This window comes from [Clostridium] hylemonae DSM 15053, from assembly GCF_008281175.1.
Taxonomy (GTDB): domain Bacteria; phylum Bacillota; class Clostridia; order Lachnospirales; family Lachnospiraceae; genus Extibacter; species Extibacter hylemonae.
The window spans coordinates 3677316-3792658 of the sequence record NZ_CP036524.1; the positions used below are offsets into that span (position 1 = coordinate 3677316).

Consider the following 115343-nt stretch of genomic DNA (forward strand, 5'->3'; position numbering starts at 1 on the left):
TGCAAGTTTGCACGGTCTGTTTTGTTATCGTATGTACCATTGGCAGACTGGTCGGCCAGCTCTACCATACGGTTCAGCATAGAGTGAACTTCTGTAAGAGCGCCTTCTGCCGTCTGTACTAAAGAGATACCGTCCTGTGCGTTCTTCTGAGCAGTCTCAAGACCTGTGATCTGTGCACGCATCTTTTCAGAAATAGCAAGACCGGCAGCGTCATCGCCTGCGCGGTTGATCCTGTAACCGGAAGATAACTTCTCAAGGTTTTTAGATACAGCGCTATTATTGTTTGTTAAGTTGCGGTATGAATTCAGAGCCGCGATATTATGTTGGATTCTCATATATAATTCCTCCTTGAATTGATTTTTCCAGGGCTTCCCTGCCCTGTGCTGTTTCCCTTTGGTATAATATTTAATCATTGGGAAGGAATGATATATTATATTAATGTCATGCTATTTCATAGTATGATTTGTACAATAAAGTCTGTCTAAACTTTCGGCCAATTCTTTTTGACGATGTGGGTATAGATGACTATATATATTTAAGGTGGTCTCTACATTTTCATGACCTAGTCTCTCGGCTATCAGGACAGGGCTGACTCCTAATTCGATCAATAGACTTGCATGGCTGTGCCTCAGATCATGAATTCGTATTTTTTTAACCTTAGTATTTTCACATGCTTCATTCATGAATTTTGAAATATGGTATCTTGATATACCGGAAAAAATCCGCTCATCCATGCCACTGCCTTCTTTTAAGCTGAAATATTTTTGCAGTTGTTCGATTAGAAATGCAGGAAGTGCTATCACCCGAAAGCTTTTTGGAGTCTTGGGCGGCGTGATATAATCTGTTTTTCTAATTCTACGATATGATTTTCTCACGGTAACTGTACCTTTTTGCAAGTTAAAATCATCATAACTAAAAGCAAGCATTTCACCTATACGTACTCCGGTATAGTATAACAGAGAAAAAATAAGATACATCTCCATATTTTCTGAAAAATATTCAAGGAAAATATGAAATTCTTCTGGCTTCCAGAAGGTTTTCTGACCGGCCTGTTTTTTCCCCATGCTTCCGGCGGCAAGGCATGGATTAGACGGTAGGTTATAATAACGTACCGCATAGTTAAATACAGTAGATAACTGGTTATTCATTGCCTTTAGGTACGTACTGGAATAGTGTTTGCCATTGTTCATTTGCTGACCGCACATTATATTCTGCCATTCTCTAATTGCACCAGGATCGATCTGATTAATAGGAATATTTCCAAAGTAGGGAAGAATCTTTGTTTTAATTAAATTATCTTTTGTCAGTAAAGTTGAATCTCTCAATCTGTGTTTCATACTTTCAAAATAAGCGGAATATAGATCTGAAAAGCTCATATCCAGACTGCCCTCATGTTGATTGATAAATGAACGTTCCCATTCACGCGCGTCACGCTGCAGACGAAATCCGCCTTTTTTCTTCTGGCGGATCCTTCCAAGACTGTCCTTATAATAAAATTTACAGTACCATGTTTGTGAGCTTTGATTTAAATATGTTGGCATAAAATTTCTCTCCTTTTTGATTCTAAATGTATCCTTTTTCCTCCTTTTAGAAAATAGCAATTTGTACTGCCCTGGTACTTAAGATATTTTCCGGGTAATAAATATCGGTTGTGAATGACTGAAATAGAGGGATTTGTAAAATATCCACCAGTACTATCCTGGTACTAAATATTTATATCCCAGAAAGCCCCATTTTTGGGGGAAAAAATAAAAGTTTTTACAAATTCTCTAATTCCTTCTTATTTTTCTTTATTAATTGACGATAATCTAATTGAACATGATAAATAAGAATTTTCTTAATTTAATATTCTGGAAATGCCCTGTTTATCAACGTTTGACGCGTCAAGTAACAAATTTTACGGATTAATTTCCGGAACCTTTCTGTTATGCAGAAAGACATTTTTTAATCATTCCTTCCCTATGATTAAAAAACAAAACACTAAAGGGAAATCAAACAGGGCAGGGAAGCCCTGGTAAAATTAATTCAAGGAGGAATTATATATGAGAATCCAACATAATATCGCGGCTCTGAATTCATACCGCAACTTAACAAATAACAATAGTGCTGTATCTAAAAACCTCGAGAAGTTATCTTCCGGTTACAGGATCAACCGCGCAGGCGATGACGCTGCTGGTCTTGCTATTTCTGAAAAGATGCGTGCACAGATCACAGGCCTTGAGACTGCTCAGAAGAACGCACAGGACGGTATCTCTTTAGTACAGACAGCAGAAGGCGCTCTTACAGAAGTTCACTCTATGCTGAACCGTATGGTAGAGCTGGCTGACCAGTCTGCCAATGGTACATATGACAATGAGACAGACCGTGCAAACCTGCAGAAAGAAATCCAGTCTCTGAAAGATGAGATCGACAGAATTTCTGAAGGCACTAACTTTAATGGTATCAACTTGTTAGATGGTTCCTTAGGCGGTGCGACAGCTACTGCATCTGCAACTGTAAGCGGTTACCAGATCGGTGGATTGTCTACGGATGTTAAGGGAATCAAAATCACTTATGATGCAGGAACAACCGGAGATGCTCAGACTGCAGCAGTAGATGCTCTGGATGAAAATGGTATCTTAAACATTACTGTTTCTAACGATGGTACTACACTTTCTAATGCAGATTTAGAAGCAGCTTTAAAAAATGCCGGTTACAAAGACGCAAAGGTTACTGGTACAGGCACTAAAGTTGCTGCTGACGTAGCTAAAGTAGATACTACTAAAATTGACCCGACAGCTGCAACGATCGCCGGCACACGTGCCGACGGCTTTAAGATCAACTTTGCAAAAGGTGAGACTGGTCTTGCAAGCGTACAGATAACAGGAACAGCTGCGGATGGAGCGCACGGTGCAACAAATACTGATGGCGCCGTTGTGATCCAGCTTGACAATACGAAATCCTACACATCTACAGAAATCAACAAAATATTAAGCGATGCCGGCGCAGGCGCTATGACTGTAGAATTTTCAGGTTCAAAATTAGGAAGCGACATCGTAGCTGGTTTAGGACTTGGTGCTGCTCAGAATGTTACCGATGGTGTTGGTAAGCAGGGCGCAGGCCTCACACTCCAGATCGGCGATACAGCAGACTCTTTTAACCAGTTAACAGTTAAGGTTGGCAATATGTCTTCTACTTCCCTTGGAATTGGATCTATTGACATTTCCACACAGGAAGGCGGAAAGAATGCAGTTGACTTAATTAAGAAAGCAATCAACTCTGTATCCTCTACACGTGGTGACCTCGGCGCTATCCAGAACCGTCTGGAGCACACCATCAACAACTTAAGTGTAACGACAGAGAACATGACAGCTGCTGAAAGCCGTATCCGTGACGTTGACATGGCAAATGAGATGATGGCTTACACGAAGAATAACATCCTTGTACAGGCTTCTCAGGCTATGCTTGCACAGGCAAACCAGATTCCTCAGGGAGTTCTCCAGTTATTACAGTAAACACTTCTATTGATATTTATTTTATCAAGGATGTAAAATAGCAGGAAGGAAACCTGATAAACAGGCGGTTTCACCTGTCTAAAGTCTAAAACGGCGGCTTTGAAGATAAACTCTTCAAAGCCGCCGTTTATTTAAGCTGTAAAAAAGCAACGCATCTAAATGCAGCCTCATGGTTTTTACTGTTTGTTTTTTCCCTGCAGTCTTTTCTTTGCTTCTTTTATGGTTTCCCCGTCTTTGGTAAGGTATCGGTCTACAAAAGCATCCTCTATTTTCGTATAACCTCCAACAATTGTATCCTCTATTTTTCCAAATGTTCCTACAACTTTCTCAGCAATCTTTTCATTTACCTTTACAATTTTGGATCTCGCCATAATTACACACCTTTCCTTTTTATTCCTTTTCTCATTCCTTAATGCCTTTCCTCAGGGGAATCAAGCAGAGCAGAACGACAATGCGGCAAAACTGCTTTTCTTCATACAAATCACCTCCATAAATTATTAAACCAACAGTTGTTGGTCCTTTGTGAGTTTAGTATAATGGTATCAGGCAGCAGAAACAATCATCAATATGTACACAAGTGTTGGAATAATAAAAGAGGGGTATCATGAACATAAAAAATAATCGGCGCCGGCGGGAATCTATTGAACGGATAGAAAAGGTTTTTATTGAATTGCTGCAGACAAAGGAGCTTCACGAAATATCCGTTTCAGACATCTGCAAACGGTGCGAATTAAACCGCAGCACTTTTTACGCTAATTATTCAGATATTTATGAACTGGCAGACAAACTAAGAGAAGCTTTAGAAAAAGAAGTAAACCTGCTGTATGAAGCAGAGACGACGCAGAAGTTTAACAGTAATGATTATCTAAGACTGTTTCGCCATATCAAAGAAAATCAACTCTTTTACCGCACTTACTTTAAGCTCGGTTATGATGATCAATTCAAGCTCAAGTATTATGACGTTCATCAGGCAAAGCAAGATTTTGATAATCGACATATTGAATACCATATCGAATTTTTCAGAAGTGGATTTAATGCGATCGTGAAAAAATGGCTTGCAGGCGGCTGTAAAGAAACACCGGAAGAAATGGACGAAATTATCCGCAGCGAATATCAGGGACGCGTTTCATTACAATAGACACGAAGGTGCCGGCGCGGGAGGGAAAGACAGCGCGCCGGCCCTGTTTTTCAATTTATGGCTTAGTTCCAGGCATCAAACTGACGATATATAATATAGAAGGAACAAGACACAGCGCACAGCGAAGTACCTATGGAAATCGATTCTCACAGGAGGTTCATATGGGTATTATTAATAAAATCACGCAGTCCCCTGCAGTCACTCATACGGAGCCGGCATCTGCTGCCCGGAAGGAACGTACGTCCTCTTCTGTCTCTCAGACCGGTCCTGCGCAGCCAAATGACCATGCGGACTTATCTGCAGAATGGACATATACCGACGATACCAAAGCATTGGTCCGGCAGATGCTTTCTTCCCTGCAGGAGAAATATCCCGGCATCGGCATCTTCATAACAGGAGAACTTGACAAGGATAGTCTGCGCAATGCGGCCGCGTCTCTCGGTGAAGGAAGTTATCTTCTTCTCTCTGATTCATTTCTCCAAAAGATGCAGAACAGCCAGGAGGACTATGAGAAAGGAAAATCAATCCTTGTACAGCTGCTGAACCGCCTTTCTTCCTCCGAAGCCCCCGGGCAGGCACAAGGCTTTTATGCCGCAGGACAGGAGACACTTTACTGGACGGCGGAAGCATCCGCAGATAAATCGGGTCAGGTTCAAAAGGAGCAGAATACAAACGCGTTCTCATGGAACGGAACAAGTCAGGACAGTTCCGATATTTCAAAGACCATTTACAGTAAATCGGGAAAAGTATCCCTCAAGGTCATCTCACACTCGTACAATAATCTTGCGGGCGCCAGGACAAAGGGACAGGTACAGACTGTCATGTCCCGGGCCAGGCGTGATATCGCTAATCTCCGTCTTGCTGCCAGCTTCGGGGACAGTGAAGAACGTATGAAAGCCAGAACGGCCATTTCATCCATGCAGAAGCTGCTCCAGAGAGGCGGCCGTAAGATCCGCCGCCTGAATGAAGCAGAGCTGACTGCTCTCCGCCAGAAACGGGCACAGAAGCGTCAGGAAGACTCCCGTGCCCTTAAGCTTAAGCTGGAACGGAAGAAAATGGAGACGAGAAGGCGGACGGCAGATGCATGTATCCGGAAGGAAGGACAGCTTGAAGAACTCAACCAGTCTTTCCGCTTCCGCAGATATAACCGGTATGATCCTGATGAAAAGCCAGAAAATGTTCCCAATATACCGGAACTTTCACTTCCGCAGGATATCCCCGCTATGCAAAATGCCGATGTCCCGGCTTTGACAGCCGCTGACATCAGCATTTCATCCGTACCTGTTGATTTTTAATACATGCCCGCCTGTTATTTTCCATCTATAGCATGGATATGCGACGCAATTTTTTTGTCTTCTGTTCTGATATGAGATATGAGGATTCCTATGAGCCTGTTCACTTCTGCAAGGGATGCGATATCTGCATCCTTTGACAGGAGTTCTTTACCGGCATTGTCTATCTGCGTCATATACCCCTGATGGAACTTGTGGTGTGCGTCATATCCCGGGTATTTGTACTGCTTCTGCAGACTTTCTTCATCATTAAAATGCTTCTTTACATAATCCATGAGGAATTTGACCGATGACTCTATCTGAGCCCTGCCCTTTCCCTGTGCGCACGCATCCTGAAGGTTATTCACCATCTGGAACAACTGCCTGTGTTCTGAATCGATCAGTACGTTTCCAGTTTCCAGTTCTTTTGTCACTTCGTATTTCATTTTAAATCTCCTTTTTATTATCATATTAGAATATTATCTTTTCAAATTCTTCGTCGCACATAGGTTTTGAATAGTAGAATCCCTGTGCACATTCACAGCCGTACTTTTCAAATTTTGCGATATCCTCCATCGTCTCCGCGCGCTCGGCTACCGCCCTTATCCCAAGGTCCCGCAGCATCCGGAATACGTTGCGCACAAATATCTTCTCCCGTCTGTCCGCGTCTCCTCCCGGAAAGAAGGAAGGATTTACCTTGATCATGTCGATCGGCACATAGCGCAGCACATTGAGGGAAGAATACTCTGTAGCCGCAAATTTATCCATTGATATCTGAATTCCGTAATCTCTAAGCTCATTGATCGTATGTATCAGTTCTGAATCCAGCTCCGTGACGATAATGCTTTCTTCTATTTCTAAGATAAGAAGCACTCCCGGTATGTCGTACCGCTTTACAATATCGAGCACCTTCGGCAGAAAGTCTTCTCTGTGAAGATTAAGCTTGGATACATTGACCGTGATCGGAACCGTCACGAGCTCCTCTTCGATCCAGTTCTTTATTTTCTTGCACGCCTCTTCCAGCATGTACAGGTCGAGATTGAGGATAAGTCCCTGTTTTTCAAGAACCGACAGGAATTCATTGGGAGTAAGGATCCCCCGCTCCGGGTGATTCCATCTTGTCAGAAGCTCCGCCCCCACAGGCGTCCCCGTCTTCAGCTCATATATGAGCTGGTAATAAGGAATAAATTCCCGGTTTTCCCAGCCCCTTTTCACTTCCCTGCTCAGGCTGTCCAGCAGTCTCCAGTTCGGATCTCCCGCCCCGTTATACACTTCACCTCTCGTGCTGTTGCCGTTTCCGATCTGCTTCAGCTTGAGGAGCATATTGTCAAGGATGATCTTGATATCCGGTATGTACGACTTGTCAAAATCGAGAAAATAAACAATATATGTAAATGTATAATGATTGCTGTATACAATATCCTCATCCCGGAAGTTGACTTCTTCCATCTTCTTGACCTGCTCCTGCAGCCCTGCAAGAAACGTATCACGCTCGCCGTACGGCGTTATCACCGCGATCAGGTCCATCTGCAGCGAGTACGCCTTCCCCCCCGAACGCTCTGCATAGTCGGCGATAAGTCCGCTTAAGATCTTTACGATGGTCTCGATCATTTCCATTCCAAATATCGTGTTCAGATGATTGAACCTGTTCAATTGAATAATGACGAGAACTTCGTTTGCCATCTCAGCCACATCCGAATATTCTTTTTCCAGAAGTTCCCGGCTGCCAAGCCGCTGAACGCCTTCCGGGCTGTCCGGTGTTTCTTTTGCCGGCTTCTGGCGTTCGGCCGTTCCTGATTTAAAAAAATTAATCATTGCTATCTTTCCCTTCTGTTATCACGTCTATATTTCCGCCTACAAGATATATCTTTGTCCGGCCGAAGCGTTCGTGCCGGTTGCGGAAGGGGGCGCTGTTCAGCTCGATATATATGTTGGAGTGAAGTACCTCCATGGCTCTGACCATACGGTTCTGCCTGTTCCATTCCTGTATTTTCATGAGCCGCTCCTGCCATTGTTCTATATGCTTATCCAGGTATTTGATCAGATAGGCGACCCTTACCACGACGATCCTCCATCCAGCGTCATCCATCCCTTCCTTCTGCTCCAGCACTTTGGACAGTTCATTGATCATGCTGCTCGCTTCCTTGACCTGCAGCGTAAAGTTCTTCCGCTTCCGGTCCTCGCCGACAGACGGAAAAAGCCTGAGCGCCGTGTATACATTGGCCTCATTTCCGATCTCATCCGCTTCTATCTTATTTCCGGCCCAGTATTCGCCGCCGACAAGCCTGCCTCTCCTTCCGAACACGAGCATACTCTCCCAGCACTCTACCTTGCTGTTCATAACGACATCCGCGTACACATTCCCCTTCACAAGAACCTCTGCATTCTCTATAAACTCTGCCCTTATGTCTTTGCCCGCCGCCAGTGATTCACGCCCGGCGCCTTTCATGCCATTTCTGAGGATAATATTTCTGCCCGCCTCCAGACTGCCTTCCACGAGTCCGTCCACTATAACGTCATCCGTCGCCGTTACCTTGAATCCGGCCTGCACATCCCCGGAAATGTATACGGAACCGATAAAGTCTATATTACCGGTCTTGCCGTCAACATTTTCAAGCTGAAGATATTTACAGACATGGATCACCCCGTCCTCCTCTACGGGAAAACCGTCACAGGACGCATATATTCTTTTCTTATCCGCCGACAGCAGCGTGTTCATCCCAGCCGAGACATTCGCGCTCCTGCCTTCAATTCCGGGAATGATACTGCCGTCCAGCCCTCTCCCTTCTTTTCCGCGCGTAGGAGGGATGATCTCGCATAACAGATCTCCCTTGTTGATCGTCTTTACGTAGTCCAGTGATTTATAATCTGCTTTGCCCTCCGCATCTATCTTCGGCGCCAGGCTGAAGTCTTTATTAAAATGATAGATAACTTTTCCGTCTTCGCCGGCTTCGGGACGCTCCCCCTGCGCTATACGGAACCGCTTTTCGTATATGGGGCGCTCCACAAGACGGCGGATGTAGGATTCTTTAACGCCGTACGTAACGCCCTTTTTGATGAGCAGCTTCCAGATATCATTCTCTGTCAGCGGTTTCTCTCCGGGACCGGGCCGGTGCAGTATCAATTTGAGCTCCATTCCGTCATCGGTCTCCACGAAGCTGCTGCGTCCGTCTTCCCGCTCCTGCGTGTTGCTCATTCCATAGAAAAGCGCCCGGATACTGTCCTGCTCTTTCTTCTTCTCTCTGCGGATCTCTTCCCACTGCGAGCCGCGCTCCAGCATTTTCTGAAGATATACTTTCCAGCCTTCACGGAGCAGTCCTTCAAATGTGATCCCCGCCAGATACGGGTCTTCAAGCTGAGACCGGATAAATTCCTTATCCGGCCGCATTCCAAAATAATTTCTTTTTTTCAGATATTGTTCTAATTCTTTATAAGTTACTTTTACCTCATCCACTGTGCATACCTTCACTCTATATCCTAATTATTTAAAGCGTTTTTTTAACAGCCATATAAGTGCGGCGGCGGACAGAAAGATTCCTGTGACCGCGTAAGTCAGCGGCGCTTTGTCCCCTGTGAGGATCTTCTTAAGCCCGTTTGCCGCGTCTGTCAGCGCCTGCACCGCTGAATCCAGCGTACCGTCTCCGGAACCTGACGTACCGCCGGCTCCTCCGGACGAGCCTGTGCCGCCCGTCTGTTTCCCCTCCCCGGATGCTTTGGCCGCGGCGGCAGCCGCCTTCCACTGAGCAGTCAGCGTCATGTCTCCCGCAACTGTATCCTGGGCAAAATTCCAGTCTCCGCCCTCGGAGCTCTTCCATCCTGTCAGCACATACCCTTCTCTGACAGGCGCCGCCGGTTCTGGAATGAGGGAACCGTACGGAAGTTTCTGGGCAGCCGGTCCTCCCGTGCCTCCCGCGGCGTCAAACGTCACCGTATATGTATTCGGTTTCCATTTGGCATAAACAGTTGTATTGCCGTCTACAAAATCTTCTTCAAAATCCCACGCGGTCTTGTATTCTGCGTCTTTAAACCACCCTCCGAACACACAACCGTCATGTTCCGGCGCCTCCGGCGCCTCCAGCAGGCTTCCCCAGGGCAGTTCCTTATCTTCTATCTCCGTTCCCCCGTATGTCTCAAAATGGACTTTGTACAGCGTATCAGACCAGTAAGCATAGAGATCCGTGTCTCCGGTCACCTTGTCCCTTTTAAATACCCACTGATGTTCTTTCTGCCAGTCAGGAGCAGTGAACCAGCTGCTGAGTGTCTTATGCGGAATGGCCTTGTCCGGTTTCGCGATATAATCTCCCACCTGGTATACCTTTGTGTACGTGGTGACTTCCTCTTCCTGGCTGTCCTTGTCCTCACGGTAGTGCAGTCTTACGGTGAACTTTTCCAGCTCCCACGCCGCATAGATGGTCATATCCCGGTCTACATACTCGCTCTCCGGGGCAAAGGCTTCTGTCAGCCCCGGGTCCTTGAACCAGCCGGTAAGTTCGTATCCGGTACGCTTCGTCTTAAGCAGCTCTTTATCTACATAAGTTCCATACGTCACCGGTACCGGATCCAGCGGTGTTCCCCCGTTCGTCTCAAAGGATAACGTATATACATCAGGGATCCAGCCGGCATACAGATTCATGTCACCCTTCACCGTATCGGTGCCAAAGTTCCACGGCGTTTTATCCTCCGCCTCCAGATCAGCATACCAGTCGTCAAATTCATAGTGCTCTCTCACCGGATCATTTTCAGGTCTTGTGATCTTCTCCCCGAAATGGACTCCCTGCACAGGCGGGATATTGTTTTCTTCATCTCCGTCGTATGTGACAAACGTCACCGTATATTCATCCCACGTCCAGTACGCATACAGATCCAGCTGCTCGTCCGCGGGCTCTGCTCTCATATCGGCAAACTTCCATTCGCTCTCTGACGCATGATCAGGCGAGGTAAACCACCCGTTCAGCGTATACCCGTCACGGTGCTTTGTCTCCTCCAGACTCTCCAGCATATCTCTGTCAAGAAAATCTCCGTACCTGATGTCTTCTGTGGGAGTCACCGCCACCTCTTCCCCCGGATGCTCTGCGTGCTCCGGCTCATATGTGACATGCAGCGTAACATCGAGGAGATTGCCCTCCCAGCCGGCATACAGTACCATGTCACCGGTCACCGTATCTGCGTCAAAGTCCCAGAGGTGAGTATGCTCTTCATCCGTAAACCAGCCGAGGAAATCATAATGCTCCCGGGCAGGTTCCGCAGGTGCGGATATGTTCTCCCCATAATAGATACCACTCTGATCCGGCGGCGGATTCTCATCGCCTGCGTATGTATGGAAGGACACGGTATACTCATCCCGCTGCCACTGTGCATAAAGCGTTACAGGCTCTTCAACCAGAGTCGCTCCTGCCTCCCCGGAAAATATCCAGTCCGTCCCGTTTCCGTTCACATCTGTATTCCAGCCGAGGAATGTATGCCCCGGCCACGCGTCATCCGTCTCCGGATATGCAGGGGCCTGTACGGTACGGTTGAATACGACCTGCTGCATTTTCTCATTATCTGGAAGCTCCGGTGCGTCCGCAGGGGTCTCAAATTTCACATCATAGACTTCTGCTTCCCACTGTGCTTTAAGACTCACGTCTTCTGTCAATGGTTCATCCATGCCCCACAGCTTTCCTGCCGGCGTGCGCCAGCCGGTTATCTTATGCCCTTTTTTGGTAAACACGTCATCCAGCCCGTCCGCGCCGTACTGCGTCTCCAGGGTACTGCCGTAAGGCACCTGTTTGGGAATCTCTTCCTGAGGAGCGGCGTCCTTATCCCCAGGGTTCAGCACTGCATAGCATGTCTTCTGCCTCCACTTCGCGTACAGGTGGAATTCGCCGTCCGGGTCGATAAGCTCTGTACTGAAATCCCACTTCTTCGCCGGTCTGTCGTCCGTATACCACCCTTCTACTACATACTCCGTAGTCAGTTTATCTGTCCGCTTTGGCTTGGAAGCCGACGGCTCGTCGATCGTATTGCCGAAACCGACAGCCAATGTCGTCGGTGTCACCATTTCTCCTGCATCCGTATCCACATGAAAGGTAACGATCGTGGTCTCTGCCCCCCAGCCGGCATAGAGCGTCATCTTCGCGCCTTTCGCCGTGTCGGAATCAAAGTCCCACTCCTGGGTACAAGCCTTGTCCTTATACCAGTTCGTAAAACGGTAACCGGCCCGCAGCGGCTTCTCGTCCGGCCTGCTCACAAGCCATGTCGCCGGAACGGTCGTCTTTCTCGGCCAGCCTGTGATCTCTTCTCCTCCGGCATTCGGATCAAATGTGACCGTACAGTCCTGAAGCCATACTGCCGTAAGGACTGTCGTCGCCTTTGTAAGCTGCGTACCGCCAGCGCCGAATTCCCACCGTTTTCCATCATCTGTCTGCCAGTACACGAGTGTATAACCCTTATTAATATCACTGCCCGGCTTCCAGCTGTCTGCTTTTTCTATCGTATCCTTATATGCGTACCCGTCCTTTGTCATTACGTTCTGGTTACCTGACCGGTAGATGACCGTACAGGAATCCGGTTTCCATGTAGCATATAACGTCATGTTGTCCCTAACGACCTGGTCTCTGTCGAAATTCCACTTGTCGGAGTCTTCCGCAGAATCCTGTATCCGGTACCAGCCGAGCAGTGTATGCGCGTTCCGCTCTACATCTGCATTCCCAGGCGCTCCGGTTATCAATTCACCATATTTCACTTTTTTACTGCCGTCAAAGATAAGCTTCTCATTCTCTGTCTCATGGAATGTGCCGCCGTTTGCGTGGAATATGACTGTATACGCGACTTCCTGGTCTTTCAGATTCCGAAGTGCGGCAAAGGTATTGCCGGCCCCGGTGAGGTTATAACTGTGCCGCGCCGGCGCAGCCGCGTCTACAAGAAGGTGAGAAGACTGTACGTTTCCGTCAGTTCCGGGAAAATATGAGACATATTCTCCGCCGTCCGCCGTAGTCGACACGGCAAAGGAACGGTGTCCCGCCGGAAGAGTCATCGGATACTTCTCTGTCCTCTTATTTTTATTTTCTGCCTGTATGTTAGTCGGCGCATCCATGGAAACCGGCGTCTCGAGCGTGCCCTGCAGGATCTTGTTTGATATGGAAGAAACTTTTACATTGCATGCCGATTCCTGATCGCTGTATACATGCAGCCTTGCCTCCCCGTCTACCTTGAGCGTGCCGCCCTGCGCATTATCGGTTCCGCTTATGCCGTCTGCTCCCGCGCCGCCGGTGACATCCAGCACGCCTGCACCAGTAATGTTTAGCGTCGCTCCCGGTTCCAGCGTGATCCCCGGCATGTAGCCACTGCCGGACACAAGTGTATCGTCTGTGCCGAGCACGAGTGTGACCGTCGCTCCCGCTTCTATATAAATGCCGCTTTTCTTTGGGGCATCCGGCGTCATGTTTATCTTCATCCCCTGTACCTGAATAGTCGCAGACGCGCCGCTTTTTACGCGGATACCATACTCTCCCGTGTTCCCTGTCACGGTAAACTGTTCGTCTCCCTTCGTTCCGGTGGAAACAACGGTATCCAGCTTATTTTTCTGCTCATAGTCACCGTTTTCCGACAGCGTAATATCCCCTTCTGATATGTCAAACGCCCCCGGCACAGCTCGAACGCTGGAAGCAGTGAGCCTCTCAGACAGCATCACCTGACGTAAGTCCGTTTTTCCCTCCGCCGCATCTTTCAGCGCGCGCAGCGCCGGAGTATCACCCTGCACCAGTTCAATACTTTCCTGCCCGGCGGGGGGCGCGTCTTCCTGTCCGCTCTTATCTATGTTGCCGCCGGATTCTTCTTGCTCCTTGGCCGTCCCGTCCTCCTGCGCCTTCTGATCGTCATTGCCGGTCTCAGCCGCGTTTTCATCCACATGGATCCCGACCGCCAGCGCCTCCCCGGCGCCGGCCGTAAATACAAGTGCGGCGATGGCTCCTGCCATCAATAGTATTTTTAACTTCCTGAAGTTTTTCTTTCCCATATTTCTCACCTTCACTGCATCCGGGCAGCTCCTGTCCTAATCCGCCTCAAATACACTTTCTCCCCGCCGTTCATAGTCCTCGGACATCCTCACCATCGTCTCAAACTTTTCTATCAGAATCGATGAGATACTTACCGCCCTCTGGTAAATAGAATCCAGCATGTACTCCTTGCCATTCTTGATGGCCGTTACCGCCTCATCTCCCAGCTCATGCAGCTCCTGATGCGGCTTCTCTACACTTCCCCATATCTTCAGTATATCTGACTTCTGAGGATTGATCGTATAGTAGAAATGTCCGAATCCACATTTCCTCGGATTAGCCTGAAGCGGCACGATCTCCTTTGTATCTGCTATACTCTTTAATGTGGCGACCCATGTCCGGTGCGCGGAGATCGCCGATTTCATGGATTCGATAAAAATACGGTTATCCAGCCGGTAGAATATATCCTTGTTCATCTTGCCGATGATCTCCGTGCTCGTCTCCATCTTTTCTTCCAGTGTCTGTATCGGCCGTATGACTTTCTCAAGCAGTACATGGTTCAGATCTTCAAGGCTCTGAGTCATCTTAAGCAGGCTGTCTGTCTCTCTCCCGAGATGCTCCATATTCTGGCTCGTCTCATTGATAGAACTGCTGATCTCTTCACTTGTAGCCGCCACCTTGGCGATATTGTCGACGATCTGGTTGATCTCCCGGCCGCTGCCTTCGTTGCGCTCCACCACCTCGGAGACACCTTGTTCTACCTTTTCCAGTGAGTCCACCGTTGTGTTCACACTCTTTACACTTCTGGCCGACGCGATCGTAATATTCTCAAGAGACTTTTCCATATCTTTGATCATCACATTTGTAGCCTCATACAGCTTGTGGATCTCACCGGCAACGACGCCGAATCCCTTACCTGCCTCGCCGGCCCTTGCCGCTTCCACCGACGCATTCAGAGAAAGGAGGTTGATCTGATTGGATATACTGTTGATGCTCCCCACCGCACGCTTCACGTCATCGATCTTCCGCTGCAGTTCTGCCATATCCTGCTTCATTGTCTTAGATTCAACGGACACAACGGAACACGTCTCCTGCATTCCGGCCAGCGCCGCCTTGTTCTCATTCAGGCTTTCCAGCACATGAGCTGAATTATCGGACACCTCGGCCAGCGTATTTGACAAATTTTCATGTTCTGCCATTATCATGGCCGTATGGTTGGATGTGGAAGATAAATCCGCCTGAATATTTGCCCCGACTGAGCCTATCTTTTTGCCATACTTTATTATCCTGTCGCTTTTATCACCCAACTCCAGGTTCAGACTGCTCATCTGGAGTGAAGCATGAAGATTGATGTCAGCAATCGTCTGAAACGCTTTCCTTCCTTCTGTTATCCGTGCGATGATTTTTCTGATTTTATCTGAGCGTGTCCTGGATAATTCCAGCGTATCCAATGCTTTTTCATCTTTTCTTCCCATAACCGTTCCTCCTCATGTGTAATTAAACATTCTTATTAAATATATATCGGCACAAATACTGTAGAAATAAATGATTGTCTCTATTTTGTTCGGGTTTGCAGAGAATATTTTTGCAGCATATACAGCAGAAAAAACGGGGCATAACAGCACTATCATAAAAACAGCATATACAAAGCAGGAAGCCGTTGTACAGCAACACTAATGCTGTACAACGGCTTCCTGCCTTGTCTTATCTAAAATATATTCCGTATTCCTTTCAGATCATCCCCATATTCCTGCTGCATGATATCGGTGAACTTATCCGCGCTCTTATAGAAATACATATCATGTCTTACACACTCCGCAGCCAGGGAGATCATCGGCCGGCTCTCTGTCCAGATCACTTCCGCGATCGTATCGCTTATGATCTGTCCGAATACCACCTCGCTCATGTCTGATACGAGAGTGATCCAGCGGCCGCCCATCTCTGCTTTCTTCTCCTCGCCCATTCCGTGCCTGCAGTATTTTCTAAGAGGTATCGCCTCATCATCTTCTGCGCCGAATATGACGATCCCAAGCCGCAGTCCCTTCTCTTCCAGCTTCTGAATATCATGGAGTATACAGGGAAGGTCCTGTATCCATATCTGGAGCAGCAGCTCTTCTTTCGTCTCCCGGATGATATCCCGGCATTTGGCAAACACATTGCCGTTTGTCCGGATATGCCATATGTAATCCAGATTCGTCTTCTGCGGAAATATGTTCAGCCGCTCCGTCAGGTCAGACAGGACCCCTTTCGTCTCGTCTTCCACCCGCTCCGCCACCTCTGACATCGGAACCGCGGCATATTTATTGTTACTTTCATATTCCGTATAGAGTATAAAACCTTTCGTGATGAGCGACTCCAGAATATTATATATCTTTGAGCGCGTAACGCCGGCCAGCTTACCCGCTTCATATCCCGACAGGCTGCCGTTCTGCAGCAGTGTGAGATAGACTTTTGCCTCCGCGTCGGTCAGGCCGATCTTATTCAATAATATGATCTCATTGTCCATGGGGAATCCTCTCCTGTCAGAAGTTCGACTTTACATACAAGTCTTCCGGCCGTATCTTGTCAGCAACTTCTTCTTTCCAGTTTTCTTTCTCATATTCTTCCACAGATACAGAAATATACTTTTCTTCCATATTCATCTGTTCCATGATGAACGCTTTCGTCTTCTCGGCCAGCTCTTTCTTAACTTCTTCCGTTCGTCCCGGATACATTTTAATGCTGATATGCGGCATGCTGCTTTCCTCCCTTTAGTTCCACTGAGTGCCGACTCCGGCCGCCACTGCTTTTTCGTAGATTTCTTTTGCAGCGACCAGATCCTGTGTCGCCACGCCTACTGTCTCAAATACGATGATCTCCTCGTCATTTTCCCGTCCTGTGACCTTTCCTTTTATGACATCGCCAAGGTCTCCGGTAAAATCGTCTTTTGTGATGATTCCTTCTTCAAGCGGGATAAGGATATCTCCGGATTCAGATAATACTGCTTCCTCAGAATCAAAATATATTTTGGAAGCACGTGTGAGGATACGAGGATCCATCTCCTGCATGTGGTGCTGATAAGCGCCTACACAGCTTACGGTAGCTCCTGCCTTCACTTTCGTTCCATCAAATACAGGTTTGGAGGAAGGAGTGACTGTGATCAGAAGGTCGGCGCCCTCCACCGCTTCATCGGAGGATCTGACCGCCACAATTTTAGTACCGTAATCCTTAAGTTCCTCCTGCATGCGGGCAGCAAAGTCCACGGTACGCTCATAGTTCATATCATACACTCTGACCTCTTCAAGGTCGCGGGCCGCCATCATGGCTTCCAGCTGTGTTGCCGCCTGTCCTCCGGTTCCGATGAGGGCGCCGATCCTGGCATCCTTTCTCGCCAGCACGTCAAACGCCGCGCCTGACGCTGCCCCGGTCCTAAGCTGTGTCACATATGTACCGTCCAGTACCGCGGTCACGATACCTGTGCTGCCGTCAATAAGCAGCACCTGCGCGGGTGAAGACGGAATTCCGTTGTCAATATTATGCGGGAATATGTTGATGATCTTCAGGGATGCTGTGTCCATCTCTTCAACATAAGCCGGCATGAACAAGAAACATCCGTCATGCTTCGGCGCCTGGATATTCGTGCGAAGCGGCGCGTCACACTTTCCCTCCACGACAAGCTGGAACGCTTTCTTATCTGCCTCGATCGCGTCCTTGATCGTAAATACTTTTTTGATATCCTCTCTGGATAATAACAGCATATTTGTTCCTCCTTTTTGTACCAAATTCTTGTTTTAAATTTAGTAACTCCTTTTGGGGTATATTATAATGCATCCCCCGACATATTGTCAATGCATTCACAATATTTTCTTCAGCTTTTGCGGCTCTCAAAATAAATGAACTGGTCTATGGCGTCCAGAATGTCCTGAAAGTCCTCCCGCGCCGCCAGTTCGATATATTTTGTGAGCAGCTCTGTCTCTTCTTCCTTATATCTTCCGTAATATATGTCATAGAGGTTGTGGCCCCTCATGTGGATCTTGATATCTTCTATATGATCCCTCACATCCTCTGCAGTCTCCAGATCCTTTCCGATGATCTTCCTTAACTGTATGCCGCTTTGGATCTTATGAAGATACTCCTTCCACTTTTCAAGAAATGTCTCGTAAAACTCTTCTTCCGTGCCGATCACTCCAAGCTTTACCATAATAGACGGGTTCAGAAAATAATTTTCAAAGGAATAATACTTCAGTATGAGCACATTCTTTTCCGTCACACGGGGCAGCTTATCCACATCTTCTCTGCTGCGCTCCTCGTAGTATCTGCAAAGCTGCCTTTTCAGCGTTTCTCTGTCTTTGCCGTCCCCGTCGCGCACCATGAGAAAGTTGTCTTTCAGGTATATCTGATTCATATACTTCAGATTTGCATACGTTTTAATATTTGTGCAGCTGTTCGTCGTTATGATAGCGATACGCGACAGCCTTCCCTGCTCATCGTAAGTCTCGGAATAATACTTCCTGATCAGAAGGGGCAGTCTGCTCTTATCCTGCTTTCCCTCCACGATAAACACAAAATTGACATTCATCAGGTCATTTGCGCTGTACCCGAGCGTCTCCAGTATAGCGCTGATGTCTGTTCTTTCACACACCTGGGAGCAGCCGTCCCCGTCGAGTACGACCTGGCGTATCTGGCGGCTGTTGAAATTTGTGAGCATATTGGGGGAATGTGTGGAAAATATGATCTGATTATCTCTGGACAGCCGGTACAATATCTCCCCGGACACCTTCTGCAGCTGCGGATGGAGAAAGATCTCAGGCTCTTCCACTATGATCATGCCCGGATTCTGCCCTTCACTCTGGGCATAGGTTTCCAGCAGAGACAGCATGTAGATGCTGCGCATCCCTTTCCCCATATGTGCAACCGGTTTTACCACATTCCGGCTGGGGTCATACGCCTCGGCAGTGACCGAGAGCATCCGTTCTATATCACGGTTCATGGAGAAGCGTATCTCGTCAAGCCCTCCGTTTCTGCTGAAGTTCTCATTTACCCTGCGGGAAAATGCGTCCAGATTCAGCTGATACAGTTTATGATCCAGCAGCTTCGCCGCCTCAAACGCATTCATCTCCTCCGGCTTCTTCTGGTTGATAAGACCGATACAGGCAAAGCAGTTGTTGCACAGCTTCGCCTCGTCAAAGATGCAGCATCCTTTCCGCATCTGTTTCAGCAGACTGTCTTCCTGCAACATAAGAAGTTCTTCCTGAAACTGTCCGAGGCTGCGCTGTGTATCCATATAATAGATCTGCGGAAATATTTCCTGAATGTACGGATTGTTCTTCTTTGTTCCATCGACCCAGCGCACCTTTCCTTCCCGGTTCGCCACATATTCAAAGGTGAGAATCTCACCTGCATAGGAGGGCAGCTTTTTCTGAAAGTCCGAAAGCCACGTCTCATATCTGCGGTACTGGCTGACAGCGCCGCTCCTGTGCAGCCTCCTTAAGTCTTCCTCACAGATTTCCAGACTCATCATTATCTCTATGTTCGGATAGTCCTCCTGAAAGTCCTCCCGGCTTATCTCATAAGAGCCTCCCACCGCGCGGATGGCGTCCAGAACGGCGGTCTTTCCCGTGTTATTTTTTCCAACCAGAATAAGCGCATTCTCGATTCCCTGAATGTGCATGTCTCTTATGGATTTGAAGTTCCTTATTCTCAGATCTGTGATCTGCATATAGCCTCCGCCTCCTGCCCGCTGTTATCTGTAAGCTATTCCACGATACTGTACTGCATCCACTCGTACAGTAATTTTGTTCCTTCCGCAGTCTCCGGAGGGAGCAGCGCCCGCGCCACCATCTTGGGCTCGGCACCCTCCTCCTTCTCATCCGTCCTTCTGAGCATGGCGTAATCTCCGTCGATCCGCTCTACAATATATTCACAAACAAGCATACTTTTTGTACCTCCTTACTCTTTAAAACTATCTTATCATACATTTCCCGGATTCTGAAATATAAACAAAAAAATCACCGTTCTTGGAGTAGCAAAAAGCTCCAAAAACAGTGATAAAAATGCGCGGTCAGGGGCCCAAACCCTGGACACCCTGATTAAGAGTCAGGTGCTCTGCCAGCTGAGCTAAAGGTGTATATTAAGTTTTAACAATAAAACTTAATATCATCTATCATAAAGAATTTCTTCCATTCCGCACAAATCAAAAAATACTGTGCGGAAATGAACTCCATCAATTCACTTAATTCCTTCTTTGAAATATTACTTCCATTACTGGCTAAGATGCAGCCGCCTCTCTTAGTCAGCCATACCTTCGTACCATTTGAAACAGGTTTACCTTTCGCAATATGAACATGAATTGGCTCTCCACTCTCATTCGACCAAAAATATACCTTATATCCACATACAGTAAACAAGCTAGGCAATCTGAATCCCTCCATTCGCCGCATACTTATATAATAGATGTGCATTGCTGTGCAAAAGCTGTTCAAACATTGCCACCTCTTGGTCAGAATACCCTTCTTTTGAAATCCACTTATAATCTGGAAGTTCACAACGTGCCGAATCAAAGCCCTCCTCTGTCGGGCGTTCAAAGTGCACTATAACTTTCTGCTTACCATCTTCATCAATAATCTGCGAATGAACGATTTCCGTTTCATCTGCCAATGTCATATATGGATACATCATAATACACCACCTCCATCCTTTTAATATGCTCTGCAGTCTCTGCTCATTTCACTATTATTATACCCTTAATACACAAACAGAACAATCTATAATTATACTATTTATTTCCGTTATAGCATTTACACACGAAAAAAACCACCGTCCCCGGAGTACCAAATCCTCCAAAAACAGTGATTTCCAAATGCGCGATCAGGGGTTCGAACCCTGGACACCCTGATTAAGAGTCAGGTGCTCTGCCAGCTGAGCTAATCGCGCGTTTCCCTATGCTGCCGCAGATGAGCCTGTCACCTGTGACGCAAGGGTTATTATATAATATCGACTGCCAAATTGCAAGCCCTTTTTACAAATTTTTTTCAGCTTTTTTACACAAAATCTATTTCCGGTATCTGTCCCGTCTGTTCCTGACCGGTTGTGATTCCGGCAAAAATATGTCTTGCCATTATCACGATCCCGGCGGTCACAATAAGCGTCGCACCTATGACCACATACGGCATCTGTCCAAGCTTATCAAACAGTACGCCGTACATCGCCTGCCCTGCAGGCTGCGCGCACATGGATACTGCCATTGCCATTGAAATGACTTTTCCGACGAGATGCACCGGAGTGACTTCCTGGACGTAGGCAAGCATCTGCACGCTGAACATGGTGGCTATCATCATGATCATGCCGTAGCAGAGCGTCATTACAATGTAGGCTGCCATTACAGGTACCGGCGCCGCAAGTACCGCTCCCATGGGAAGCAGAACGAAGGAGGCCCACAGAAGAAGCTTCCATGCTTTCTGTATCTTAAGCTTTCCGGCCAATACACCGGTGAGCACGCCTCCGATGAGCCCCCCTGCCGCCCCGAATCCCTGAGCGTATCCATAGAGCTGGCTGGAAAGCCCAAGATAAATCTTAACGATGACCGGGATCCCCACAATAATAAGAGAGGTCAGAAACAGATTGAAAAATGCGATAAGGACCACTACTTTTTTGATCACCGGCTGTTCCTTCCGTATATAGTTCAGACTGCTGCCCATATCCTGCTTCACGGTGCTCCATATGCTGTTTTGCGCGTTCTGCCTCACGTTTGGTATCTTAATGAAGATCTCCATGACCGCGGACAGGAAGAAGCAGACACATCCGGCAGCCACTACAGGGGTCAGGCCCCACACGCCGTACACGATACCGCCGGCCACCGGGCCGAGAAGCCCGGAAAGTGCGTTGATCTGGTTGATGATCGCATTGGCAGTCACAAGATTTTCTTTCTCCTGCAGAAGAGGCATGCTCGCCTGAACAGAAGGCTGGTATACAGCCTGGATGCCGGACAGGACGATCATGACGATAGTGACAAGGATCACTGGTGAGTAAACGTTGACTCCAAGCAGAAATAAAATCGTCAGTAACGCCGTACCAAAATCCAGCGCCACCATGATATTTTTCTTGTTGATCCTATCCGCCAGCAGTCCTCCTACCGGCGACAGCAGTGCCATCGGTATGAAGGAACAAGCCATAGCCGCGCCAAATACAGCGGATGACCCTGTCGCATCGAGCAGATAAAGCGGCAGCGCAAATCTTAAAATACTGTTCCCAAACAGAGAGATGATCTGTCCGATCACGACTAATACAAAGTTTCTGTTCATCAATTTCATTTTTAAATCTCCTTTTCATACATTCATTTGGTATGTATATTGCTAAAATATATGCGGCCCAAATATTTCAGACCGCTTTTCCTCAGTCGAGTACCTTTCTCATATCCCGGACCGCTTCTCTTACTTCCTCATCGATGATCGTAAGGCCCATGCCGTTCAGCACCTTCTCCAGACAGTGAAGCTTATGCTCAAACTTTTCCATATTTCCCGTAAACACAAGTGGGTTGATCCATATATTTGCCAGCAGCATCAGCACCTCTGCCGCCTCTTCCGGGTATTCTACGTTCAGAGACCCGTCTCTGTTGCCCTCCGCAATGTATGCAGCAATGATCGGAGCGAATTCTTCCACAGACTCATGGACTTCCATGGCCAGGAATTTGGGATTCTCCATAATGGTCGGCGCGGACTTCAGAAATCTTCTCTGGTCCGTGCTCTTTACACAATACAGCACGATCTGCTTTATCTTCTCCCGGCCTGACATATTTTCTTCCCCGTCATACATGGAACCAAAGTCTACGCCTGCGTGTATTCTCTCCCCCACAGCCTGAATGATATCTTCCTTTGATTTAAAATGATGATATATCGCGCCTTTGCTCAGATCGCCAAGTTCGTCTACGATATCCTGGATCGTCGTATTTTCATAGCCTTTTTCTAAAAAAAGATTCATCGATACATCCAGTATACGCTGGACCGTCACTTCAGGATACTTATTTCTCGCCATCTTTTCGTACCTCTCTGCAAACACTCATACATTCGTTTGGTATGTATATATTATCACCGCCCTTTTCGTCTGTCAATTACTTTTCATATTTTCTTTGTTTCTTCATATATTAGTATAAGGAGGACAAGTTGCTATGAAAGAACTATATCACAAGGCAGACCTGCCGTACATAACAGCAGTTGTCGTGCTCGGATGCCTGAATCATTTTATTTACGAGTGGACCGGCGAAAGCCCAATATCCGCTCTTTTTTGTCCTGTCAACGAATCTGTATGGGAACACCTTAAGCTGCTGTTTTTCCCCTACCTCTTTGTGATCACTTTTGTCTATTTTTATGAGCACAGGACTTCCCTCTCCCGCTATTTTTGTTCCCGGCTGCTCGCCGCGCTGCTCGGAATGAGCGCCATAATCGTGGTCTTTTATACGTACACGGGAATTGTCGGACGAAGCTTTGTGGTGCTCGACATCCTTATCTTTGTCTTTGCTGTCCTCGTCTCCTTCCGCGCGGCCCCTTTGTTTTACCGGTGCCATTTCTGCAGAGACGCCAGCTCTCTCGTATTTGCAGGCTGGATCTTTGCCGTCATCTGTTTCTTTTTCTTTACGTGCCAGCCGCCTGATCTGCCGCTGTTTTTTCCTCCGGCTTAAAGAAGCCGGCATAAAGTAACCGGTATAAAGAAACATAAATTTTAGTTTTCATATACCAGTCCCGGATGTATAATGTTATTAGCGGTTTTTGCTTTAATACGTTACATGAAAGGAGTAGGGGATATGACAAACGAATGTGTCAAATGTAAGATCGAGCACCACGCTGTGCTTTTTGCATATCTTGCAAAACACGCCATAGAGCTGTGCGGGGAAAAGGGAAAAGAGGCTGTTCTCGACGCAATGACGGCCTACGGCCGGGAGCGGGGAGCCCGGATGGCTGCCAACGCGCTGGCTCACGGAGATGAACTGACCACTATGACAAATCAGGCATATGGAGAATGGAAGCCGGATTATGACGGGCAGATGGAATTCGGGCAGCTTTGTACAGAGCCCACACTGCAGACTTATATTTCCCGCTGTGCCTGGTGTGACGCGTGGAAGAAACACGGGCTTCTCGACTATGGTAAATATTATTGTGTCAATGTAGATAATGCAGTTTACCAGGGGTTCCGCTCAGATTTTGTATGCACGCCTACCACGACCGCTCTGAGCTGGGGCGGTGAACGCTGCGAATTTGACTGGGGACATCCGCTCACAAGTGATGAGGTGAAAGCACTGGCGGAAAAGAAGAAGGCGCTCGGCACTTCCTGTATGAAGGACTTTAACTTCCACACCGCCCATCTGCTGCACACGGTCGGAAATACGCTGAAAGAACAGCTTGGCGCGCAGGGAGAACAGGCTGTTTCTCTTGCCCTGTCGGATTATGTCGGCACGTTTGGGCAGGCGTATCTTGACGTATTGGAAGGAGTGGACGATGAGCAATTCTGATCATATCATCGCAGAATGGATCGCAAATCATGAGGCTTCCATAGCCGCCGCGGCTGACTATATTTTCCTGCATCCGGAAACCGCGTACAAGGAGAAGTTTTCCTCCCGGTGCCTGGCAGACTTTCTGGAGACAGATGGTTTTCAGATCGAGTGGAAGACAGCCGGGATCGAGACTGCATTTACCGCGTCATGGGGATATGGCAGGCCCGTCATCGGCTTCCTGGCCGAGTATGACGCTCTGGCCGAAATCGGCCATGCGTGCGGACATAATCTTCTCGGAACAGGCGCCGCGGCCGCCGCATGCGCACTGAAGGCATATATGGAGGCCGTCGAAATGGAAGGGACGCTCCTCGTGTATGGCTGTCCGGCAGAGGAAATAATGTCCGGCAAGATCATCATGAACAGCCAGGGAGTGTTCGATGACCTGGATGCCGCAGTTACGTGGCATCCTTTTGACAGCAACAGAGTGAGCAACGATATCTGGCAGTCACAGGACATCAAAAACTACATCTTCCGCGGCATGAGCGCCCATGCCTCCCGTTCACCGGAAGAAGGGCGGAGTGCCCTTGACGCGGCCGAACTCATGAATGTAGGCGTCAATTACCTGCGCGAGCATGTCCCGCAGGATGTCCGTATGCATTATGCCTACATAGACAACGGCCTCCCGGCCAATGTCGTCCCCGACTACGCAAAGACAAACTACTTTATCCGCTCCGCGAAACGCGCGCGCACCGAGGACGCGAGCAGACGCGTAGACGACTGCGCCAGAGGCGCGGCCCTCATGACCGGAACGGAAGTGGAGATCGAACTCGTCGGAAGCTGCAAGGAGATGAAGGTCAACCGTGTGCTGGCTGAAATATATTATGACGCCATGACACGCGTTCCTGTCCCAACATACACGGAAGAGGAACTTCAGTTCGCGGCCTCCATCAGCCAGGAGGCAGGTCTCCAGAACCACGGCATATACTTTCAGGGCCTGGAACCGCTGGAACCGGAACCAGTCCCCATTTCCATCGGCACCGACGTATCCGAAGTAAGCCATACCGTCCCGACCATCACACTGAGCGCCGCCGCCATGTGCAAAGGCACACCTTTGCACCACTGGGCCGCCGCCAGACAGGCCGGAATGAGCATCGGAAAGAAAGGGATGCTCTACGCCGCCAGGTGCATGGCGGAAGGGACAAAACAATTGCTTGAGAAACCGGAACACATACAAAACGCCTGGAAATATCACCTGGGGACAGGGTAAAACCTAATTGGGGACGTACCCTTTTTAAATTTCCCCCGTCCCCAACGTCATTTTACCCTGTCCCCAATGGACCAAAGAAAGGAGAAAATCATGATCACTAAGAAAATCGGTATTATCGGCTGCGGCAATATGGGTGGCGCTATCCTCTACGGCGCCTTGAAAAGCGGGGTCCTCCCCAAAGAGAACGCCTATGTATATGACCTCAATCCTGCGATGATGAAGAAGGCGCGGGGATGGGGCGTTAATCTCGCCAAGGATGACGAGGATGTATGTAAGAACAGTGACATCGTTCTGCTGGCGGTGAAGCCGCAGAACGCCGCCGAGGCTCTCGCGCAGTGTAAGGACGCGCTGGACGGCAAGGCAATGATGTCCATCGTCGCAGGTGTGACGGTAGAACGGCTCCGCGCCATGATAAACGGCAGCTTACGCATTCTGCGCATCATGCCCAACACACCGGCCATGGTATTTGAAGGCGCCTTTGCCCTCTGTTCTGACAACGACTTTTCAGAGGAGGAACTGCAGGAAGCGCAGCAGATCTATAGTTCCATCGGCGTCGTGGAGCTTGTGCCGGAGGTTCTCATCGACGCGGTGTGCGGCCTGAGCGGAGGCGGACCGGCCTACGCGGCCATGTTCATAGAAGCTATGGCGGATGGTGGCGTAAAGCAGGGCCTTCCCCGCGCAACTGCCTACCGGCTTGCGGCACAGACCTGTCTCGGCACCGCAAAGATGATCCTGGAAATGGATATCCACCCCGGCCAGTTAAAAGACATGGTCACCTCACCGGGGGGAACAACGATCGAGGGCTGTGAGGCGCTGGAAAAAGGCGGGATGAGAGCCGCGGTCATGGAGTGCATCAACGCAGGTACCGAGAAATCCCGCCGGCTATGATATTGCACCCTTGACCAGGCGCAGAAGCATACATATAAAAGGACATGAAAAAGCAGCGGCCGGCCCCCACGGGCTGCCGCTGCTTCTTTATGCCTATTCTATTGAACCGTTCCGTCCTGCTGGCCTCCATTATCCTGGCCGCTCTGTCCGTCCTGGTTTCCCTGTGTGTCCTGGCCGCTGCCGGGATCCGCATCCTGCGGATCATCTGAACTATCACCGGGCGCCGTATCACCGGCATCCCCCGCATCAGACGCGTCATCTGCAGAATCCTGCGTATCCGCATCATCGGAGGCATTTCCCTTATCGGAATCGTCAGACGCGTCATCTGCATCATCCCCGCCGAAAAGATTCTTGAAGAAATTCACGATCTTATCCCAGAAGCTCTCGCCGTCACCGGAATCCTTTGACTTAAGCGCATCGATCGTGCTGTCGATGACCGCGTTATCCCCGAGAATGCTGTCATTCGTGTTATTTATGATACCGCCGTCACTGTCTCCTCCTGTGAAAAATGACTTAATGGAATTCCACAGGTTGGAGAAGAAACCATCGCTCTTTCCTTCCAGGTTCTCAAGCGTCTTTTTCAGCGCCTTCACGTCATAATCATACTCGGAAATACTCTTCATGAGCGACACGATCTTTGCCTTCTGGTCGCCGTTCAATGTCACATTCAGATCATCCGCCGCATCATTGACAGCTCCTTCGATCTCATCCTCATCTTTGAGTCCGTCTTCTATGACCTCCTGCTTCACCTCGTTCATGAGGTCCGCCGCTTCCTGCTGGCCGATCGACTCTGCCAGCTCTCCTGTCGTGACAAGCTCTTCCGTGGCAGTCGCCTTCTGGTCTTCGCTCAGCTCTTCTCCGCTCGCCTTCTCATATGCCATCATGATCCCTGTAAGCGCTCCGGTTCCGGACACCTCGATCGGAGAGCCGGCCACCACATTACAGTTCTCCACCCCTGAGGTAAGAAGTGTACTTGCGATCATGGAACTCGTCACAAAGGTAAGGTTGGCAACCTTCACCTGGATCCCGCCGCTGCCTGTCGGCTCCACATAAGAACAGCTGTATGTCCTCGTACCGATCTGCGCCTCTGTCGCGATCCCTTCCATATACTTTCTCTCATCTGCATTTGTAACCTCGATCGTGTCGACTTTATCCGCAGAAGTGCCAAAATAGTCATACATGGCTTTCTTTTGCTCCTCTGTCAGATTCGCTCCGAGCGTTACGACCTTGGAACTGTCCGCCTTTGCTGTAAACGGCACACTGACAAAGGTCAGCACCGCCGCCATCATGACCGGTATAATTTTTTTAAATTTTTTCATAATAGTCTGGTGTAACCACCATACCCCCTTTTCATCAATTATTTACATCTTAATAATAACTAAGCTCCCACATAATATAACACATTCCCGGACATTTGCAAAGAAACAGCCCCTTAACTATTTCTGAATATTTTCTGTATTCTCTCGTGGAATACCTCCTCATCGATAATTCCCCGCATCGTCCCCACTATCCTGCCGTTCTTAAAACAGATGAACGTCGGCACGATCTCCGTGTCATACTCTGCCGCCAAAAGTTCAGACTCTTCTATCTCAACCTCGCAGAACTTTATTTTTTTTCTATTTTTATATTTCTTCTCTGCCTCTTCCGCAATTGGTTTCATCATGGCGCATTTACCGCACCAGACCGCATAAAACATTACAACCACCGGAAGACTTTCGTGCATCACTTCCGAATCAAAATTCTTTGCTGTTAAATGTAGCATAAGTTTCAACCTTTCTTAAGCCATCTTTATGTCAGCACTTGGGATTCAATATTCTGCATACCTCATCCAGTGATTTTTTAATACAGGCAAGTTTTTCATTCAGGTTCCTTTTGCGATAAGTGATTTCACACAATTTATGCTTCCATCCTTTCTTTCCGCGTCCCACATGCTCACATCCTGACCATTATTCTTCTTTATATTATATGCAGCTGCCGCCTTATGCTTTCCTGACAGCCCGCAACTTGCAGATAGGATTCCCTGCTGCCGAGAACTTCTCTTCATATTCCGTCATGACATTTCCGCGGTTCATGGCCTCATCGCCGTGCAGGTCAAAGGTGCGCTCTTTTATCTCCCACACATCCGACTCCCTGATCTCCTCCAGGGAAAATTCAAACAGTCCCCTGTTGTCCGTTTTAAACTCCACCACACCGTCACAAGCCAGTATCTTATCATATCTGGACAGATATTCCTTTGATGTCAGCCTCCTTCTGGCATGTCTCGCCTTCGGCCACGGATCCGAGAAGTTCAGATAGATCCCGGACACCTCCCCCTTTGCAAATACATCTGCAATGTCCGCTGCGTCCATACAGATAAACCGGATGTTGGCAGGCGCCTGCGTCTCCCGCTCCATATATTTCTCCACAGCCCGCAGAAGAACACTCGAGTAACGCTCGATCCCGATAAAATTAACGTCCGGATTCTGTTCTGCCATCGTCAGCAGAAACTGCCCCTTCCCCATTCCGATCTCTATAAATACAGGATTTTCATTCCCAAACACCTTGTCCCAGCATCCCCTGTAAAGAGCAGGTTCTTTCATGACCTCTCTGCACGCTTTCAGCACACTTTCCGCCCGGGGTATATTTCTCAATCGCATATGACTGCCTCCTCATTTTTTGCTCTTATCCAGTCTATCCATTTCTTTTAAAAATGTCAATTACCGTTAATTTTTCAATTTGTTTACTTTTACTATGGAAATTTAGAAAAATAAGTGTATTATTAACATATAATACAAATTATACTTATTAGAAGTAAGCAGAAACGGAGGCGTAGTATGGACTCTATTGTGGAGAAATTATCAGACATTGAGACGACTGCTGAAGCAATCGTAGACCATGCAGAAGCTCAGAAATTTGAGATCGAACAGCAGATACAGGCCCGGCGCGACAAGTTTGATGAAGACCTGGAAGCCGATACACAGAAGAAGCTGGAGCGCATCCGCGCCGAGGCTTCCGAGAAAGTCGACCGGATACTGGAGACACAGAGACAGAAAAACAGGTCGACCATCGAAGCTTTAGAGAAAGAATATAAGGAAAACCATACTGCGTATGCACAGGAAATCCTAAAACGTATAACTGAGGTGTAGAACATGGGCAATCTTATGGCATACAGCGGAATTGTAACAAAAGTACGGGCCATGCAGGCAAAGCTCCTCACAAGACAGGATTTTGAGAATATCGCCTCTCTCAGGAGCGTTCCGGAGATTATTTCTTATCTGAAAGAAAAGCCCGCCTACGCAGATTTGATGAACCAGATGGATGTATCTCTGTACCACCGGCGGCACGTGGAGAAGATTCTCTATCAGTCCCTCTATGATGACTATACGAGAATCTTTCGTTTTGCAGGGCTGGAACAGAAGAAGTTCCTGAAGCTTTATCTGAAAAGGTACGAAGTGGATCTGATCAATTACTGTTTCCGGATCGTATTTAACCACTACGATAAACCATTTGACCTGGATTATAAGAAAGAATTTTTTGATAAATATTCACAGATCTCCATCGAAAAGCTCATCACGTCGCGCAGCATCGGCGAGCTCGTGGATAATCTGCAGTCAACAGAGTACTACGCGCCGCTTCGGAAGCTGCGGGATTCAAACGCCGCCACTTTGTTTGACTATGATCTGGCACTGGAACTGTACTACTTTTCTACTGTATGGAAAAAACGAAAACAGATACTGACAAACAAAAAGGAACTGGAGATATATACAAGAGACTGCGGTACTAACATGGATCTGCTCAACATACAGTGGATATACCGTGCGAAAAAGTATTACCACATGCTTCCGCCCGACATATATTCGCTGACGATCCCGAATCACTACCGCCTTCGTATCGATGAGTTCAAAGCGCTGGTGGAGGCACCTACCCTGGAAGAATTTGAGCATCTGCTGGAAGGCACTTATTATGCCAGGAAATATCATATCGACAACAGCAAGACGATGGAACAGCTGTATAAGGAATGCCTCATGCATCTGTATCTGTCGGACCGGCGCGGCAATCCGTATTCGATTGCGACTATCACCACATATCTGTTCCTGAAGGAAGAAGAGATATATAAACTGACGACTGCCCTTGAATGCATCCGCTACGGCCTATCATCAAGAGAGACGTTAGGATACCTGGGAGGTGTAATTCAATGATTGTAAAGATGAAGTTTTTGAGCATCAGCGGACCGCGGACCGACATTGACCGCGTCTGTGATGTCTACCTTTCAAAATATGAGATGCAGCTTGAGAATGCAGTCACAGAACTTAAGACGACCGACAATCTCCTGCCGTTTGTGGAGATGAACCCTTACAAAGAACCACTCGCCAAAGCAGAAGAATTTACTTCAAAGCTTTCGGCGGCAGGGACTCCTGCCGATACGGCGTTGTCCACAGATGAGATCATCGCCTTGATCCGTGAGGTAAACCATGACTATCTTGAGCTGCAGGAGAAAAAAGAGCTGCTCAAAAAAAATAAAGATGAACTGCTGGAAAAGCTGCATGTATTAGAACCGTTCCGGCCCCTTGATTTCGACTTGCACAAGGTTCTCCATTATCGGTATATGCAGCTTCGTTTTGGGCGGATCGGGATCGATTATTACCGGAAGCTGGAAAAATACCTGTTTGAGGATCTCAACGCCATTTTTCTGGAAGGCACGCGGGATGAGAATTTCGTGTACGGCTGTTACTTTGTTGCAAATACAGAGGCCAGCAAGGTGGATTCCGTATTCAACTCCCTGCACTTTGAACGCATCACCATATCGGACGAATATATCGGCTCTCCCGCCGTGGCATATGAGAGCCTGGAGCAGGACATTTCCGATCTGGATGAGCGCATTGACGAAATAGACAAAAATATCCAGGAACTGCTCGACGATAAGGCAGGCAAACTGCTCGGAGCCCGCAAGCGTCTGGAGGAACTGTCCAACAATTTTGACGTCCGCAAAATGGCCGCCCGCGTAGATGACAACAAGGAAGATTACTACATTCTCTGCGGGTGGATGGGTGAAGATGATGTGGCGGCCTTTCTGAAGGAATCAGAAAATGACGACAAGGTGTTCGTCGTTGTGGAAGAAGACCGCGAGAAATTCTTCGGCGAACCTCCCACAAAGCTTAAGAATCCCAAATTCTTCAAGCCTTTTGAGATGTTTATCCGCATGTACGGCCTTCCCTCCTCCAACGAGATGGATCCTACCGTATTCGTGGCGCTGACCTATACGTTCATCTTCGGCGCCATGTTCGGAGATGTCGGACAGGGATTGAGCCTGTTCGTGATAGGCGGACTTCTCTACAAACTGAAAAATATGAACCTTGCCGGTATCATATCCGTCGCGGGCCTTTTCTCGGCTTTCTTCGGATTTATGTTCGGCAGTGTATTCGGTTTTGAGGACATTATACAGGCCCACTGGCTTCGGCCGATGGAAGCCATGACGAACCTTCCGTTCATCGGACAGCTCAACACCGTATTTATCGTGGCGATCGCCTTTGGTATGGGACTGAATATCCTCTCCATGATATTTCATATAATCAATGCCATCCGGGCACATGATACGGAAAATATCTGGTTTTCCACGAACGGTATCGCGGGACTTGTTTTTTACGGATTTATCGTGTTCACAATTGTACTTTTTATGACGGGACATCAGGTTCCCGGAAATATACTGATGGTCATATTCCTCGGAATACCTGTTCTCGTATTCGTATTTAAAGAACCGCTCACCAACCTGGCGGAGCGCAACCACAAGAAGCTGGAGACAGGCAAAGGAATGTTCCTCGTACAGGGATTCTTTGAATTATTTGAGACGCTTTTGAGCTATTTCTCCAACACGCTTTCTTTCGTCCGTATCGGGGCATTTGCGGTGAGCCATGCCGCTATCATGGAAGTTGTGCTGATGCTCTCGGGCGCGCAGGAAGGCTCTCCAAACTGGGTCGTCGTCGTGATCGGCAACCTGGTCGTATGCGCTCTGGAAGGACTGATCGTAGGTATCCAGGTGCTCCGTCTCGAATATTATGAAATGTTCAGCCGTTTTTATAAAGGCAGCGGCCGCGAGTTTAAACCGTTCAATAATCATAAAAAACAAGATAAAAATTAATCCATATCCAAGGAGGAGAAAATCATGTCATTAACAGTAAAATTATTATTAGTCGCAGCACTGGTGCTCAGCATTATCATTCCTTTCGGTTACTACCTGATCGGGGAAAAGAACAAAAAACGCTATAAAAGAGCAGTCGGTACCAACGCCTTCTTCTATTTTGGCACATTTGTCATCGCATCGATCATGATGTTCGGCGGCAATACAGCTGTCGCCGCAGATACCGCTGCCGCTGCCTCTTCTAACGCCACAGGGTTCGGTTACCTTGCCGCCGCACTATCAACCGGTTTGTCATGTGTGGGCGGCGGTATCGCCGTAGCAAGTGCGGCAAGCGCCGCGCTCGGCGCGATCAGCGAAGATTCAAGTGCACTCGGAAAGTCACTCATCTTCGTAGGTCTTGCGGAAGGTGTCTGCCTGTACGGGCTCATCATCTCCTTCATGATCTTAGGTAAACTGTAAGATGAAGATGTATTTGATCAGTGATAATATCGATACCCTGACAGGAATGCGGCTTGCCGGCGTGGACGGAGTCGTCGTGCACGAAAGGAACGAGCTTAGAGAAGCCATCGAAAACGCCATGAACGACAAGACTGTCGGCATCATCCTGCTGACCGAAAAGTTCGGCCGGGAGTTCCCGGATCTGATCGATGAGATCAAGCTGGAGCGTACAATGCCGCTGCTCATAGAGATTCCTGACAGACACGGAACCGGACGTAAAAAAGATTTTATCACATCTTATGTAAATGAAGCAATTGGCTTGAAATTATAAAAAGAAGGTGACCCGCGTGACGTTAGAAGAAAAAATATCACATTTACAGTCTGCTGCCATGGAAGAGGCCAGGGCGCAGGGTAATGCAATTATAAAGCAGCATGAAGAGGCGCTTCTAAGCGTCTTTGAGCAGCACCGTTCAGAAGCTGTCCGGCAGTCCGAGACAAGGCTTAAGGCAGAGGCTACCAATGCAAGGCAGCAGCTGAATATGGCCGCTTCCAAAGCTCAGCTGGAATTGAAACGAGAGCTGAGCCAGACACAGAAAGAGCTTAAAAACCAGCTTTTCGACGAAGTCCAGACACTGATATACGACTTCATGAAAACTGATGATTACAAACGGCTTCTTATCGCATATATCGAGAGCGCCGCCAAATTCGCAAACGGCGAAACGATGACGCTCTATATCAACCCGACTGACGCGGATAAAGCAGCATACCTTGAAGAGCATACAGGAATGACTCTGACCGTCAGCAAAGAAGACTTTATCGGCGGCATACGCGCCGTCATTCCCGGGCGCAATATACTCATTGATCATGCGTTTAAGGGAGCCATAGACAATGAATACCACAAATTCTCATTCAAGGGAGGTGCGGGAATTGAGTAATACTGGAACGATCTACGGCATCAACGGTCCCGTCATCTATCTGAAGGGAAAAACAGATTTTAAAATGTCAGAGATGGTGCACGTAGGAGATCAGAAACTGGTCGGCGAGGTCATAGCCCTCGACAAAGACGTGACTACCATTCAGGTATATGAAGAGACATCCGGCCTGAAGCCGGGCGAATGTGTAGAAGCTACAGGTTCCGCCGTATCTGTCACTCTTGCGCCGGGCATTCTGGACAATATATTTGACGGCATTGAACGCCCTCTTGAGCGTATCGCAGACACCGGCGGCGCGTTTGTTACGCGCGGTGTGAGCGTCAATGCGCTCGATACCGACAAACTGTGGGATACTCATATCACGGTCGCAGAAGGGGATATCGTTCAGGGAGGCACTGTCATCGCAGAAGTTCCCGAGACACGTGCGATCAAGCATAAATGTATGGTTCCCCCGGACGTGTCCGGCAAGGTCATTTCTGTTGTACCTGACGGAAGCTATACGATCAGCGATACGCTCCTTACACTGGAACTTCCCGACGGGACACAAAAAGACCTGTCCATGACGCAGTACTGGCCCATCCGTGTCCCGCGGCCGGTGCACCACCGCTATCCGGCCAGCGTTCCCCTCATAACGGGACAGCGTATACTGGATACGATGTTCCCGATCGCTAAGGGCGGGACCGCCGCCATACCCGGGGGCTTCGGCACAGGAAAGACGATGACCCAGCACCAGATCGCAAAATGGTCTGATGCCGACATCATCATATATATCGGCTGCGGCGAGCGCGGCAACGAGATGACCCAGGTACTGGAAGAATTTGGTGAACTGGTCGACCCAAAATCCGGAAATCCGCTCATGGACAGAACGACACTGATCGCCAACACGTCCAATATGCCCGTGGCGGCGCGTGAAGCCTCGATCTACACAGGGCTGACTCTGGCGGAGTATTACCGTGACATGGGCTATGACGTCGCCATAATGGCAGACTCGACCTCCCGCTGGGCGGAGGCTTTAAGAGAACTCTCCGGCCGTCTCGAGGAGATGCCTGCCGAGGAAGGTTTCCCGGCATATCTGGCTTCCCGGCATATCTGGCTTCCCGGCTGTCCGCTTTTTACGAGCGGGCCGGTATGATGCAGACGCTGAACGGCAGCGTAGGTTCTGTCTCCATCATCGGGGCCGTCTCGCCTCAGGGCGGTGATTTCTCCGAGCCTGTGACACAGAATACAAAGCGTTTTGTCCGCTGTTTCTGGGGACTTGACAAGTCGCTTGCCTACTCACGGCACTTCCCGGCCATTCACTGGCTCACAAGCTACAGTGAATACCTGAACGACCTGAGCGGCTGGTACTCAGACCACGTCTCACCCAAGTTTGTGGACTACCGCAACCGGATGATGGCCCTTCTGAACCAGGAAAGCAGTCTCATGGAGATCGTAAAGCTCATCGGCGGTGATGTGCTCCCCGATGACCAGAAGCTCATTCTGGAAATCGCCAAAGTCATCCGGCTTGGCTTTCTGCAGCAGAATGCATTTCACAAAGACGACACCTGTGTGTCCATGGAGAAGCAGTTCAAGATGATGGACGTCATTCTCTATCTGTATAAGACGTGCCGGAAACTAGTCGCGATGGGCATGCCCATGTCCGTGCTGAAAGCAGAGAATATATTCGAGAAAGTCATTGCCATCAAATACGATGTGCCGAACAATAACCTGCAGCTGCTCGACATGTATAAGGTAGACATCGATAATTTCTATAACAGAGTTCTGGAAAAGAACGCATAAAGGAGGGGGTTCACAATGGGAATTGAATATCTTGGTCTGAGCAGCATCAACGGCCCTCTCGTCGTCCTGGAAGGCATTCAGGATGCCTTCTTTGATGAGATCGTGGAGTTTGTCATTGACAGCAGTACAAGAAAAATGGGACGTATCGTAGAGCTCTATGAAGACCGGGCAGTCATTCAGGTGTTTGAAGGCACGGAAAACATGTCTCTGCAGAATACACACACGAAGCTGACAGGGCATCCGATGGAGATCGCCGTATCTCCTGATATGCTCGGACGGACCTTTAACGGTATCGGTCAGCCTATAGACGGACTTGGCCCCATCGTGTCCGATGACATGAGGGATGTCAACGGCCTGCCGTTAAACCCGGTGCGCCGGGAATATCCCCGCAACTATATCCGGACCGGGATCTCGGCGATCGACGGTCTGACTACTCTTATCCGGGGGCAGAAGCTTCCGATATTTTCAGGCAACGGCCTGCCCCATGACCAGCTGGCCGCCCAGATCGTAAAGCAGGCATCTCTCGGAGATAATTCAGACGAACAGTTCGCTGTTGTGTTCGGCGCCATGGGCGTCAAACACGATGTAGCCGAATTCTTCCAGAAAACATTTGAAGAAAGCGGCGTTGCCGACCATGTATGTATGTTCCTCAACCTTGCAAACGATCCGGTCGTGGAACGTCTTATCACGCCGAAGGTGGCGCTGACGGTTGCAGAATATCTTGCCTTTGAACAGAACATGCACATTCTCGTCATCCTGACAGATATGACGTCCTTTGCAGAGGCCATGCGTGAAGTATCCTCGTCAAAAGGAGAGATTCCTTCCCGTAAAGGATATCCCGGATACCTGTACAGCGAGCTGGCCACCATATACGAGCGTGCCGGCATCATAGAGGGAGCAAACGGCTCCGTGACACAGCTTCCGATACTGACCATGCCGAATGATGATATCACGCATCCGATCCCTGACCTCACCGGATACATCACCGAGGGCCAGGTCGTACTCGACCGGAGCCTGCACGGGCAGGCGATCTACCCGCCCATCAGCATCCTCCCGTCGCTGTCCCGTCTGATGAAGGACGGCATAGGAGCCGGATACACCCGGGAAGACCATCAGGACCTGGCCAACCAGCTCTTCTCAGCCTATGCCAAAGTGGGCGAGGCGAGAAACCTGGCATCCGTGATCGGGGAAGATGAACTCTCACCGATCGATAAACAGTATCTGAAATTCGGTGAAGAATTTGAGCACCACTATATCGGCCAGGGACCGACCGAGAACCGTTCCATGATAGAGACACTCGATCTCGGCTGGAAGCTTCTGGCGCTTCTTCCAAAGGAAGAACTTGACCGGATCGACACGAAGATCATAGACAAATACTATCCGGGCGAGGCAGAGTAAGGGGGGAATTATATGGATCCGCGGGAATTTCCGACCAAAGGTAATCTGATGCTCGCCAAGAACTCTCTGGCGCTCGCCCATCAGGGATACGACCTGATGGACAAAAAACGGAATATTCTTCTCAAAGAGCTTATGGGCCTCATCGATGAAGCCAAGGAAATACAGGAAGAGATCGACTCTACCTTCACACGGGCATACGCCTGCCTCCAGCGGGCCAATATAGAGCACGGCATCAGCATGGTGCAGCAGCTTGCCTTCACCGTTCCCATAGAGGACTCGATCCGTATCCAGACACGGAGCATCATGGGCACCGAGATCCCCTATGTAAAATACGACGCAAAACAGAACGACCTGACGTACTCGTTCAGCACCACATATGAGTCCATTGATATTGTGCGCGAGGCCTTCCGCGACGTAAAAGAACTGACGATCAAGCTGTCCATGGTGGAAAACGCGGCTTACCGTCTGGCTACGAATATCAAGAAGACACAGAAACGGGCCAACGCGCTGAAGAATATTACCATCCCGATGTACAGCAACCTCGTATATACGATAACGAATGCGCTGGAAGAAAAAGAACGGGAAGAATTCACAAGGCTGAAGGTTATTAAGAAAATGCAGTCAAAATAATATAAGACAAAAAGGATGACGCTGCCGGCAGACAGTAACGTCATCCTTTTATATTTACAACTCTCCAAAAATTTGTCTTAATTTAGAATATTGACAAAAGAAAGCACAGGAGTTAAAATAAAAGAAATACCAGTGATATATTACTGATATCTTTTTGAGATTTCACAGGAATATAATAAGCAGGTCAAGGAGGAATGTACGGGTGGGGAAACGAATATCCATGACGGAGAAAGTGCTGCAGGAACTCAGAAATGAGATCGTCAACTGGAATTACGATGAAAATGATATGATCACAGAAGCGGAAATTTCAAAGAAGTATGGGGTGAGCAAAACACCCTCGAGAGAGGCGCTGAATTGTTTATGCATGGAAGGACTGCTCGAAAAGATACCTAACAAGGGATACCTGGTCAAAGGGATATCCGTCACAGAACTTCAAAGTCTTTTTCAATTCAGAGAAATATTAGAAAAGGCTTCTGCCGAAATGGCCATCCATTATGCCACGGATGAGGAACTGAAGCATTTAAAGGAGCATACAAAAGAGCAGATCAGCAGAATTGAAGGCGGCACTTACCAGGAATATAGTGAAACAAATATGCAGTTTCATATGTCAGTCGCATATCTCTCCCGTAACCAATATCTCATATCATCTTTGGAAAACATACTGAATAAATTAAGGAGAGTATTAGTTAAGGACTGGCGGGTATCAGAGGCCAAAATTCTTATGGCAGAGCACCTGGAACTGACAGATGCTCTCTGCATGAGGGATGTAGAACGGGCAAAGCAGTCTATTGAAAAAGAGCTGGGCGGTGTAGGATACCGGTTATATTTTCAGGAAGGAAAAACATTTTAGATTTTCTGCCATAGTCTCAGCCTGTTATTTTATGCTTGCGAAAGGAGGATTATTTAGATGAAAAAAGTATTGCTGCTGGCGACGGGCGGTACCATTGCAGCGCGCAGAGGCAGACAAGGCCTGGCTCCCGATATAAATTGCGGCGATTTCCTGGATATGATTCCTGAGATGAAGAAAAATTTTCTGATAGAAAGCAGAGATATCCTGAATCTGGACAGTTCAAATATTCAGCCGGAGGAGTGGCAGTATATTGCAGGAATAGTCACACAGGCGCTTTCAGACTTCGATGGAGTGATCATCACACATGGAACAGATACTATGGCGTATACCGCATCGGCGTTAAGTTATATGCTGCAGAATCTGAAGAAGCCTGTCGTCCTCACCGGCGCTCAGATTCCCATTGAGCAGATGTTCACAGACGCAAGGAGAAATCTGCAGACAGCATTTGCCGCTGTGGAAGCCGGGATCCCTAAAGTGATGGTTGCTTTTGACGATAAGATCATCAATGGCTGCAGAGCCACAAAGGTCCGTACTTTAGGTTTCAATGCATTTGAAAGCATTTCCGCGAATTATCTCGGGGAAGTGTACGCAGACGGAGTTCATCTTTATGATAATTATAAAGTGGTACATACAGAAGAAAAGCCGTTCTGCCTGAAAGAAAATTTATGTCCGAATGTTTTTCTGCTGAAATTGATTCCGGGAACAAATCCAGATATTTTTGAGTGTCTGCTGAATATGGGATACCGGGGAATCGTGATCGAAGCATTTGGCGCAGGCGGCACCCATTTTGAGAGAAGGAATCTGATCCCGAAGCTTAAAAAGCTCATCGATCACGGAGTTTCCATTGTTGCCAGGAGTCAATGTCTGTATGAAAAAAGTGATTTTTCTCTGTATGAAGTAGGAAGAAAACTTTTGGACTGCGGTGTAATACCAGGGAGAGATATGACCACAGAAGCTATCGTGACAAAACTGATGTGGGCCCTGGGCCAGACAGAGGACAGCAGCGAAGTATGGGACATATTTAATACAGATTATGCCGGTGAAATATCACTGGAACATAATAAAACAGCTTGTATCTAAAAATTTCACAAGAGAGAATGTAAGGAGGGTTTTTATGCAGGAACAAGAAAAGAAGATAGTGCAGCAGGATACGGTTGATGAGGAATTTATGCTGGATGCCGTCCCTATAACAAAACGGCGTTCTACTTACAGCCAGATCATGGTATGGGTCGGATTTGGTTATGTTGCGACCGGCCTCTTCGTCGGCGGTACACTTGCAGGTTATGGAGGGGCTCCCGGGCTGAATCCAGGCGATGCGATCCTGGCAATTATTCTTGGCATGGGCGCGCTGTTTGTGATGACGTCTCTGCTTGGTGTAGCAGCACAGAAGACCGGGCTAAATCTGGCGCTGATCTCCAGATATTCTTACGGCAGCAAAGGATTTATCATTCCGATGGCGATGATGGCGGTTATGACATTTGGATGGTTTTCCAGTATTGTAGGCATGGTAGCCGATATATGGGGCGGCCTGATCGGAAATCCTTCCGGTGTGATCGTATTCAGTCCTGCCTCATGGGGATATGAGGCTGTTCCGGACATTACGCTGGAAGTGCTGATCGCGGTTATCCTATGGGGACTTGTATTTACATACAGTGCAGTAAAAGGAATCAGTGCCATTGAAAAAGTTGCAAAGTTTGCATGTCCTATTATTCTTATAGTCGCCATCGTAGTAGGCGTTGGAATGATGAGAGACGGCGGCGGTTTTCACAGTTTTATCAATCGTGCAAACGACCTGGGAGGACTCGGCCTAGGAACAGGTATCACAGCAGTAGTCGGAAGCTGGATCGCAGGCGCGGTCATGGGTGTCGATATGTTCCGGTTCAACAAGAATGTAAAGGCTGTCTGGATCTGTGCCGCTTCCTGTTTTATATTTACGAATCCTCTGCTGAATATCGTGGGGTACATTGGAAGTGTGAGTGTTGGACAGTATAATTATGTTGCATGGATGATGGGGTTAAATGTCATATTCGCCTTTGTCGGAGTATTTGCGTGGACAACGTCATTGTGGACGACAGATAACAGTGAGCTTTACTGTAACTCTTTGTATACAGGACCGATTTTAGATGCAGTGGGCATTAAGGCTAACAGAAAAGTTCTCGTAACAATTTGCGGTATTCTTGGTACAGTTTTAGGAGCCATCGGCTTCTATCAAATATTCTTTGCAAATTTCATCAATGTTCTGGGAGCTATGGCGCCCCCGCTGTGCGCACCGATTTTGGCAGACTATTATCTTGTCGGACATAAGAAATATGACCATCGTCTTCTGCACAAACAGCCGAAATGGCGTTGGGCGGGAATTATTTCCTTTGCGATCGGCGCGGCGCTCGGTTATATCTTCCAGTACGTAACGACACTGCCGTACAATCTGCCGGCCGGTCTGTTCGCAATGTTAGTTTCACTCGTTGTTTATTATATTATCTATCGTTTCCTGCCGGATAAAAAGGAAGATAATAAGTTAATAGAAACATTGGAAACAAACAATGTGTAAAATACATATATGGAAAGGAGTACATTATGAAAAAGGTATTTTTAAATGAATTCAGCGCATTGGAGGTAAAAGAATTACTGGAACATGCTGAGGATGTAACGGCGATCACCTGCTTTGGCTCCTGTGAAAGCCACGGCTGGCACTGCTGTCTGGGACCGGATTATTTCGTTCCTACCGAGGTGGCAAAAAGAGTGGCCGAAAAAATGGATAATGTTGTTGTCGTTCCATGCGTACCTTTCGGAACATCGATCCACTATAATCAGTATCCCATGTCTGTGACACTCCGCTATGAGACGGAGATCGCCATTGCAGAGGATATCTTTGAAAGTCTGATCAACAATGGAATCAAACATATTTACATTTTGAACGGACATGACGGGAACATTCCGGCTTTGGAAATCGCCGCACACAATGTAAAAGACCGCCACAGAGATGCAAAATTCCTGTATCTGCCGGACTGGTGGACAAAAGTAGGACCGATCATGGGCGAACGTTTTGAAGTATGGAATGGTCTGGGCCATGGCGGTGAGGGAGAGACATCCATCATGATGGCTGTACGCCCGGAACTTGTAAATCTTGAATACGCGAAAAGCCAGGTTCCTGAGAAGGTAATAGAGATCAATGAGACAACAGGAGTTATCTGGGATATCAAAGAACTGACAGAGACCGGAGCAACGGGAGACCCGACCAAAGCATCCATGGAAAAAGGAGAACAGATGCTGGATATTCTCGTAGGACTCGTTGCAGACGCGATCGAAAAAATGAATAAGACTGGATGGACCTATTAGAAATGAATAAAGGGACCGTGTGATTTATTTGAATCACGCTGTCCCTTATATTTTTACTGGCCCTTCTATGTTTACAGACTCTCGAACGCCACTCTTACCTTGAACTGGTCCCCGTCGATCTCTACGGTCATAGTTCCTCCCATGTTTTTTGTAAAGCTCTCTGCGATCGCCAGGCCAAGACCATGTCCTTCCGTATTACGGGATTTATCCCCCCGGCTGAACCGCTCCATGATCTCCTCGGGAGAGAAGTCCATCTCATAAGAAGCGGTGTTTTTCACCGACACATATATCTGGCTGTCTTCCCTTCCGGCTTCTATATATATCCTCGTCCCCTTCAGAGAATACTTGAGCGCATTACTTATGATGTTCTGCAGTACACGGTAAAGCTTTTTGCCGTCTCCTACTATATTGAGGTCTGCACCGTCCACTTTCTCACGGATGACCATACCGCTTTTGGCAACCGCGTCCTCCATATCTCCCAGTGTCTGCTCCAGAAGCTTCTTCATGTCCAGTTCTTCCAGTTCCAGATTCACTTCCCCGCTCGTAGATTTGGACAGGTCAAAGATATCCTGGATCATATTCTTGAGCTGCTCCTGCTTCAGAGCCAGCACATCGACATAATCTCTCGCCTCATCGCTTAACCTTTCCTTTTTTAACAGATCGATATAGCCTATCATGGATGTCAGCGGTGTCTTCAGATCATGAGACACATTCGTGATCAGATCAATTTTCATCCGCTCCGACTGCATCTGCTTCTCCATGATCCGCTTTAAATTTGCGCTGATACTGCTCAGTTTGCGGGAACCTTCATACAGTAAAGATTCCTCGTCCTCTATGGCAGGCGCGTTTAATTCTCCGTCCGCCATCGCGTTTATCTGCCTCAGCAATGATGCAGTATCTTTGTACACTTTATTATTTCTAAAGCTTTTGATATAGCAAATGTAAGAGACAACCGCCAGTACAGTAATGACGACCACTCCAAGCATATCTCCCCAATGCAGCCCGCTGTTCCAGACAGCGCCGGCCGTTCCCGCCAGACATATCGTTGCAATGATCAGGCATACCCTGCTGTTCAGCCGTATCGCCTTCTCAAAGTCCAGGGCAGCTCTTCTGCTCTGTACAACATTATAGATGACCGATGTTTTTTTAAGTCTTCCCTGAAGTATTTTCCTTGCTATCAGCACGATACAGCCCGCTCCGATAAGCGTTACCGGAAAATAAAAGCAGACGCTGCTCACAATAATCTTAACTCTCGTACCGATCCATATACTGTAGAACAGATGACCTCCGACCACAGAAGAATGAACTCCCATGAACCAGACCCACAGATCGAGCAGGAGCGCGGCCGTCAGCACTTCCGTACCGACTGTGTCTATCCTCCATCTTTTCATATCCTTCCATTCCTTCGCCGGATAAAAATGAAAGAACAGACAGATCGCTATTATAAAGAGCGCTATTAAAAGAAAGTAGGTCAGCTTAAACCGCTGGTTAGAATTCCATCCCCCAAACCATCTGGATGTCACATATACACCGGAACATACCGCCGCGCCGGCTGCCGCCGCCACATACAGGATAAGCGCTGCCCGGCCCCTGTTAGTCATATTTTTCAATTTTGTAGCCAATTCCCCACACCACCTTTAAGTATTTTGGATTTTTGGGAGTGATCTCTATCTTCTCCCGTATTCTACGTATATGTACCATGACGGTTTTCTCACCGGCATACACATCCTCCTGCCAGACTCTGCTGTATATCTGCTCCGCCGGAAATACATATCCCGGATGCTCCATCAGAAGTTCCAGTATTTTGTATTCTGTGGCTGTAAGCTGTGCCGGTTCACCGTCGACCGTCACCTGCTTTGTGTTTTTGTCCAGCACAAGCCCCCCTGTCCGCAGCACTGCATTGGAATCTGCCCAGGCGGCGGCTCCGAGCGCAAAATACCGCCTGAGCTGAGATTTCACCCTTGCCATCAGCTCCGCCGTGTTGTACGGCTTTGTCACATAATCATCCGCCCCCATTGAAAGGCCGATCACCTTGTCACTCTCTTCTGTTTTTGCCGAAAGCATAATGACCGGTATATTATTTTTCTCCCGGATCTTCATAAGCGCCGACAGGCCGTTCAGCTCCGGCATCATCACATCCAGTATAATAAGATGCACTTTATCCGTCACAAGCATATCCAGGGCCTCCATGCCATTAAAGGCCTTGAGTACCTTGTAGCCTTCCAGCTCCAGAAGTTTGCCGAGTGACCTGACGATCTCTTTGTCATCGTCCACCACTAATACCGTATACTGTTCCATCGTTTTCCTCCGCTTCATTCCTGCTGTGTTCTAACCATAACAGGAAAATTTAAGTTTTTATCTTTATATTTCTAACAAATTTATTAAGATTACATACGAACAGAAAAAGTCCTCTGTTCAGCCTGCACCGGACAGAGGACTTAAATGTTTCATTCTTCTTTTATACTCTTCTAATGTTCTCCGGTTCCCCCGCACAATGTACAGACAGCTGAGCCTGAGCCGCCGCACAGCCTGCACGTTGTCGTCTCTGTGTACGAGGATGAGCCTGAGCCATAGTTGGCAGAAGACTTCGTCGTATACTTCTTACCCACGCCTTTACAGCTTGTGCACATCACAGTGCCCGCTCCTTTACACTTCGTGCATACAGAGGGACTTCTGTCATAACTGAAATCCGGTGACACACGATTTCCGGAACCACCGGCAGATCCGGCCTGCCCGTCCTGTGTTCCCGTCTGCGCGCTGTACTCAGGATTGTCTGCCTGCCCCGTGCCTCCGCACGTCCAGCAGGAAGAATACCCTGTTCCTTTACAGTACGTACACTTATATCCCGGCACGAACTGCGTACCCTCCACCTTTCCTTTTCCCTCACATATTGTGCAGAAATTCTGTCCGGCACCTTTGCACGTCGGACATGTTATCTTTTCCGGTATCTCAGGTTCCTGCACCGGTTCCTCCTCTGTTTCCGCCCCGTCCGCAGTTTCATCAGCGCCGGAAGAGTCTGCATCTTCACTTTCGCCATCCGGCTCTTCCTCCTGCCCCGCGGTTTCATCTTCCTGTTCGTTTCCCTCCACCTTATCTTTGATCTCCTGCAGACTCTTCTCGTCAGGCGGACTCCCGCTGCAGGCCGTCAAAACCAGCGCGGTGATAAGGAGCAGGACCGGCAGACATCTCAATCTTTTCATTTCAGCACCTCCCTGCTGAATCTGGAAATCTTCTCTGCACTACAGCTTATGCGGGAAGAACGGCATTGTACTTAAAATTCAAATACGGCAACACCGTACGCGGGCAGTCTGTATGCAAAAGAATACGGTCTGCCGTCGCACTCAGACTTGACGGATTTATATACGAGAGGCCTCTCCTCCCCGCTTCCGCCGTATTTGCTTTCGTCACTGTTGAGCACAAGTTTATACTGCTTTCTCTTCGGCACGCCGACCCGGTAATCTTCCCGTTCCACCGGCGTAAAATTGCACACAAACAATAGATTCTTCCTGCAGTCTTTGGAATGTCTTATGAAGCTGAAGATGCTTCTCTGCGCATCGTCTGCATTTACCCACTCAAAGCCTTCCCACGAACTGTCCATTTCGTACATTGCCTTGTTGCGTTTGTACAGATGAAGCAGATCCCTGACCCAGTTCTGCATCTGCCTGTGTTCCTCTTCCGCCAGAAGATACCAGTCCAGTTCTCTCTCTTCGCTCCACTCACGCAGCTGGGCAAACTCCTGGCCCATGAACAGCAGCTTCTTGCCCGCATGCCCCATCATAAAGGCATAGCCTGCCTTTAGATTCGCATACTTATCTGCACCGAGCCCGGGCATCTTGTTGATCATGGAGCACTTAAGATGCACCACTTCGTCGTGGGAGAGAACAAGGATATAGTTCTCACTGTACGCATAGCTCATGGCAAACGTCATCTGGTTGTGGGCGCCCTTCCTGTAGAGCGGATCAAGCTTCATATATTCCGTAAAATCATGCATCCAGCCCATATTCCATTTCAGGCTGAAGCCAAGTCCGTCCTCTTCCACATCTCCCGTGACCTTTGGCCATGCCGTAGACTCTTCCGCGATCATCAGCGCCCCGGGATTTCTGCCCAGTACAACTGAATTCAGATGTTTGAAAAAATCAATAGCCTCAAGGTTCTTGTTGCCGCCGTATTTATTGGCTGTCCACTGGCCGTCCTGCTTTCCATAATCGAGGTAAAGCATGGAAGCTACGGCATCTACGCGCAGACCATCCACATGATACTGCTCGATCCAGAACAGCGCATTTGAAATGAGAAAGTTGCGCACTTCATTTTTCCCATAATCAAATATCTTCGTTCCCCAGTCAGGATGCTCCCCCTTTTTCGGATCAGCATATTCGTAAGTCGGCGTCCCGTCGAAATCAGCCAGTCCGTGGGCATCTCTCGGGAAATGTGCCGGCACCCAGTCAAGAATAACGCCCACTTTATTTTTGTGCAGATAGTTTATCATCCACGCAAAATCCTTCGGTGTCCCATAACGGGACGTAGGAGCAAAATACCCGGTCACCTGATATCCCCACGAACCGTCAAACGGATGTTCCGCGATCCCCATCAGCTCAACGTGGGTATAGCCCATATCTTTCACATATTTCGTGATTTCCTTTGCAAATTCACGGTAAGTATAGAACCCTTCATCTTCACGTCCCAGATGGCGTTTCCACGAGCCGATATGAACCTCATAGATGGACATCGGCTCTTTCCTGTGGTCCCATTCGGCGCGGTTCTTAAGCCAAAGTTCATCCGTCCACGCTATATCGCTTAGATCTGCCACTCTCGATGCTGTTCCGGGCCTCAGCTCCGCATAATTGGCATACGGATCCGCCTTAAAGATATACTGGCCGGAATAAGTCTCTATACAGAACTTATACATCTCGCCTTCCTGCGCGCCCGGTATAAAACATGTATAGATACCGAGAGGTTCGCCCCTCTCCATCGGGTTCGCCTCCATATCCCAGTCATTGAATTCCCCGACAACGGTGACCGACTTGGCGTGCGGCGCCCATACGGCAAAATACACACCGGTCTTTTTCCCGCTGCACACTTTGTGCGCCCCAAGCTTTTTATAGATCTCATAATGGTTTCCCTGTCCGAAAAGATAGTGGTCAAGTTCCCCGATCTCATATGATTTCTTTCTTTTTCCTGCCATACTGCCACCCCTCACAATCCTGTCTTAATATAAGTTCATTATACTTTAGACAGGCATAAAAAGAAAGGGTTTTGACAAATGTTGCCCTGTCAAAACCCTTTCTTTTTCTGTTGTCAGATCCTGAAATCTTCTTCTTTCAAAATGATTCTGTCGGAATCGTCCGTGCTCTTTCCGAACACCCTTCTGGCAAGATGCTTCACATTAGCCTTCTGGGAATGCGAAATGGCCTCATCCATGATATCCTTCACTTCTGCAACTGTAACTGCATGGTCCTCTCTCTGCATAACGTCGATTCTGCTGTACAGCGCCAGGATTCCCATCTCGTCAAGCTTATAACCGTTTTCTTTGGCATACGTCTGACCGAATGTTACAAGTTCATCATTGATAAATACCGGAAGCTCCAGCCTGGAGGTAAACTTCTTCCTGAAATCCGGATTCGCCGTCAGAATCCTCTCAAGCGGCTTTCTCTGGTCTTCCAGCACAAACAGAAGCTCACCTGTCTTCTTCTCCATCAGATAGTCAAGTTCCTTGACAGTCCTTGAATTCAGCTTTCCGGCCTTCTCTATGATGATCGCTCCGCCGCGCAGCTTCTGTATAATATTGGACAGTTCTTTTTTATTCAGCGATTCGCCGGTGACAATGGCGACTTTCCCCTGCTTTAAGTTCCTCTGCTTCTGGATCGCTTTTACGATATCTACCGCCAGGACAGTCTTACCTGAACCTTTCCGGCCGATCACAAGCAGGTTTCCGGTCTTGGATGTGCCTTCCCGCTGCGCCCTTCTGTCATTGTCGAGCACTTCCACGATCTGCTCGCTCATTCCTCTGACAGGTACAAAGTATGAAAATAGTTTCTTCTGCTCCTCCGTCAGACCGGCCTTAAGGCCAATCTCGCTCGTTGCGCTCAGGTCATAACGCCCTGTGACTACAAACCCTGTGTCAAACGGAACTCCGCCGCCTTTGGACTTCTTGATCCGCTTCTGAATCTCCTCCTCGGAAGGCTCCTCGATCACGAGTTCCTCCTCCTCAGGTTCATCGGCCTCCGCCGCGTCGTCATCGAAGAAATCATCTTCGCTTTCAAAGTCATCCTCTTCAAAGCCGTCTCCGCTCTCGAAATCATCTTCCTCAAAGTCTTCTTCGTCGAAATCTTCTTCGTCAAAGTCCTCTTCCTCGAAGTCTTCTTCGTCGAAATCTTCTTCATTAAAACCGCCTTCGTCAAAGTCGTCTCCACCGAAATCTTCTTCATAGCTGTCATCGGAATCTTCGTCTCCGAAATCCTCGTCAAAATCGTCCTCATCGAATGCGCTCCCGAAGTCGTCTTCGTAGTCATCGTCTTCCTCAGAATCATCTTCCATCTGAAGGTCTTCCACAAGATTTCCCATATTTTCTAACGGTTCATCGTCTTCTTCCTCAAAATAATCCGGTTCTTCCACCGGCTCCGGCTCGGCAACTCCGTGTTCCAACTCTTCCATAAGCTGGCGGATATCCTCCGTCATGCTTGGAACTGTCTTCTTCGCTTTCTCTTCGTCCGCTTTTCTCGCTGCCTCTTCCTCTGCCGCCTTCCGGGCTGCTTCCTCCTCAGCTTTTCTGGCCGCCTTTCTCGCCGCTTCCTTCTCTGCCGCCTTCCGGGCTGCTTCTTCCTCTGCCGCCTTTCTCGCTGCTTCGGCCTCCGCTGCTTTTCTTGCCTCTTCCTCTGCCATTCTTCTGGCAGCTTCTTCTTCCGCCTTACGGAAGGCTTCCTCCTCGGCTGCTTTTCTCGCTGCTTCTTCTTCGGCTGCTTTTCTGGCCGCTTCCTCTTCCGCCGCCTTCCGGGCCGCCTCTTCTTCGGCTGCCTTCCTCGCTGCTTCTTCCTCTGCCGCCTTTCTCGCCGCCTCGGCTTCGGCTGCTTTTTTCTCTACTTCACGGCGCTCTGCCTCTCTGCGTTTTCTGGCTTCTTCTCTTTCTTTACCGATCCGTTCTACATCTTCCTGCTTCTGTTTTTCGATCGCCTCGGCGTGGTCCTTCTGCTTTGCTTCCCATTCCTGAAGGATCTCTTCTATACGCATCTGGCCTGTGATCCGCAGTTCTTCCGTCTTCTCGGCCATCGCTTTTTCTTCTATATCGATACCGCTGGCTACTTTCACGCCGTTTGCCAGCGCTTCCTGCAGCGTCGCTCCTTTGACTACTTTAGTTATCGGAGACTTCTGCTGCTTCTGCTGGAGCGCTTCCAGCTCCTCCAGTTCTTCTACCGGCATCTTTCTTGTCTCGTCTGTCGGAACATCCACCTCAGCCTCTACCGCTTTCAGCACCTCATCCATCACAGAGGTCTCCGCGCCCGGCTGCTTGGTCATCACCGGTTCTATCTTCTCCGGAGAACTGTACGCCTGCTCTACAGGTTCTTCCTCTTGTTCCTCCGGTTCTGCAGTCAAAGGCCGGCTCTTTCTCACCGGAACTTCTGCGGCTGCTTTTTTGATCTGCGGCTTCTTTGCAGCGCCCGGACGGCTGTCATACTTTTCCTGCTGCAGCGGTGTGAGCGGCTTGTATTTCATCTTGAGCTCCATGGCCTGGTATACATACTTGCCCTCGCTGAACCAAAGTATGAGATCATCGCACTCTTCAAGACATTCTGCCGTCATTCCCGCTTCATGGTATAAAAGCGCAAGCTCATAAGCCCATTTCTCAACGTACTCAGACTTTTTAAAATCTTCAAGCGCTGTGATCTGTTCTTCATATGACGCCTTCTGTGCTTTCAGTATCTTGTATTTTAATATGTACTGGTTCGGATCCTTTGGGGCCAGCTTTACGAACTCTTCATAACAGTCCGACGCCTCTTCTATATCGTTGATCTTAAGCGCCAGTGTCCCGAGACGGTACACGATCTTCCTGCTGCCCGGAGACCTGTCGTAGGCGACAAACAAAATGTCCCTGCTCTTTTGAAATTCTCCGTTTGATTCGTATATTTCACTTACCGTGTTGAGCATGGATGCATTTTTCACCCTTCTCCAGTCCACGGTATCCGCTATTTCCATCGCTTTTTTATATTGCTTTTTCTCCATATATTCGAGCATCTGCTCGGTTTTTACACGATATTCGTATTTATCCAAAGTTCTCACCTCAATAATATTTTTTATACTATTCCTCTCCAATGTTTCTTAACAGTTGTATGGTTATCCTATACTACTCCATAATTTCACTGATATAAGTTTATCATAAGCCTATATCAATGTCAAAATATAAGCATAAAAAATATTAAAACTTTGTTACAAAACATTACAAATCTAAGAAGTGGAAATTGTTACCATAATCTCATGATTTTATGGCATTTATATAAAAGTGTAAAAAAACAGCCACCATATTTTTTCCAATTATGATGGCTGTTTTATATTAAGTTTTATCATATTTATTCTTCTTTATCGGAGGATCATTCTTGATTCTATTCCCTAAGCCTGTCTCCTTTTCATATTCAAATTATAACTCAAAGCTTCAGACTATAAAATTATAATCTTCATATCATTATTTATATCCCTCTTTTTTCTCTATATAAGTCAGTCAACCCGGTTATTATACCTATAGCCGTTCCGACCATAGCCACTACCCTTATCATTTTGTCTACAGCCGTATTAAGTTATTTCTTCTATAACCACTGCTTATATAGCTCCCACTATATAAATTCAGATATATTAGCTGATGTTTCTTCACACATCGTCTAATCTCTTTGAACTATCTGTGGTATATTCTTTCAATATGTCTGCAAATATGAATCTTGCCAATCCGGTTTATTCTTCTTCTCCGATTTCTCTTTTCATTATTTTATCTACCGGTTTATTCTCTATTGTTAAGGCTTATTCTACGGGAATTGATATTTGCCATACCACTAACATATTGAGCTTTAGATTCTGATATTACATTGTCCAATGGATTAAGCCTCCTTCACTTTTATTTCCAAATTTATATCTCACCTACATATGAAATATAATTTTTTATAATCCTTTGAAAAATGGCTGGCATATATCGTTCATAATATGTGTCTCCATTTTTCAGGAACCTCTTTCTCGTCAAGATTCTTTTTTGGATTTCCTTTGGATTGACTATATAATATCATCGGTCTTTTTATTTGTCAATACTATTTTTAACTTTTTATTTTATTAATTTATAATTGTATATATTTAACTAAATATTCTGTCTTTTTAAACATTCTGACAGGTCTGTACAAAACCGCGCTAAAGGATGATATCATCAATTTTACTGTAATCCCCCAGGCTGTATGACTCTACCACATTGCCCTGGACAATATACAGAACATCTCCTATATAGATCCCCCGTGCGGCCATCATCCCGCTGCCGTTTATCTCTTCATCCAAGAGACATTTAAATCCCTCCCGGCTGTCGTAGCTGAACAGAAAATATTTCTGCCCCCCTGCCTCGTATCCCGGAAAACCGATCATATTTTTCCCGGCGTCGATCAATGCCGCCCTGTGATCGTAAGATACATCCGTACCGTATACATTATCCAGCACATACGTGTCTTTCTCTTTCACATCCGTCATATCGGATATGTCAAACATCGTAAGCTTCACACCTCCGGTGACGGAGGTCTTCTCATCCACGTCCATGCCGATCCCTATGAGCAGGTTTTCTCCGTAAAAGTGCAGATAATCTGAGAAACCGGGTATTTTCAGCGCCCCTTTTATCTCCGGCTTTTCAGGATCGGACAGATCTACAGAATACAGAGGGTCTGTCTCCCGGAATGTCACAAAGTACCCTGTATCTCCCATAAATCTTGCAGAATATATGCGTTCGTCTTTCGCCAGGCCTTCTATGGAACCAGTGATCTTCAGCTTGTCGTCCAGAATGTAGACCGCGTTGGTATCTCCCGCCGTTACCGCCACTCTCAGGTATCCTTTGTACTCATCTATGGAGAAGGAGTCATTCAGATAACCGTCGAATGTGCCCTGCGCCTCTGCCTTTAGCCTTCCGTCCTTATATGCAATTCTGCGTACCGTTGTATTTGTTCTGCCGGATCCCTCCCACTCATTTTCATAATAATAGATGTTCTCATTGCTCACATATATCTCTCCGCCTTTGGAAAAGATTGCTTTGCTGTCCGTGATCGTGTCCGGGTCCTCTATGTCAAGCGACGTGACGACCTCATACATATTGGCCATATCTGTCTGCGGAAGATATATCGCGTCGCTTGCCAGCGGCCTGCCGTTCACAAGAGGTACAAAGGACTTCTCATCATCCCGGGCAATGCCGGCCCCGGCATAGTATGTGCTGAACAGATATACATAGTCTCCTGACATTCTGGATGAACTGTAAGTTCCGCTCTGCTTTATTCTGCCGGTCTCAACGGGTTTGGACGGATTTGACACATCATACGTTACGGCTTCTGCCGCCCCATTGTAATTCATATCCCGCAGCAGACTGTCTCCGCTATCCCCTGTGCTGCTGCAGACCATGACCAGCTTCTTTTTCTCCGGGTTGAGATAGAATTCCTCTATTCTCGTCCCTTCTTCTGCCTGTATATTTCCATACTCTTTAAGACTGCCTTCTTTTGCTTCCACTATGGCCACTTCCTGGCGGCTGTCTTTCAGTACATAGAGGTATTTGCCGTCCGTCTTGGCCGTATCCGCCTCATCCACGCCTTCCTGCCGTACATTTGTGGACGAGTATTCGGCCTCCCTTGTGCCTGCGTCTGCCTTGTCTGCTTCTGCGCCGGCATTGCGGGCAGACTGGAAGGAGGCATCTTCCGATGATATCTCGCTGCTCTCCTCTATTTTGAACTCAGCTTCTTCACGATCCATCTGCTTATTATAGTTTTCTATATAAGAATAGACCTGGTCATAATCCTTGGCCGAAGCTATCTTCCCGCCGCTGGCCGCCGGAGATGTTTTCCCTGTCTGTACACGGTCTCCGCCTCCGCCGTACCGCAGTACAGCCGCGGATACCCCGGCCGCCAGAACAAGACAGGCGGCCGCCAGGCAGGCAGCCCGGCTCAGACGCCATTTTCCGGCTTTCCGGCTGTTTTCTTCCAGTGTCTTTTTCACCGCATCAGGACGTAAGCTGTCCGACACCTCGATGTTCTTCGTCTTCTCATCTAACTGTGTCAGAATATCCTGTTCCCTTTTATCCATATCGATGCCCCTTTCACTCTTATCACGTTATCTAAGCACACACTCCATCTTTTCCAGCGCCCGTTTCCTTTTGGATCGCACCGTGCTGGCGTTCAGCTTCAGCATGGCGCCGATCTCACCGCTGTTATACCCGCCGAATACCGACAGGCCTATCACGAGCTGCTCTTCCTCTTCCAGCACAAAAAACGCCTGCCGCACATCCAGGGCCAGACCATAATCCGGCTGCTCCTGCGCCTCCTCCCAATATGTATCAAAGGGCTGCTGGTTCTTCTGCTTTTCCGCTTCCTTACGCAGCCTTTTCCTGCAGACATTGGCCAGGATCGTAAAGATCCAGCTCTTGAACGCCTCCGCCTTCCGGAGCTTTCCAATATTTTCATAGGCAGATACTACCGCCTCGCTGACCGCGTCTTCCGCATCATGCCCATTTTTCATCAGGCACAGGGCAAACCGGTACAGATCCTGGTAGACCGTCTCATATAATTGCGCAAACATGCTTGCATCACATTTCATATCCTGCCCTCCCGTGAGATATGACAATAACTTTTCCAAATACGTGTGATATAAATAAGAGTTAAAAAATGCCCAAACTGTTGCATCGACTGTGGAAAATTATTGGGATAAAATGGGGACAATTAATTGGGGACGGAGGAAAATTAAAAAACCTCCGTCCCCAATTAAATTCAGGGTGTCCCCTTTTATCCTTTGTAGTAATTTATAAGGCATCCTTTCAGGATGATCTCGCGCTCAGCATCCGTCATATCACCGACGCTCAGTGTGATCTCTTTCAGTCCGCTGCCGACTACATATGCTTTGATTTCCGCCGTCTTATCTTCGATCGCCTTTTTGATGTCCGGCACAAAGATATAATCTCCGTTCTTAAAGCTCAGGTTCTGATGGTCTTCCGTTGTGATGAACGGGAGCATTCCCCAGTTGATCAGATTGGAGCGGTATCTCTTCGTGGCATATTCATTGGCGATATTTGCCCATCCGCCCAGAACTTTCTGGCAGGACGCCGCCTGTTCTCTCGCGGAACCGTCTCCCGGCTTCACGGCGAAGATCGTGCTTCCGACACCGATATTTCCTTCCCCTGCATCCGGGAACATCTTGCGCACTTCACCCATCACCGGCTTTAACTCATCCAGCACTTCGAGCGGGCACTTGCCTGCTTCGATCGCTTTCTGCGCCTTCTGCACTTCTTTCGCCCGGCCCACATAAGCCGGATCCTTCCTGGACAGCGCAAATTCTGCAAGTCCGAGCGGATTGGAGCGGTAAGAGGATGTCTCGCCGGACGGGATAAGCTCATCCGTCGTCGTGACCGGATCGTGGATCTCCGACACTACTTTTAGTACAAGGTGCTCCGGCAGCGCGGGCATCTCAGGCCAGTCCTTGATATTCGGTCCGAACTTGATCTCGACAGACGGGTCTGCCTCCCCCTTACTGTCAAATACTCTGTTCGCATATATTTCTTTGTCAAAATGGTACTTCTGTCCTTTATATTCTACATCAATATCTGCCGCTGATGTGAGGAAGCCTTTGTTCGCCGCAGTGGCCGCGATGGAGCGCGCGTCCATAAGCGCCACGGATGATATCTGCCCGTTCTGCAGCTTAGAGCCTTCTCTGTTCGGGAAGTTTCTCGTTGAATGGCGGATGGAGAACGCGTTGTTGGCCGGCGTATCCCCCGCGCCGAAGCACGGACCGCAGAAGGCTGTCTTTACGATCGTACCCGCCTGCATAAGATCCGCGACCGCGCCGTTTTTGACAAGCTCCATGTAGATCGGTGTACTTGCCGGATATACGCTGAACGTAAATTCATCCGCTCCGATATATTTTCCACGTATAATGTCCGCCGCCGCGCAGATATTTTCAAAACCGCCGCCGGCGCATCCTGCGATGATCCCCTGCTCCACATACAGCTTTCCGTCCACGATCTTGTCCTGGAGAGAATAGTCGACCGCGCCGTCCAGGCTCACGAGCGCTTTCTGTTCCACATCGTGAAGCACGTCCTTCAGGTTAGCGTTCACCTCATCTATCGTATATACATTAGACGGGTGGAACGGCATCGCGATCATCGGTTTGATCTCACTCAGGTTCACGTATACCATGCCGTCATAATATGTGACCGCGCCGGGGTTCAGTTCCCTGTAGTCCTCAGCTCTGCCGTGGATCTCATAGAACTCTTTGATCTTGTCGTCTGTCTTCCATATGGAGGACAGGCACGTTGTCTCTGTCGTCATGACATCTATGCCGATACGGAAATCTGCGCTCAGCTTTCCTACTCCAGGTCCGACAAATTCCATCACTTTATTATTGACATATCCATTGGCAAATGTAGCCCCGATGATGGCAAGCGCCACATCCTGAGGACCCACGCCCCTGGCCGGCTCGCCGTCCAGATAGATGCCCACGACGCCCGGCATCTTGATATCGTATGTCTTCCCGAGCAGCTGCTTCACGAGTTCCGGCCCGCCTTCACCCATGGCCATCGTGCCGAGTGCGCCGTATCTTGTATGGCTGTCCGAGCCAAGTATCATCCTGCTGCCACCCGCAAGCATCTCACGGGCATACTGATGAATGACTGCCTGATGAGGAGGTACATACACACCGCCGTATTTCTTTGCACATGTCAGGCCGAACATATGGTCATCCTCATTGATCGTTCCGCCCACCGCACAGAGCGAGTTGTGGCAGTTCGTCAGCACATAAGGGATCGGAAACCGTTCAAGCCCCGAAGCCCTCGCCGTCTGGATAATACCCACAAACGTAATGTCATGGGACGTCAGTTTGTCAAACTTGATCTGCAGACGATCCATATTGCCGGAAGTGTTGTGCGCTTCCAGAATGCTGTATGCCATCGTATTCTTCGCGGCCTCTTCCTGAGACACGGCCTGCCCTGTTCCGGCCGCCGCTTCCGCCGCGTCCTCCACGATCTTTGTGCCATTCAGCAGATAAACACCTTTATCGTATAATTTCACCATTTTATGTTCCTCCTACTCTTTTATATATTTCATATGGTTTGCAACCATCATAGCTATCTTAAATGTGAGCGCGTCGTCGAACACTCTCACGTCAAGCCCGGTTTTCTTCTGGATCTTTTCCAGCCTGTACACAAGTGTGTTTCTGTGCACATATAACTGCCTTGCCGTCTCCGAAATGTTCAGGTTGTTGTCAAAAAATGTATAGACAGTAGCCAGCTCTTCCTCGTCAAATTCACCGGCCCCTCCGCCTTCAAACACTTCTTTTAAAAACATTTCACACAGCGATGCCGGAAGCTGGTGTATGAGCCGCCCTATCCCAAGCTCACTGTACGCCAGTATATTTTTTTCCGCATAGAATACACGGCCGACTTCCAGCGCCATAGCGGCTTCTTTATAAGACTTCGATACATCCTTCAGTTCCTCGATTATCGTACCGTATGCCACACGGACACTGACCATGGCCTCCATATTCAGTGTATCCGCGATAACCTTTGCAGTCTGGTTCATATCTTTGTAATCTTCTGTCTTCTCCAGCGCCTTCACAAGAATAATATGTCCCTCATCCACGGCCGTCACAAAGTCTCTGCTGCCGGTGGCGTACAGCCCCTTTAACGTCTCGAGTACAAGATTCTCACCTTCATGCTTCGGTTCAATAAGAAAGACAGCTCTTCGCAGCTCTGCCGGTATCTTCATCTTCTTCGCCTGATTATAGACATCTACCAGCAGCAGATTGTCCAGGATCAGATTCTGGATAAAACGGTTCTTGTCCATTCTTTCCCTGTATGCAGAGATCAGATTCTCAAGCTGGCTGGCCCCAAGGCGTCCCGCCGTGGCAATATCAGCCTGGTCCCCGCAAAGCGCCAGCACATATTCCGGCGATTCCTCACCACTGACAAGAAACAGCCCTGCGCCGTCCTCGATATACTCTTCCGTCTCCTCGGCGTTTTTAATGAATTCTGACACCTTCTTATAAAGCGCTGTCTGCTTCTCGTTCGTCATCACAAGGCATGTCCCGCGCAAGTCCCAGACAGAGCCTTCCAGCTCCGTTATCCTCCGGATATCCTGGACGGTCTTATGCAATACCTGATTCGATAACATTCGCATCCTCCTGTCGGACGATATGTCCATTTATCATTTTACCATACGAAACTGACAGTGTCTAACATTTTACCATTGACACCACACTTTAATTCCTGTATGATACCCTCAGATGACAGCAGTATCTACAGTCGCCATACTGCCGTCTTTTGCATATGGATTATGACTTTGCCACCGGGTAAAGTATGAGAAGCGTTTGGAATTCATGCCGTCAGGTCTTAGAAGGTATGATACCCGGCGCTTTTTTATAGCATAGGAAACTTCGTTCCTTATGTTATAAAAACCCTCCGGGGGAGGCGCACGCGCGCGAAGATGTAATATGTCGCAGGCGACCGCGCCCGGCGCGAGAATGTGCCAAGGCACATTCTTTATTGGAGGTTAAAATGAAACGCTCAGCAGACACTTCACTGTTTTCAACATTCTTAAAATATGTACTCTTCAACGTCACGGGGATGGTCGGCCTGTCCTGCTACATCCTGGCCGACACTTTGTTTATCGCCCGCGGACTGGGACCCGACGGCCTGACCGCGCTGAACCTGGCGATTCCGGTCTACAGCTTCATCCACGGCACAGGGCTCATGGCCGGTATGGGAGGCGCCACCAGATACTCCATCCAGAAAGCGGCCGGCAGCAATGCGGCGGCGCGCCGGACCTTCACCACAGCGGTCATCACAGCGCTCGTCCTGTCCTCTGCTTTCGTATTGGCCGCAGTCCTTGGAGACCGTGCGCTTACCTCACTTTTAGGCGCCGGCGGATCGGTATTCGAGATGACACGTATCTATCTGAAAATCATCCTGCTGTTTGCGCCGGCCTTTATGCTGAATAACGTTGTGCTCTGTTTTGTCAGAAACGACGGGAGCCCGAACTTGTCCATGGCAGCGATGCTGGCCGGCAGTTTCTCCAATATCATACTGGATTATGTCTTTATCTTCCCGCTCGGTATGGGAATCTTCGGCGCTGTGATCGCCACCAGCCTCGCCCCGGTCATAAGCCTCGCCGTTCTCTCCCTCCACCTGCTCTCATCCCGAAGCGGACTCCAGTTTGAACGGCCGGCGCATATTGTGAGAAGCAGCGCCGGACTGCTCTCACTCGGCCTGTCGTCCTTTATCGCGGAGGCGGCGTCCGGTATCGTGATGATCACCTTTAACTTTATCATTCTGTCACTGAAAGGCAATCTGGGCGTGGCAGCCTACGGCATAATCGCAAATCTGTCTCTTGTCGTCACCTCCATCTATACGGGCACCGCGCAGGGGAGCCAGCCGCTGCTCAGTGAAGCACACGGCGCCGGCCGCCAGGACAGCATACGCAGAGTGTACACATACGCCGTCACGCTTGCCTTGGGCTTTTCGGTCATGATCTACGGCCTGCTGGCCCTCCTTCGGAATCCTGTCATAAGCCTGTTCAACCAGAACAAAGACACGGCCCTGGCCGCTATGGCCGGACAGGGCATCCTCCTATACTTCACTGCATTTTTGTTTGTCGGTGTAAATATCATCTCCGCCATATTCTTCAGCTGCGTGGAACAGGCAAGACTTTCTTTTACGCTTGCGATGATGCGGGGCCTCGTCCTTCTTCTCCCGCTCGTGATCCTGATGTCCCGGCTGTTTGGCATGACAGGAGTATGGCTTTCCTTTCCTGCCACAGAGCTGCTCACATGCGCGGCCGCCGTCATTTTTGTCCGTCGGTATTGGAAAAAGCAGCGCACGTAAAAAGAATGCCGGTCCTTTCGGGCCGGCATTCTGCGCTCTAAGAAAATTAGTTTGTGATCGTAAGTTCTGTCTCTTTATCAAATACGTGGATCTTCTCTGCATCGAGAGCAAACTTCACGGTATCTCCTGTTCTTGCTGTCGTTCTCGGATCAACCCTTGCCGTCATATTGGAGCCCTCATAATCAAAGTACAGATATACTTCTGCGCCGAGCATCTCATATACACGGATCGTCGCTTCTATCACTGTGTTCGGGGAAGACTCGATAAACATCTGCTCATCGTGCACGTCCTCCGGACGGATACCGAGCACTACAGTCTTTCCGTCGTAACCGCCGTCGATAAGCTTCTTCGCTTTTGCAGGCGGAAGCTCGATCGCGGAAGGTCCTGCCTGGAGCACTACCTTGTCGCCGTTCACCTTGCACACGGCGTCGATAAAGTTCATCTGAGGAGAACCGATAAATCCTGCCACGAACAGGTTGCATGGATAATCATATAATGTCTGCGGCGTATCTACCTGCTGTACGATACCTGCATTCATAACTACGATCCTTGTACCGAGTGTCATAGCCTCTGTCTGGTCGTGTGTTACATAGATGATCGTCGTTCCAAGTCTCTGGTGCAGCTTGGAGATCTCAATACGCATCTGGCCGCGCAGCTTTGCGTCCAGGTTGGAAAGAGGCTCATCCATAAGGAATACCTTCGGGTCACGGACAATGGCGCGGCCCATGGCAACACGCTGTCTCTGACCGCCTGACAGAGCCTTTGGCTTACGGTCCAGAAGCTGCTCCAGATCAAGGATCCTTGCCGCCTCACGCACCATCTTGTCGATCTCATCCTTCGGCGTCTTTCTCAGCTTAAGGCCAAATGCCATATTGTCATAAACAGTCATGTGCGGATAGAGCGCGTAGTTCTGGAATACCATAGCGATATCTCTGTCCTTCGGCTCTACGTCATTTACCACTTTATCCCCAATTTTGAGCTCACCGGAAGAAATCTCCTCCAGACCCGCGATCATACGAAGCGTTGTAGACTTACCGCATCCGGACGGTCCGACAAATATGATGAACTCCTTGTCGTCGATCTCAAGATTAAAATCTTTAACTGCTTCAAATCCGTTTGGATATACTTTGTTAATGTGCTTTAATGATAAACTTGCCATTTTTTTACTTCCTCCTAATCAACCTCTCGTATCATACGATACCTTTTTCGTTCTGTAACAAAGTATATAAAAAAAGTTCAACCTGAACCATGCCCAAGTTGAACAATCTTTTTAAATTTTTCTATACAAGTTGAACAAGAACTGTAACACATGGAAAAATGTGCTATAACAGCGCCTGGTACACATCTCTCTTTCCGATCCCGCGGTCTCTGGCAACCTGCTTCATGGCGTCTTTTTTGGACATTCCGGACGCAAGATACTGCTCCATATGAGCCTCCACACTCAGCTCTTCCCACCGGGCTCTGGCCTCTTCCCTGACGGCCTGCCGGCTCTTTCCTTCCACGACGATGACACATTCTCCCTTCGGTTCCGTCGCCTCATAATATGCGAGCGCCTCCTCCAGCGTAGTGACAAATGCTGTCTCGTGCTTTTTTGTAAGCTCCCTGCAGATGGCGGCCCGGCGGTCGCCCATCGTCTGAGCCAGCTCCTTCAGCGTCCTGACAAGACGGTGCGGCGCCTCATAGAGAACGACCGTCCTCGTCTCTCCCGCCAGTTCCTCCAGTATCTCTCTGCGCTCTTTTTTGTCAGAGGGAAGAAATGCCTCGAAGGCAAATCTTCTCGTGGACAGCCCCGACAGCGTAAGCGCCGTAATACATGCGGCGGCTCCTGGCACAGAAGTAACGGTGACATCTGCCTCGTAGCACATTTTCACCAGTTCCTCCCCCGGATCAGAGATGCCCGGAGTCCCCGCATCTGTGATAAGCGCGATATCGCTGCCCCTGCGGAGCATCTCCACAAGCTTCTGTCCCTTTTCTATCTTGTTATATTCATGATAGCTCGTCATCGGCGTCTTGATCTCAAAATGATTCAAAAGCTTGATACTGTTGCGCGTATCTTCCGCCGCGATCAGATCTGCTTCTTTTAACACACGCACAGCTCTGAATGTCATATCCTCCAGATTCCCGATCGGCGTGGCGCACAAATACAATGTACCGGACATAAGCCCCTCCTTTTCCTCTTTATGGCGCAGCAATGCTAGACTCCATACAGACTGCGCAGTTCTTCTGTGTACTCCCCGCTCTTTTCATATACAATGAGCGGCGGCTCCGCCTGCATCCTCGGCCTGCCGTCCTTCAGCCCTTCGATCAGCACCATGTTGGGCTCCTTGTCCACATACGGATACACAAGCCTCATGCGCTTTGGTTCTATTTTAAAACTGCACATCTTGGCAAATATCTCCGGCAGGCGGAATGGGCGGTGCACCATGTAGAACCTGCCTTTCGGCCGGAGTATCTTCGCACTTTCACGCAGGATGTCCTCCAGGCTTACGAGCGCTTCATGCCGCGCGATATATAATGCCTCCTTGTCGTTTTTCAGTCCGTGGTCTCCGATCATGTACGGAGGATTCGTCGTAATGACGTGAAAAGAGGCCGCCCCGAATAAACCGGCTGCCTCCCTGATATCGCCTGTCACAATGTCGATCTTATCTTCAAGCCCGTTGTGGAGAATACTCCGGCGCGCCATATCCGCGCTTTCTTCCTGTATTTCCAGCCCGGCATAGCGCGAACCTTCGTTCTTGGCCTCAAGAAGGATCGGCAGAATGCCCGTACCCGTTCCGAGATCCAGCGCGGCTTCCCCTTCCCTGACAGAGGCAAATGAAGAGAGAAGCACCGCATCCATTCCAAAGCAGAACGTGCCCGGCTTCTGGATTATCTCATATCCTTTTATCTGCAGGTCATCCAGCCGTTCGCCCGGCTTCAGATCAGTTATCATCTAACTTTGACACCCCATTCTTCTCTTCCAGCGCTTTCAGTTCCGCAAGCTCTTCTTTCGTCAGCCTTACGTCCTTTTTCCGGCGCTTTGGCTTAAATTTCAATTCGGCCGACTTATATTCGCGGATTTCTTTTTCATCGTTTTCCAGCGTTACGATCACCTTTACCTGCTGGCGCAGGACATTCACCGACTGTACGTCCCCGTGCAGCCCCTCCGGCGTAGTCACATGATCGCCCACGGAAGGAAGCCGGCTGTTCAGCTCCTCGTACGTTTCTTCTTCGTTTGTCAGACAGCACATCAGCCTGCCGCACACGCCCGATATCTTGGTCGGGTTCAGAGACAGATTCTGCTCCTTGGCCATCTTGATGGACACCGGCGCAAACTCCGTCAGATACGTATTGCAGCAGAGCGGTCTTCCACATATGCCGATCCCTCCCCGTATCTTCGTCTCATCCCGCACGCCGATCTGTCTGAGCTCGATCCTTGTGCGGAATACGCTCGCCAGATCCTTTACAAGCTGGCGGAAGTCGATGCGCCCGTCCGCGGTAAAGTAAAACAGCACCTTGTTATTGTCAAATGTATACTCCGCGTCGATCAGCTTCATCTCAAGGCCGTGTTTGCGTATCTTCTCCAGGCAGATCTCAAAGGCTTCCTTCTCCTTCTCCCTGTTTCTTGCCTCTTTCTCCACATCTTCCTTTGTGGCAATACGGATAACGGACTTCAGCGGCTGGGTGATCCTCTCATCCGCAACTTCCTTCGGCCCGGTGACGACAGAACCGAATTCCACGCCTCTTGCAGTCTCCACAATGACCTTGTCGTCCGTCTTAATATTAAACTTTCCCGGCGCAAAGAAATATATCTTTCCAGCAGGCCGGAATCTTACTCCTATCACTTTTGTCATATCGCTAATTCTCCTTTATGGTAAGGAACAGAAGCTCCATCGCCAGTTCAAAATTGACATTTGCCTTTAGTCTCGTCTTGGCTTTTTCCAGGCTGTCCAGAATCAGCTCGATCCCTTCATACGAACTCTTCCTCGCCTGTTCTTTTATATATTTGATCTGGTCCTTAAACACTACCCTGTCCATATCTTTCGTCGCTTTATATAACAAGACGTCCCTGAACCATACCATTATAATGTCCAGGTAGTCGTTGATCTCCAATTTATAAGTCGTAATGCGCTTTACTGCATCCACGATCTCGCTCAGCTCCATCTCCGGAATATACTTCAGAAGCTGCACCGCCTCCTCGCGTATCTCGTTAAAATACTCCGAATTCGCAAGCAGTATCGCCCGTCCCATATTGCCCTGGGCAAATGCCGTGCACATGTCTGCCTTATAATCCGGCACTTCCATCGTCTCCATCAGATACTTTTTAATGAGTGTATCCTTGATATTCCGAAGCTTCAGCATGACACACCGGGAGGCGATCGTCGGAAGGAGCGTATCCGCATTTTCTGTCAGCAGCATAATGACCGCGTACTCCGGCGGCTCCTCGATCGTCTTAAGCAGCGCGTTCTGCGCCTGAACAGACATCATATCCGCCTGCGGGATGATATATATCTTATACGGCCCCTGATAAGGCTTTATCATGATCGTGCCGTTGACCTGTTCACGGATGTCATCCACACTGATCGTATTTGGCTTCTCATGAGTCACTCTGATGATATCCGGGTGGTTCCCACTTTCTGCCTGCCTGCAGGAATGGCACTCATTGCACGGATCAGGACCTGCCTTCTCACAGAGCAGCGTTGTCGCGAATAAAGTTGCGAGCATCTTTTTCCCCGCTCCTTTTTCCCCGTTCAGTATATATGCGTGCGACACCTTGTCTTCCTGCACCGCACTTCTTATATAGTCGATAATGTTTTTGTGGCCAACCACATCTTTAAAACTTCCCATTTTGTATTCCCCTAGTATTTTTTCTTAAAAACGTACATTAGTTGCTGTTATATTATTCCTGCATCCAGACCTCTATATACCGCTCCCGCGCCGGCCCTTCCACAGAATATCCCATGTCCTGGTACCATTGTAACATATGTGCGGCCTCTTCCGATACCTTTTCTCCCGGAACGATCAAAGGAGTTCCCGGCGGATACAGATACGCATATTCCAGAGAAATGCATCCTGCGCTTTCCTCCCGGGGAACAAACTTTGCATGCCCTTTTTCGGATATGTCCGTTCCTTCCGCCAGAGCCGCTGCCGCAAAACTGCAAAAGACTACTTCAAGGCGCGGCAGGATCCCCCCAAAAGGTATGCCCGGTCGTCCGGATACGGCCTTGTCCGGTCTCTTCTTCATACGCCTGCCTGTTTCACGGTCGATTTCGCGCAGTGCACAGACAAGGCGGTCCATCCCGTCCTCTGTATCTGCCACAGACGTCATGGCCAGCACATACGTGCCCGCGGCCATCTCCATCTGTAAATGATAATCCTCCAAAAGCGCTTTGTAAAGCATTCGTCCCGTCATATCTGAATCTTTCGCCGATATGACGATCTTGGAGCGGTCAAAATGCGCCGTCTCCGCCAGCTTCAGACAGTGAAGCCCCTTTAACTCCGTGCGCGTGCGCTCTAGCAGCTTTACATACGGCTCAAACAGCCCGCGGCCCCCATTTTCCAGCATATCAATGCAGGAATCTATACTAGCCATCAGCACATAAGACGGGCTGCTCGTCTGAAGCATATGCAGATAATCTCTCACCTTCCGGCGTTTTACAAGCTTCCCGTTCATATGCAGCAATGCTGTCTGGGTCAGCGACGGCAGTGTTTTATGCAGACTGTGTATCACGATGTCCGCTCCCTTTGTGTTGGAATTGTCTGGAAAATAAGGATGGAATCCAAAGTGTGCCCCGTGGGCCTCATCGACGATCAGCGGAATCCCTTTTTCATGGGCCGCCGCCGCAATGGCCTCAACATCCGACACAACTCCGTCATAGGTGGGCGAGACGATAATGACCGCCCGTATATGCGGATGTCTTTCTAACGCACGCTTTACATCTCCGGCAGATATTTCCGTGTTCAGACAGGTGTCTGTACTGAATCCCGGATACAAATAAACAGGATCTAACTCATTCAGATATATAGCATGATACACGGACTTGTGACAGTTTCTCGCCACAAGTACCGTGTCTCCTTTTTTAGTCACGCCCGCAACAGCGCTCAAGATCCCTACCGTACTTCCATTGACGAGAAAATGCGTCTCCTCCGCCTGGTAGACGAAGGCCGCCCTTTCCTGGGCTGCTCTTAGAATACCGTCCGCGTGGTGGAGGTCGTCAAAGCCTTCGATCTCCGTAATGTCAATGTGATATGGGACATCTGTTCTGAGCAGTTTTGTATTTCGTTTATGCCCCGGCATGTGAAATCCGTAGAAATCAGAATCACTATATTCATTTAATTTATCATAAAGTGTGTTCATATAACGCTGCTGCTTTCTTCTCCATGTACGCTTACCGGACTGCCTGTGTCCGCGTAAGGTGATATTATAACCTCTTGAGCAGCTCTTCTCTTTCTTTTTCAAATCCCGGCTTTCCGAGAAGCGCGAACATATTTTTCTTGTAGCTTTCAACCCCCGGCTGGTTAAACGGATTAACGCCGAGGATGTAGCCGCTCACACCGCACGCAAATTCAAAGAAATAAAACAGCTGTCCGAGAGAATATTCATCCTGCTTCGGTATGTTGACCATCAGATTCGGCACATTGCCGTCCGTATGGGCAAGTATCGTGCCGTTCATGGCACTCTTGTTGACAAAATCAACACTTTTTCCTGCCAGATAATTCAGCCCGTCCAGGTCGACCGGTTCCTCGTGGAGGATGATCTCTTCCGCGGAATTCTCCACATTCAGAACTGTCTCATACATGACGCGGCTTCCGTCCTGGATAAACTGTCCCATCGAGTGCAGGTCAGTAGTAAGGTCCACCGACGCAGGGAAGATCCCCTTCTGGTCCTTGCCTTCACTCTCGCCGTATAACTGCTTCCACCACTCAGATACATAGTGGAGGCTTGGCTCATAATTTGCAAGGATCTCTACCGCCTTGCCTTTGCGGTGGAGAATATTGCGCACTGCCGCATAAAGCATGGCGTCATTTTCTTCAAACGGAGTGTTCAGCGCCATCTCCCTGCCGGATGCGGCGCCTTCCATCAGCCTGTCTATATCCGCTCCGCTCACTGCGATAGGCAGAAGGCCTACTGCCGTGAGTACGGAGAAACGTCCGCCCACATCGTCCGGCACGACAAAGGTATCATAGCCTTCCTCATCGGCAAGATTCTTGAGCGCGCCTCTTTCCTTGTCCGTCGTGGCGTAGATTCTCTTTCCGGCCTCAGCCTTTCCATATCTCTTCTCCAGCATTTCCTTAAAAATACGGAAAGCGATCGCCGGCTCTGTCGTCGTCCCCGATTTGGAGATGATATTTACGGAAAAGTCCCGTTCTCCTATTACGTCGATCAGATGCTTCAGATATGTACTGCTGATGCTGTTTCCTACATAATATATTTCAGGCGTCTTTCTGATCTCCTTAGAAACCATGTTATAAAAGTTATGGCGGAGAAATTCTATCGCAGCTCTTGCGCCGAGATAAGAACCTCCGATGCCGATCACAAGCAATACTTCCGAATCACTCTGGATCCGTTTTGCAGCTTTCTTGATCCGCGCGAATTCTTCTTTATCATAGTCAACAGGAAGGTCAATCCACCCAAGGAAATCATTCCCCGCTCCTTCTCTTGAAAGAAGCTCTGCTTTTGCCTGCTCTGCAATATTTTTCATGGACTCCAGTTCATGATCGCAGATAAATGTCTTTGCTTTTGAATAGTCAAATGTTACTTTATTTTCCATAGTGACCCTTCCCTTCTATCTTAAAGTATATATCGTATTCATTTTAGCAAATCAGGAAGGTTTAATCAAGCCATAAACTCTTCCAGGATCTGACGGATGAGCATATCCTTGGCCATCGGCTCCGGCTTTTTCTCCGGCTTCTTCTCTTCCCTTTTCTGTACAGGTTCCTTGATCTCCTCTTTGACCGCAGTTTCAACTATTGCCTTGATCGGGTCCTTCACATCCGGCACCTCATACGGTTCCGGCATTACAGGCGGCGTGATCTCCGGCTTTGTGGACGGAGACGGCACTTCCCGCGCCGGCATAGGCCGCTCCGGCGTCCCCCGGTCGTCCTTTTTCTCTTCCGCTTCGATCGCCTTGTCCGATACCGCGCCGAACTCCACTGCCGGTGATTCCGGCGCCATTACCTTCAGTTCTTTCTGATATGTCTTTTCGTAGCGGCGCAGACATACATTTTCCAGATAATCGACCATGTAATTTCTCACGGCTTCCAGGCGGTAATTCTCATCCGTCGTCAGATGGAAGAGAAAGACGAGTATCGCAAGACCCGCGCCCGCCGCGCCTGTTTTGAGCACCATGTCCTGCATTCCGTTTACCACGTACTCAAGCGCCGCGCCCGCCGCCCCTATGAGCAGACACATTCCCGCGGCCGCCTTCTCCATGCGCCTCCAGCTGTGGAGCTTCATGCCTGCCGTCCTGTATTCGTACAGGTACTTGTCCACAAACACATTGACATTCTCTACGGTGTCGCTGATCATACATGCATGTTCAAACTTGGCGCGCACAAGACGCATGAGGGGATGTGTACTTTTATTCATATTTCCCGCCGCATGCACCATACGCTTGAGCGTAACATTCACAATCAGTTTACTGATGATCCCCAATACTGTCATAACTCCCATAAGCACAAATAAAATGTACTTGTCCAATATAAATTCTAACATAAAAAAGCCCTCCTTCTTGATTCGATTATAACCGAAGTCGCGAAGGAGGGTACCAAAAACCATTCTACATATTCTGCCTCCGGGCAGAGTAAAATCTGTCTAATCTGTTCAGATCTTCCCGAGGCACATCTTATATATTTTCCACCAATTGTTTTACAAGCCTTATGCTGTGTGCGATTGCAAGCTCTTCAAAAGCAGGGTAGTCCATGGCCGCACTGTTGTCAGCTTTATCAGAAATCGCTCGAATGATGACATACGAAACTTTGTTCAGGTATGCGGTCTGCGCAATGCCCGCTCCTTCCATCTCCACACAGAGCGGACGGAAGTTCTCCTTTATCTTATCCTTCACGGCGCCGGAGGAGATAAACTGATCCCCGCTCGCAATTCTCCCGGTAAATGTATGGATATCCGGATTCACCTGCCGGTTAGCCTCCACTGCCTTTTGCACCAGCTCTTCATCGGCCGGGAACGCAAGCGTGTCCATCCTCGGCACCTGTCCAACCGGATCTCCGACGAAAGACGCGTCCACATCGTGGTACAGGGCATCTGTAGAGATAACCATGTCCCCGATATCGATGGAGGCGTCCAGTGAGCCCGCCACTCCGGTATTGATGATCATATCTGTATGAAAGCAGTCGACCAGTATCTGCGCGCACACCGCCGCATTTACTTTCCCGATCCCGCTCTGCACTACAACCGCTTCTTTCCCGCACAAGATACCCCGGCAGAATTCCATGGATGCCCTTGTCACAGTCTCCTCGATCTCCATGGCCTCTTTCAGGGCTGCCACTTCTTCTTCCATGGCTCCTATAATTCCTATCATATCGCTCCTCCTGGCTGAATATATTCTATCATAGTATAAAAGTGCGCCGTCCGGCGCCTGCTTCGTATCATTATAGTGGATGGCAGCCTGCTTTGCAAGGTACGGCAATATACATGTGGAAATTTTGATATATCTTTGTTATAATTTGTTATGTGAATTTATACACTATTGAACTGATATGGCTCAATAAATATAGTTAAACAATATTAAATAAAATTTTAGGAGGAAGACATCATGGAATATAGACCACACGGAGTCTGCTCTCGGCTCATCCATCTGGACGTGGAGGATGACATTATCAAAAATGTTCAGTTTGTGGGAGGATGCAGCGGAAACACACAGGGAATCGCCAGACTCGTAACAGGAATGAAAGTAGACGAGGCGATCGCACGCATGGAAGGCATCGACTGCGGCGGCAAAGGCACATCCTGCCCGGATCAGCTTGCAAAAGCCCTGAGAGCAGCAACACAGCGCTAAATACAGATAATATCAATATTGCTTCTGTAACGGGGAAAGGATACAGGGCTGGGGAGCCTTGTATCCTCTCTTGATTAGTCCTTAAGTTCTTTCTGGTATCCGAAGGAACCGCAGTAAGCACCGCTCGCGACGACTTTAGCTCGTTACGTGAGCCTACGGTTTCTCAATGTAAGGTCGAAATTATTGTTAATAGTTTCTCCTGCACCGCAAGCGGTGCTTACTACAGTTCCTTCGGATGGTGCATTAAATGTTGCTTTGTTACTTTAGAGATTTCGGATTTCAGTTGATAATATCTACGGTTCTTCGATGAAAATCCCATCTGTAAATGAGCTGCTCACATCACTATTGGCTGAGTGTGTACACCTCACTCTGTAAAAATATCCACCATCTACATTCAACTGGCGGTTAGCTGATACGCGATCTGAATCAAAGTTCTCTTTACTCCAATTTTCGTAATATTCCCAGGAAACACCATTTTCCTTGATTCTCTCAACAAGAACAGCTATCTTTACTTTTGCCACGGTATGCGCAGCTACGGTTGTACCACCTACATAAATACAACCAGGTCCTAATCGTACAATTTTAGAGTATCCGTTTAGAAGATCTTCACCTCTAGTTATTTTTAATGCATAACCTATGGATTCTTCATTATACGTAAGATAGGAACCATCAACTTTTGGAATGTCTGACGATGCTTTTGTTTCAGTCACATTAGTAACTAGCAAACTCAGGAATAATATCAAAGTAAAACCCATTGATATTATCTTCTTTTTCATCCTCAACCTCCATACTTACCTTTGCCCTCATATATAAAGACACATATCTCGACAAAAACTGACGCACATTTTTAAAAAAAATATAAATTTCGTAAAATTAATTTCAATTCTTCCTCATTAAGAGTTCCAATTAAAAAATATTCTAACCCTTGATACTCAAACTCTACTGAATATCTTTGCGTCCCTGTCTTTTCTGTACTATACTCTTTAATTTCCAAAGTACACCCATTAATTGTCTCTGTCCTATTATTTAATACTTTATCTTCTACATCTATTCCCCAAGATGTCGCCGAATAAGATGCATTTACATAATAACTTATAAGCTCACCATTTAATTTATAATATAGTTCCGAAATTTGTAATGTTTCATCTATTTTACTATTTTGAAATTTCATTCCTTTAACACATGGAATTATCTTTACAATATCACATCCAAATACATCTTTGACTTTTTGGTATGCTTCCTCTTCATTTTCTTCTTTATATTCCTTTACATAACCCCGGTTAGTTTTTCTGACTTCTCGTTGTCCCACAGACTGCTTTATCAATTTTACAACCCTCTCCGGCCCGCCCAGACTTGTCACCCCTATCGCCATAGCCAAAACAAGCGCTGCTGCCAGGCTCAGATACATCTTTTTCCTCTTTCCCGGTTTCTTCCGCTGTATCCTTCGGCCGATCTCAAGCGCTTTTTTATCTTCTTCCGGCAGAAGAGAGTATATTCTTTCCTTCTCATATTGATCTATATTTTTATCAACGTTTGAACGGATCTCGTCCGTGATTTTTTCTGTAACGACTTCATCCGCACAGATTGTCTCCACATCTTTCTCTATGCTGTCTGCCTCATTATGGAACTCTTTTTGAATAAGCTGTTCCGTATTGTCTAGTTTATCTTTCATATATTTACCTCTTTTTATTACCTGCCTTTTCTCTTACTCTTGACCAATCCCCCTGTAAACGTATATTATAAGGGTAACAAAATGCTTTCTGCTGGCATTATTTATACTTATTGAACATTAAGTTCAATATGATATAGTATACGTATATATCAAGATTGGGAGGTCACTATGAAACGTATCATCTTAACCGGCGGCGGTACGGCGGGCCACGTCACTCCGAATATCGCCCTTCTTCCGCGTCTCAAAGAATTACAATATGATATTCATTACATTGGTTCTTACAACGGCATTGAAAAGGAACTGATCGAACAATTCGGTATTCCTTACCACGGAATCTCTTCCGGAAAGCTGCGCCGTTATTTCAGTGTCCAGAACTTTACAGACCCTTTCCGTGTAGTCAAAGGGCTCGGTGAGGCCAAAAGGCTCGTCAAAATATTAAAGCCGGATGTCATCTTCTCCAAGGGGGGGTTTGTCTCCGTACCCGTTGTCATGGCCGGAAAGCGGCGCAAGGTGCCGACGATCATCCACGAATCAGATATGACCCCCGGGCTTGCAAACAAGCTGTCCATTCCTTCCGCGACAAAGGTATGCTGCAATTTCCCTGAGACGCTGGAGCATCTTCCCGCAGGGAAAGCTGTTCTGACCGGTTCCCCTATCCGTCAGGAATTACTGTCCGGGGACAAATACAAAGCGCGTGAATTTCTTGGATTTAAGTCAGATAAACCCGTAATACTGATCATAGGAGGGAGCCTCGGTTCTGTTGCGGTAAATGATGCCGTGCGTTCTATACTTCCCGAATTATTGAACTCCTATCAGGTTGTCCACTTGTGCGGACGGGGCAAGATTGATGAATCCCTGAAGGGATTGGAGGGCTATGCACAATTCGAGTACATTAAAGAAGAATTAAAGGACTTGTTTGCGCTCACAGATATCGTCATATCACGTGCAGGCGCAAACGCCATATGTGAACTGCTGGCCCTTCACAAACCGAATCTTCTTATTCCGCTTTCCGCCAACGCAAGCCGCGGTGACCAGATTCTGAATGCCCGCTCTTTTGAACGTCAGGGATTCAGCGCTGTGCTGGAAGAGGAAGAACTGGACAAAGACGTTCTGCTTTCTTCGATCAACCGATTATATGAGCGCAAGGATTCCTACATAGAAGCTATGAAGAAATCCTCACAGCAAAATTCCATCGATACAATCATAGATTTGATTGAATCCGTTGTAAATAAATAATTTGTTCCTTTGTGTAACAGGATGCAGAAAACAGGTGTCATTGCGGCACCTGTTTCTATGCTTTGTTCAAAAGTTCAAACTGGTCTTCATAGTTCTTTCTAATCCATTTCTTTGCCCGGTATAACATACTGTGCAGCACTTCCACAGAAACTCCCATTATTTCTGCTACTTCCCTTTGTGATTTTTCAAGACAGTAAGTCAATGTTACTGCTTCGTACCATCGCTCGTTTATCCGGTACAGTTCTTCAAAGATATGATCTGCAAATTCTTTATACTCTTTTTCCTGAAGCCTTTTCTCAAATTCGTCTTCCGAACTTTCCATCGTCCAGTCTTCATGCATTTCGTCAGACAGAATCTCACGCTTTCCGTCCCTTTTGTAATTGAGAGACATATTTCTCGTCGTCACAATCAGCCAGGACCTTACCGCACTCAGATTGACGTGTTCCATAACCGTATACAATTTCACAAACACATTCTGTGCTATCTCTTCGGCCGCGTGATGATTCCCGGTGTAACGTAATGCTGTCTTGTATACAATCTTTACATTTTCTTCATAGATTGCATCAAAAGCTACCCTGCCTATAAACTCGATTTCCACCTGTTCATCCTTCTTTTCTTCTAGTTTATCTTAGCCAGTATGTCCTCTACATCTTCATCCTTTAGCTCACCCATCTTCCATCCGAGCCCTACCTGGTCGTTTTTATGTCTCGGAATGAGGTGCATGTGGAAATGGAATACTGTCTGCCCTGCCGCTTCCCCGTTGTTCTGCACGATATTATAACCGTCGCAGCCCAGAATGTCTGTGAGCTTTTTGATCATCTTCCTGGCGAGAACAAGCACTTTCGCAGCGACCTCATCGTCCAGTTCATAGAGGTCGGCATAATGTTCCTTCGGTATAATGAGTGCATGTCCTTTGGCTGCCGGACTTGCGTCAAGAATTACCCTGAAATCTTCATCTTCGTATAATGTAGCCGTCGGTATCTCCCCATTTGCAAGTTTACAAAAAATACAATTTTCTTCTCTCATAATGATACACTTCCTTTTTAAATTTTATGATTGATTATTTACACCGCCAATGCTAAACTGTTAGTTCAGAAAGGGCGGTAATTACTATGTTTACAACGACAGACTTCGACAAATTACAACAGATCATGGACGAAAGTCCTGAGAAAAAAGAGCTGTTACAAAAGCTCCTTGAGTCACAGAAGATGACCATCAGCAGCATCAGTCATGAGATCCGCAATCCGCTGACCCTCGTGTACAGTACGCTGCAGCTTATTGAGGCACAGCATCCCGAGGTCAGTACATACAAATACTGGGACAGCATGCGTTCTGATGTAGAGTATATGACCATTCTGCTAGAAGAACTCTCGGCCTTCAACAATGGAGAAAGTCTTTCGCTATCAGAAATTGACTGCTCCTCCTTTTTGAGACCTGTTGTGCTCTCTTTTGCAGCCTCTCTGGCCGAGAGCAGTATTGAATTCACCTCAAAACTGGAACCGGATCTCCCTGTCATCTGTGGAGATGCCGTAAAGCTCAGAGAAGTCATCCTCAATCTCCTGCAAAATGCAAAGGACGCCGTGAATCCGGACGGTGCTATCTACTTCCACGCTTTTACAGAAGCCGGAAAACTCTGCATCAGCGTCAGAGACAATGGCTGCGGAATTCCACAGGAAGATATGGAACATATCTTTGAGCCGTTTGTCACTTACAAGCAAGGCGGGACAGGGCTTGGACTCGCCATCGGGCGGCGCATAGCCTCGGCACACAAAGGGACTTTATCTGCCGTATCTGTTCCCGGCGGACCGACGGTTTTTACTCTTTCTCTTCCAATAGAGAAGAACGCCTAGCAGAAACCCCGACACAAGGCCTCCAATGTGGGCAAGGTTGTCCACTCCGCCGCTGGTAAATCCATAATAGAGGCTGATGATCACCATGAACAGTATTCCCCGGCCGGATACATTGCCGATCCGGCCGCGGTTGCGAAGCGCCACATAAAGAAGCGCTCCGATCACCCCGAAGATCGCTCCCGACGCACCCGCTGACACAACATACTCTCCTGTCCGCATATCTCCGGCCATAGACACAACGTTGCCGCACAGTCCGCTTGCAAAATATATGATCAAATATTTTATTTTTCCTATCTCAACTTCCAGATTCCAGCCAAGCAGTACGAATATGACCATGTTGTTCATGAGATGCTGAAAACCAAAGTGCAGAAACATGCTCGTAAACAACCGGTACCACTCGCCGCGTTCTGTTATATACGGTACATACATTGCACCGTGTGACAGCATATACCCTGCGTCTTCCGTCATTCCTCCAAATGAAAGGACGAAAAATACGATCACATTGACCGCAGCTATTACCGCTGTACAGGGCGCTTCCATCTTTATATTTTTCATAATACAGTATTTCCCTTATATAGTTATTTTTTTCCTTTTTTATGTCAGTCCTAGTATATCATACCTTCTCTAAAATAGTAACTACTGTATTATTTATAATTCTTCCTCCTCTATGTACAGCCCGTCAAAATCTCCCCATTTTGGTTTTCTGTGCCTGTTCAGAAAGCGTTTGACCGGGGTCCACATATTTTCCGTCTCTTCCATGATCGTGCCGGCCATCTCCTGCTCCGCGATCCAGTCATGCTCCTGTCTGTCATAGGCAGGCGGCGTATCTTCTGTCTTCATGTTCTCTTTTTTCCACTCCTCAAATGTGTTTTTTCCTGCCGCATCCATACACTGCTCCGCCAGCTTTTCAAGGCTGTAGTTTTCTTCCATGACGCCTTTGTGCAGCATGAATACCATCTGGACGCATGCCCTGTCTTTATAATCTGCATGCTTTACAAAATAGTCGGCAAGTAATTTCAGCGCCTCCCATATGTCATGTTCCTCCGGAGGATAATAGCAAAAATAAAATGTCTCTTCCTCATAAAATATATATTCCGGCTCCAGCAGGATACAATGAATATTCAGCAGATATTTTTCTGTCTCCTTGATGAGCGCCATGAGTTGATGCAGAAACAGCTCAATGTCCCTGCTGCTTAATTTCCCCCGCTCATACATTGCCTTCATCGATATTTTTCCGCTTACTTCATAATCATATCTCGTTTTACCGTCGACACCCTGACCCTGTATTTTCAGAAATCCGGCGACCGGGTTTGCCCTCAGCATTCTTATCTGATAGTCTTCCCTGTATATGCCCTCTGTCTCAATTGATATTTTTCGTTCCATAATCTCTATTTCCTTATTCTCCTCATATCTCTGATATATGCTTCCGGCTCCGTGACCCGGGCTTTTTTTACTACGGAGAGCTTCCGTCCTTTTCCGGACGCAGCGGCAGTGACTGAAACTGCATTTTCTGTGATGCTGATATCTGCCTCTGCTCCCGCAAACAGAATGCATTTTCCATTCACTCTCTCCCGGAACAGCCGCTTTAGTTCTCCCTCTTTGGCCCCATCCTTCTCATGGGCCTTCGTGCTTCCGACCACTGCAGTCTCATAGGCCGCACCCGATATGATATTTTTATCGTGAAAATAGAAGGCCGCGGTGACGCACTGCATGATGAGCAGCAGAATAACCGGCATAATAAACGACATCTCTACTGTCATACTTCCGTTCAGTCTCCTCTCTTTCAGCATATTAACCAACTCCTGTCAATAGTACGAGAATATAACCGCCTGTGAGAAAGGGGTAAAATGGAAGGGATGTCCTTCTTTTACAGCGGCCGGTCATGAAAAGGATCATCCCGGCAGGGAGAAGAAGCGCAAACGCGCCAAGCAGCAGACCGAGCAAGTTCCACACTCCCAAATAGATTCCTAGTATAAGAATGCCCCAGCTGTCGCCGTAACCAATTCCTTCTTTCGTCACTTTGCTCAAGAGCAAAAAGCATCCGCCCACTCCCGCGCCTGCCAGAACAAGCCACCCATCGGCGGTTCTGAACATGCACTGGTACAGCAGGGCGCCCACACCTGCGGTCACAAGCATTCCCTCCGGTACCTTCCGGAAGATCATATCGCTCACCGACATTCCCGCCAGTGCGCCAATACAGATGATCTGGCTCACTTTCCACACCGCTGGCACGCCCCCTTTCCAACTGCCTCGGATACCGGGACAGCATAAATTGTTCTCTTCAGCCCGCTGCAGCCAAGCGAACTGTGATACCTGTTTCCTGAATCTGTTATAAATACCGCGCCGGAGCCTGAACCGGCGCAGTGTTCGCACGGATAGTATTTTCCGCCGTCCTCATTTCTAAGTCCCGGGACGTCCGACGCCTGCACCGGGCGTATTGACAGCTCCAAATGTGTACAATGATAATCCTCATGGTATACGATCCCGGTCTCTGTCACATAGACTGTCTTCTCCCTTTCACCGCTAAGTCCGGCCTTCACATATCCGGTCCATCCTTTTATCTTCATTTTTATCTCATAGGAAGGCGACGGAAGACGGAACAGCGGAAGGGGCAGCTTAATTCTGTACTCTGCCGCCAGACTGCAGATTCCTGTAGACGGTGACATCCACGACTTATGACAGTGAATTCCCCCGCTGCCGCCTTCTACTATACTTCGGTTCAGCCTGTCGGCCCCTATGGCGTTCACTACGTCCGCCTCCAGTTTTGACGGAACAGCGGCCGGAAGAACGTAAGCCTCCTTCGCCAGCCCTTTCCCCGCGTATTGCAGACCCGAGCGCACTGCGGTCTGTATGGCAGCCATCTCCATAAGATAAAGGAGGCAGACAACTGCCAGAAAGAAGATGGGAACCGCCATGGCGGCCTCTACTGTGATACTTGCTTTGACAGAGGCGGACGCAGATACCCTTCCGGTATGATAATCATAGATTTTTTGTGAGGGGAGTCTATTCTTATTCATGGTACGAATCCTTCTCCTTTCTTCATATTCTGTGGTTGTTTATTGTGGATAAATGAGGACCGGAAGGGTATCTGCATCCGCCTCTATCGGTACCCGTAATAAGTCGGGAACTGGTAGGTGATTCCTCTCCTGAGTGGAACAGACGTTTCTATCTCCATCCTGCTGACACACTGGTCTGCCTTGAAAAAAGCCAGGCCTTTCTCCCGCCGCAGGTTCTGTTCTATCATGTCCAGTGTTCTAAGCCCTGTATCTCCGCTGTCGGTAAGAAAGAGAAGAATTCTCATGTATTCCCGGTAATCCAGACCGTCCTCGCTGTCTTTTCCTTCTGTATAATCGGTATCTGTTCCAAGAGTCAGCAGTGACGAAAACTGAAGCTGCCAGCTCTCCTTTGATTTTACAAGCGGCACTTTACTGCCTTTCAGGAGCGCGCGTATGTCTATTATCGTCTCCCCGAAGGCCCATGCCAGCAGGATCCCCTGAGCCGCAGCCTCCGCCGCGGCGGGCAGAGCGATCAGAGAGCAGAGCGCCAGGGCGGCCGCCTTTGCTTCTGCCTTTTTCTCACTGTCCGTCTGTATATACGCGTAATTCGGCACAAACCGGAGGAGGAGCAGCTTTCGGGCTGTTTTTTCCAGATTTTCCCGGTCTCCGGGCTGCCCGTTAAGAATATATTCCAGTTCATAATCCAGCGCCCCGGTCTTCTCCCCCTTGTCTGCCGCACAGTTAAAATGTTCCAGCAGATACTCACCGAGCAAAAGGCGGGATACTGCTCCTTCCTCCTCCTCGACGTCCGAAAAATCCCCATATCCCTTATTGCGCTCCCGCCTTTCCAGCAGCCCTTCGGGCGGGACAGATTTTTCTGAGATGTGCATGTCCTTTGGGCTTACAAGGCTCAAAAGCGGCGTCTGTTTTAGTTGTTTTGCATGTTCCAGCGGATTTTCTTCTTTGGGCAGTTCACTGTCGTTTTCTGACAGCAGTTCATCGAGCGCGTTCTGCGCCTCCTTGTCTTCCTGCTCATATACTCCGGCCTTTTCCTCCTGCTCTTTCCATACAGATGCCGCCCCCAGCTTGTCCTCCATCGCGTTCAGACCATATTTATGGCGCATATAGGCGCTTACCTGTTCATAGAACGGCCGGCATCCATTGTCGGTAAGAAACTGGATTCTTTTTATTTTATGTTCCATCTGCCCAGCGCCGTAAAACGACAGCCGCTCTTTAATATTCTGTTCCGTGTAACTGCCCGTCTCATAACTTGCCTCCAGGGCAAAGATAGCATATTCTTCCAGCAGTTCTCTCTGGTATTCCGCGAACAGACACTCTACAGCCCGGTCCATATCCGCCCGTCTGTAATTTTTGGCGTTTTGTACAGAAGCGCTCTCCAGCAGGGCGCCTGCAAAGGAGACGAGCAATATGAATACGAGACTTAAATATACGGTCACTTCCCCTTTTTTCATAGCTTGTTCCTGCCGGCCCCGGTCAGATGCCGGAGCTCTCACTTGTGATCTTCTGAAAGATGGCCTGTACAAGACTTGTCAGCTGGGATTTAAAGATGATCACAAGTCCGATCAGGACGACCAGGATCAAAATGACTTCCACAACCCCGATCCCTTTTTTATCTTTTAGTACGTGTATAACGTATTGAATTCTCCACATTCTCATTCTCCTTTCTACATCTGCATGGACAAAAAGGCCGGCACTACAACGATGACAAGCACTACCGTCAGCATGAGGAACATCGGCAGCAGCAGCTTTGTTCCCGCCTCTTCCCCAAGTCTTCTGGCCCGCGTCTTCCGTTCTTCAAATGCCTGGACAGCATCCATCCGCAGCAGGTGCACGAGATCCTTTGTACCCTTTCTGAGATTCTGGGATAAAAGCGCCCCGAACTTGACATACTCCTGCACTTTGCAGTGCCGTCCGAACCGTTCATAGCTCTCGGCTTCCGTTATACCGCTTTGCATCTCGTTCAAGGTAACTTTCATCTCCTCATAGGCGTAGCGTACGCCCCATTCCTCTGTCTGCTTCTCATAATCGCGCACGATCTTTCTCCATGTGTTTCTGACTGTCATCCCCGCGCCGAGAAACAGCGTAAACTTATTGACCAGCTCGGGATAATCCTGCAGCATCTGAAGTCTTTTTTCTTTTTCCTGTTTATATCGGTTCTGCTTTTCCAGCGCATAAAGCAGGATGGCCGTGAGAACTGCCATGACCACGAGCACTGCCCCTCTCATATCCATTTCCCTGTAGTATGACACTTCTTTTTCATCTACCCTGTCCGGAAGCTTCAGTTCTTTTTCGGTCCTTGTATTTTCTTCTTTCTGCCTGACAGCATTTTTTACCTTTTCCACAAGCGCGGCGCTGCCTTTCACCGTTTTCGGAAAGACCATGGCTGTGCACTCATAGAGCGCCTGTTTCCGGGGATCCTCTTTGTATGTAAGCACTGCTTTCAAATGGATCAGACTCCCTTTTTTATCGAGCGCTTCCTGCTGGATCTCCCCGTACACATTCATGATGTCATACCGGTCAAGCTCCCACTCGACCGCAAGCGGCCGGCCCGGTATCTCCTGTATGAGATCCATATTTTCTTCAATGCGGTCCAGGCTTTTATTGTTCCCGAGGATACGCCGTTCCATCTGGCTTACGGCCTGGTCAAATACTTCTTTGATCTCCCGGGGATCATACTGCTGTTCTTCTACTTCTATCTGCAAAGGTTCTCTTTCCCCGCCGCCCTGAACACTGACCTCCAGCTGCTCTGTCTTTTTGCCTTCGCCATACCGGTTTCTCGATATCGTCCCGTCCAGTTCGGTCACATATGCCTTTCCGTCTATTATGAGAAACAAGATGCCTGCTGCCATGAGAAGCAGAACGCTGACTGCAGCTACACTTCGATTCTTATTATCTTTTGTCCAAGACAGCAGGCGCCTATATAAGCTGCAAGACATACTGTCATCACTCCTGTTCCTAATACATTTCCATATAAGTTCTGCATAAACTCCGGGAAGCTTAACGACATATATCCTATGATCACATAGGGGACAGCGGACATTACTTTAAACTCATATTCCCTGGACGCCAGAATCGTATCTATCTCCCGCTTCACCTCAACCTTGTCCCCGATCTGTCCGGCCGTGTTCCGGATGATGGCAACCATATCGCCGCCGCTCTTTTTTGCCGCCGCGAATACTGCCGTAAAGTTCCGCACATCTTCCTGCCTCACCCGCTCCGCAAACTCCTCCATGATCTGTTCCATCGGGACATTTACCCGTATCTGGGAAACGATGATGTGAAGCTCCTTCCTAATCCTGTCGTTTTCCCTGTATAAAAGCTTCAGCTCCTTCTCTGCCTCCTTCCATGCGTTTTCCACGGAATAGCCTGTGCTGAGCGCAGACGATAACGACTGTATGGCGTCCTTGAACTGAAGCTGGAAACTGCTGGATTTTCTGCGCAGGCATTCCTTTTTCCATATTCTGTACTGCCAGATCCATACCGGCGCCAGCAATGGCACGGCGATTGCAGAACGGTAGTAAAGCCATGCCGTCAGTACGGTGATCACCGTACTTTTCAGTATCCCCTGCACATATTCCTCCGGCTTAATATCCTGCTGCCAGCAGCTTGCCTCTGTGCGCAATCTCATTTATTTTCCTCCACTCGCCCTGTATCCTTCCGTCTGTATCTCCCGTCTCTTCGTATGCAAACAGCGGGCGCAGCGTGATCCCGCCTTCCTCGTAGTCCAGTACCTCTACGATCTCCAGTACCTTCCGGCTTTTATCTCTCAGTCTTCCAAGATGGACGATAATATCTACACCGGATGCGATCTGCCTCTGTATGGCCGGAAGCGGGAGATCCATTCCCATAAGCACCATTGTTTCCAGGCGGCTGAGCATATCTTTCGGACTGTTGGCATGACCTGTGCTGAGACTGCCGTCATGTCCGGTGTTGAGCGCCTGAAGCATGTCTATGGCCTCGGCTGAACGGACCTCGCCTACTATAATTCTGTCCGGCCGCATGCGCAGCGCTGTCTTTATAAGGCTTCGGATCGTGATCTCCCCTGTGCCTTCCACATTTGCATTGCGTGCCTCCAGGCGTACGAGATTGGGAATATCCATGATCCTCAGCTCTGCGTTGTCTTCGATCGTAATAATTCTTTCGTCTCCGGGAATGTACTGTGACAGTGCGTTTAAGAAAGTTGTCTTACCTGAACCGGTTCCGCCGCTGATAAAGATATTGTATTTCGCCGCGGTGAGAAGTGTGAGAAAGTCCGCCGCTTCGCGGCTGACTGAATTCCATGCGATCAGCTGTTCCATCGTGATCGTATCCTTTGGGAACTTACGGATCGTGACGATCGGACCGTCGAGCGCCACCGGGGCGAGCACCACATTCACTCTCGCCCCGTCCGGCAGCCTGGCGTCCGCAATAGGCGACGCCTCATTGACTGTCCGGTTGGCGCCTGACACGATCTGCTGTACCACATCCTCCAGCTTATCTCTGGATGTGAAGCGCTTCTCCGTCTGGAAAAGCCGTCCGTCCTGCTCGATAAATATATTTTTTGTACCATTTATCATGATCTCGGTGATCCGTTCGTCTTCCAGCAGTTCCTGGAGCAGATCCAGCTTGCGGAATGCATTAAACAGTTCCTTGCCGAGCGCGGTCCGTTCTCTCAACGTGATATATTCCTGTATGCAGGCTTCCTGAAGTACCCTGTGGATCAGGTCGGTAAGTTCCTCGTCTTCTATCTCCCTGGTCATATCCAGCTCTTCCATTATTCTGGCATGTAACTGTTCTGCCTGTATCATCCCTTCTGTTCCTTTCTGTTCAGTTTCTGTAATACATCTTCGTATCCGAGCAGCTGAAGCTCTTCTTCAAACTGTCTCACTTTGGAACAGCTCATTTCGTCTTCTGCCGCCGGCATATGTACTTCTGTACAGAGCCGCAGTATATCATACACACCCCGCAGCCCTTCGTCCACATCAAGAATCACCGTTTCATAAATACTGTTTTCCATTATCTGACGGATAAGGCCTGTCCATTCCTGCGGCGTCACCTCCTTTACGTCCTCAGACACCGGCATTGGATTTATACAGTCCATATTTTTCAGCCGGCCGGTCATCGCCGACAGCACCAGCGGCAGGTTTTTGCTCTCCTGTCTTGAATAGTACAGAATATCTGCCAGCGTATAACTTGGGTTCTCTCCAAAAACACCTCCTCTGCCGCCGTATATCTCCATATTCACATACAGCACGTCCGACTTTGAGGCAAGCCTTTGGCCGAGTTCGATCGCGTAGCTTGTCTTTCCTATTCTGTGTACCGGTGAAAATACACCGATCAATGTGCCTCTGGTCTTTTTTACTGTCCGGAAAAAAAGTTCTCCGGTATCGTCATACAAACCGCAGCTGTTGATTATTTCTGTCAGGATCGCTTCCCCTGACTGGTATTTCTGGATAGGGATCTCGTCTTTTCCGACTTGCTCCTGTCCGCTCACCGTAAGGATAAACTTTTTGTCCGCCGCAATCTGCTCCCGCTCTTTCCGGCCGCAGTCTGCCGGGACGATAAGATAATCAATATGTTCCTCTTCCTGCAGTTTCTGTACTTTCTGGAGGCTTTTACATACATATACTTGAAAAGCAAGTTCCTTTCTCCTCATAAAGTACGATGCAAGCGCAGAGGCATATCCGTCCTCGGGATCGCAGATCACCAAACGCTTACTGCCCACCTGTACCTCCCTGTTTTCATTTTTTTACTTTGAAACTCTTTGCCGAAACGGCCTTGAATAACATGACTTACTGAATCGTAACAATACAGTAAGCTAAAAGATTGAATCTATCAACCAGAACTAAAACAATCAGATACAAGCCATCAGATTTGACTTGTAGGACGATTATAACTGTACTTTAATCTCTTGTCCATCTCTTTTTATAAAATACTCAAACTTTGTGCAACCCTTACAAATTTTGATAGAATGTAATTCCGTATAAAAGCGCAACCCCGGGAATACCAAGAACTCCGGACGTCAAAAAGGTCACCGGATTCATTCCCACATGAAGTGAGATCCCTTTTCCCGAAAGGAACTCATTTACAAAAAATATAATAGCAATTCCAAGTATCGCGCGTATAATAAAATTAACTACAAAATGCGGCCTTTCCTCTGGCATGTCAAAAGCCCCTTTTTTTCTTCTCTTGTTTTCATATATATCCGCCAAACTGGTATTTTATTCTCAAATATTGTCTATACTAGGTAAAAAGAGGACATATAACCTTATGCTGGAGGTGACCTATGAAACTTTTTCAACGGGGAAAGGGCGCGGAAGAGGACATATACAGACGGCTGTCCTTCGACCCTGACAGTAATACTCTTGTGGAGGAGATCGCTCAGGCGCGGCAGGAAATTGAAGACGCATATGAAAATTTCCAAAATGCTTCCGACCCTGATCTGATCGACTGTTATATCTACAGAGGAAATGCAGCCTGGAAGCGCTACCGCTTTCTGCTGCGTCAGGCAAAGATGATCTAGTGAAATGACCCATCACGGTATGCCAAAACAAAAAAACAGCCCTGTACCTTTAAACAAAAACCGGTACAGGGCTGTTTTTTATAATTTTATTTTTACTTCCCGCTCTGTTCTGTGATACTGGTGATACCTCACTCCGGCTGCGTCAAACATGCGCATGGACGCCTTTACGGCCGCGGTGTCCTCATATTTGTTGCAGTCGAATATGACTTCTTTGATTCCGCTCTGAATGATCGCTTTTGCGCATTCGTTGCACGGAAACAGAGAGACGTACAGTTTTGCGCCCTCGAGACTTCCGCCCCGGTAGTTGAGGATCGCGTTCAGCTCACTGTGGACGGTGTATACATATTTTGTCTCCAGCGGGTCTTCCCCTTCCCTGTCCCAGGGAAATTCGTCGTCCGAGCAGCCGATGGGAAGTCCGTTATATCCCATGGACAGTATTTTATTGTCCTGACTTACGATACAGCATCCGACCTGTGTATTTGGGTCCTTGGAGCGCATGCCTGACAGCATGGCTACCCCCATAAAATATTCATCCCAGCTGATATAATCTTTTCTTTTGTCTCCCATACCGCTTTTCCTCCTCGCCTCGTACGGACGTTACTTTGTTCCGAATATACGGTCCCCTGCATCTCCAAGCCCGGGAACAATGTATTTCTGGTCGTTGAGATGGTCATCCAGCGCGCCGATGTACAGATCCACGTCCGGATGTTCCTTCGTCATGCGCTCCACTCCTTCGGGCGCCGCGATGATACACATGAAGCGGATATTTTTTACGCCCTTTTCCTTCAGCATGCGGATAGCCGCCACGCTGGAACCGCCGGTGGCAAGCATCGGGTCCACCACGAACACTTCCCGTTCGTCGCAGTCCGCAGGAAGCTTACAGTAATATTCTACCGGCTCAAATGTCTCCGGATCCCGGTATAATCCGATATGTCCTACTTTGGCGGCCGGTATCATATTCAGGATACCGTCTACCATGCCGATGCCTGCTCTCAGGATCGGCACTACCGCCATCTTCTTTCCGCTCAGTTCTTTTCCTGTCATCTCACAGATAGGTGTTTTTATCTGTACATCTTTAAGCTTCAGGTCCCATGTCGCCTCATAGCACATCAGCGCCGCGATCTCTCCGACAACTGCCCGGAAATCCCGGGAGCCTACATCCTCTCTGCGTATATAGCTGATTTTGTGCTGAATCAGCGGGTGTTCCATCACCTGTACCTTTGACATGCTGTTTTCCTCCTCGTTTGTCATTGAATATTTATCACATGATGCCCGGCGGCTTTCAAAAGCCTGTTCATAATGGCGCTTCCGATTCCTCCCGTGGCAAATGATTCACTGTAGATATAGTTTACCCCGTCGTCGTCAAATTCCCGCAGTACAGCGTACAGCCGGCCGGCGATCGTCGATTCGTCCTCCCGTGTGCCGATACTTTTTACATCGCCCGATGTATAGCCGGAAACGGTCTCTTCTGTCCCGATAATGCCGACTTTATAGCCTTCTTTCTGTCTGGCGCGTGCAAGTCTGTTGATCTCTTCCGTCACTTTTGAGGCCGGTCCTTCTATGATGACCAGTTCTGCATTCGGAGCGTAGTGCCGGTATTTCATGCCCGGCGCCTTTGGCGCCTCCGTGCTGTCAGCCGTGATAAGCGTATGGTCGACTGCCACTGCTCCTATCAGCTCTGTCAGCATCTCTTCCGTGACCGCTCCCGGACGCAGTATCATGGGCGGTGTCACTGTCATATCGAGAATCGTAGATTCTACTCCTATCTCAACAGGACCGCCGTCTACTATCATCTCGATCCTCCCGTCCATGTCCTCTTTTACGTGCTGCGCGGTCGTAGGGCTTGGACGCCCGGACGTATTTGCGCTCGGCGCGGCTATAAAACCGCCGCCCGCATCAATGACTTCCCTGGCGATCTCATGACTTGGCATCCTGACGGCCACCGTGTCCAGCCCTCCTGTTGTTCCGTAAGGAACGATGTCTTTCTTGTGAAATATCATGGTGAGAGGTCCGGGCCAGTATTTCCCGGCGACCTTTACAGCCTCCGCAGGGATCTTCTCCGCCACCTTTTCAAGATCGCCCATGTTTGTGATATGGACGATCAGAGGATTATCGGACGGGCGTCCTTTGGCCGCGTATATCTTTGCCGCAGCCTCCTCGCTGAGTGCATCTGCCCCAAGTCCATAGACCGTCTCTGTCGGAAATGCCACAAGTCCTCCTCTTTTTAGAATATCCCCGGCTTCCTGTATCATGCTTTTATTTATCTGTTTTTTGTCTATTTTTATTATTTTTGTCTCCATGGAAATAATTATACTACACTCTACTGTGACAGACAAGATTGGATTCCCTGCGTGATCGCATCGGCCAGTTTATCCTGATATTCTTCCGTAACAAGCTTGGCGGCCTCCTCCGGATTGCTCAGAAAGCCGCATTCTACGATGATCGTTGGCACTTCTGTCCTTCTGAGCAGATAATATGTATCGTTGGCCTTGGCCTGTCTTGTATTGTCTTTATCTACCGCAAGCAGCGCCTTCTGCATAAGTTCTGCCGTATTTTTCCCGTCCTGGGAATGGCTGTAATAAAATACCTGTGCTCCACGGATGTCCGCGTCCTGGTAGCTGTTCTGATGAATGCTCACCACCATGGCCGGTTTTGTCTCATTGATCAGCTGCACTCTCGCCTTCATATCCTGTACTTTCTTGTTCGTGTCGCCTTCTTTCGCCAGTGTCGAATCGTCTTCCCGGGTCATGACAACTTCGATCTTGTTTTTCTTCAGTCTTTTTTCGACTTTTTTTGCTATTGCCAGGTTAATATCTTTTTCATTCGCGTCGTTCACCCCGATCTTGCCGGGGTCATTCCCGCCGTGACCGGAATCGATCACCACCACCTGTTTCCCTTTCTCCACTTTGTCTCCGGATACATATTTTCCAATATTTCTGCTGACTGTTATCAGCCCTGCGAGCAGCAAAATGAGAAGTAGGAACTCTACTTTTTTGCGCAATAAAATACCTCCTGTCTGTCTATATTGGTTAAATATATGACTGACGGAGGTATTTTATTTTTAAGTGACGGGAAAATCAGATGGAAATGTCCTGTTTCACGTCATTCTTTAATTCACATACTTCAGTATGAGCTGCCATACGTTCGGGTCTTCCAGTCCGAGCGCCCATGCCGCTGTTCCGGCCAGCTTGTTCTGCTTCATCAGATCCAGCTTGGCTTCCAGTGATTTCTCATCTTCCAGCCAGATCTCATATGTCACGCCGCCGCTTTCCCATTTGGCGTAGTTCTGTTTTGCGGCATCGTCCCATGTGATCTCGGCTCCTGCCTGGGCTACGACGTCTTTGGCCTCAGTCATTCCGTAGGCTTTGCTCTCTACCTTCATGGCATACTCGCCTTCTTCCGTGCCTTTCTGGCTTGCCAGTTCTTCTTCCGTCTTCGGGGTCTCCTCCCACAGTCTTGTAAAGAACGGTATGCCGCTGATCACCTTGTCCGCCGGTACTTCTTTCAATGTCTCTTCAATTCCCTCTTTCACAAAATCATAAGAGGCAACCGAGCCTGCTTCCGGTGAGCCTGCATAATGTTCGTCATATCCCATGATCACGACATAATCTGCCACGATTCCCTGTTCCCTGCGGTCATACTGCATGTTGAATCCCTTCGGCACGTAGTTGTCCACGGAAAGTACGAGTCCGTTCTGCCTGCAGCGCACGGACAGCTCACGGATGAACTGGATATAGTGCTCTCCGCATTCATCTGAAATCTTCTCAAAGTCCACATTGATTCCGTCTATATTGGACTGAAGCGCTTCCGCCACAAGCTGGTTGATAAGTGTTTCCCTCTTGGACGTATAGCTCAGCAGTTCATAGCTTTCATCGTATGAGTTGATGCCGCCGTCAAAGTCCCGTATCGTTGCCCATACTTCTATATTGGCCTGATGGGCGTAATTGACGTAATCTGTCGACGCGATGGAATCCATATTTCCGTCTGTATCCTTCACATGGAACCATGTGGGCGCAATTGTCGTAAGACCCTTACTCTCTGCGATCTTCTGCAGCACGCTGCTGTTGGCGTCACTGTTGGTCACGTTGTGCCATGCCATGTTTATCGTGTAATCTTTGGAAATATTTGTAAATTCCTGCTCTTCAAACTTTCTCGTTACGTTCTTTTTCTCTGCGTCTTTGAGCGCGCTGTTTTTGACGTAACCGATAAATCCGTTTTTCGTGCGGACTTTTTTCCAGTTATCTTCATTTTCGATAACGGTCACTTCACCGCCTTTTTTCAGCTCTGAGAGAACCGGGCTCTTCACTCCGCCCTGATATCTCACCTGTGTATCTTTCTTCACTGCGGCAACCGTATGCTCGCCCCAGTCGCCGACGATGACAACACGTTCCGGATCGTCATACACTTCGTAGTCGATATTCGTATACTGCTGGACAAAATCCAGAGCAATGTATGCTGTGCTTCCTTCTGTTTTTAATATGACGTAGTCTTCGCTGTTCTTGTCTTTAGAGACCGTATAATCCTTGCTGCCCACTTCCACCGATACCATGTCCTTCGGCAGTGTGTAAAGGAGTATATTCTCATTAGGATCCCAGTAAAATCTGCTGTTTATATAGTCACGGACGATCTCATACTGGATATAGGCTTTGCCGTCTGCTATCATGCCTTTTGGCTCTACCACTTCGTTATTGACTACAATAGCAAGCTGTCCTTCTTGTTCTATACCATAATATTTATCCAAATCAGCCTTTTCCTTGGAAGGGCTGTACCGCCTCCACAAAAATACTGCTGCTATCGCTGCTATTATTAAAATAACGGTAAGGCATATCCGTATACCCAGGTTTCTCCTTCTCCGTCTCTTAGTCTGCGGCCTTCTGGCTGACGGCCTTCTGTTTGCGGGTCTTCCCGTCTGCGGTCTTCTGTTCGGATTCCTGGAAGCCTGGCTTCTGCCCGTCTGACTTCTCGTCCCTTGAGTTCTGGAGCCTTGTCCTCTTATTTCCTGCCCTCTCGCTGTCTGGCTCCTCTGGGCCCGCTGCCTGTCCGGACGTTCTGTATTGCCGGACCGGTCCGAAGCTGTGCGGCTTCTTCTTTGTCTCTCGTCCATGCTGCACCTCCTACTAGACCCTATTATAGCAATAATTGCGACACTCGTCATTAACTATTTCGACATTTTATTATTATTTTGAGGGGTATCTACAGCCGCAGTTTTCTCCTGCAGCTTAACGTGATGAAAGCACACTTCTTTTATATCTCCGTCCTCGTCCAGGACATAGTCCCTCATATACGATACATCTTCCCGCATCATATGGGCTTCTACGATCTGTGTCGGGCTGGCCGGACTGCCCTCCATCGACAGGCTGACGCCCTCCTTCTCATAATCTGTAAGCTCGTTATACAGAAATTTATAAATTTCATTTTTCATCTTACGTATCCTCCGATAACATTGCGATGATAGCTACGGCTGTATGCGCATATACTGTTAATACGCGGCCAGAAGAAATGCGTCGTGATACATTGGCCGTATATGCGGACCAGCTGCATAAAAATTAGAAGATAGTCGTGCATTTAAAAAAATTTTAACGGTTACAATTGATCGTCTTTGATAGTTCTATTCTGGTTGTTTGTGAAAAATCTGCCTGAACCGGCAATGTAAATAATCTGATTTGCTGTTGATAGATTCTGAAATAGAGCTTACATTGAGAATTACTTGAAATTACTTAAAAAAGTCTCCCTCCTTTGTTCTAAGAACGTAGCTATCAGGGAAAACTATCTTCTAGTATCGTCATTATAAATGATTGATTTTACAAACGCAAGCACTTTTTTATTTTATACTTATTTTATTGAACATCCCGCGTTTCTTATGCTATACTAAATTAGAAGGAAGTGATGAATATGAAGATTGAAAAACTCAATGACAATCAGATACGCTGTACTTTAACGCGTGCCGATCTGGCAGCCCGCCAGTTACAATTGAGTGAGCTTGCCTATGGAACCGAGAAAGCTAAGTCACTTTTCCATGATATGATGCAACAGGCAGCCTTTGAATTTGGTTTTGAGGCGGAGGATATACCGTTAATGATCGAGGCTATACCCGCTTCTTCCGATTCTATCGTGCTGATAATTACTAAAGTCGAGGACCCTGAGGAACTCGATACCCGTTTTTCAAAGTTTTCACCATCTCCGGGTGGTGACTGGGATTCAAAGAAAAATGAGGCCCCTGACAAACTGGATGGCGCCGAGACTCTCCTGGACCTGCTTGGCAAGGTAAAAGAGAAGATCGGCACACAGGAGGAAACCTCCGGTGAAGATACAAAAGAAGTCCAGAAAACAAGCCTCCGCTTATTCTCATTTGCAACAATGGACAGTGTCATTCAGGCTGCGCGCCTGCTTAGCGGCATGTACAACGGTTCCAACACCCTGTACAAAGACCATGGCGAAGACGTATACATTCTGGCTCTGACACAATCAGACCATACAACGAATGATTTTAACCGCATATGTAATATGCTGTCGGAATATGGCTCTTTGGAAAAGGCTTCCGGCGCAACGCTGGCGTTTCTGGAAGAACATTGTGAGATTCTGATATCTGCTGATGCAGTGCAGAAGCTTGCGGTAATTTAACAACACATTAAAAAGATGCACCGGGCCGCCCCGGTGCATCTTTTATATTTGCCGTCTTATTAAGCATTCAAAAATGCATTGATCTTCTCTTCTAATAAGTCTGCATCTATGCCATGAACCATAGCCGCCTCTGCCAGAGACTCTCCCTGCGCGGACGGGCAGCCAAGACAATGCATACCGATCTCCATGAGTATTGGCGCTACATCAGGATTGATGCTGAGTATCTCTCCAATAGTCATATCTTTGCTAACCTTTGCCATCATGACGCCTCCTTTTCATTCTAAGTGTCTCCATTATATACGCATTTTATCATTGTGTAAACATTTTCCGACAATTAATTCCTAAAATTTGACTTCTCAAATGTCAACATCTTTTTCACTTTTTTTCGACAAAATATAATTTTTATTATAACTTCACAAAACGTCTGTTCTTTTATTTGCCCTGAGTAATCCACCAAAATACTATCTTTTTATGTGGATAATGTGGATAAATTTTGAAAAACTGCACTTTTTCCACCTTTTTCACATGTTTTCATGTGGATAACTTGGATAAGTCCTTTTTACAATATTTTCCTATTTTTTACATTTTTGTGTAAATTGTACACCCAGTCGACAAATAATGTTATTACCATAATTTTCCATGTCGAATTTGATAGGTTAATCTTGTCCTCATAAGAAAAAGCCCCTGTCTGACACGGGACTTTTTCTCTGCTTTTGTGTTTATCTAAATCAGTCTTCTTACCGTGATGATGTTCGTGTAAGTGGCGGGCAGGATGCCGATTCCTCTGGCGCTGTTGATCGCATTTACGATCTGGCCGTCTCCCATGTAGATTCCTACGTGTCCGTCATAGAGTATGATATCTCCCGGTATGGCCTGATCGTAGCTGACCGGAGTTCCGACATTTTCCATATCCCATGTCGTCCTCGGCAGGCTCACTCCAAAATGCGCGTACACTGACTGTACGAAACCGGAACAGTCTGCTCCGTTTGTCAGACTTGTGCCGCCCCATACATACGGGTTTCCGATGAACTGACAGGCGTAATCTACTACAGCTTGTCCCGTCCCGGCCTTGGCCTGAGCTTCTTCCTCCGCTTTGGCGGCCGCTTCTTCAGCCTCCTTGGCCAGCCTTGCCTCCTCTTCTTCTTTCGATTCAGCATAAGTAAATGCTTCTTCAGGGGCTTCGGCTTCCGTGCTCTGCACGATCTCCTGCGCTTTCTGCTCTGCGTTATTTCCTATTATAATATACTCGGAGTATACATAGCCTGTAACAGAGCCGGACTGGATCTTCGTCCATTCTCCCACCGGTCCTATCACCTTGGCGGCATAATCAGGATATAACTTACCTACCCACTCACTTTCTTTTGTTGGTTCACTTCTTATATAAAGAAATGACTGTACATTGGCAAACGCCATATCTAAATACTCACCCTTACGTGTTGGCACGAGATAATCTTCTACTTCTATATCATTCTGTGAAGTATAGCAATCATTCAGTACCTCCTCAATTCCAACGCTCGGCATTATCCCTGCAGCATCCGTATCTGCAGCCGATGCTGTGACAGGAAAAGATGCTATAGCTCCTGTAATGGTAACTAGGAACAATCCCTTCTTAAGAATAGAATCCATAAACTCCCTCCTTTATGTTTTCTTATCTTTTGTAATTGTTACAGAATTGTTACATATGTTACGGTGATATTATATCAATGCTGTCCATCAATGTCAAGGCTATTTAATGGTGTTTTTGTCGTCATATTTCTTCCTTTTTTTACCAGTTTCATGATAAAACTTCATTATAATTGTTACAAATTGTTACATATATGATTTTTGAGTTGACAATTGTTTTTATATGTTTTATACTAATCATAGTAATTGTTATTATTATTGAAAGGAGGATGCGTAGATGGCAAATTTAAAATACAGCAGGCAGAGAGCTTCTATTAAAGAATATTTGGCCGGCACTGTTGAACATCCTACAGCCGATACCGTATATATGCACGTCAGAGAAGAATTTCCGAATATCAGCCTCGGTACTGTGTACCGCAACCTGAATCTTCTTGCTGATATAGGTGAAGCAGTCAAGATCACTACCCCTGACGGCGGCGACCGCTTTGACGGGCGGACAGAGCCCCACTACCATGTAGTGTGCGGTTCATGCGGTAAAGTAGAAGATCTTGAGATGTCGTCTGAAGAAATTGCTTCTATAAATAATGCGGCAGATTCTGTCTTTGACGGAAAGATCACATCACACACCACCCTTTTCTATGGCACCTGTAAAGAATGTCTGGAAAAAGAAAAATAATTTTTAAAATAGGGATTGACAAAAGAAAATAACTGTGCTAAATTAATATCAGTAACTATTACTAATATTTAATTAAAAAATTATATAAAAGAAAAGGAGAGATTTATCATGAAAAAATTTGTTTGTACAGTATGTGGTTATGTTCACGAGGGAGAGGCTGCACCGGCTGAATGTCCAGTATGTCACGCACCGGCTGAAAAGTTTAAAGAGCAGACAGGTAACAGAGAATGGGCTGCTGAACACGTTGTAGGCGTAGCTAAGGGCGTAAGCGAAGACATTATCGCTGACTTAAGAGCTAACTTTGAGGGTGAATGTTCAGAAGTAGGTATGTACCTTGCAATGGCAAGAGTTGCTCATAGAGAAGGATATCCGGAGATCGGATTATACTGGGAAAAAGCTGCTTATGAAGAAGCAGAGCATGCGTCTAAATTCGCTGAGTTATTAGGTGAAGTTGTAACAGACAGCACAAAGAAGAACCTCGAGATGAGAGTTGATGCAGAGAATGGTGCTACTGCTGGTAAGTTCGATCTTGCAAAGCGTGCTAAGGCAGCTAACCTGGATGCGATCCATGACACAGTTCATGAGATGGCAAGAGATGAAGCCCGTCACGGAAAAGCATTTGAAGGCTTATTGAAGAGATACTTCGGTTAAGATATAATAGAGATAAGAACAGCACGGCGCTGTGAATAACAAAGAGGGACGGATGAAATCTGCGATTTCACCGTCCCAAATTTCAAAGGAGGATTTTGATATGTCAAAGTATGCAGGAACTAAAACAGAAAAGAACCTTATGGAAGCTTTTTCCGGTGAGTCACAGGCGCGCAACAAGTATACATATTACGCTTCCGCTGCAAGAAAAGCCGGATTTGTACAGATGTCCAACATATTTTTAGAGACAGCTGACCAGGAGAAAGAACACGCCAAATTATGGTTTAAAGAATTCCACGGAATCGGTGATGTGGAAGCCAATCTTGAAGACGCTGTCGCAGGCGAAAACTTTGAGTGGACTGACATGTATAAACGTATGGCGGAAGAAGCAAGAGAAGAAGGATTTGAAGAACTTGCCAAGAAGTTTGAAGGTGTTGCAGAAGTAGAAGCGGCACATGAGAAACGCTATGGCAGGCTGCTTGAAAGCTACAAGGCAGGCAAGACCTTCAAAGGAGACGCTCCGCTTGGATGGAAGTGCAACAACTGCGGTTACATCTACTACGGAGAGGAAGCTCCGGAAGAATGTCCGGTCTGTGCACATCCAAGAGCACATTTTGAACGTAAAGCAGAGAATTACTAATAAGTTGGGGAAATTGGGGAGGGAGGTTTTTTAAAAAACCTCCGTCCCCAATTTATTTTACCGTGTCCCTTTTTGAAATATCCCTGTCCCCATCTTAACCTCTCTGAACCTCAGGATCTCTCCTCTTCTTTTACCAGCATTCCGCTACGGAGCATTATCGGCCTCACCGCATTGTACAGGCCTGCAACTAATATAGTTGATATGACCGCATTGACAAATGTAGTCGCTGTGCTCCACTTTGCAAGCACCTCTGCCATCTTCTGAGGCTGCCCGAGAATATACATTTTATAAAAATATCCTGCTACCGGGTCGGCGACAACGTTAAATCCCAGGCCGGCAACTGAAGCAATTATACTCCATTTAAAGACATACTTTTTATTATTGCTCTCATTGATTCTTGCTATTTTATGAGCCACCAATCCGGTAATCAGGCCAATGCAGAGCTTCAGCACAAATGTTTTGGGTGCGCCTGTGATATAAATTGGATCCATTATATCGGCAATTCCCATACCGACCGCACCGGCTATTCCTCCATACCAACCTCCAAGAAGCAGCGCCGCAAGGACACAAAATGCATTTCCAATATGAATGGAAGTGGCATCTCCTCCGGGCATCGGTATTTTAATCTGCAAAAATGTAAAAGCTACATAGCACAAAGCTGCCAGAATAGCAGTCTGAGCCAGCTTTATGATCGTTACATTAGATTTCTTCATATAAAAATATCCTTTCTGAAATGAGCTGAGCATATACTATCATTAAATTGGTTGTGTTAAAACATCCAGTTTTGTATAAATAAAGCATACCAGTTGAAGTATCCGGCAAAAGGGACAGGGCAAAAAGAGATGGGGACGGAGGTTTTTTAAAAAACCTCCGTCCCCATCTCTTTTTGCTCAGACTGTAGACAAAGTCCTGGGCGAAAAGCCCGGGCTTTTCTATTATCAAGATATCCACATACTGTATGTTATCCGCTTCCTCAATCAAAAAAAATGCAGCTGGTATCCACCTGTTTATCAGCGAATTTATGCTGGATCCGTGGTATAATTATTGTATCAGGAGGTGCCAGCTTATGATGACAAAAGATGCCGATAAAAAGAGAGAGCAAATGCAAATGTTCTGTATGGATGACATGGTCCCCAAAGATCACATGCTCCGTTTGATAGATAAAGCGATCGACTGGCGTTTTATCTATGAACTTGTAGAAGACAGATACTGCCCGGATAACGGGCGTCCCAGTATGGATCCTGTGATGCTCATCAAGATTCCTTTTATTCAGTATCTTTATGGAATCAAAAGCATGCGCCAGACCATAAAGGAGATCGAAGTAAATGTGGCATATCGTTGGTTCCTTGGTCTGGACATGTTAGATCCAGTCCCCCATTTTTCCACCTTTGGGAAGAACTATGCCCGGCGCTTTAAAGATACAGATCTATTTGAACAGATCTTTTCTAAAATCCTGGAAGAATGTATGAAGTTTCATCTGATAGATACTTCCGTTGTCTTTGTAGATTCCACTCATGTAAAAGCATGTGCAAACAGTAAGAAGATGCGAAAACGTGTTGCGGCGCAGCAGGCTCTTTGGTACGAAGAGGAACTAAAAAAAGAGATCCTTCAGGATCGAAAAAAACATGGCAAAAAGCCGCTGAAAGATAAGGATGACAAGACGCCACCTACACAGACCGGAGGCGGAACGGGAGAAGGGGTTCCGGAAGAGGAGATCCCGGAAGGGGCCAAAACGCAGAAATGCAGTACAAGTGATCCGGAAAGCGGGTGGTTCCGCAAAGGAGAGCATAAACATACCTTTGCCTATGCAGTGGAAACAGCATGTGACCGTTATGGATGGATACTTGGATATACGGTACATCCGGGAAATGAACATGACAGCCGGACTTTTAAAGCCTTGTATGACAGGCTAACCAAATGGATGCGTCCAGAAAGGGTGGTCATGGACGCTGGATATCGGACCCCAGCGATCGCACATAGGCTTTTGGCAGATGGGATCGAACCACTTTTCCCATACAAAAGGCCAGCGACGAAAAAGGGATTTTTCAAAAAGTATGACTATGTTTATGACGAATACTATGACTGTTACCTATGCCCGGAGGATGAAGTTTTAAGCTACCGTACAACAAACCGGGAAGGGTACCGGGAATATAAAAGCGACCCTCAGATATGCGGGAGCTGCCCCAGTCTTTCCCAATGTACAGAAAGCAAAACGCATGAAAAGATGGTGACAAGACATATATGGGAAGAAGAACTGGACAGATGTGAAGATATCAGATATACGATTGGAAACAGAGAGATCTATGGAAAGAGAAAGGAGACCATAGAACGCGTATTTGGGACGGCAAAAGAACAACACGGTTTTCGTTATACCCAATCTGTGGGGAAAGCCCAAATGGAACTAAAAACTGGGCTCACTTTTGCATGCATGAACTTGAAAAAGTTAGCAAAGATCCTGGCAAACAGAGAGGAAAAAGGAGCCCCTACGCAAAGCGTTCTCTTACTTTGGGTCCACAAAATTGAAACGACACTTCGAAACAAAAGATGGTGTTGGAGCAAGGCCTCAACACCATCTTTGTCTACAGTCTGGGCAAAAAGAGATGGGGACGGAGGTTTTTTAAAAAACCTCCGTCCCCATCTCTTTTTGCTGTATATTTTTTGTCATTCAGGGTTGCTTTTTTTTCATATTGGGTATAATATACTCATATAGATAATGTAGTATTGAAAACTACATGTCGATTCATCAACATTTCAGGAGGCTGTAACATGGCAGAAATAATCAAAACACACATTAAAGATCCGGGAAGCGCGATCACACATTTTATTGGTATGCTGATGGCAATTTTTGCGGCTGTACCTTTATTGATAAAAGCTGCTCACGAACCAAGCAGAATATACATGATCTCAATTACAGTATATGCGATAAGCCTTATATTACTATATGCGGCAAGCACTACTTACCATACATTTAATAAATCTGAAAAAGTCAATACCATTTTGAAGAAGATAGACCACATGATGATCAGTATATTGATTGCAGGCAGTTACACACCTATCTGTCTGTTAGTTTTGAAGGGAAAGCTTGGAATCATACTATTATCTGTCGTATGGGGAATTGCTATTGTTGGTATTCTCATCAAAGCATTTTGGGTATACTGCCCGAAATGGATATCTTCTGTATTGTATATCGGCATGGGATGGACATGTGTACTGGCATTTACTCAGATACTTAATTCCCTGTCCCCGGCTGCGTTCGGCTGGCTTCTGGCCGGAGGTATAATTTATACGATCGGCGGTGTTATTTACGCATTAAAGCTTCCTATATTTAACACAAGGCACAAATATTTTGGGAGTCATGAAATTTTTCACCTGTTTGTGATGGGCGGAAGTATATGCCACTTTATACTCATGTATGTATTTATACTGTAAAGCTGCGGGGGAAAAGGAAATGGGGACGGAGGTTTTTTAAAAAACCTCCGTCCCCATTTCCTTTTCCCCTGTCCCTTTTTACTTTCCTGCTTCCTTCACCAGCACTTCTTTTTCTTCCCGTCTCATATGCTTAATTGCATATTCCCTGCTCATGGCTTCCTCTTTTGTCCGGAACTCCTCATAATATACCAGTTCGACCGGCCTTCGCACCCGGGTATATTTACTCCCCTTACCGCTGTTATGAGCCTTGACACGCTTGTCCAGATCATTCGTCCAGCCAGTATATAATGTACCATCCTTGCATTTTAGTATATATGTATAATTCATAAAACAGAATCCTTTCAACTGATGTCTCTTATTATATGCCTTGTCCTTATACTTCGCAACCGCCGGGGACATGGATATTTTAAAAAGGGACACCGTAAAATGAGTTGGGGACGGAGGTTTTCTAAAAAAACCCCGTCCCCAACTCACCTCAACTCATTTTACTCTGCCAGGTATTCCATTGGATTGACTGGTTGTCCGTCTTTTCTCATTTCAAAGTATACGTTGCTGCCTTCTACGCTGTAGTATTTTGTCGGCTGGCTGATATAGCCGAGCACGCTTTTGGCTTCTACATAATCTCCTACTTTTACCGGTACTTCTTTCAGCTGTCCGTAGAAGAGCTCGTAACCGTTACCGATATCTACGTTTACTGTTGTCCCTGTCTCTGCGCTCACGTCGATGGATTTTATGATTCCAGGTGCCGCAGATATAACCTGGTCGCCTTCGGCGCCTGAGATGACTAATGCAGGATTATATTTATACTGATCCAGTGTAGAAAAATACACTGTCTTATCCATGCTGTAGTTCATCAGGATGTTGCCGTTTACCGGCCACAGCAGCTGGCTGTCTTCTGTAAAATGTACAGATGTTCCTGACCCCGCCGTCGCCTGAGTATTTTGATTTTCGTTTGCAGCTGCTCCGTCTGCCGTATCACCCGAGTTTTCGTCCGTATTCTGTTTGTCATCATTTTCTGTTGTATTAATGACAAGGTCATTGTTCGCTGTCTCGGTTGGTTCTTCTGTTTTTTCTTCTTTTGTCTCATTGGTTTCTTCCGCCTGCGCAAGCTGTTGTTCCTGCTGGGTTTTTCTATAATCCCTGAATGTATATGTTCCAACTATTGCGATCGCTGCCACAAAACAAACTACTACTGCGGCGGTAGCACCTTTTCTTTTCCTTGCTGGTCTTTGCCTCTTATTCATTTTTTATCACCACCTCTGACTATATTTTTGCCAGATAGTGATATAGTTATTCCGTGTCTATCAATATTTCTGCTACTTCTTTTATTTCTGTTCCTTCAAAAAATTTTTGCAGTATCTCTTTATAGTCTTTCCCCTTTTTTGCCATTTCATTTGCCGTATACTGGCTCATTCCAAGACCGTGCCCGACGCCTCTTGTCGTTATCCTCAGTTTTCCGTTATATTTCTGTAAGGTAAAGCAGCCAGACGCCAGACCATATGTAGTGCGGAATTCTTCTCCGCTTATATTTTCCTGTCCGACACGTACGCTCGTCACATAGCCTGCAGTGTCATAGGCAGTCACCTCTGCGTCCATATCATCTATGGTCACAGTCTGGATCTGTTCTTCCGCCTCTATATCGAGCGGACAGTCCACGATCTTAAGATACGGGTAATCCCCGCTTCCAAGCGCTTCTTTTCCGTCGCGTGTGCTTCCGTTGCTGATACGGAAAAAGGGTGTCACCGCCAGGTTTTCACCGTACATGAGTACTTGGCCTTCGGTTTCATTCCACGCTTTTTTCAGCCTGTCGTAGTATTTGGAATATTTACTGATCCCCCATGCATCTTCCATCTGTTTTGTCGTCCAGAAGTCATCGGCCAGCACGGTATCACTGCCCGATTCCCTGATTTTTTTATACACATCTGTACGCACAAGTATGGCCTGGGCTTTTAGCGCCTCTGTCTTATAGGACGCCGGGATCTCCCTTGCCAGAACGCCGATGCAGTATTCTTCGATCGGCATCTTCACTTCCTCCTTGGAGGCTGTCTTGACTTTGACATACGTGCTGTCCACATGAGAGGTAGCTGTAATGCTTGGCCCATTTAAAAACACAGTCACTACATACGGTAATAAAATTATGATAATCAGATAACATCCCCATTGTTTTAGTCTTTGCCGCATAAAAATACCCTCCCATACACTGTATGGAAGGGTATTTGGATTTATTCCCTGTTTCTGATAATAAAGAAATAAACTGCCGTATACAATGGGACAAATATGCCCAGAACCGCATGCATTACCGCATAATTGCCGTCCGTATACCTTTTATAGATCTGCCGGTTCACAAGTACGGTAAGCGTCTTTTGTACAGCTGACGCGGCCAGAGTGAAGAGACCGAGCCCCAGAAGAGCCAGCAGCATGATCCCGCTGCCGAATCCGGAAAACATGTTATAAAATGGATAATAAGAATTAATTGCCTGATCAGCCATCCGGACAATATTCACCAGCACTCCGCCCCAGACTATCGCCGTAAATATACCGGTGATCACTCCGGATGCTATCGGTATCACAAGCAGCCATATCCCGGGATTATCCATCCTGCGGTCCTTGAATGCCAGCGGGCCGCACAGCTCTCCCTGGTAATATACTCTTGCATATGGTATAAATGCAAGCCACGGATATTTCATTCCTCTGTTTTTGCCGAGTGTATACATACCGACACCCTGCAGAATATACGCTGCCAGTGCGGCAATGCCAATAACGCCGAGAACGAGTAAATAAATGAGCAATATTACTGCCAGACCATTGCTTTCATACATAATCATACCTCCACAGTAAGTTTATCGAGGTGCCATATATCCTTAACATATTCTTCGATCGTACGGTCGGAAGAAAATTTCCCGCAGCTCGCCGTGTTGAGAAGCGCCATTTTTGCCCATCTGTCCCGGTCTCTGTACGCTGCCTCAACCTTCTCCTGTGCCTCTGCATACGCCCTGAAGTCCTTCAGGATAAAATACATATCTGCTCTGCTGCTGCTCTTTGTATTAAGAAGAGAATTATACAGGTCACGATACATCTCCCGGTTGCCGTATCCATACGTGCCGTCCACCAGCTGATCTACTACACGGCGGATCTCATGATCACTGTTGTAAATGTCCACCGGATTGTAACCTCCGTGCTGCTCAAAGCTGATAACTTCATCTGAACTCAGACCGAAGATAAAGGCATTTTCAATACCCACTTCCTGCACGATCTCCACGTTGGCGCCGTCCATTGTACCGAGCGTAGGCGCTCCATTCAGCATGAACTTCATATTACCCGTTCCGGATGCCTCCTTTGACGCGGTGGAGATCTGCTCGCTCACATCAGCGCCTGCAAATAATAACTCTGCATTGGATACACGGTAATCTTCTATAAACACTACCTTGAGCTTTCCGTTGATGCTCCTGTCATTGTTGACAACATCCGCCACTGAATTGATAAGCTTAATGATCTGTTTTGCGCGTATATAGCCTGCGGATGCCTTGGCACCGAAGATAAATGTCCTCGGATAAAAGCTCCGTTCCGGATGCTCCTTGATCTGATTATAAAGATACATCACATGCAGAATGTTCAGAAGCTGGCGCTTATACTCATGAAGACGCTTCACCTGTACGTCAAAGATAGAGCGCGGGTCGATCTCGATTCCATTATGTTCCAGAATATATTGTGCCAGACGCTCTTTATTTTTATACTTAATGCTCATAAATTCCTTGAGCGCCTCTTCGTCATCAGCCCATTTCCTTAGTCCGGACATGAGTGATAAGTCCGTTGCCCAGTCCTTTGTTCCGAGCTTTTCAGTCACCCAGTCGGCCAGTAGCGGATTTCCGTGCAGCAGGAAACGTCTCTGTGTAATACCGTTCGTCTTATTGTTGAACTTGGACGGCATCATTTCATAGAAATCACGCAGTTCCTGCTTTTTAAGTATTTCTGTATGAAGAGCCGCGACACCATTTACAGAATAGCCTGCAACGATCGCAAGATGAGCCATCTTCACCTGGCCGTCCATGAGAATAGCCATTCTCTTTACTTTGCCCTCATCTCCCGGATACTGACTCCGTATCTGCTCTACAAAACGGCGGTCAATTTCCTGTATAATCTGATATACACGCGGAAGCAGCCTGGAGAAGAGATCGATCGGCCATTTCTCCAGCGCCTCTGCCATAATAGTGTGGTTCGTGTACGCGCATGTATGTGTCGTGATCTCCCACGCCTCGTTCCATCCAAGGCCTTCCTCGTCAAGCAGAATACGCATAAGTTCTGCCACCGCGACTGTCGGATGCGTGTCATTCATCTGGAAGGTGACCTTCTCCGGCAGCTTATGGATGTCATCGTGCGTCATTTTATATTTGGACAGCGCCTGCTGTATGCTTGCGGAAATAAAGAAATACTGCTGTTTCAGTCTCAGCTCTTTTCCTGCATAGTGGTTGTCGTTCGGATAAAGCACTTCTACAATGTTCTTTGCCAGGTTCTCCTGTTCCACAGCCTTGTGGTAATCGCCGCGGTCGAACTCATCCAGCTGGAAGTCTACGATCGGCTCCGCATCCCATATACGGAGTGTATTGACCATGTGGTTATTATAGCCGACGATCGGCATATCATAAGGAACCGCGCGAACAGATTCATAATGCTCCTGTACAAAATGCGTTTTTCCTTCCTCGTCATATTCTACACGGATATTTCCGCCAAAACGTACTTCTTTGGCATATTCAGGCCGCCTCAGCTCAAATGGATTGCCGTTCTTAAGCCAGTTATCCGGAGTCTCCACCTGGTATCCATCCTCGATCTTCTGTTTGAACATACCGTAGCGGTAACGGATGCCGCACCCGTAAGCGGCATAGCCAAGTGTTGCCAGTGAATCAAGGAAACAGGCGGCAAGACGGCCCAGGCCGCCATTGCCAAGAGCCGCGTCCGGCTCCTCATTTTCCACGGCATTCAAGTCAATGCCCATTTCATCCAGCGCTTCCGCCACTTCCTTGTAGGCTGTCATATTGATCAGGTTATTTCCAAGCGCCCTGCCCATAAGAAATTCCATGGACATATAATACACGATCTTGGGATCCTGCTCTTTATACGCCTTCTGTGTGGCGATCCAGTCATCAATGATGACTTCTTTGACCGCATAAGAAACCGCCTGAAACAGCTGCTGAGGAGTCGCCTCATCGACAGTTTTGCGGAATAACGTCTTTACATTATTTGTAACTTCTCTCTTAAACTTTTCTTTTTCAAATATCGGATTATACATATTTTCCCCTTTACTTCTTCTGAACACCTAATGTTACCTCTTCTCCGTTAATCTTCCAGTCTTTTACAAAGCCTGCCGGGGTTGTCTTCGTCATTTTAACGGTGAGTGTCTCCTCTGCAATGATCTTCGCATTCTCGGCAAATACCTTTTCTGCCTTTTCTGTTCCTTCATACGTTACTTCAATTTTATCCATCACTTCAAAATCAGCTTCCTTGCGCATCGTCTGAATCTTACTGATAATCTCGCGGACAAATCCTTCCTCCAGCAGTTCATCTGAAAGGTTTGTATCCAGTACAACGGTAATGCCATTGTCATTTTCTGACACATATCCTTCTGTCTGGGCAGTCTCGATTAACAGATCCTCCCGGAATAACGTGACCTCCTGTCCGTTGATGTCAAGCTTCAGGGCATCGGATGCGTTCAGCTCATCCATGGCCGCGTTTCCGTCCAGAGACTCAAGCGCTGCTTTAATGCCTCCTAACAGTTTACCATATTTTGGTCCGACTGTCTTTAGCTGAGGTTTAAAACTGTAAGAAGTAAAGTCTCGTACCTCTTGTGTAAATGTCATAGTTTTTACATTCAGCTCATCTGTCACAATGTCCTGATAGAACACAGGGAGCTCAAAATCAGCCTTCACATACATCTGTCCGATCGGCTGCCGGTTTTTGATATTGGCTGTATTACGGCATGCGCGCCCCATAACGACGAGCTTCAGCACCTTCTCCATGTTGGACTCAAGTTCTGTGTCAATGCAGCTTTCATCTACAAGAGGGAAATCACACAAGTGTATACTCTCCGGTGCGTCCTTGTCTATACTTCTCACGAGATTCTGGTAGATATCTTCTGCCATGAACGGAATCATCGGCGCCGCTGCCTTGCAGACTGTGACAAGCGCTGTATAAAGTGTCATATAAGCATTGATCTTATCCTGTTCCATGCCTTTTGCCCAGAAACGTTCACGGCTTCTTCTCACATACCAGTTGCTCATGTCGTCCACAAAATCCTGAAGCGCTCTTGCTGCCTCCGGTATGCGGTAATTCTCCAGGTCATTGTCTACTTCCTTCACAAGTGTATTCATCTTGGAAAGCAGCCATTTGTCCATGACAGACAATTTGTCGTATTCCAGCGCATATTTTGTCGCATCGAATTCATCGATATTCGCATACAGTACAAAGAAGGCATACGTATTCCAGAGCGTGCCCATAAACTTACGCTGTCCCTCTGTCACTGCCTTGCCGTGGAAACGGTTTGGAAGCCATGGGGCACTGTTCACATAGAAGTACCAGCGGATCGCATCCGCGCCGTATTTTTCAAGTGCGTCAAACGGATCTACTGCATTTCCCTTGGACTTGCTCATCTTCTGGCCGTTCTCGTCCTGCACGTGGCCGAGTACGATGACATTCTTATACGGAGCTTTATTAAATATGAGCGTAGAGATAGCCAGCAGAGAATAGAACCATCCTCTCGTCTGGTCAACAGCCTCAGAAATAAAGTCCGCCGGAAACTGCTTTTCAAAAAGCTCTTTATTTTCAAACGGATAGTGGTGCTGTGCAAACGGCATGGCGCCGGAATCAAACCAGCAGTCGATAACTTCCGGCACACGGTGCATCTCTTTGCCGCACTCTGGACATTTTACCGTAACTTCATCTATATACGGACGGTGGAGCTCAATATCGTCCGGGCAGTTGTCAGACATGGACTTCAGCTCCTCAATACTGCCGACAGAATGCTGGTGTCCGCATTCACATTCCCATATATTCAGCGGTGTTCCCCAGTAACGGTTGCGGCTGATGCCCCAGTCCTGCACATTTTCCAGCCAGTCACCGAAACGGCCCTTGCCGATGCTCTCCGGAATCCAGTTGATCGTGTTGTTATTTGCGATCAGGTCATCCTTTACCGCTGTCATATTGATGAACCATGATTCACGCGCATAGTAGATGAGAGGTGTGTCACATCTCCAGCAGTGGGGATAGCTGTGCTCAAACTTCGGAGCCTCAAACAACAGCCCCTGTTCTTCCAGATCTTTCAATACGAGCGGATCCGCCTTCTTCACAAACACGCCCGCGTAAGGCGTCGACTCTCCCATGTTGCCCTTCTCATCGACAAGCTGTACAAACGGCATGTCATATTTGCGTCCTACCTTAGCATCGTCCTCACCAAAGGCCGGGGCAATATGGACAACACCGGTTCCGTCTGTCAGTGTTACGTAAGAATCACAGGTGACAAAGAACGCTTTTTTCTTCTGCTTCTTCGCACATTCCGCGGCACAGGAAAACAGTGGTTCGTATTCCTTATATTCCAGGTCCTCTCCTTTATATCGTTCCAGAACCTCATAAGCTGACTCTCCTTCTTCCGCAAGCCTGCCGAGCACTTTATCAAGCAGCGCCTCTGCCATATAGTATACATACCCGTCGGCAGCCTTCACCTTCACATAATCCTCCGCCGGATTCACGCAGAGTCCGATATTGGACGGCAGTGTCCATGGGGTTGTCGTCCATGCAAGAATATACGCGTCCTCATCTTTCACTTTAAAGCGCACGATAGCGGAACGCTCTTTCACATCCTTATATCCTTGTGCTACTTCCTGGGCGGAAAGCGGCGTGCCGCAGCGCGGGCAGTAAGGAACGATCTTGAAGCCTTTGTATAAGAGCCCCTTATCCCAGATCTGCTTAAGGGCCCACCACTCAGATTCAATATAATCGTTGTGGTACGTCACGTACGGATTATCCATGTCGGCCCAGAAACCAACTGTATTGGAGAAATCCTCCCACATTCCTTTATATTTCCACACACTTTCTTTACACTTGTCGATAAACGGCTCCAGACCATATTCCTCGATCTGCTCTTTGCCGTCCAGGCCGAGAAGCTTCTCCACCTCCAGCTCCACCGGAAGACCGTGGGTATCCCATCCCGCTTTTCTCGGCACTTCATATCCCTTCATAGTACGGTATCTCGGAATCATATCCTTGATGACACGGGTAAGCACATGGCCGATGTGCGGTTTGCCGTTGGCCGTCGGAGGACCGTCATAAAACATGTAAATGTCGTTGCCGTCCTTCTCCTTCATACTTTTCTCAAAGATGTTGTTCTCTTCCCAGAACTTCTCCGTCGCTTTTTCCCTTTCAACAAAATTCAGATCCGTTGAAACCTTTTTATACATTTCTCTTCCTCCTTGAGCATTGGGGACACGTTTTTTTCTCGTTGGGGACGGGGTATTTCTAAAAAACCTCCGTCCCCAATTTAATTCAGGGTGTCCCTTTTTCATTAATTTTAATATTGGGTCAAAAAAAACTTCCGTCCTGAATAGGACGAAAGCTAAAGCCTCGTTTATAAACCACCTAAACATACTGTCATATGCCTTCCCTGTAACGGGGGAACTCCGTCGGCATCTATTGGGTATTCATACCTTTCGACGACCGCAACTCGGAAGTGATATTCAGATATAACTTACCGGCGCCAGGCTTCCACCATCCCCGACTCTCTATTGCTTTCCGAAATATCTTACTGTCTTCGTCAACATTTTTTTATATTCTGCTTTATTATAGTAAGAAAACCCTTGATAGTCAAGGGTTTTCTCCATTTTAACGTTATTTGGCGTACGTTATTGCGCATTTATAACAGTGGTGATTTTATCGAACATATCGGGCAGCAATGCTCCGGTTTACACGGTGGTTCCGGTCTGCACGGCGGCTCCGGTTTACATGGCGGTTCCGGCTTACAGGGCGGCTCTGGCCTGCACGGTGGTTCCGGTTTACAGGGCGGTTCCGGTCTGTATGGCGGTTCCGGCTTACAGGGCGGCTCTGGCCTGCACGGCGGTTCCGGTCTACATGGCGGCTCCGGCTTACAGGGCGGTTCCGGTCTGCACGGTGGTTCCGGTTTACACGGTGGTTCCGGTCTGCATGGCGGCTCCGGCTTACAGGGCGGCTCCGGTCTGCACGGCGGTTCCGGCGGGTATGGCGGCCATGGCGGCTCCGGCGGGTACGGCGGTCTTGGCGGCCATGGCGGCTCCGGCGGATACGGCGGCCTCGGTGGATACGGTGGCTCCGGCGGATACGGCGGCCTCGGTGGATACGGTGGCTCCGGCGGATACGGCGGATACGGCGGATAAGGTGGATACGGCAGTTCAGGCGGACGTCCCCAGCCCGGATAACATGGCATCATACATGGAAATGGAACCGGAAATCCTCCTGCCCCGCACGAATTATTTGTGTTATTGTTATTATTATTGTTGTTATTATTGTTGATATTAATACCAGCATATCCGCCCTGCCCTTTTGATACGGAACAGTCCACAGACGGATATTCTGCGCATACACAGAGTTCGGCTTCCTGGCCGATCTGCACATCATCAAAAGATGTTCCGATCGGCTGGTAATTCAGGGCGGTGCTCTGTGCCTCCATAGTGATCACCCGCGTTATCGTACCTGTAAAAGATGCCTTAACGGTAAAACAGGCATACTTGCCGCACGTGCGCAGGGCGATATAGAATTCCTGCCCAATTACCGGATCGGAGATCGGATTGCCGCAGAAATCCATAAACGTTACCGAATAATCTTCCCTGCAGCTGCAAAACGGTGTGACAGTGATATCCGGACGGCCGTCAAAACTGGACAGTATCCTAAACGGCCCTATCAGCATTCTGCCGCATACTGTTCGGACCTCATCCGGACATCCTTTGAAAATAAAATACGGGGCTGTTGTATCGGTCGGAAGAACACTCTTGTTGCAGCACTTGATACCACAGTCACCCGTGCAGCATTGATCGTTCGGTGTCGGTGACGGAACAGGAACATCCGGTTCCGCGTCTACATAATCTCCCGCCAGTTTAAGAAGCGCAAGCACTGCGGCGCGCATTCTGTCCGACTTGGGATGTTCATTATCGTCGGCACAGTCGAGAAAATAAACTTCATCCGGCGCGATCTGACCCAGGAGCACCCAGAGGGCAGTCTGAACAACGGCATATGCGTCATTGTCATCCAGCGCCGGACTGGCATCCGGATCTACCCCTGCCAGTGCAAATGTTGCAGCAGCGCTGACCGCAGGATAGGTATTTGCCAAAATCCAGCCGAGCATCTCTTTCTGCCGCTCTGTAGCAGCCGGAAACAGTGTTTCAAAAGGGCGGCTTTCATACGGAACGTCATTGTAGGGTCCATCCGCAAATTTGTCCAGACAATAGACAGGCTTATTCGTACTGCCCAGCAGATTTCCAAAAAACTGAAATATCTGATTGTGGTCATCTCTGTTCAGCCGGTATCTGGATGCAGAAGTATAATCAAGCGAACAGTAGCTTTCTACGCTCGGATTGCCGCCCACAGTTCCGCTGATATCCCGGTCAGAATAAATAATAAAAGGACGTGTGTCCCTTAGTTCTTCTATATCAATCATGAAAATTCCTCCTTACTTATAGATTGGAATAAGAAGATTCTTACATAATTAAGATATGCTGCATCTGTGGCCGTGTTCCTTACCCTATATTAATAAGAAATAAGACCATTGTCACTGACTGGATCCCAGCATAGACAATGGCCTTGTTTCTTTAGTTTATTTGCTTGTTTATCGTACAGATCTATCTGCGGCGCCTTTTTCTCCGGCGTCTTCTCTGCTTTTTTATCATCCTTCTGATATAAAACACAAGGAGCAGTATACCTGCGGCAGCGACAACAATTGCAAATGTCAGCTTTTTCCCGCTGCTCTTTTCCTTATTTTCTTCCTTCTTTGATGTCCTGATCTTCGCCGAATGATCCTTTATATACGATTTACTCAGCTTAGCTCTTGCGCTGCCTACCGTGTATCCTTTATATGAATAGGTAAGTACAGCCTCTCCCCTGGCATTTTCATCTGCCTTCAGCTTCATATCCAGGTCTTTAAATTTTATGCCTTCGGGAAGCATGACGTAACCGTCCCCATCACTGTCTATGATGCTATCCACATCCTTGGAATCCTCTTCCCCTGACGCCGCTGTCTTTTTAAAATTACTGAACCCATAGTCCAGCAGATTCTTTGTGTCAGAATAGATATTAGAGCCGTGCGTCCTCAGCACCACGCACACAAGCCGGACCCCGTCCTTCTCAGCCATCGTGATCAGGGTGGACAGCGCATCCGATGTATATCCGGTCTTCCCTCCCACCGCATACTCATAATAGTTTGAATTTCCCGGAATGAGCATCTTGTGCTTCTGCTGAAAAATATGCTCCTCGCATGTATCGGTCGCCGGTATTGCATAGTTTAACGTCTGTACAATATCAAAAAATTCCGGATGCTTAAACAGTTCCCTGCCAATAAGCGCCATATCCCGCGCACATGTATAGTGGTTCTCATCGTGCAGCCCATTCGTATTGGCAAAATGAGAATTTTCCCCGCCAAGCTCTTTACACCTTGCATTCATCTGTTCTAAAAACCAGTTATAATCATGTCCTGCATTCCTGCCCACACTTTCTCCCACCGCATAGGCCGCCTCATTGGCAGACGCAAGTAAGGTTGCATGCAGCGCCTCATCCAGACTGATAACATCTCCTTCCTTCATTCCGATGGAGGAATCCCCGGGCTGAAGAAATGCCACACTGTCATGTGTAAATGTCACTTCATCTGTAAGCTGTCCGTTCTCTAACGCGACAAGCGCAGTCAGCACTTTTGTTATACTTGCAGGAAATTCATGTTCGTCAATATTCTTGGCATACAATATGGCCCCTGTCCCGACTTCCATGACGATTCCCGCTTCTCCATATGTAGCCGGACCTTTGGGCCACTTCTTCAGTTCATTTGTCTGAACAGGCATCTCGTATGCCTCACGTTCTGCCTTCTGTTCAGGTGTCTCTTCTTCTGCAGCAGCATTTTCTGTCTCCGGCTCTGCTGCATATGCAATATTTATAGTGCTGGTAAATGCTACCGCAAGCGTCATTAAAATAATCAGACTCCACCTGCTGCGCTTCATATGTCTGTCCTCCCAGTTTTATAATTTACCGATATACCAGACAAGCCTGCCCTTCGTATCCGAAATGCTGACAGGACCAAACATCCGGGAATCTTCAGAATTCTCTCTGTTATCCCCCAGTACAAATACTTCCCCATCTGTGACAGTGATCGGAAACACAATGCCGTTTTTAACAGCCTTCGTCTCCCCCAAAGCCCACGGTTCTTCCCGCTCTTTTCCGTTCACATACAGTCTGCCGCCTTCTATGTTGACCGTATCGCCTGCCACCGCCACAACACGTTTCACAAACTCTTCATCATTCGGCCGGTCGATCGCAATGATATCTCCCGGTGCATAAGCCTTCTGCCTGCGCTTGTACACAACCATATCCTTATCGTGCAGCGTCGGATACATAGACTGTCCTTCCACGTAGGAGATGCCCATCACGATCTGAAACAGGCCGCATATGACAACTATGATCGCAGCAAACTCCAGTATCGTGCGGAGCCAGCTCATCCTGCGCATATGCTTCTTTTTCTTCTTCGTAGGCGGATCCACATCCTCCAGTACCTTCTGCTTCACCTGCTTTATTTCATCTGCATCCATATAGCATATCCTTCTTTGATAATTTTATCTAGATTACATTATAAAGGAAATATGAAAAATTAACAAGAACAAAGGATTTATATATGCGAAAAGCCTCCCGGACTATAAATCCGGAAGGCTTTTTACATACTATGACTGAACTGTATCTACAGTTTCCTGTGCAAGTTTGTCGGCTAACTGGTCTTCAAAATCTTTTTCTCTTTTCTTTTGTTTATGTCTGTGTACCCCAAAGACCACGATCATCACAATGAGGACAATAAGCGCGGGCAGATCCCAGGCACATAATCCCAACACACTGTGTGAAAACATATATTCCAGCATATTTTCTTCCTCCTTATCCTATTAAGCTGCTTCGTCTTTTTCAATTTCTTTATCTGCCATGGCGATCTCTTCTCTTAATTCAAAGATTCTCTCCTGACGCTTTTTCATGCTTCTAGTGTAACCAATCTCAACCAGCAATGCAAGCAACAGCAGCAGGAAGTGAAGAATACAGCATTTATGGTCTTTGGAAGCCCGGTTGGCCAACGGCACTCCCTCATCATCTGACTGAACTAACTGTTGTACATTTGCGCCTACGGCATTACCGACATTTTGTACAAATGCGGCGACAGGTTCTGTGATCGTCTGAATAACAGCAGCGGGTGTTATTGTTCCGGCATTGGCCGGTGCCGCCGTATCATTGCCGCCCGGTGTCGTTCCTCCCGGATTAGTTCCGGCCGGTGTTACAGGTGCGGCGCTCCACTGGGCATTCATGACAAGTCCGCCTTTGGCCATCTTGATCCAGCCGTTTGGCTGATACAGATTTTGATTGTCCGTACCACTGCTCCAGCCGTCAAATACATAACCTTCGTTTACAAATCCATTAGCCTTGAGGACAACCTGATAATCAACTGGATAAATCGAATTGTCTACCGTCTCGCCTGTGGCATTCTGTGCATTTGCATTATAGGTGACCGCGTACTCCTCAGAATCCGGTATTCCATCCGGTTTTCCTTCCGGTCCGTTATTATCCAGCACATAGTATACATTGATAACATTCGCATCTTCATTCGTACTTATAGTTGTTTCATATGGCAGGCCAATATCATCCAACATGTAATTCTGTCCGTCTCTTTCCTTTGTACCCGGCGTCTTTGCGCTTACAGTAGAAGAAAACGGTGCATTCTCACTGACGGTCTCGTCATCTGCCAGATTATTGTCATAGTAGTAATTAACTGTATATTTATAGTTATTGACACTAAAGGTTCCCTTGATCACTACATCTTTTGCCGGCATCTTGAAGTTATCCGGATGCTGCCATCCGCTGAACGTATAGCCTTCTTTGTCCGGTGCGTTCCTCAAGGTCACATCACTGTTATACACATAACTATCTACTGCGCCATATTGCACGTCATCTACAAGATATGTCACCTTATAAGTATTGATCGTGAAGCTGCCGTTGACTACTATGTCCTCGGTCCCCATCTTATCCGGCAGTGTTCTGTCCCAGCCGCTGAATGTGTAGCCTTCCTTCGTCGGTTCTTTTCTCAGCCCGGCAATATCTGCTCCATATTTGTAAGTGTCTGTCTTTCCATACTGCTGGCCGTCTACCATATAAGTTACTGTGTGCTCATCTCTTGTGTAGTACAGCTTCAGGACGAGTTTTCCGTCTCCTGTGATGGTTCCTGTTGTTACGTTCTTCTCAGAATTCTTGTCATAAGTGAAGCCCGTAAAGGTCGTCGGGTTTGCCGTTGCTATTGTATCAGTCTCTCCGGTCTTATCTTCACTCTTTCCTTCTGTATACTTTCCATCCAGACCTTCCAGGTAGTGTTTTACTATAAACTTCGTATCTCCGTTGGCTGTGAACGTTCCCGTTATCTCCACGTCATTGGCCGGCATCTCAAAGGCTTCTTTCTGGCTCCAGCCGCTGAATGTGTAGCCCTCTTTCACTGCATCCGGCTCAATGCTTACCTGCTCGCCGTATTTATAGCTCTGCGGGCCTGCATATGCCGCTCCGTCCACCTTGTAGGTCACGTTGTAACTGTTCCTTGTGTAGTACAGCTTCAGTGTCAGGCTTCCGTCACCGGCTATCGTTCCGGATGCCAGCGGATCCTCCCCGGCTTCTGCATCATACGTATAGCCTTCATACTTCTTCGGAGCTTCTGTCACCGGCGTTCCTGTCGTTCCAGTCTCGTCTCTGCCTTCCGCCAGTGTAAACGTTCCGTTCAGGTTCTCTTTATAATGCTCTACCCGGTACTTCGTATCATCGTTGGCTATGATGCTTCCTTCGATCTTCACATCCTTTGCCGGCATCTTGAAGTCTTCCTTCTGGCTCCAGCCGCTGAAGTGATAACCCGCCGGTACTTCCGGCGCCGGTCTTACTGTCACGTCGCTTCCGTATTCATAACGCTCTGATGCTCCGTATGGCTGACCATCCAGCTCGTATGTCACGTTGTAACTATTGACCTTGAAGCTGCCGCTGACTACTATGTCCTCGGTACCCATCTTATCCGGCAGTGTTCTGTCCCAGCCGCTGAATGTGTAGCCTTCCTTCGTCGGTTCTTTTCTCAAGTCTTTCACGGACTCATCGTATTTGTAAGTGTCTATCTCTCCATACTGCTGGCCGTCTACCATATAAGTTACTGTGTGCTCATCTCTAGTGTAGTACAGCTTCAGGACGAGCTTTCCGTCCCCTGTGATGGTTCCTGTTGTTACGTTCTTCTCAGAATTCTTGTCATAAGTGAAGCCCGTAAAGGTCGTCGGGTTTGCAGTTGCTATCGTATCCGTCTTTCCATTCAGAGGCTCCGTCAGGCCTTCCTCATACTTTCCATCCAGGCCTTCCAGATAGTGTATCACTGTATACTTTGTATCTCCATTGGCTGTGAACGTTCCCGTTATCTCCACGTCATTGGCCGGCATCTCAAAGGCTTCTTTCTGGCTCCAGCCGCTGAATGTGTAGCCCTCTTTCACTGCATCCGGCTCAATGCTTACCTGCTCGCCGTATTTATAGCTCTGCGGGCCTGCGTATGCCGCTCCGTCCACCTTGTAGGTCACGTTGTAACTGTTCCTTGTGTAGTACAGCTTCAGCGTCAGGCTTCCGTCTCCCGCTATCGTTCCAGATGCCAGCGGATCTTCCCCGGCTTCTGCATCATACGTATAGCCTTCATACTTCTTCGGTTCTTCTGTCACCGGCGTCCCAGTCGTTCCAGTCTCGTCTCTGCCTTCCGCCAGTGTAAACGTTCCGTTCAGGTTCTCTTTATAATGCTCTACCCGGTACTTCGTATCATCGTTGGCTATGATGCTTCCTTCGATCTTCACATCCTCTGCAGGCATCTTGAAGTCTTCCTTCTGGCTCCAGCCGCTGAAGTGATAACCCGCCGGTACTTCCGGCGCCGGTCTTACTGTCACGTCGCTTCCGTATTCATAACGCTCTGATGCTCCGTATGGCTGCCCATCCAGCTCGTATGTCACGTTGTAACTGTTGACCTTGAAGCTGCCGCTGACTACTATGTCCTCGGTACCCATCTTATCCGGCAGTGTTCTGTCCCAGCCGCTGAATGTGTAGCCTTCCTTCGTCGGTTCTTTTCTCAAGTCTTTCACGGACTCATCGTATTTGTAAGTGTCTATCTCTCCATACTGCTGGCCGTCTACCATGTAAGTTACTGTGTGCTCATCTCTTGTATAGTACAGCTTCAGGACAAGCTTTCCGTCTCCTGTGATGGTTCCTTCCGTTACGTTCTTTTCGGAAGTCTCGTCATAGGTGAATCCTGTAAAGGTCGTCGGATTTGCAGTTGCTATCGTATCCGTCTTTCCATTCAGAGGCTCCGTCAGGCCTTCCTCATACTTCCCGTCCAGGCCTTCCAGATAGTGTATCACTGTATACTTTGTATCTCCGTTGGCTGTGAACGTTCCCGTTATCTCCACGTCATTGGCCGGCATCTCAAAGGCTTCTTTCTGGCTCCAGCCGCTGAATGTGTAGCCCTCTTTCACTGCATCCGGCTCAATGCTTACCTGCTCGCCGTATTTATAGCTCTGCGGGCCTGCATATGCCGCTCCGTCCACCTTGTAGGTCACGTTGTAACTGTTCCTTGTGTAGTACAGCTTCAGCGTCAGGCTTCCGTCTCCCGCTATCGTTCCAGATGCCAGCGGATCTTCCCCGGCTTCTGCATCATACGTATAGCCTTCATACTTCTTCGGTTCTTCTGTCACCGGCGTCCCAGTCGTTCCAGTCTCGTCTCTGCCTTCCGCCAGTGTAAACGTTCCGTCCAGGTTCTCTTTATAATGCTCTACCCGGTACTTCGTATCATCGTTGGCTATGATGCTTCCTTCGATCTTCACATCCTCTGCAGGCATCTTGAAGTCTTCCTTCTGGCTCCAGCCGCTGAAGTGATATCCTGCCGGTACTTCCGGCGCCGGTCTTATTGACACGTCGCTTCCATATTCATACCGCTCTGTCTCTCCATATGGCTGCCCATCCAGCTCGTATGCCACGTTGTAGCTGTTGATCGTGAAACTGCCGCTGATCACTACGTCCTCGGTTCCCATAACCTCCGGCAGTTCACCGTTCCATCCACTGAACGTGTAGCCTTCCTTCACAGGTTCCTCTCTGAGCGGCGCAGTATTCTGACCATATTTATAAGTATCTGTCTCTCCATACTGCTGACCGTCTACCATGTAAGTTACTGTATGCTCATCTCTTGTATAGTACAGCTTCAGGACGAGTTTTCCGTCTCCTGTGATGGTTCCTTCCGTTACGTTCTTCTCAGAATTTTTATCATACGTGAAGCCTGTAAAGAATTTCTCATTTGCCGTTGCTACTGTATCGGTCTCTCCGGTCCACTCTTCACTCTCTTCTTCTACATACTTTCCATCCAGGCCTTCCAGATAGTGTTTTACTGTATACTTCGTATCTCCGTTGGCTGTGAACGTTCCCGTTATCTCTACATCGCTGGCCGGCATCTCAAAGGCTTCTTTCCGGCTCCAGCCGCTGAATGTGTAGCCCTCTTTCACTGCATCCGGCTCAATGCTTACCTGCTCACCGTATTTATAGCTCTGCGGGCCTGCATATGCCGCTCCATCCACCTTGTAAGTCACGTTGTAACTGTTCCTTGTGTAGTACAGCTTCAGCGTCAGGCTTCCGTCTCCCGCTATCGTTCCAGATGCCAGCGGATTCTCCCCGGCTTCTGCATCATACGTAAAGCCTTCATATTCCTTCGAAGCTTCCGTCACCAGCATTCCCGTCGTTCCAGTCCCATCTCTGCCGTCTTCCAGCGTAAACGTTCCGTCCAGGTTCTCTTTATAATGCTCTACCCGGTACTTCGTATCATCGTTGGCTATGATGCTTCCTTCGATCTTCACATCCTCTGCAGGCATCTTGAAGTCTTCCTTCTGGCTCCAGCCGCCGAAGTGATAGCCCGCAGGTACTTCCGGCGCCGGTCTTACTGACACGTCGCTTCCATATTCATACCGCTCTGTCTCTCCGTATGGCTGCCCATCCAGCTCATATGTCACGTTGTAGCTGTTGATCGTGAAACTGCCGCTGATCACTACGTCCTCGGTTCCCATAACCTCCGGCAGTCCACCGTTCCATCCATTGAACGTGTAGCC

At 47.9% G+C, this 115343-nt stretch carries 104 protein-coding genes, 1 tRNA gene and 2 pseudogenes (2 of these 107 cut by a window edge); 31 read left to right on the forward strand and 76 right to left on the reverse strand.

Going from position 1 to position 115343, the window contains the following annotated elements; all coding sequences use genetic code 11:
* Positions 1–335 carry the 5' portion of a flagellin N-terminal helical domain-containing protein gene (locus tag LAJLEIBI_RS17275; RefSeq protein ID WP_040435102.1) on the reverse strand. The gene continues 1225 nt to the left of window position 1, outside the view, so 335 of the gene's 1560 nt are visible here — the first part of the coding sequence; the start codon lies at positions 333–335; its stop codon lies off the left edge, out of view.
* A 111-nt stretch (positions 336–446) separates the two neighbouring features.
* Positions 447–1541 carry a site-specific integrase gene (locus LAJLEIBI_RS17280; RefSeq protein WP_040435101.1) on the reverse strand — a complete coding sequence of 365 codons (1095 nt, stop codon included), beginning with the start codon at positions 1539–1541 and terminating at the stop codon, positions 447–449.
* 501 nt (positions 1542–2042) lie between these two features.
* Here LAJLEIBI_RS17280 and LAJLEIBI_RS17285 point away from each other — a divergent pair.
* Complete coding sequence (locus LAJLEIBI_RS17285) at positions 2043–3494, forward strand: flagellin N-terminal helical domain-containing protein (RefSeq protein ID WP_147570509.1); 1452 nt, start codon at positions 2043–2045, stop codon at positions 3492–3494.
* Positions 3495–3670: 176 nt separating this feature from the next.
* Here LAJLEIBI_RS17285 and LAJLEIBI_RS17290 read toward each other — a convergent pair whose 3' ends face one another.
* A complete protein-coding gene (locus LAJLEIBI_RS17290) occupies positions 3671–3865 on the reverse strand; it encodes a hypothetical protein (protein WP_006443449.1) in 195 nt (64 codons plus the stop codon).
* A gap of 233 nt (positions 3866–4098) precedes the next feature.
* Here LAJLEIBI_RS17290 and LAJLEIBI_RS17295 point away from each other — a divergent pair, with 233 nt between their 5' ends.
* Positions 4099–4632 carry a TetR/AcrR family transcriptional regulator gene (locus tag LAJLEIBI_RS17295; protein WP_006443451.1) on the forward strand — a complete coding sequence of 178 codons (534 nt, stop codon included), beginning with the start codon at positions 4099–4101 and terminating at the stop codon, positions 4630–4632.
* A gap of 161 nt (positions 4633–4793) precedes the next feature.
* The gene (locus LAJLEIBI_RS17300) at positions 4794–5927 is read left to right on the forward strand and encodes a hypothetical protein (RefSeq protein ID WP_006443452.1); all 1134 of its coding nucleotides are present in this window, start codon (positions 4794–4796) and stop codon (positions 5925–5927) included.
* A 14-nt stretch (positions 5928–5941) separates the two neighbouring features.
* On the opposite strand, the gene LAJLEIBI_RS17305 is transcribed toward LAJLEIBI_RS17300, so the two are convergent.
* The 15 genes from LAJLEIBI_RS17305 to LAJLEIBI_RS17375 form a co-directional block, all read right to left on the reverse strand.
* Positions 5942–6349, reverse strand: a complete 408-nt coding sequence (locus LAJLEIBI_RS17305) for a bacteriohemerythrin (RefSeq protein WP_040435103.1) — start codon at positions 6347–6349, stop codon at positions 5942–5944.
* 25 nt (positions 6350–6374) lie between these two features.
* Positions 6375–7718, reverse strand: a complete 1344-nt coding sequence (locus LAJLEIBI_RS17310; RefSeq protein ID WP_006443454.1) for an EAL domain-containing protein — start codon at positions 7716–7718, stop codon at positions 6375–6377.
* Complete coding sequence (locus LAJLEIBI_RS17315; protein WP_040435104.1) at positions 7711–9372, reverse strand: DUF342 domain-containing protein; 1662 nt, start codon at positions 9370–9372, stop codon at positions 7711–7713. Before LAJLEIBI_RS17315 ends, LAJLEIBI_RS17310 begins: the two co-directional genes overlap by 8 nt.
* A gap of 12 nt (positions 9373–9384) precedes the next feature.
* Positions 9385–13899, reverse strand: a complete 4515-nt coding sequence (locus LAJLEIBI_RS17320) for an InlB B-repeat-containing protein (RefSeq protein ID WP_006443456.1) — start codon at positions 13897–13899, stop codon at positions 9385–9387.
* A gap of 36 nt (positions 13900–13935) precedes the next feature.
* On the reverse strand, positions 13936–15354 hold the full coding sequence (locus tag LAJLEIBI_RS17325) for a methyl-accepting chemotaxis protein (protein ID WP_006443457.1): 1419 nt from the start codon (positions 15352–15354) through the stop codon (positions 13936–13938).
* 233 nt (positions 15355–15587) lie between these two features.
* Positions 15588–16385: a TrmB family transcriptional regulator gene (locus tag LAJLEIBI_RS17330; RefSeq protein WP_006443459.1), complete on the reverse strand. Its 798-nt coding sequence runs from the start codon at positions 16383–16385 to the stop codon at positions 15588–15590.
* Positions 16386–16401: 16 nt separating this feature from the next.
* Positions 16402–16614: a tautomerase family protein gene (locus tag LAJLEIBI_RS17335; protein WP_006443460.1), complete on the reverse strand. Its 213-nt coding sequence runs from the start codon at positions 16612–16614 to the stop codon at positions 16402–16404.
* A 15-nt stretch (positions 16615–16629) separates the two neighbouring features.
* Positions 16630–17616 (reverse strand): ornithine cyclodeaminase family protein, encoded by a 987-nt coding sequence (locus tag LAJLEIBI_RS17340; RefSeq protein ID WP_006443461.1) that lies wholly within the window; start codon positions 17614–17616, stop codon positions 16630–16632.
* Between the two features lie 110 nt (positions 17617–17726).
* On the reverse strand, positions 17727–19577 hold the full coding sequence (locus LAJLEIBI_RS17345) for an ATP-dependent nuclease (RefSeq protein WP_006443462.1): 1851 nt from the start codon (positions 19575–19577) through the stop codon (positions 17727–17729).
* 35 nt (positions 19578–19612) lie between these two features.
* Complete coding sequence (locus LAJLEIBI_RS17350) at positions 19613–19792, reverse strand: hypothetical protein (protein ID WP_006443463.1); 180 nt, start codon at positions 19790–19792, stop codon at positions 19613–19615.
* 203 nt (positions 19793–19995) lie between these two features.
* Positions 19996–20319 (reverse strand): DUF4160 domain-containing protein, encoded by a 324-nt coding sequence (locus LAJLEIBI_RS19730; protein ID WP_319637216.1) that lies wholly within the window; start codon positions 20317–20319, stop codon positions 19996–19998.
* Positions 20267–20536 (reverse strand): hypothetical protein, encoded by a 270-nt coding sequence (locus LAJLEIBI_RS17360; RefSeq protein WP_006443465.1) that lies wholly within the window; start codon positions 20534–20536, stop codon positions 20267–20269. The genes LAJLEIBI_RS19730 and LAJLEIBI_RS17360 overlap by 53 nt, the downstream gene beginning before the upstream one ends.
* A gap of 182 nt (positions 20537–20718) precedes the next feature.
* Positions 20719–20791, reverse strand: a tRNA-Lys gene (locus LAJLEIBI_RS17365).
* 107 nt (positions 20792–20898) lie between these two features.
* Complete coding sequence (locus LAJLEIBI_RS17370) at positions 20899–22167, reverse strand: MFS transporter (protein WP_006443466.1); 1269 nt, start codon at positions 22165–22167, stop codon at positions 20899–20901.
* An 82-nt stretch (positions 22168–22249) separates the two neighbouring features.
* Positions 22250–22888: a TetR/AcrR family transcriptional regulator gene (locus LAJLEIBI_RS17375; RefSeq protein WP_040435106.1), complete on the reverse strand. Its 639-nt coding sequence runs from the start codon at positions 22886–22888 to the stop codon at positions 22250–22252.
* 133 nt (positions 22889–23021) lie between these two features.
* Between LAJLEIBI_RS17375 and LAJLEIBI_RS17380 the strand changes: the two genes are divergently transcribed.
* The 4 genes from LAJLEIBI_RS17380 (at position 23022) to proC (ending at position 26496) form a co-directional block, all read left to right on the forward strand.
* Positions 23022–23531 (forward strand): DUF6512 family protein, encoded by a 510-nt coding sequence (locus LAJLEIBI_RS17380; RefSeq protein WP_083790614.1) that lies wholly within the window; start codon positions 23022–23024, stop codon positions 23529–23531.
* Between the two features lie 123 nt (positions 23532–23654).
* Positions 23655–24359 carry an L-2-amino-thiazoline-4-carboxylic acid hydrolase gene (locus LAJLEIBI_RS17385; RefSeq protein ID WP_040435107.1) on the forward strand — a complete coding sequence of 235 codons (705 nt, stop codon included), beginning with the start codon at positions 23655–23657 and terminating at the stop codon, positions 24357–24359.
* Positions 24346–25608, forward strand: coding sequence for an amidohydrolase (locus tag LAJLEIBI_RS17390; protein ID WP_006443470.1), 1263 nt, complete (start codon positions 24346–24348; stop codon positions 25606–25608). Before LAJLEIBI_RS17385 ends, LAJLEIBI_RS17390 begins: the two co-directional genes overlap by 14 nt.
* Positions 25609–25698: 90 nt before the next feature.
* Positions 25699–26496, forward strand: a complete 798-nt coding sequence (gene proC, locus LAJLEIBI_RS17395) for a pyrroline-5-carboxylate reductase (protein ID WP_040435108.1) — start codon at positions 25699–25701, stop codon at positions 26494–26496.
* A 98-nt stretch (positions 26497–26594) separates the two neighbouring features.
* Here the strand turns inward: proC and LAJLEIBI_RS17400 are convergent, their stop codons facing one another.
* From LAJLEIBI_RS17400 to trmB, 3 genes are all read right to left on the reverse strand, one after another.
* The gene (locus LAJLEIBI_RS17400) at positions 26595–27815 is read right to left on the reverse strand and encodes a DUF1002 domain-containing protein (RefSeq protein WP_006443472.1); all 1221 of its coding nucleotides are present in this window, start codon (positions 27813–27815) and stop codon (positions 26595–26597) included.
* Between the two features lie 113 nt (positions 27816–27928).
* Positions 27929–28258: a thioredoxin family protein gene (locus tag LAJLEIBI_RS17405; protein WP_006443473.1), complete on the reverse strand. Its 330-nt coding sequence runs from the start codon at positions 28256–28258 to the stop codon at positions 27929–27931.
* 217 nt (positions 28259–28475) lie between these two features.
* A complete protein-coding gene (gene trmB / locus LAJLEIBI_RS17410) occupies positions 28476–29132 on the reverse strand; it encodes a tRNA (guanosine(46)-N7)-methyltransferase TrmB (protein WP_006443475.1) in 657 nt (218 codons plus the stop codon).
* Between the two features lie 177 nt (positions 29133–29309).
* On the opposite strand from trmB, the gene LAJLEIBI_RS17415 reads away from it, so the two are divergent.
* The 13 genes and pseudogenes from LAJLEIBI_RS17415 to LAJLEIBI_RS17475 all read left to right on the forward strand — a co-directional run bounded on the left by LAJLEIBI_RS17415 (position 29310) and on the right by LAJLEIBI_RS17475 (position 41974).
* Positions 29310–29621, forward strand: coding sequence for a hypothetical protein (locus tag LAJLEIBI_RS17415; RefSeq protein ID WP_006443476.1), 312 nt, complete (start codon positions 29310–29312; stop codon positions 29619–29621).
* Between the two features lie 3 nt (positions 29622–29624).
* Positions 29625–30674: a V0D/AC39 family V-type ATPase subunit gene (locus tag LAJLEIBI_RS17420; RefSeq protein ID WP_006443477.1), complete on the forward strand. Its 1050-nt coding sequence runs from the start codon at positions 29625–29627 to the stop codon at positions 30672–30674.
* Positions 30671–32611 (forward strand): V-type ATP synthase subunit I, encoded by a 1941-nt coding sequence (locus LAJLEIBI_RS17425; RefSeq protein ID WP_006443478.1) that lies wholly within the window; start codon positions 30671–30673, stop codon positions 32609–32611. Before LAJLEIBI_RS17420 ends, LAJLEIBI_RS17425 begins: the two co-directional genes overlap by 4 nt.
* Positions 32612–32635: 24 nt before the next feature.
* Positions 32636–33070, forward strand: coding sequence for an ATP synthase subunit C (locus LAJLEIBI_RS17430; RefSeq protein ID WP_006443479.1), 435 nt, complete (start codon positions 32636–32638; stop codon positions 33068–33070).
* Between the two features lies 1 nt (position 33071).
* Positions 33072–33380 carry a V-type ATP synthase subunit F gene (locus LAJLEIBI_RS17435; RefSeq protein ID WP_006443480.1) on the forward strand — a complete coding sequence of 103 codons (309 nt, stop codon included), beginning with the start codon at positions 33072–33074 and terminating at the stop codon, positions 33378–33380.
* Positions 33381–33396: 16 nt separating this feature from the next.
* Positions 33397–33984 (forward strand): V-type ATP synthase subunit E, encoded by a 588-nt coding sequence (locus LAJLEIBI_RS17440; RefSeq protein WP_040435109.1) that lies wholly within the window; start codon positions 33397–33399, stop codon positions 33982–33984.
* A pseudogene (locus tag LAJLEIBI_RS19735) lies at positions 33977–35760 on the forward strand (V-type ATP synthase subunit A). The gene LAJLEIBI_RS17440 and the pseudogene LAJLEIBI_RS19735 overlap by 8 nt, the downstream one beginning before the upstream one ends.
* Before the next feature lie 15 nt (positions 35761–35775).
* Positions 35776–37158 (forward strand): V-type ATP synthase subunit B, encoded by a 1383-nt coding sequence (locus LAJLEIBI_RS17450; RefSeq protein WP_006443483.1) that lies wholly within the window; start codon positions 35776–35778, stop codon positions 37156–37158.
* A gap of 12 nt (positions 37159–37170) precedes the next feature.
* Entirely contained in the window at positions 37171–37788 is a 618-nt protein-coding gene (locus LAJLEIBI_RS17455; protein ID WP_006443485.1) for a V-type ATP synthase subunit D, read from the forward strand.
* A 202-nt stretch (positions 37789–37990) separates the two neighbouring features.
* Positions 37991–38638: a GntR family transcriptional regulator gene (locus LAJLEIBI_RS17460; RefSeq protein ID WP_227056218.1), complete on the forward strand. Its 648-nt coding sequence runs from the start codon at positions 37991–37993 to the stop codon at positions 38636–38638.
* A gap of 57 nt (positions 38639–38695) precedes the next feature.
* On the forward strand, positions 38696–39718 hold the full coding sequence (locus LAJLEIBI_RS17465; RefSeq protein ID WP_006443490.1) for an asparaginase: 1023 nt from the start codon (positions 38696–38698) through the stop codon (positions 39716–39718).
* 34 nt (positions 39719–39752) lie between these two features.
* Entirely contained in the window at positions 39753–41186 is a 1434-nt protein-coding gene (locus tag LAJLEIBI_RS17470) for a purine-cytosine permease family protein (protein WP_006443492.1), read from the forward strand.
* Positions 41187–41212: 26 nt separating this feature from the next.
* Positions 41213–41974, forward strand: a complete 762-nt coding sequence (locus tag LAJLEIBI_RS17475; RefSeq protein ID WP_006443493.1) for a creatininase family protein — start codon at positions 41213–41215, stop codon at positions 41972–41974.
* Between the two features lie 71 nt (positions 41975–42045).
* On the opposite strand, the gene LAJLEIBI_RS17480 is transcribed toward LAJLEIBI_RS17475, so the two are convergent.
* The 9 genes from LAJLEIBI_RS17480 to LAJLEIBI_RS17520 all read right to left on the reverse strand — a co-directional run bounded on the left by LAJLEIBI_RS17480 (position 42046) and on the right by LAJLEIBI_RS17520 (position 57339).
* Positions 42046–43596 carry a sensor histidine kinase gene (locus tag LAJLEIBI_RS17480; RefSeq protein ID WP_147570510.1) on the reverse strand — a complete coding sequence of 517 codons (1551 nt, stop codon included), beginning with the start codon at positions 43594–43596 and terminating at the stop codon, positions 42046–42048.
* The gene (locus LAJLEIBI_RS17485) at positions 43568–44272 is read right to left on the reverse strand and encodes a response regulator transcription factor (RefSeq protein ID WP_147570511.1); all 705 of its coding nucleotides are present in this window, start codon (positions 44270–44272) and stop codon (positions 43568–43570) included. Before LAJLEIBI_RS17485 ends, LAJLEIBI_RS17480 begins: the two co-directional genes overlap by 29 nt.
* A gap of 170 nt (positions 44273–44442) precedes the next feature.
* Complete coding sequence (locus LAJLEIBI_RS17490; RefSeq protein WP_006443496.1) at positions 44443–45174, reverse strand: hypothetical protein; 732 nt, start codon at positions 45172–45174, stop codon at positions 44443–44445.
* Between the two features lie 71 nt (positions 45175–45245).
* Entirely contained in the window at positions 45246–47156 is a 1911-nt protein-coding gene (gene glgB, locus LAJLEIBI_RS17495) for a 1,4-alpha-glucan branching protein GlgB (RefSeq protein WP_006443497.1), read from the reverse strand.
* Positions 47157–47269: 113 nt separating this feature from the next.
* The gene (locus LAJLEIBI_RS17500) at positions 47270–50200 is read right to left on the reverse strand and encodes a hypothetical protein (protein WP_050765548.1); all 2931 of its coding nucleotides are present in this window, start codon (positions 50198–50200) and stop codon (positions 47270–47272) included.
* A 1152-nt stretch (positions 50201–51352) separates the two neighbouring features.
* Positions 51353–53266: a beta-propeller domain-containing protein gene (locus LAJLEIBI_RS17505; RefSeq protein WP_006443499.1), complete on the reverse strand. Its 1914-nt coding sequence runs from the start codon at positions 53264–53266 to the stop codon at positions 51353–51355.
* Positions 53267–53293: 27 nt separating this feature from the next.
* Positions 53294–53776, reverse strand: coding sequence for an RNA polymerase sigma factor (locus tag LAJLEIBI_RS17510; RefSeq protein WP_006443500.1), 483 nt, complete (start codon positions 53774–53776; stop codon positions 53294–53296).
* 185 nt (positions 53777–53961) lie between these two features.
* Complete coding sequence (locus LAJLEIBI_RS17515) at positions 53962–56241, reverse strand: hydratase (RefSeq protein WP_006443501.1); 2280 nt, start codon at positions 56239–56241, stop codon at positions 53962–53964.
* A gap of 12 nt (positions 56242–56253) precedes the next feature.
* Complete coding sequence (locus tag LAJLEIBI_RS17520; protein ID WP_040435112.1) at positions 56254–57339, reverse strand: PucR family transcriptional regulator; 1086 nt, start codon at positions 57337–57339, stop codon at positions 56254–56256.
* Positions 57340–57722: 383 nt separating this feature from the next.
* Between LAJLEIBI_RS17520 and LAJLEIBI_RS17525 the strand changes: the two genes are divergently transcribed.
* Positions 57723–59048 carry an MATE family efflux transporter gene (locus LAJLEIBI_RS17525; RefSeq protein WP_006443504.1) on the forward strand — a complete coding sequence of 442 codons (1326 nt, stop codon included), beginning with the start codon at positions 57723–57725 and terminating at the stop codon, positions 59046–59048.
* A gap of 46 nt (positions 59049–59094) precedes the next feature.
* On the opposite strand, the gene LAJLEIBI_RS17530 is transcribed toward LAJLEIBI_RS17525, so the two are convergent.
* The 9 genes from LAJLEIBI_RS17530 to LAJLEIBI_RS17570 all read right to left on the reverse strand — a co-directional run bounded on the left by LAJLEIBI_RS17530 (position 59095) and on the right by LAJLEIBI_RS17570 (position 68566).
* Positions 59095–60207 carry an ABC transporter ATP-binding protein gene (locus LAJLEIBI_RS17530; protein WP_006443505.1) on the reverse strand — a complete coding sequence of 371 codons (1113 nt, stop codon included), beginning with the start codon at positions 60205–60207 and terminating at the stop codon, positions 59095–59097.
* A gap of 163 nt (positions 60208–60370) precedes the next feature.
* Positions 60371–61207, reverse strand: coding sequence for a 16S rRNA (cytidine(1402)-2'-O)-methyltransferase (gene rsmI, locus LAJLEIBI_RS17535; protein WP_040435602.1), 837 nt, complete (start codon positions 61205–61207; stop codon positions 60371–60373).
* Between the two features lie 35 nt (positions 61208–61242).
* Positions 61243–61980: a tRNA1(Val) (adenine(37)-N6)-methyltransferase gene (locus tag LAJLEIBI_RS17540; RefSeq protein ID WP_006443507.1), complete on the reverse strand. Its 738-nt coding sequence runs from the start codon at positions 61978–61980 to the stop codon at positions 61243–61245.
* Positions 61970–62881: a PSP1 domain-containing protein gene (locus tag LAJLEIBI_RS17545; protein WP_006443508.1), complete on the reverse strand. Its 912-nt coding sequence runs from the start codon at positions 62879–62881 to the stop codon at positions 61970–61972. The genes LAJLEIBI_RS17540 and LAJLEIBI_RS17545 overlap by 11 nt, the downstream gene beginning before the upstream one ends.
* Before the next feature lie 4 nt (positions 62882–62885).
* A complete protein-coding gene (gene holB, locus LAJLEIBI_RS17550) occupies positions 62886–63875 on the reverse strand; it encodes a DNA polymerase III subunit delta' (protein WP_006443509.1) in 990 nt (329 codons plus the stop codon).
* A gap of 52 nt (positions 63876–63927) precedes the next feature.
* The gene (locus LAJLEIBI_RS17555) at positions 63928–65385 is read right to left on the reverse strand and encodes an aminotransferase class I/II-fold pyridoxal phosphate-dependent enzyme (RefSeq protein ID WP_006443510.1); all 1458 of its coding nucleotides are present in this window, start codon (positions 65383–65385) and stop codon (positions 63928–63930) included.
* A 64-nt stretch (positions 65386–65449) separates the two neighbouring features.
* Positions 65450–66799, reverse strand: coding sequence for a glucose-6-phosphate isomerase (locus LAJLEIBI_RS17560; protein WP_006443511.1), 1350 nt, complete (start codon positions 66797–66799; stop codon positions 65450–65452).
* Between the two features lie 65 nt (positions 66800–66864).
* Complete coding sequence (locus tag LAJLEIBI_RS17565) at positions 66865–67743, reverse strand: hypothetical protein (protein WP_040435113.1); 879 nt, start codon at positions 67741–67743, stop codon at positions 66865–66867.
* A gap of 130 nt (positions 67744–67873) precedes the next feature.
* Entirely contained in the window at positions 67874–68566 is a 693-nt protein-coding gene (locus LAJLEIBI_RS17570; protein WP_040435114.1) for a 5'-methylthioadenosine/adenosylhomocysteine nucleosidase, read from the reverse strand.
* Positions 68567–68800: 234 nt separating this feature from the next.
* On the opposite strand from LAJLEIBI_RS17570, the gene LAJLEIBI_RS17575 reads away from it, so the two are divergent.
* A complete protein-coding gene (locus LAJLEIBI_RS17575) occupies positions 68801–69043 on the forward strand; it encodes a TIGR03905 family TSCPD domain-containing protein (RefSeq protein ID WP_006443514.1) in 243 nt (80 codons plus the stop codon).
* Positions 69044–69336: 293 nt separating this feature from the next.
* Here the strand turns inward: LAJLEIBI_RS17575 and LAJLEIBI_RS17580 are convergent, their stop codons facing one another.
* Both LAJLEIBI_RS17580 and LAJLEIBI_RS17585 read right to left on the reverse strand, forming a co-directional pair.
* Positions 69337–69819, reverse strand: coding sequence for a hypothetical protein (locus tag LAJLEIBI_RS17580; RefSeq protein WP_006443515.1), 483 nt, complete (start codon positions 69817–69819; stop codon positions 69337–69339).
* A 71-nt stretch (positions 69820–69890) separates the two neighbouring features.
* Entirely contained in the window at positions 69891–70715 is an 825-nt protein-coding gene (locus LAJLEIBI_RS17585) for a DUF4367 domain-containing protein (protein WP_006443516.1), read from the reverse strand.
* A 168-nt stretch (positions 70716–70883) separates the two neighbouring features.
* Here LAJLEIBI_RS17585 and LAJLEIBI_RS17590 point away from each other — a divergent pair, with 168 nt between their 5' ends.
* The gene (locus LAJLEIBI_RS17590) at positions 70884–71951 is read left to right on the forward strand and encodes an undecaprenyldiphospho-muramoylpentapeptide beta-N-acetylglucosaminyltransferase (protein ID WP_006443517.1); all 1068 of its coding nucleotides are present in this window, start codon (positions 70884–70886) and stop codon (positions 71949–71951) included.
* A 55-nt stretch (positions 71952–72006) separates the two neighbouring features.
* Here the strand turns inward: LAJLEIBI_RS17590 and LAJLEIBI_RS17595 are convergent, their stop codons facing one another.
* Together LAJLEIBI_RS17595 and LAJLEIBI_RS17600 are read right to left on the reverse strand one after the other, a co-directional pair.
* The gene (locus tag LAJLEIBI_RS17595; protein ID WP_006443518.1) at positions 72007–72549 is read right to left on the reverse strand and encodes an RNA polymerase sigma factor; all 543 of its coding nucleotides are present in this window, start codon (positions 72547–72549) and stop codon (positions 72007–72009) included.
* Between the two features lie 20 nt (positions 72550–72569).
* Positions 72570–72977: an HIT family protein gene (locus LAJLEIBI_RS17600; RefSeq protein ID WP_006443519.1), complete on the reverse strand. Its 408-nt coding sequence runs from the start codon at positions 72975–72977 to the stop codon at positions 72570–72572.
* 86 nt (positions 72978–73063) lie between these two features.
* Between LAJLEIBI_RS17600 and LAJLEIBI_RS17605 the strand changes: the two genes are divergently transcribed.
* Entirely contained in the window at positions 73064–73801 is a 738-nt protein-coding gene (locus tag LAJLEIBI_RS17605) for a sensor histidine kinase (RefSeq protein ID WP_006443520.1), read from the forward strand.
* Here LAJLEIBI_RS17605 and LAJLEIBI_RS17610 read toward each other — a convergent pair.
* From LAJLEIBI_RS17610 to LAJLEIBI_RS17665, 12 genes are all read right to left on the reverse strand, one after another.
* Entirely contained in the window at positions 73730–74356 is a 627-nt protein-coding gene (locus tag LAJLEIBI_RS17610; RefSeq protein ID WP_040435115.1) for a rhomboid family intramembrane serine protease, read from the reverse strand. The genes LAJLEIBI_RS17605 and LAJLEIBI_RS17610 overlap by 72 nt on opposite strands.
* 93 nt (positions 74357–74449) lie before the next feature.
* Positions 74450–75184, reverse strand: a complete 735-nt coding sequence (locus tag LAJLEIBI_RS17615; protein ID WP_006443522.1) for a DUF6382 domain-containing protein — start codon at positions 75182–75184, stop codon at positions 74450–74452.
* A 5-nt stretch (positions 75185–75189) separates the two neighbouring features.
* Positions 75190–75591: a TadE family protein gene (locus LAJLEIBI_RS17620; RefSeq protein WP_006443523.1), complete on the reverse strand. Its 402-nt coding sequence runs from the start codon at positions 75589–75591 to the stop codon at positions 75190–75192.
* 1 nt (position 75592) lies between these two features.
* Complete coding sequence (locus LAJLEIBI_RS17625) at positions 75593–76024, reverse strand: A24 family peptidase (RefSeq protein ID WP_040435116.1); 432 nt, start codon at positions 76022–76024, stop codon at positions 75593–75595.
* Positions 76012–76818: a TadE/TadG family type IV pilus assembly protein gene (locus LAJLEIBI_RS17630; protein ID WP_006443525.1), complete on the reverse strand. Its 807-nt coding sequence runs from the start codon at positions 76816–76818 to the stop codon at positions 76012–76014. The genes LAJLEIBI_RS17625 and LAJLEIBI_RS17630 overlap by 13 nt, the downstream gene beginning before the upstream one ends.
* 83 nt (positions 76819–76901) lie before the next feature.
* Complete coding sequence (locus LAJLEIBI_RS17635) at positions 76902–78269, reverse strand: DUF5702 domain-containing protein (protein ID WP_006443526.1); 1368 nt, start codon at positions 78267–78269, stop codon at positions 76902–76904.
* 22 nt (positions 78270–78291) lie between these two features.
* The gene (locus tag LAJLEIBI_RS17640) at positions 78292–78468 is read right to left on the reverse strand and encodes a Flp1 family type IVb pilin (RefSeq protein WP_083790615.1); all 177 of its coding nucleotides are present in this window, start codon (positions 78466–78468) and stop codon (positions 78292–78294) included.
* 14 nt (positions 78469–78482) lie between these two features.
* Positions 78483–79667 carry a hypothetical protein gene (locus tag LAJLEIBI_RS17645; protein ID WP_006443528.1) on the reverse strand — a complete coding sequence of 395 codons (1185 nt, stop codon included), beginning with the start codon at positions 79665–79667 and terminating at the stop codon, positions 78483–78485.
* A 23-nt stretch (positions 79668–79690) separates the two neighbouring features.
* Positions 79691–80446, reverse strand: a complete 756-nt coding sequence (locus tag LAJLEIBI_RS17650; protein WP_006443529.1) for a type II secretion system F family protein — start codon at positions 80444–80446, stop codon at positions 79691–79693.
* The gene (locus LAJLEIBI_RS17655; RefSeq protein ID WP_006443530.1) at positions 80403–81605 is read right to left on the reverse strand and encodes a CpaF family protein; all 1203 of its coding nucleotides are present in this window, start codon (positions 81603–81605) and stop codon (positions 80403–80405) included. Before LAJLEIBI_RS17655 ends, LAJLEIBI_RS17650 begins: the two co-directional genes overlap by 44 nt.
* Positions 81602–82522 (reverse strand): P-loop NTPase family protein, encoded by a 921-nt coding sequence (locus LAJLEIBI_RS17660; protein WP_006443531.1) that lies wholly within the window; start codon positions 82520–82522, stop codon positions 81602–81604. The genes LAJLEIBI_RS17655 and LAJLEIBI_RS17660 overlap by 4 nt, the downstream gene beginning before the upstream one ends.
* Positions 82523–82751: 229 nt before the next feature.
* Positions 82752–82961: a pro-sigmaK processing inhibitor BofA family protein gene (locus tag LAJLEIBI_RS17665; RefSeq protein ID WP_040435603.1), complete on the reverse strand. Its 210-nt coding sequence runs from the start codon at positions 82959–82961 to the stop codon at positions 82752–82754.
* Positions 82962–83083: 122 nt separating this feature from the next.
* On the opposite strand from LAJLEIBI_RS17665, the gene LAJLEIBI_RS17670 reads away from it, so the two are divergent.
* Positions 83084–83320: a YaaL family protein gene (locus LAJLEIBI_RS17670; protein ID WP_006443533.1), complete on the forward strand. Its 237-nt coding sequence runs from the start codon at positions 83084–83086 to the stop codon at positions 83318–83320.
* Positions 83321–83398: 78 nt separating this feature from the next.
* Here LAJLEIBI_RS17670 and LAJLEIBI_RS17675 read toward each other — a convergent pair whose 3' ends face one another.
* From LAJLEIBI_RS17675 to LAJLEIBI_RS17700, 6 genes are all read right to left on the reverse strand, one after another.
* Positions 83399–83887, reverse strand: coding sequence for a deoxycytidylate deaminase (locus LAJLEIBI_RS17675; RefSeq protein WP_006443534.1), 489 nt, complete (start codon positions 83885–83887; stop codon positions 83399–83401).
* 30 nt (positions 83888–83917) lie between these two features.
* Positions 83918–84547, reverse strand: a complete 630-nt coding sequence (gene upp / locus LAJLEIBI_RS17680; RefSeq protein WP_040435117.1) for a uracil phosphoribosyltransferase — start codon at positions 84545–84547, stop codon at positions 83918–83920.
* 20 nt (positions 84548–84567) lie between these two features.
* A complete protein-coding gene (locus tag LAJLEIBI_RS17685) occupies positions 84568–85620 on the reverse strand; it encodes an L-threonylcarbamoyladenylate synthase (RefSeq protein WP_006443536.1) in 1053 nt (350 codons plus the stop codon).
* Positions 85621–85640: 20 nt separating this feature from the next.
* On the reverse strand, positions 85641–86321 hold the full coding sequence (locus LAJLEIBI_RS17690) for an N-acetylmuramoyl-L-alanine amidase family protein (RefSeq protein ID WP_006443537.1): 681 nt from the start codon (positions 86319–86321) through the stop codon (positions 85641–85643).
* Between the two features lie 108 nt (positions 86322–86429).
* Positions 86430–88424: a glycosyl hydrolase family 18 protein gene (locus tag LAJLEIBI_RS17695; RefSeq protein ID WP_040435118.1), complete on the reverse strand. Its 1995-nt coding sequence runs from the start codon at positions 88422–88424 to the stop codon at positions 86430–86432.
* 54 nt (positions 88425–88478) lie between these two features.
* Entirely contained in the window at positions 88479–88742 is a 264-nt protein-coding gene (locus LAJLEIBI_RS17700; protein WP_006443540.1) for a hypothetical protein, read from the reverse strand.
* 470 nt (positions 88743–89212) lie between these two features.
* On the opposite strand from LAJLEIBI_RS17700, the gene LAJLEIBI_RS17705 reads away from it, so the two are divergent.
* Positions 89213–89941 carry an adaptor protein MecA gene (locus LAJLEIBI_RS17705; protein ID WP_187120298.1) on the forward strand — a complete coding sequence of 243 codons (729 nt, stop codon included), beginning with the start codon at positions 89213–89215 and terminating at the stop codon, positions 89939–89941.
* Positions 89942–90000: 59 nt separating this feature from the next.
* Here LAJLEIBI_RS17705 and LAJLEIBI_RS17710 read toward each other — a convergent pair whose 3' ends face one another.
* Positions 90001–90204 (reverse strand): DUF1858 domain-containing protein, encoded by a 204-nt coding sequence (locus LAJLEIBI_RS17710; RefSeq protein ID WP_006443542.1) that lies wholly within the window; start codon positions 90202–90204, stop codon positions 90001–90003.
* A 460-nt stretch (positions 90205–90664) separates the two neighbouring features.
* Positions 90665–91567, reverse strand: coding sequence for a C40 family peptidase (locus tag LAJLEIBI_RS17715; protein ID WP_006443544.1), 903 nt, complete (start codon positions 91565–91567; stop codon positions 90665–90667).
* Between the two features lie 274 nt (positions 91568–91841).
* Between LAJLEIBI_RS17715 and LAJLEIBI_RS17720 the strand changes: the two genes are divergently transcribed.
* From LAJLEIBI_RS17720 to rbr, 3 genes are all read left to right on the forward strand, one after another.
* A complete protein-coding gene (locus tag LAJLEIBI_RS17720) occupies positions 91842–92240 on the forward strand; it encodes a Fur family transcriptional regulator (RefSeq protein WP_006443545.1) in 399 nt (132 codons plus the stop codon).
* Between the two features lie 108 nt (positions 92241–92348).
* Complete coding sequence (locus LAJLEIBI_RS17725) at positions 92349–92891, forward strand: NADH peroxidase (RefSeq protein ID WP_006443546.1); 543 nt, start codon at positions 92349–92351, stop codon at positions 92889–92891.
* Positions 92892–92991: 100 nt separating this feature from the next.
* On the forward strand, positions 92992–93528 hold the full coding sequence (gene rbr, locus LAJLEIBI_RS17730; protein WP_040435119.1) for a rubrerythrin: 537 nt from the start codon (positions 92992–92994) through the stop codon (positions 93526–93528).
* A gap of 110 nt (positions 93529–93638) precedes the next feature.
* On the opposite strand, the gene LAJLEIBI_RS17735 is transcribed toward rbr, so the two are convergent.
* Both LAJLEIBI_RS17735 and LAJLEIBI_RS17740 read right to left on the reverse strand, forming a co-directional pair.
* Complete coding sequence (locus LAJLEIBI_RS17735) at positions 93639–94241, reverse strand: ECF transporter S component (protein WP_006443548.1); 603 nt, start codon at positions 94239–94241, stop codon at positions 93639–93641.
* Complete coding sequence (locus LAJLEIBI_RS17740; protein ID WP_147570512.1) at positions 94228–94479, reverse strand: hypothetical protein; 252 nt, start codon at positions 94477–94479, stop codon at positions 94228–94230. Before LAJLEIBI_RS17740 ends, LAJLEIBI_RS17735 begins: the two co-directional genes overlap by 14 nt.
* Before the next feature lie 115 nt (positions 94480–94594).
* On the opposite strand from LAJLEIBI_RS17740, the pseudogene LAJLEIBI_RS17745 reads away from it, so the two are divergent.
* Together LAJLEIBI_RS17745 and trhA are read left to right on the forward strand one after the other, a co-directional pair.
* Positions 94595–96115 (forward strand): annotated as a pseudogene (locus tag LAJLEIBI_RS17745) (IS1182-like element ISClhy1 family transposase); the annotation flags it as partial.
* 179 nt (positions 96116–96294) lie between these two features.
* Positions 96295–96957 (forward strand): PAQR family membrane homeostasis protein TrhA, encoded by a 663-nt coding sequence (gene trhA / locus LAJLEIBI_RS17750; RefSeq protein ID WP_006443551.1) that lies wholly within the window; start codon positions 96295–96297, stop codon positions 96955–96957.
* 78 nt (positions 96958–97035) lie between these two features.
* Here the strand turns inward: trhA and LAJLEIBI_RS17755 are convergent, their stop codons facing one another.
* The 11 genes from LAJLEIBI_RS17755 to LAJLEIBI_RS17805 all read right to left on the reverse strand — a co-directional run.
* Positions 97036–97284: a GIY-YIG nuclease family protein gene (locus LAJLEIBI_RS17755; protein ID WP_040435606.1), complete on the reverse strand. Its 249-nt coding sequence runs from the start codon at positions 97282–97284 to the stop codon at positions 97036–97038.
* A 158-nt stretch (positions 97285–97442) separates the two neighbouring features.
* Complete coding sequence (locus tag LAJLEIBI_RS17760; RefSeq protein WP_006443553.1) at positions 97443–98201, reverse strand: M23 family metallopeptidase; 759 nt, start codon at positions 98199–98201, stop codon at positions 97443–97445.
* Between the two features lie 46 nt (positions 98202–98247).
* The gene (locus tag LAJLEIBI_RS17765; RefSeq protein ID WP_006443554.1) at positions 98248–99138 is read right to left on the reverse strand and encodes a SpoIID/LytB domain-containing protein; all 891 of its coding nucleotides are present in this window, start codon (positions 99136–99138) and stop codon (positions 98248–98250) included.
* A gap of 41 nt (positions 99139–99179) precedes the next feature.
* Positions 99180–99776 carry a hypothetical protein gene (locus tag LAJLEIBI_RS17770; protein WP_227056076.1) on the reverse strand — a complete coding sequence of 199 codons (597 nt, stop codon included), beginning with the start codon at positions 99774–99776 and terminating at the stop codon, positions 99180–99182.
* A gap of 2 nt (positions 99777–99778) precedes the next feature.
* On the reverse strand, positions 99779–102241 hold the full coding sequence (locus LAJLEIBI_RS17775) for a glycogen/starch/alpha-glucan phosphorylase (protein WP_006443556.1): 2463 nt from the start codon (positions 102239–102241) through the stop codon (positions 99779–99781).
* 10 nt (positions 102242–102251) lie between these two features.
* Entirely contained in the window at positions 102252–105401 is a 3150-nt protein-coding gene (gene ileS / locus LAJLEIBI_RS17780; RefSeq protein ID WP_040435120.1) for an isoleucine--tRNA ligase, read from the reverse strand.
* Positions 105402–105853: 452 nt separating this feature from the next.
* Positions 105854–107626, reverse strand: coding sequence for a thioester domain-containing protein (locus LAJLEIBI_RS17785; RefSeq protein ID WP_006443558.1), 1773 nt, complete (start codon positions 107624–107626; stop codon positions 105854–105856).
* Between the two features lie 181 nt (positions 107627–107807).
* The gene (locus LAJLEIBI_RS17790) at positions 107808–109172 is read right to left on the reverse strand and encodes a D-alanyl-D-alanine carboxypeptidase family protein (protein ID WP_006443559.1); all 1365 of its coding nucleotides are present in this window, start codon (positions 109170–109172) and stop codon (positions 107808–107810) included.
* Between the two features lie 18 nt (positions 109173–109190).
* Positions 109191–109757, reverse strand: a complete 567-nt coding sequence (gene lepB, locus LAJLEIBI_RS17795; protein WP_006443560.1) for a signal peptidase I — start codon at positions 109755–109757, stop codon at positions 109191–109193.
* A 129-nt stretch (positions 109758–109886) separates the two neighbouring features.
* Positions 109887–110078 (reverse strand): hypothetical protein, encoded by a 192-nt coding sequence (locus LAJLEIBI_RS17800; protein WP_006443561.1) that lies wholly within the window; start codon positions 110076–110078, stop codon positions 109887–109889.
* Positions 110079–110099: 21 nt separating this feature from the next.
* A protein-coding gene (locus LAJLEIBI_RS17805) for an InlB B-repeat-containing protein (protein ID WP_149301995.1) crosses the window boundary here: on the reverse strand, positions 110100–115343 show its 3' portion. The gene runs 4851 nt beyond the window's last position; 5244 of the gene's 10095 nt are visible here — the last part of the coding sequence; its start codon lies beyond the right edge, outside the window; its stop codon occupies positions 110100–110102.

Coding starts and splice junctions, on each gene's coding strand:
- LAJLEIBI_RS17280 (WP_040435101.1), bottom strand. CDS start 1,541: ATGCCAACATATTTAAATCAAAGCTCACAAACATGGTACTGTAAATTT.
- LAJLEIBI_RS17285 (WP_147570509.1), top strand. CDS start 2,043: ATGAGAATCCAACATAATATCGCGGCTCTGAATTCATACCGCAACTTA.
- LAJLEIBI_RS17290 (WP_006443449.1), bottom strand. CDS start 3,865: ATGGCGAGATCCAAAATTGTAAAGGTAAATGAAAAGATTGCTGAGAAA.
- LAJLEIBI_RS17295 (WP_006443451.1), top strand. CDS start 4,099: ATGAACATAAAAAATAATCGGCGCCGGCGGGAATCTATTGAACGGATA.
- LAJLEIBI_RS17300 (WP_006443452.1), top strand. CDS start 4,794: ATGGGTATTATTAATAAAATCACGCAGTCCCCTGCAGTCACTCATACG.
- LAJLEIBI_RS17305 (WP_040435103.1), bottom strand. CDS start 6,349: ATGAAATACGAAGTGACAAAAGAACTGGAAACTGGAAACGTACTGATC.
- LAJLEIBI_RS17310 (WP_006443454.1), bottom strand. CDS start 7,718: ATGATTAATTTTTTTAAATCAGGAACGGCCGAACGCCAGAAGCCGGCA.
- LAJLEIBI_RS17320 (WP_006443456.1), bottom strand. CDS start 13,899: ATGGGAAAGAAAAACTTCAGGAAGTTAAAAATACTATTGATGGCAGGA.
- LAJLEIBI_RS17325 (WP_006443457.1), bottom strand. CDS start 15,354: ATGGGAAGAAAAGATGAAAAAGCATTGGATACGCTGGAATTATCCAGG.
- LAJLEIBI_RS17330 (WP_006443459.1), bottom strand. CDS start 16,385: ATGGACAATGAGATCATATTATTGAATAAGATCGGCCTGACCGACGCG.
- LAJLEIBI_RS17335 (WP_006443460.1), bottom strand. CDS start 16,614: ATGCCGCATATCAGCATTAAAATGTATCCGGGACGAACGGAAGAAGTT.
- LAJLEIBI_RS17340 (WP_006443461.1), bottom strand. CDS start 17,616: ATGCTGTTATTATCCAGAGAGGATATCAAAAAAGTATTTACGATCAAG.
- LAJLEIBI_RS17345 (WP_006443462.1), bottom strand. CDS start 19,577: ATGCAGATCACAGATCTGAGAATAAGGAACTTCAAATCCATAAGAGAC.
- LAJLEIBI_RS17350 (WP_006443463.1), bottom strand. CDS start 19,792: ATGCTTGTTTGTGAATATATTGTAGAGCGGATCGACGGAGATTACGCC.
- LAJLEIBI_RS19730 (WP_319637216.1), bottom strand. CDS start 20,319: ATGCACATCTATTATATAAGTATGCGGCGAATGGAGGGATTCAGATTG.
- LAJLEIBI_RS17360 (WP_006443465.1), bottom strand. CDS start 20,536: ATGATGTATCCATATATGACATTGGCAGATGAAACGGAAATCGTTCAT.
- LAJLEIBI_RS17370 (WP_006443466.1), bottom strand. CDS start 22,167: ATGAAATTGATGAACAGAAACTTTGTATTAGTCGTGATCGGACAGATC.
- LAJLEIBI_RS17375 (WP_040435106.1), bottom strand. CDS start 22,888: ATGGCGAGAAATAAGTATCCTGAAGTGACGGTCCAGCGTATACTGGAT.
- LAJLEIBI_RS17380 (WP_083790614.1), top strand. CDS start 23,022: ATGAAAGAACTATATCACAAGGCAGACCTGCCGTACATAACAGCAGTT.
- LAJLEIBI_RS17385 (WP_040435107.1), top strand. CDS start 23,655: ATGACAAACGAATGTGTCAAATGTAAGATCGAGCACCACGCTGTGCTT.
- LAJLEIBI_RS17390 (WP_006443470.1), top strand. CDS start 24,346: ATGAGCAATTCTGATCATATCATCGCAGAATGGATCGCAAATCATGAG.
- proC (WP_040435108.1), top strand. CDS start 25,699: ATGATCACTAAGAAAATCGGTATTATCGGCTGCGGCAATATGGGTGGC.
- LAJLEIBI_RS17400 (WP_006443472.1), bottom strand. CDS start 27,815: ATGAAAAAATTTAAAAAAATTATACCGGTCATGATGGCGGCGGTGCTG.
- LAJLEIBI_RS17405 (WP_006443473.1), bottom strand. CDS start 28,258: ATGCTACATTTAACAGCAAAGAATTTTGATTCGGAAGTGATGCACGAA.
- trmB (WP_006443475.1), bottom strand. CDS start 29,132: ATGCGATTGAGAAATATACCCCGGGCGGAAAGTGTGCTGAAAGCGTGC.
- LAJLEIBI_RS17415 (WP_006443476.1), top strand. CDS start 29,310: ATGGACTCTATTGTGGAGAAATTATCAGACATTGAGACGACTGCTGAA.
- LAJLEIBI_RS17420 (WP_006443477.1), top strand. CDS start 29,625: ATGGGCAATCTTATGGCATACAGCGGAATTGTAACAAAAGTACGGGCC.
- LAJLEIBI_RS17425 (WP_006443478.1), top strand. CDS start 30,671: ATGATTGTAAAGATGAAGTTTTTGAGCATCAGCGGACCGCGGACCGAC.
- LAJLEIBI_RS17430 (WP_006443479.1), top strand. CDS start 32,636: ATGTCATTAACAGTAAAATTATTATTAGTCGCAGCACTGGTGCTCAGC.
- LAJLEIBI_RS17435 (WP_006443480.1), top strand. CDS start 33,072: ATGAAGATGTATTTGATCAGTGATAATATCGATACCCTGACAGGAATG.
- LAJLEIBI_RS17450 (WP_006443483.1), top strand. CDS start 35,776: ATGGGAATTGAATATCTTGGTCTGAGCAGCATCAACGGCCCTCTCGTC.
- LAJLEIBI_RS17455 (WP_006443485.1), top strand. CDS start 37,171: ATGGATCCGCGGGAATTTCCGACCAAAGGTAATCTGATGCTCGCCAAG.
- LAJLEIBI_RS17465 (WP_006443490.1), top strand. CDS start 38,696: ATGAAAAAAGTATTGCTGCTGGCGACGGGCGGTACCATTGCAGCGCGC.
- LAJLEIBI_RS17470 (WP_006443492.1), top strand. CDS start 39,753: ATGCAGGAACAAGAAAAGAAGATAGTGCAGCAGGATACGGTTGATGAG.
- LAJLEIBI_RS17475 (WP_006443493.1), top strand. CDS start 41,213: ATGAAAAAGGTATTTTTAAATGAATTCAGCGCATTGGAGGTAAAAGAA.
- LAJLEIBI_RS17485 (WP_147570511.1), bottom strand. CDS start 44,272: ATGGAACAGTATACGGTATTAGTGGTGGACGATGACAAAGAGATCGTC.
- LAJLEIBI_RS17490 (WP_006443496.1), bottom strand. CDS start 45,174: ATGAAAAGATTGAGATGTCTGCCGGTCCTGCTCCTTATCACCGCGCTG.
- glgB (WP_006443497.1), bottom strand. CDS start 47,156: ATGGCAGGAAAAAGAAAGAAATCATATGAGATCGGGGAACTTGACCAC.
- LAJLEIBI_RS17500 (WP_050765548.1), bottom strand. CDS start 50,200: ATGCTCGAATATATGGAGAAAAAGCAATATAAAAAAGCGATGGAAATA.
- LAJLEIBI_RS17505 (WP_006443499.1), bottom strand. CDS start 53,266: ATGGATAAAAGGGAACAGGATATTCTGACACAGTTAGATGAGAAGACG.
- LAJLEIBI_RS17510 (WP_006443500.1), bottom strand. CDS start 53,776: ATGAAATGTGATGCAAGCATGTTTGCGCAATTATATGAGACGGTCTAC.
- LAJLEIBI_RS17515 (WP_006443501.1), bottom strand. CDS start 56,241: ATGGTGAAATTATACGATAAAGGTGTTTATCTGCTGAATGGCACAAAG.
- LAJLEIBI_RS17520 (WP_040435112.1), bottom strand. CDS start 57,339: ATGTTATCGAATCAGGTATTGCATAAGACCGTCCAGGATATCCGGAGG.
- LAJLEIBI_RS17525 (WP_006443504.1), top strand. CDS start 57,723: ATGAAACGCTCAGCAGACACTTCACTGTTTTCAACATTCTTAAAATAT.
- LAJLEIBI_RS17530 (WP_006443505.1), bottom strand. CDS start 60,207: ATGGCAAGTTTATCATTAAAGCACATTAACAAAGTATATCCAAACGGA.
- rsmI (WP_040435602.1), bottom strand. CDS start 61,207: ATGTCCGGTACATTGTATTTGTGCGCCACGCCGATCGGGAATCTGGAG.
- LAJLEIBI_RS17540 (WP_006443507.1), bottom strand. CDS start 61,980: ATGATAACTGATCTGAAGCCGGGCGAACGGCTGGATGACCTGCAGATA.
- LAJLEIBI_RS17545 (WP_006443508.1), bottom strand. CDS start 62,881: ATGACAAAAGTGATAGGAGTAAGATTCCGGCCTGCTGGAAAGATATAT.
- holB (WP_006443509.1), bottom strand. CDS start 63,875: ATGGGAAGTTTTAAAGATGTGGTTGGCCACAAAAACATTATCGACTAT.
- LAJLEIBI_RS17555 (WP_006443510.1), bottom strand. CDS start 65,385: ATGAACACACTTTATGATAAATTAAATGAATATAGTGATTCTGATTTC.
- LAJLEIBI_RS17560 (WP_006443511.1), bottom strand. CDS start 66,799: ATGGAAAATAAAGTAACATTTGACTATTCAAAAGCAAAGACATTTATC.
- LAJLEIBI_RS17565 (WP_040435113.1), bottom strand. CDS start 67,743: ATGTTAGAATTTATATTGGACAAGTACATTTTATTTGTGCTTATGGGA.
- LAJLEIBI_RS17570 (WP_040435114.1), bottom strand. CDS start 68,566: ATGATAGGAATTATAGGAGCCATGGAAGAAGAAGTGGCAGCCCTGAAA.
- LAJLEIBI_RS17575 (WP_006443514.1), top strand. CDS start 68,801: ATGGAATATAGACCACACGGAGTCTGCTCTCGGCTCATCCATCTGGAC.
- LAJLEIBI_RS17580 (WP_006443515.1), bottom strand. CDS start 69,819: ATGAAAAAGAAGATAATATCAATGGGTTTTACTTTGATATTATTCCTG.
- LAJLEIBI_RS17585 (WP_006443516.1), bottom strand. CDS start 70,715: ATGAAAGATAAACTAGACAATACGGAACAGCTTATTCAAAAAGAGTTC.
- LAJLEIBI_RS17590 (WP_006443517.1), top strand. CDS start 70,884: ATGAAACGTATCATCTTAACCGGCGGCGGTACGGCGGGCCACGTCACT.
- LAJLEIBI_RS17600 (WP_006443519.1), bottom strand. CDS start 72,977: ATGAGAGAAGAAAATTGTATTTTTTGTAAACTTGCAAATGGGGAGATA.
- LAJLEIBI_RS17605 (WP_006443520.1), top strand. CDS start 73,064: ATGTTTACAACGACAGACTTCGACAAATTACAACAGATCATGGACGAA.
- LAJLEIBI_RS17610 (WP_040435115.1), bottom strand. CDS start 74,356: ATGAAAAATATAAAGATGGAAGCGCCCTGTACAGCGGTAATAGCTGCG.
- LAJLEIBI_RS17615 (WP_006443522.1), bottom strand. CDS start 75,184: ATGGAACGAAAAATATCAATTGAGACAGAGGGCATATACAGGGAAGAC.
- LAJLEIBI_RS17620 (WP_006443523.1), bottom strand. CDS start 75,591: ATGCTGAAAGAGAGGAGACTGAACGGAAGTATGACAGTAGAGATGTCG.
- LAJLEIBI_RS17630 (WP_006443525.1), bottom strand. CDS start 76,818: ATGAATAAGAATAGACTCCCCTCACAAAAAATCTATGATTATCATACC.
- LAJLEIBI_RS17635 (WP_006443526.1), bottom strand. CDS start 78,269: ATGAAAAAAGGGGAAGTGACCGTATATTTAAGTCTCGTATTCATATTG.
- LAJLEIBI_RS17640 (WP_083790615.1), bottom strand. CDS start 78,468: ATGTGGAGAATTCAATACGTTATACACGTACTAAAAGATAAAAAAGGG.
- LAJLEIBI_RS17645 (WP_006443528.1), bottom strand. CDS start 79,667: ATGGCAGCAGGCATCTTGTTTCTCATAATAGACGGAAAGGCATATGTG.
- LAJLEIBI_RS17650 (WP_006443529.1), bottom strand. CDS start 80,446: ATGAGATTGCGCACAGAGGCAAGCTGCTGGCAGCAGGATATTAAGCCG.
- LAJLEIBI_RS17655 (WP_006443530.1), bottom strand. CDS start 81,605: ATGATACAGGCAGAACAGTTACATGCCAGAATAATGGAAGAGCTGGAT.
- LAJLEIBI_RS17665 (WP_040435603.1), bottom strand. CDS start 82,961: ATGCCAGAGGAAAGGCCGCATTTTGTAGTTAATTTTATTATACGCGCG.
- LAJLEIBI_RS17670 (WP_006443533.1), top strand. CDS start 83,084: ATGAAACTTTTTCAACGGGGAAAGGGCGCGGAAGAGGACATATACAGA.
- LAJLEIBI_RS17675 (WP_006443534.1), bottom strand. CDS start 83,887: ATGGGAGACAAAAGAAAAGATTATATCAGCTGGGATGAATATTTTATG.
- upp (WP_040435117.1), bottom strand. CDS start 84,547: ATGTCAAAGGTACAGGTGATGGAACACCCGCTGATTCAGCACAAAATC.
- LAJLEIBI_RS17685 (WP_006443536.1), bottom strand. CDS start 85,620: ATGGAGACAAAAATAATAAAAATAGACAAAAAACAGATAAATAAAAGC.
- LAJLEIBI_RS17695 (WP_040435118.1), bottom strand. CDS start 88,424: ATGGACGAGAGACAAAGAAGAAGCCGCACAGCTTCGGACCGGTCCGGC.
- LAJLEIBI_RS17700 (WP_006443540.1), bottom strand. CDS start 88,742: ATGAAAAATGAAATTTATAAATTTCTGTATAACGAGCTTACAGATTAT.
- LAJLEIBI_RS17705 (WP_187120298.1), top strand. CDS start 89,213: ATGAAGATTGAAAAACTCAATGACAATCAGATACGCTGTACTTTAACG.
- LAJLEIBI_RS17710 (WP_006443542.1), bottom strand. CDS start 90,204: ATGATGGCAAAGGTTAGCAAAGATATGACTATTGGAGAGATACTCAGC.
- LAJLEIBI_RS17715 (WP_006443544.1), bottom strand. CDS start 91,567: ATGGATTCTATTCTTAAGAAGGGATTGTTCCTAGTTACCATTACAGGA.
- LAJLEIBI_RS17720 (WP_006443545.1), top strand. CDS start 91,842: ATGGCAAATTTAAAATACAGCAGGCAGAGAGCTTCTATTAAAGAATAT.
- LAJLEIBI_RS17725 (WP_006443546.1), top strand. CDS start 92,349: ATGAAAAAATTTGTTTGTACAGTATGTGGTTATGTTCACGAGGGAGAG.
- rbr (WP_040435119.1), top strand. CDS start 92,992: ATGTCAAAGTATGCAGGAACTAAAACAGAAAAGAACCTTATGGAAGCT.
- LAJLEIBI_RS17735 (WP_006443548.1), bottom strand. CDS start 94,241: ATGAAGAAATCTAATGTAACGATCATAAAGCTGGCTCAGACTGCTATT.
- trhA (WP_006443551.1), top strand. CDS start 96,295: ATGGCAGAAATAATCAAAACACACATTAAAGATCCGGGAAGCGCGATC.
- LAJLEIBI_RS17755 (WP_040435606.1), bottom strand. CDS start 97,284: ATGAATTATACATATATACTAAAATGCAAGGATGGTACATTATATACT.
- LAJLEIBI_RS17760 (WP_006443553.1), bottom strand. CDS start 98,201: ATGAATAAGAGGCAAAGACCAGCAAGGAAAAGAAAAGGTGCTACCGCC.
- LAJLEIBI_RS17765 (WP_006443554.1), bottom strand. CDS start 99,138: ATGCGGCAAAGACTAAAACAATGGGGATGTTATCTGATTATCATAATT.
- LAJLEIBI_RS17770 (WP_227056076.1), bottom strand. CDS start 99,776: ATGTATGAAAGCAATGGTCTGGCAGTAATATTGCTCATTTATTTACTC.
- LAJLEIBI_RS17775 (WP_006443556.1), bottom strand. CDS start 102,241: ATGTATAATCCGATATTTGAAAAAGAAAAGTTTAAGAGAGAAGTTACA.
- ileS (WP_040435120.1), bottom strand. CDS start 105,401: ATGTATAAAAAGGTTTCAACGGATCTGAATTTTGTTGAAAGGGAAAAA.
- LAJLEIBI_RS17785 (WP_006443558.1), bottom strand. CDS start 107,626: ATGATTGATATAGAAGAACTAAGGGACACACGTCCTTTTATTATTTAT.
- LAJLEIBI_RS17790 (WP_006443559.1), bottom strand. CDS start 109,172: ATGAAGCGCAGCAGGTGGAGTCTGATTATTTTAATGACGCTTGCGGTA.
- lepB (WP_006443560.1), bottom strand. CDS start 109,757: ATGGATGCAGATGAAATAAAGCAGGTGAAGCAGAAGGTACTGGAGGAT.
- LAJLEIBI_RS17800 (WP_006443561.1), bottom strand. CDS start 110,078: ATGCTGGAATATATGTTTTCACACAGTGTGTTGGGATTATGTGCCTGG.